The organism is Nocardioides koreensis (genome assembly GCF_039531775.1).
GTDB lineage: Bacteria > Actinomycetota > Actinomycetes > Propionibacteriales > Nocardioidaceae > Nocardioides > Nocardioides koreensis.
Genome location: NZ_BAAAQR010000001.1, coordinates 1 through 115,343 on the forward strand (window position 1 = coordinate 1; position 115,343 = coordinate 115,343).

The 115,343-nt window shown below is 71.1% G+C and carries 98 protein-coding genes (1 of these 98 running past the window's edge); 30 read left to right on the forward strand and 68 right to left on the reverse strand.

Features of this window, described 5'->3' with window-relative positions; all coding sequences use genetic code 11:
- Positions 1-165: 165 nt before the first annotated feature.
- The 10 genes from ABD268_RS00005 to ABD268_RS00050 all read right to left on the reverse strand — a co-directional run bounded on the left by ABD268_RS00005 (position 166) and on the right by ABD268_RS00050 (position 11,088).
- On the reverse strand, positions 166-1,920 hold the full coding sequence (locus ABD268_RS00005; protein ID WP_344145657.1) for an LpqB family beta-propeller domain-containing protein: 1,755 nt from the start codon (positions 1,918-1,920) through the stop codon (positions 166-168).
- Complete coding sequence (gene mtrB, locus ABD268_RS00010; RefSeq protein ID WP_344145660.1) at positions 1,917-3,548, reverse strand: MtrAB system histidine kinase MtrB; 1,632 nt, start codon at positions 3,546-3,548, stop codon at positions 1,917-1,919. The genes ABD268_RS00005 and mtrB overlap by 4 nt, the downstream gene beginning before the upstream one ends.
- Before the next feature lie 4 nt (positions 3,549-3,552).
- Positions 3,553-4,266: an MtrAB system response regulator MtrA gene (gene mtrA, locus ABD268_RS00015; RefSeq protein ID WP_344145663.1), complete on the reverse strand. Its 714-nt coding sequence runs from the start codon at positions 4,264-4,266 to the stop codon at positions 3,553-3,555.
- Positions 4,267-4,378: 112 nt separating this feature from the next.
- A complete protein-coding gene (gene ahcY / locus ABD268_RS00020; protein ID WP_344145666.1) occupies positions 4,379-5,809 on the reverse strand; it encodes an adenosylhomocysteinase in 1,431 nt (476 codons plus the stop codon).
- Positions 5,810-5,935: 126 nt separating this feature from the next.
- On the reverse strand, positions 5,936-6,928 hold the full coding sequence (locus ABD268_RS00025) for a cation diffusion facilitator family transporter (protein WP_344145669.1): 993 nt from the start codon (positions 6,926-6,928) through the stop codon (positions 5,936-5,938).
- A gap of 10 nt (positions 6,929-6,938) precedes the next feature.
- Positions 6,939-8,069 (reverse strand): acyltransferase family protein, encoded by a 1,131-nt coding sequence (locus ABD268_RS00030; protein WP_344145672.1) that lies wholly within the window; start codon positions 8,067-8,069, stop codon positions 6,939-6,941.
- Between the two features lie 29 nt (positions 8,070-8,098).
- Positions 8,099-9,130: an SIS domain-containing protein gene (locus ABD268_RS00035; protein WP_344145675.1), complete on the reverse strand. Its 1,032-nt coding sequence runs from the start codon at positions 9,128-9,130 to the stop codon at positions 8,099-8,101.
- Positions 9,131-9,149: 19 nt separating this feature from the next.
- The gene (locus ABD268_RS00040; RefSeq protein WP_344145678.1) at positions 9,150-9,314 is read right to left on the reverse strand and encodes a Trm112 family protein; all 165 of its coding nucleotides are present in this window, start codon (positions 9,312-9,314) and stop codon (positions 9,150-9,152) included.
- Positions 9,311-10,690, reverse strand: a complete 1,380-nt coding sequence (locus tag ABD268_RS00045) for a phosphomannomutase/phosphoglucomutase (RefSeq protein WP_344145681.1) — start codon at positions 10,688-10,690, stop codon at positions 9,311-9,313. The genes ABD268_RS00040 and ABD268_RS00045 overlap by 4 nt, the downstream gene beginning before the upstream one ends.
- 35 nt (positions 10,691-10,725) lie before the next feature.
- Positions 10,726-11,088, reverse strand: a complete 363-nt coding sequence (locus ABD268_RS00050; RefSeq protein WP_344145684.1) for a DUF3499 domain-containing protein — start codon at positions 11,086-11,088, stop codon at positions 10,726-10,728.
- A 112-nt stretch (positions 11,089-11,200) separates the two neighbouring features.
- On the opposite strand from ABD268_RS00050, the gene ABD268_RS00055 reads away from it, so the two are divergent.
- Positions 11,201-11,590 carry a metallopeptidase family protein gene (locus tag ABD268_RS00055; protein ID WP_344145687.1) on the forward strand — a complete coding sequence of 130 codons (390 nt, stop codon included), beginning with the start codon at positions 11,201-11,203 and terminating at the stop codon, positions 11,588-11,590.
- 3 nt (positions 11,591-11,593) lie between these two features.
- On the opposite strand, the gene ABD268_RS00060 is transcribed toward ABD268_RS00055, so the two are convergent.
- From ABD268_RS00060 to ABD268_RS00070, 3 genes are all read right to left on the reverse strand, one after another.
- Positions 11,594-12,985 (reverse strand): DUF5719 family protein, encoded by a 1,392-nt coding sequence (locus ABD268_RS00060; RefSeq protein ID WP_344145690.1) that lies wholly within the window; start codon positions 12,983-12,985, stop codon positions 11,594-11,596.
- Positions 12,985-15,852 carry a glycosyltransferase gene (locus tag ABD268_RS00065; protein ID WP_344145693.1) on the reverse strand — a complete coding sequence of 956 codons (2,868 nt, stop codon included), beginning with the start codon at positions 15,850-15,852 and terminating at the stop codon, positions 12,985-12,987. Before ABD268_RS00065 ends, ABD268_RS00060 begins: the two co-directional genes overlap by 1 nt.
- A 103-nt stretch (positions 15,853-15,955) precedes the next feature.
- Positions 15,956-16,216: a WhiB family transcriptional regulator gene (locus ABD268_RS00070; RefSeq protein WP_425573670.1), complete on the reverse strand. Its 261-nt coding sequence runs from the start codon at positions 16,214-16,216 to the stop codon at positions 15,956-15,958.
- Between the two features lie 208 nt (positions 16,217-16,424).
- Here ABD268_RS00070 and cofD point away from each other — a divergent pair, with 208 nt between their 5' ends.
- The 3 genes from cofD to ABD268_RS00085 are packed head-to-tail and all read left to right on the forward strand — an operon-like array spanning position 16,425 to position 19,257.
- Entirely contained in the window at positions 16,425-17,438 is a 1,014-nt protein-coding gene (gene cofD / locus ABD268_RS00075) for a 2-phospho-L-lactate transferase (RefSeq protein WP_344145696.1), read from the forward strand.
- Positions 17,435-18,439, forward strand: coding sequence for a coenzyme F420-0:L-glutamate ligase (gene cofE / locus ABD268_RS00080; protein WP_344145699.1), 1,005 nt, complete (start codon positions 17,435-17,437; stop codon positions 18,437-18,439). The genes cofD and cofE overlap by 4 nt, the downstream gene beginning before the upstream one ends.
- 59 nt (positions 18,440-18,498) lie before the next feature.
- Entirely contained in the window at positions 18,499-19,257 is a 759-nt protein-coding gene (locus tag ABD268_RS00085; protein WP_344145702.1) for a DUF3105 domain-containing protein, read from the forward strand.
- On the opposite strand, the gene ABD268_RS00090 is transcribed toward ABD268_RS00085, so the two are convergent.
- Entirely contained in the window at positions 19,250-20,338 is a 1,089-nt protein-coding gene (locus ABD268_RS00090) for a mannose-1-phosphate guanylyltransferase (RefSeq protein WP_344145705.1), read from the reverse strand. The genes ABD268_RS00085 and ABD268_RS00090 overlap by 8 nt on opposite strands.
- Positions 20,339-20,392: 54 nt before the next feature.
- Between ABD268_RS00090 and ABD268_RS00095 the strand changes: the two genes are divergently transcribed.
- The gene (locus tag ABD268_RS00095; protein ID WP_344145708.1) at positions 20,393-21,100 is read left to right on the forward strand and encodes a TIGR03089 family protein; all 708 of its coding nucleotides are present in this window, start codon (positions 20,393-20,395) and stop codon (positions 21,098-21,100) included.
- 39 nt (positions 21,101-21,139) lie between these two features.
- Here ABD268_RS00095 and ABD268_RS00100 read toward each other — a convergent pair whose 3' ends face one another.
- The 11 genes from ABD268_RS00100 to ABD268_RS00150 all read right to left on the reverse strand — a co-directional run bounded on the left by ABD268_RS00100 (position 21,140) and on the right by ABD268_RS00150 (position 34,715).
- Positions 21,140-24,004, reverse strand: coding sequence for an FG-GAP-like repeat-containing protein (locus ABD268_RS00100; RefSeq protein WP_344145711.1), 2,865 nt, complete (start codon positions 24,002-24,004; stop codon positions 21,140-21,142).
- A gap of 258 nt (positions 24,005-24,262) precedes the next feature.
- Positions 24,263-25,057: an ABC transporter ATP-binding protein gene (locus ABD268_RS00105; RefSeq protein WP_344145714.1), complete on the reverse strand. Its 795-nt coding sequence runs from the start codon at positions 25,055-25,057 to the stop codon at positions 24,263-24,265.
- Positions 25,054-25,947, reverse strand: coding sequence for an ABC transporter permease (locus ABD268_RS00110; RefSeq protein ID WP_344145717.1), 894 nt, complete (start codon positions 25,945-25,947; stop codon positions 25,054-25,056). Before ABD268_RS00110 ends, ABD268_RS00105 begins: the two co-directional genes overlap by 4 nt.
- On the reverse strand, positions 25,944-27,956 hold the full coding sequence (locus ABD268_RS00115) for a glycosyltransferase (RefSeq protein ID WP_344145720.1): 2,013 nt from the start codon (positions 27,954-27,956) through the stop codon (positions 25,944-25,946). The genes ABD268_RS00110 and ABD268_RS00115 overlap by 4 nt, the downstream gene beginning before the upstream one ends.
- The gene (glf, locus tag ABD268_RS00120) at positions 27,953-29,149 is read right to left on the reverse strand and encodes a UDP-galactopyranose mutase (RefSeq protein ID WP_425573671.1); all 1,197 of its coding nucleotides are present in this window, start codon (positions 29,147-29,149) and stop codon (positions 27,953-27,955) included. The genes ABD268_RS00115 and glf overlap by 4 nt, the downstream gene beginning before the upstream one ends.
- Positions 29,150-29,189: 40 nt before the next feature.
- Entirely contained in the window at positions 29,190-30,092 is a 903-nt protein-coding gene (locus ABD268_RS00125) for a glycosyltransferase family 2 protein (protein WP_344145727.1), read from the reverse strand.
- Positions 30,089-31,054, reverse strand: a complete 966-nt coding sequence (locus ABD268_RS00130) for a glycosyltransferase family 2 protein (RefSeq protein WP_344145730.1) — start codon at positions 31,052-31,054, stop codon at positions 30,089-30,091. Before ABD268_RS00130 ends, ABD268_RS00125 begins: the two co-directional genes overlap by 4 nt.
- A 25-nt stretch (positions 31,055-31,079) precedes the next feature.
- Positions 31,080-32,537, reverse strand: coding sequence for an LCP family protein (locus tag ABD268_RS00135; RefSeq protein ID WP_344145733.1), 1,458 nt, complete (start codon positions 32,535-32,537; stop codon positions 31,080-31,082).
- A gap of 153 nt (positions 32,538-32,690) precedes the next feature.
- Complete coding sequence (locus tag ABD268_RS00140) at positions 32,691-33,113, reverse strand: hypothetical protein (protein WP_344145736.1); 423 nt, start codon at positions 33,111-33,113, stop codon at positions 32,691-32,693.
- A 5-nt stretch (positions 33,114-33,118) separates the two neighbouring features.
- Positions 33,119-34,489, reverse strand: a complete 1,371-nt coding sequence (locus ABD268_RS00145) for a wax ester/triacylglycerol synthase family O-acyltransferase (RefSeq protein WP_344145739.1) — start codon at positions 34,487-34,489, stop codon at positions 33,119-33,121.
- A 13-nt stretch (positions 34,490-34,502) separates the two neighbouring features.
- Positions 34,503-34,715, reverse strand: coding sequence for a hypothetical protein (locus ABD268_RS00150; RefSeq protein WP_344145741.1), 213 nt, complete (start codon positions 34,713-34,715; stop codon positions 34,503-34,505).
- Positions 34,716-34,851: 136 nt separating this feature from the next.
- On the opposite strand from ABD268_RS00150, the gene ABD268_RS00155 reads away from it, so the two are divergent.
- Genes ABD268_RS00155 through ABD268_RS00165 form a run of 3 tightly spaced genes read left to right on the forward strand, consistent with a single transcriptional unit; the run spans position 34,852 to position 38,354 of the window.
- On the forward strand, positions 34,852-36,243 hold the full coding sequence (locus tag ABD268_RS00155; protein WP_344145744.1) for a WS/DGAT/MGAT family O-acyltransferase: 1,392 nt from the start codon (positions 34,852-34,854) through the stop codon (positions 36,241-36,243).
- Between the two features lie 33 nt (positions 36,244-36,276).
- The gene (locus ABD268_RS00160; protein WP_344145747.1) at positions 36,277-37,488 is read left to right on the forward strand and encodes an LCP family protein; all 1,212 of its coding nucleotides are present in this window, start codon (positions 36,277-36,279) and stop codon (positions 37,486-37,488) included.
- The gene (locus ABD268_RS00165; RefSeq protein ID WP_344145750.1) at positions 37,485-38,354 is read left to right on the forward strand and encodes a crotonase/enoyl-CoA hydratase family protein; all 870 of its coding nucleotides are present in this window, start codon (positions 37,485-37,487) and stop codon (positions 38,352-38,354) included. The genes ABD268_RS00160 and ABD268_RS00165 overlap by 4 nt, the downstream gene beginning before the upstream one ends.
- Positions 38,355-38,419: 65 nt before the next feature.
- Here the strand turns inward: ABD268_RS00165 and ABD268_RS00170 are convergent, their stop codons facing one another.
- The 3 genes from ABD268_RS00170 to ABD268_RS00180 all read right to left on the reverse strand — a co-directional run bounded on the left by ABD268_RS00170 (position 38,420) and on the right by ABD268_RS00180 (position 41,168).
- Positions 38,420-39,259 carry a sigma-70 family RNA polymerase sigma factor gene (locus ABD268_RS00170; protein ID WP_344145753.1) on the reverse strand — a complete coding sequence of 280 codons (840 nt, stop codon included), beginning with the start codon at positions 39,257-39,259 and terminating at the stop codon, positions 38,420-38,422.
- A gap of 187 nt (positions 39,260-39,446) precedes the next feature.
- A complete protein-coding gene (locus tag ABD268_RS00175; RefSeq protein ID WP_344145756.1) occupies positions 39,447-40,181 on the reverse strand; it encodes an ANTAR domain-containing protein in 735 nt (244 codons plus the stop codon).
- A gap of 249 nt (positions 40,182-40,430) precedes the next feature.
- Complete coding sequence (locus ABD268_RS00180) at positions 40,431-41,168, reverse strand: dienelactone hydrolase family protein (protein ID WP_344145759.1); 738 nt, start codon at positions 41,166-41,168, stop codon at positions 40,431-40,433.
- Between the two features lie 110 nt (positions 41,169-41,278).
- Between ABD268_RS00180 and ABD268_RS00185 the strand changes: the two genes are divergently transcribed.
- Positions 41,279-43,036 (forward strand): SpoIIE family protein phosphatase, encoded by a 1,758-nt coding sequence (locus ABD268_RS00185; RefSeq protein ID WP_344145762.1) that lies wholly within the window; start codon positions 41,279-41,281, stop codon positions 43,034-43,036.
- A gap of 4 nt (positions 43,037-43,040) precedes the next feature.
- Here the strand turns inward: ABD268_RS00185 and ABD268_RS00190 are convergent, their stop codons facing one another.
- The 4 genes from ABD268_RS00190 to ABD268_RS00205 form a co-directional block, all read right to left on the reverse strand.
- Positions 43,041-44,618 (reverse strand): right-handed parallel beta-helix repeat-containing protein, encoded by a 1,578-nt coding sequence (locus ABD268_RS00190; RefSeq protein WP_344145765.1) that lies wholly within the window; start codon positions 44,616-44,618, stop codon positions 43,041-43,043.
- Complete coding sequence (locus tag ABD268_RS00195) at positions 44,615-46,000, reverse strand: O-antigen ligase family protein (RefSeq protein WP_344145768.1); 1,386 nt, start codon at positions 45,998-46,000, stop codon at positions 44,615-44,617. Before ABD268_RS00195 ends, ABD268_RS00190 begins: the two co-directional genes overlap by 4 nt.
- A 3-nt stretch (positions 46,001-46,003) precedes the next feature.
- Positions 46,004-47,626, reverse strand: coding sequence for a Wzz/FepE/Etk N-terminal domain-containing protein (locus tag ABD268_RS00200; RefSeq protein ID WP_344145771.1), 1,623 nt, complete (start codon positions 47,624-47,626; stop codon positions 46,004-46,006).
- Between the two features lie 154 nt (positions 47,627-47,780).
- Positions 47,781-48,536 carry a CPBP family intramembrane glutamic endopeptidase gene (locus tag ABD268_RS00205; protein ID WP_344145774.1) on the reverse strand — a complete coding sequence of 252 codons (756 nt, stop codon included), beginning with the start codon at positions 48,534-48,536 and terminating at the stop codon, positions 47,781-47,783.
- A gap of 154 nt (positions 48,537-48,690) precedes the next feature.
- On the opposite strand from ABD268_RS00205, the gene ABD268_RS00210 reads away from it, so the two are divergent.
- From ABD268_RS00210 to ABD268_RS00230, 5 genes are all read left to right on the forward strand, one after another.
- Positions 48,691-50,160 carry a hypothetical protein gene (locus ABD268_RS00210; RefSeq protein ID WP_344145777.1) on the forward strand — a complete coding sequence of 490 codons (1,470 nt, stop codon included), beginning with the start codon at positions 48,691-48,693 and terminating at the stop codon, positions 50,158-50,160.
- 246 nt (positions 50,161-50,406) lie between these two features.
- A complete protein-coding gene (locus ABD268_RS00215) occupies positions 50,407-50,730 on the forward strand; it encodes a helix-turn-helix transcriptional regulator (RefSeq protein WP_344145780.1) in 324 nt (107 codons plus the stop codon).
- Positions 50,723-52,039 (forward strand): tyrosine-type recombinase/integrase, encoded by a 1,317-nt coding sequence (locus tag ABD268_RS00220; RefSeq protein WP_344145783.1) that lies wholly within the window; start codon positions 50,723-50,725, stop codon positions 52,037-52,039. Before ABD268_RS00215 ends, ABD268_RS00220 begins: the two co-directional genes overlap by 8 nt.
- A 192-nt stretch (positions 52,040-52,231) precedes the next feature.
- Positions 52,232-53,125 (forward strand): DUF6602 domain-containing protein, encoded by an 894-nt coding sequence (locus tag ABD268_RS00225; RefSeq protein ID WP_344145786.1) that lies wholly within the window; start codon positions 52,232-52,234, stop codon positions 53,123-53,125.
- A 182-nt stretch (positions 53,126-53,307) separates the two neighbouring features.
- Positions 53,308-54,321: a hypothetical protein gene (locus ABD268_RS00230; protein ID WP_344145789.1), complete on the forward strand. Its 1,014-nt coding sequence runs from the start codon at positions 53,308-53,310 to the stop codon at positions 54,319-54,321.
- Positions 54,322-54,838: 517 nt separating this feature from the next.
- Here the strand turns inward: ABD268_RS00230 and ABD268_RS00235 are convergent.
- The 3 genes from ABD268_RS00235 to ABD268_RS00245 all read right to left on the reverse strand — a co-directional run bounded on the left by ABD268_RS00235 (position 54,839) and on the right by ABD268_RS00245 (position 62,873).
- Complete coding sequence (locus ABD268_RS00235; RefSeq protein WP_344145792.1) at positions 54,839-56,962, reverse strand: GmrSD restriction endonuclease domain-containing protein; 2,124 nt, start codon at positions 56,960-56,962, stop codon at positions 54,839-54,841.
- 134 nt (positions 56,963-57,096) lie between these two features.
- Complete coding sequence (locus ABD268_RS00240; protein ID WP_344145795.1) at positions 57,097-57,984, reverse strand: DUF7669 domain-containing protein; 888 nt, start codon at positions 57,982-57,984, stop codon at positions 57,097-57,099.
- Between the two features lie 47 nt (positions 57,985-58,031).
- Positions 58,032-62,873 carry a DEAD/DEAH box helicase gene (locus ABD268_RS00245; protein WP_344145798.1) on the reverse strand — a complete coding sequence of 1,614 codons (4,842 nt, stop codon included), beginning with the start codon at positions 62,871-62,873 and terminating at the stop codon, positions 58,032-58,034.
- A gap of 183 nt (positions 62,874-63,056) precedes the next feature.
- Here ABD268_RS00245 and ABD268_RS00250 point away from each other — a divergent pair, with 183 nt between their 5' ends.
- Positions 63,057-63,545, forward strand: a complete 489-nt coding sequence (locus ABD268_RS00250; RefSeq protein WP_344145801.1) for a hypothetical protein — start codon at positions 63,057-63,059, stop codon at positions 63,543-63,545.
- Between the two features lie 91 nt (positions 63,546-63,636).
- On the opposite strand, the gene ABD268_RS00255 is transcribed toward ABD268_RS00250, so the two are convergent.
- The 3 genes from ABD268_RS00255 to ABD268_RS00265 form a co-directional block, all read right to left on the reverse strand.
- Positions 63,637-64,944 carry a hypothetical protein gene (locus ABD268_RS00255; protein ID WP_344145804.1) on the reverse strand — a complete coding sequence of 436 codons (1,308 nt, stop codon included), beginning with the start codon at positions 64,942-64,944 and terminating at the stop codon, positions 63,637-63,639.
- A complete protein-coding gene (locus tag ABD268_RS00260; RefSeq protein WP_344145807.1) occupies positions 64,941-65,300 on the reverse strand; it encodes a hypothetical protein in 360 nt (119 codons plus the stop codon). The genes ABD268_RS00255 and ABD268_RS00260 overlap by 4 nt, the downstream gene beginning before the upstream one ends.
- Positions 65,301-65,548: 248 nt before the next feature.
- Positions 65,549-65,848 carry a hypothetical protein gene (locus tag ABD268_RS00265; RefSeq protein WP_344145810.1) on the reverse strand — a complete coding sequence of 100 codons (300 nt, stop codon included), beginning with the start codon at positions 65,846-65,848 and terminating at the stop codon, positions 65,549-65,551.
- Positions 65,849-66,010: 162 nt separating this feature from the next.
- Between ABD268_RS00265 and ABD268_RS00270 the strand changes: the two genes are divergently transcribed.
- Positions 66,011-66,283 (forward strand): hypothetical protein, encoded by a 273-nt coding sequence (locus ABD268_RS00270; protein ID WP_344145813.1) that lies wholly within the window; start codon positions 66,011-66,013, stop codon positions 66,281-66,283.
- Between the two features lie 176 nt (positions 66,284-66,459).
- Here ABD268_RS00270 and ABD268_RS00275 read toward each other — a convergent pair whose 3' ends face one another.
- From ABD268_RS00275 to ABD268_RS00295, 5 genes are all read right to left on the reverse strand, one after another.
- A complete protein-coding gene (locus ABD268_RS00275) occupies positions 66,460-68,424 on the reverse strand; it encodes a DUF3732 domain-containing protein (RefSeq protein ID WP_344145816.1) in 1,965 nt (654 codons plus the stop codon).
- Between the two features lie 4 nt (positions 68,425-68,428).
- A complete protein-coding gene (locus ABD268_RS00280) occupies positions 68,429-68,938 on the reverse strand; it encodes a three component ABC system middle component (protein ID WP_344147915.1) in 510 nt (169 codons plus the stop codon).
- Positions 68,939-69,088: 150 nt separating this feature from the next.
- Positions 69,089-69,931 carry a phosphotransferase gene (locus ABD268_RS00285; protein WP_344145819.1) on the reverse strand — a complete coding sequence of 281 codons (843 nt, stop codon included), beginning with the start codon at positions 69,929-69,931 and terminating at the stop codon, positions 69,089-69,091.
- A 72-nt stretch (positions 69,932-70,003) separates the two neighbouring features.
- Complete coding sequence (locus ABD268_RS00290; protein ID WP_344147917.1) at positions 70,004-70,831, reverse strand: IS5 family transposase; 828 nt, start codon at positions 70,829-70,831, stop codon at positions 70,004-70,006.
- A gap of 91 nt (positions 70,832-70,922) precedes the next feature.
- The gene (locus ABD268_RS00295) at positions 70,923-72,185 is read right to left on the reverse strand and encodes an ABC-three component system protein (protein WP_344145822.1); all 1,263 of its coding nucleotides are present in this window, start codon (positions 72,183-72,185) and stop codon (positions 70,923-70,925) included.
- A 637-nt stretch (positions 72,186-72,822) separates the two neighbouring features.
- Here ABD268_RS00295 and ABD268_RS00300 point away from each other — a divergent pair.
- Complete coding sequence (locus ABD268_RS00300; RefSeq protein WP_344145825.1) at positions 72,823-74,517, forward strand: tyrosine-type recombinase/integrase; 1,695 nt, start codon at positions 72,823-72,825, stop codon at positions 74,515-74,517.
- Position 74,518: 1 nt separating this feature from the next.
- Here the strand turns inward: ABD268_RS00300 and ABD268_RS00305 are convergent, their stop codons facing one another.
- Together ABD268_RS00305 and ABD268_RS00310 are read right to left on the reverse strand one after the other, a co-directional pair.
- Positions 74,519-76,072 (reverse strand): site-specific integrase, encoded by a 1,554-nt coding sequence (locus ABD268_RS00305; RefSeq protein WP_344145828.1) that lies wholly within the window; start codon positions 76,070-76,072, stop codon positions 74,519-74,521.
- Complete coding sequence (locus tag ABD268_RS00310; protein ID WP_344145831.1) at positions 76,069-77,511, reverse strand: hypothetical protein; 1,443 nt, start codon at positions 77,509-77,511, stop codon at positions 76,069-76,071. Before ABD268_RS00310 ends, ABD268_RS00305 begins: the two co-directional genes overlap by 4 nt.
- A 199-nt stretch (positions 77,512-77,710) precedes the next feature.
- Between ABD268_RS00310 and ABD268_RS00315 the strand changes: the two genes are divergently transcribed.
- Positions 77,711-78,430 (forward strand): hypothetical protein, encoded by a 720-nt coding sequence (locus ABD268_RS00315; RefSeq protein ID WP_344145834.1) that lies wholly within the window; start codon positions 77,711-77,713, stop codon positions 78,428-78,430.
- Between the two features lie 187 nt (positions 78,431-78,617).
- Here ABD268_RS00315 and ABD268_RS00320 read toward each other — a convergent pair whose 3' ends face one another.
- Both ABD268_RS00320 and ABD268_RS00325 read right to left on the reverse strand, forming a co-directional pair.
- Complete coding sequence (locus ABD268_RS00320) at positions 78,618-79,784, reverse strand: competence protein CoiA family protein (protein WP_344145837.1); 1,167 nt, start codon at positions 79,782-79,784, stop codon at positions 78,618-78,620.
- 162 nt (positions 79,785-79,946) lie between these two features.
- On the reverse strand, positions 79,947-80,330 hold the full coding sequence (locus ABD268_RS00325; protein WP_344145840.1) for a hypothetical protein: 384 nt from the start codon (positions 80,328-80,330) through the stop codon (positions 79,947-79,949).
- Positions 80,331-80,337: 7 nt separating this feature from the next.
- Between ABD268_RS00325 and ABD268_RS00330 the strand changes: the two genes are divergently transcribed.
- Entirely contained in the window at positions 80,338-80,523 is a 186-nt protein-coding gene (locus ABD268_RS00330) for a hypothetical protein (RefSeq protein ID WP_344145843.1), read from the forward strand.
- A gap of 128 nt (positions 80,524-80,651) precedes the next feature.
- On the opposite strand, the gene ABD268_RS00335 is transcribed toward ABD268_RS00330, so the two are convergent.
- From ABD268_RS00335 to ABD268_RS00345, 3 genes are all read right to left on the reverse strand, one after another.
- Positions 80,652-83,135: a hypothetical protein gene (locus ABD268_RS00335; protein WP_344145846.1), complete on the reverse strand. Its 2,484-nt coding sequence runs from the start codon at positions 83,133-83,135 to the stop codon at positions 80,652-80,654.
- Positions 83,136-83,409: 274 nt separating this feature from the next.
- A complete protein-coding gene (locus ABD268_RS00340) occupies positions 83,410-84,582 on the reverse strand; it encodes an acyl-CoA dehydrogenase family protein (RefSeq protein ID WP_344145848.1) in 1,173 nt (390 codons plus the stop codon).
- A gap of 118 nt (positions 84,583-84,700) precedes the next feature.
- Entirely contained in the window at positions 84,701-85,549 is an 849-nt protein-coding gene (locus tag ABD268_RS00345; protein WP_344145851.1) for an Ig-like domain repeat protein, read from the reverse strand.
- 136 nt (positions 85,550-85,685) lie between these two features.
- Between ABD268_RS00345 and ABD268_RS00350 the strand changes: the two genes are divergently transcribed.
- Both ABD268_RS00350 and arfB read left to right on the forward strand, forming a co-directional pair.
- Complete coding sequence (locus ABD268_RS00350) at positions 85,686-86,084, forward strand: CoA-binding protein (protein WP_344145854.1); 399 nt, start codon at positions 85,686-85,688, stop codon at positions 86,082-86,084.
- Entirely contained in the window at positions 86,081-86,536 is a 456-nt protein-coding gene (gene arfB / locus ABD268_RS00355) for an alternative ribosome rescue aminoacyl-tRNA hydrolase ArfB (RefSeq protein ID WP_344145857.1), read from the forward strand. The genes ABD268_RS00350 and arfB overlap by 4 nt, the downstream gene beginning before the upstream one ends.
- A gap of 34 nt (positions 86,537-86,570) precedes the next feature.
- Here arfB and purE read toward each other — a convergent pair whose 3' ends face one another.
- The 6 genes from purE to ABD268_RS00385 form a co-directional block, all read right to left on the reverse strand.
- Positions 86,571-87,104: a 5-(carboxyamino)imidazole ribonucleotide mutase gene (gene purE / locus ABD268_RS00360; RefSeq protein ID WP_344145860.1), complete on the reverse strand. Its 534-nt coding sequence runs from the start codon at positions 87,102-87,104 to the stop codon at positions 86,571-86,573.
- Between the two features lie 2 nt (positions 87,105-87,106).
- The gene (locus tag ABD268_RS00365) at positions 87,107-88,267 is read right to left on the reverse strand and encodes a 5-(carboxyamino)imidazole ribonucleotide synthase (RefSeq protein WP_344145863.1); all 1,161 of its coding nucleotides are present in this window, start codon (positions 88,265-88,267) and stop codon (positions 87,107-87,109) included.
- Between the two features lie 21 nt (positions 88,268-88,288).
- Positions 88,289-88,600 carry a winged helix-turn-helix domain-containing protein gene (locus tag ABD268_RS00370; protein WP_425573650.1) on the reverse strand — a complete coding sequence of 104 codons (312 nt, stop codon included), beginning with the start codon at positions 88,598-88,600 and terminating at the stop codon, positions 88,289-88,291.
- Between the two features lie 89 nt (positions 88,601-88,689).
- The gene (locus ABD268_RS00375) at positions 88,690-89,676 is read right to left on the reverse strand and encodes an adenylate/guanylate cyclase domain-containing protein (RefSeq protein ID WP_344145866.1); all 987 of its coding nucleotides are present in this window, start codon (positions 89,674-89,676) and stop codon (positions 88,690-88,692) included.
- On the reverse strand, positions 89,663-90,160 hold the full coding sequence (locus ABD268_RS00380; RefSeq protein ID WP_344145869.1) for a PH domain-containing protein: 498 nt from the start codon (positions 90,158-90,160) through the stop codon (positions 89,663-89,665). The genes ABD268_RS00375 and ABD268_RS00380 overlap by 14 nt, the downstream gene beginning before the upstream one ends.
- Before the next feature lie 24 nt (positions 90,161-90,184).
- Positions 90,185-91,006: a biotin--[acetyl-CoA-carboxylase] ligase gene (locus tag ABD268_RS00385; RefSeq protein ID WP_344145872.1), complete on the reverse strand. Its 822-nt coding sequence runs from the start codon at positions 91,004-91,006 to the stop codon at positions 90,185-90,187.
- Between the two features lie 53 nt (positions 91,007-91,059).
- On the opposite strand from ABD268_RS00385, the gene ABD268_RS00390 reads away from it, so the two are divergent.
- Positions 91,060-92,682 carry an acyl-CoA carboxylase subunit beta gene (locus tag ABD268_RS00390; protein WP_344145874.1) on the forward strand — a complete coding sequence of 541 codons (1,623 nt, stop codon included), beginning with the start codon at positions 91,060-91,062 and terminating at the stop codon, positions 92,680-92,682.
- On the forward strand, positions 92,679-92,903 hold the full coding sequence (locus ABD268_RS00395; RefSeq protein WP_344145877.1) for an acyl-CoA carboxylase subunit epsilon: 225 nt from the start codon (positions 92,679-92,681) through the stop codon (positions 92,901-92,903). The genes ABD268_RS00390 and ABD268_RS00395 overlap by 4 nt, the downstream gene beginning before the upstream one ends.
- 25 nt (positions 92,904-92,928) lie before the next feature.
- Here ABD268_RS00395 and ABD268_RS00400 read toward each other — a convergent pair whose 3' ends face one another.
- Both ABD268_RS00400 and ABD268_RS00405 read right to left on the reverse strand, forming a co-directional pair.
- Positions 92,929-93,870, reverse strand: coding sequence for a response regulator transcription factor (locus ABD268_RS00400; RefSeq protein ID WP_344145880.1), 942 nt, complete (start codon positions 93,868-93,870; stop codon positions 92,929-92,931).
- Positions 93,871-93,918: 48 nt separating this feature from the next.
- Positions 93,919-95,358: an MFS transporter gene (locus ABD268_RS00405; protein ID WP_344145883.1), complete on the reverse strand. Its 1,440-nt coding sequence runs from the start codon at positions 95,356-95,358 to the stop codon at positions 93,919-93,921.
- A gap of 78 nt (positions 95,359-95,436) precedes the next feature.
- On the opposite strand from ABD268_RS00405, the gene ABD268_RS00410 reads away from it, so the two are divergent.
- Both ABD268_RS00410 and ABD268_RS00415 read left to right on the forward strand, forming a co-directional pair.
- Positions 95,437-96,048 carry a TetR/AcrR family transcriptional regulator gene (locus tag ABD268_RS00410; RefSeq protein ID WP_344145886.1) on the forward strand — a complete coding sequence of 204 codons (612 nt, stop codon included), beginning with the start codon at positions 95,437-95,439 and terminating at the stop codon, positions 96,046-96,048.
- Between the two features lie 21 nt (positions 96,049-96,069).
- Positions 96,070-96,672 (forward strand): Maf family protein, encoded by a 603-nt coding sequence (locus tag ABD268_RS00415; protein ID WP_344145889.1) that lies wholly within the window; start codon positions 96,070-96,072, stop codon positions 96,670-96,672.
- On the opposite strand, the gene ABD268_RS00420 is transcribed toward ABD268_RS00415, so the two are convergent.
- The 5 genes from ABD268_RS00420 to ABD268_RS00435 form a co-directional block, all read right to left on the reverse strand.
- On the reverse strand, positions 96,614-97,168 hold the full coding sequence (locus ABD268_RS00420; RefSeq protein WP_344145892.1) for a GtrA family protein: 555 nt from the start codon (positions 97,166-97,168) through the stop codon (positions 96,614-96,616). The two genes, ABD268_RS00415 and ABD268_RS00420, sit on opposite strands and share 59 nt — an antisense overlap.
- 87 nt (positions 97,169-97,255) lie before the next feature.
- Entirely contained in the window at positions 97,256-97,357 is a 102-nt protein-coding gene (locus tag ABD268_RS22780) for an MFS transporter small subunit (RefSeq protein WP_425573651.1), read from the reverse strand.
- On the reverse strand, positions 97,354-98,748 hold the full coding sequence (locus ABD268_RS00425) for an OFA family MFS transporter (RefSeq protein ID WP_344145895.1): 1,395 nt from the start codon (positions 98,746-98,748) through the stop codon (positions 97,354-97,356). The genes ABD268_RS22780 and ABD268_RS00425 overlap by 4 nt, the downstream gene beginning before the upstream one ends.
- Positions 98,749-98,807: 59 nt before the next feature.
- Entirely contained in the window at positions 98,808-100,013 is a 1,206-nt protein-coding gene (locus ABD268_RS00430) for an acyl-CoA dehydrogenase family protein (protein ID WP_344145898.1), read from the reverse strand.
- A 41-nt stretch (positions 100,014-100,054) separates the two neighbouring features.
- Positions 100,055-101,086 carry a metallophosphoesterase family protein gene (locus ABD268_RS00435; protein WP_344145901.1) on the reverse strand — a complete coding sequence of 344 codons (1,032 nt, stop codon included), beginning with the start codon at positions 101,084-101,086 and terminating at the stop codon, positions 100,055-100,057.
- A 288-nt stretch (positions 101,087-101,374) separates the two neighbouring features.
- On the opposite strand from ABD268_RS00435, the gene ABD268_RS00440 reads away from it, so the two are divergent.
- Positions 101,375-103,177, forward strand: coding sequence for an acetyl/propionyl/methylcrotonyl-CoA carboxylase subunit alpha (locus ABD268_RS00440; RefSeq protein ID WP_344145904.1), 1,803 nt, complete (start codon positions 101,375-101,377; stop codon positions 103,175-103,177).
- Here ABD268_RS00440 and ABD268_RS00445 read toward each other — a convergent pair.
- Positions 103,167-104,084, reverse strand: coding sequence for an SGNH/GDSL hydrolase family protein (locus ABD268_RS00445; protein WP_344145907.1), 918 nt, complete (start codon positions 104,082-104,084; stop codon positions 103,167-103,169). The two genes, ABD268_RS00440 and ABD268_RS00445, sit on opposite strands and share 11 nt — an antisense overlap.
- Positions 104,085-104,132: 48 nt before the next feature.
- On the opposite strand from ABD268_RS00445, the gene ABD268_RS00450 reads away from it, so the two are divergent.
- Genes ABD268_RS00450 through ABD268_RS00460 form a run of 3 tightly spaced genes read left to right on the forward strand, consistent with a single transcriptional unit; the run spans position 104,133 to position 109,536 of the window.
- The gene (locus ABD268_RS00450) at positions 104,133-104,615 is read left to right on the forward strand and encodes a PH domain-containing protein (RefSeq protein WP_344145910.1); all 483 of its coding nucleotides are present in this window, start codon (positions 104,133-104,135) and stop codon (positions 104,613-104,615) included.
- Entirely contained in the window at positions 104,612-106,111 is a 1,500-nt protein-coding gene (locus ABD268_RS00455; RefSeq protein WP_344145913.1) for a PH domain-containing protein, read from the forward strand. Before ABD268_RS00450 ends, ABD268_RS00455 begins: the two co-directional genes overlap by 4 nt.
- 47 nt (positions 106,112-106,158) lie before the next feature.
- A complete protein-coding gene (locus ABD268_RS00460) occupies positions 106,159-109,536 on the forward strand; it encodes a pyruvate carboxylase (protein WP_344145916.1) in 3,378 nt (1,125 codons plus the stop codon).
- 4 nt (positions 109,537-109,540) lie between these two features.
- On the opposite strand, the gene ABD268_RS00465 is transcribed toward ABD268_RS00460, so the two are convergent.
- From ABD268_RS00465 to ABD268_RS00475, 3 genes are all read right to left on the reverse strand, one after another.
- Positions 109,541-110,791, reverse strand: a complete 1,251-nt coding sequence (locus ABD268_RS00465; protein ID WP_344145919.1) for an LssY C-terminal domain-containing protein — start codon at positions 110,789-110,791, stop codon at positions 109,541-109,543.
- Positions 110,792-110,820: 29 nt separating this feature from the next.
- On the reverse strand, positions 110,821-112,095 hold the full coding sequence (locus ABD268_RS00470; RefSeq protein ID WP_344145922.1) for a SpoIID/LytB domain-containing protein: 1,275 nt from the start codon (positions 112,093-112,095) through the stop codon (positions 110,821-110,823).
- Positions 112,096-112,238: 143 nt separating this feature from the next.
- On the reverse strand, positions 112,239-113,423 hold the full coding sequence (locus tag ABD268_RS00475) for a SpoIID/LytB domain-containing protein (protein WP_344145925.1): 1,185 nt from the start codon (positions 113,421-113,423) through the stop codon (positions 112,239-112,241).
- Between the two features lie 91 nt (positions 113,424-113,514).
- Here ABD268_RS00475 and ABD268_RS00480 point away from each other — a divergent pair, with 91 nt between their 5' ends.
- Entirely contained in the window at positions 113,515-114,198 is a 684-nt protein-coding gene (locus ABD268_RS00480) for a hypothetical protein (RefSeq protein WP_344145928.1), read from the forward strand.
- Positions 114,199-114,201: 3 nt separating this feature from the next.
- Here the strand turns inward: ABD268_RS00480 and ABD268_RS00485 are convergent, their stop codons facing one another.
- Positions 114,202-115,343, reverse strand: partial view of an NAD(P)H-quinone dehydrogenase gene (locus ABD268_RS00485; protein ID WP_344145931.1) — the 3' portion only. 253 nt of this gene lie beyond the right edge of the window; the window shows 1,142 of its 1,395 coding nt (coding positions 254-1,395); the start codon falls outside the window, past its right edge; it ends in the stop codon at positions 114,202-114,204.

The following is a 115,343-nucleotide window of genomic DNA, read 5'->3' on the forward strand; positions in this document are numbered from 1 at the left end:
CCTGCCGAACGCCGTCATGCGGTAACCAACCCGCGCATATCAGCATCGACCGCGCGTCGCAGACACGCTGAACCCGCACCGACCCCACGCCAGAACAGAGGCGCCGCCACGACAACCAGTCGCGACGGCGCCTCACCCTGCCCCTTGACAGGAGATCCCTACATATCAGCCGACGTACCCGAGCGAGGTCACGCCCGGGTCGAGCGTGGCGTTGCCTCCGTCGGAGTTGGAGAGGTCGATCAGGTTGGACCGCGTGACGGCGTACAGGCTCTCGGCGTCGACCGGCGAGCCGGCCAGCGAGAGCACCCTGCCGCGCAGCGTGGTGGCCAGGCTGTCGAGGCCGGGCGGCGACCCGTCCACGGAGATCGTGCGCACCTGGGAGAGCTCGCCGGTCAGCACGTGCAGCACGGCGATGGTGGTCGGGTTCAGCCAGCCGAGGTCGCGGATCCGGAGCCGGCCCGCGCCCTCCCACGAGATCCGCTGGGCCTCGGTCGCGCCCAGCACCCTGCCCTGGTCGTCGTGCCGGATCCGGCTGACCATCAGGGTGTCGCCGCTGTTGCGGTGGACCACGGCGACCAGCCGGGACCCGTCGCGGGAGACCAGGAAGCTGTGGACCGACCGGCCGCTCACCCCCGGCACGTCGACGATCGTCGGGCGGTCGCGCTCGACGTAGGAGACCCGGGCGCCCTGCGACGTCCGGTCCACCAGCCACAGCCGGTCGCCGAAGTCCCACGCCGGCCGGAGCAGGTCGGCGGCGCCGCTGACCACCTGCCGCACGTCCGCGGCCGGTCCCCGGACCGGCCCCAGCAGGACCGTGCGGCCGTCGCGTGAGACCGCGGCCGCCTCTGTCGCATCGAGGTTGACCCCGATCGACCGGACGCCGTAGGGCCGCTCCCCGAACGGCCCGTCGACCGCGTCCAGCGCTCCGGCGTTCCCGGAGACCAGCCGGCCGGTGCGCAGGCCGTAGAGCAGCGAGCTGGCCTGGAAGCCGGTCGGGTCGTACGCCGCTCCCTGGTCGACGCTGACCTCGCTCACGCCGCCCGGGAGCTGGATCTGCTGCCCGCCGATCGACACGCGCAGCGCCCGGATCGCCGGCTCCTGGCGCAACGTCCACGCGAACTGGGCGAGCATCAGCTCGATCGCCTGGGTCGTCTGCGGACCCGCCTCCCCCTTCAGGGAGATGTCCGCGACGCCGTCGGCCGAGACCGGCACCGAGAGGCCGAAGGTGAGGCCGGACGGGATGAAGCTGCGGGAGACCCGCTCGAGGCCCGGGTTGGGGCCACGCAGCAGGCCCCTGATCAGCGTGGTGGCCAGCTGCTCGCCCCGCGGCACGAACACCGGCTCGGGCACCAGGATCTGCGCGGTCGGGTCGAAGAAGTAGAGCGACACCTCGCGGAACCGCTGCTCGAACCAGGACTCCGGGACGATCAGGGCGTTGGGCGCCTGCGCGATGCGGTACTCGCCGTTCTCCATCGTCATCGGGAACTCGACGACCTGGTCGGAGTGCGGCAGCCGGCCGCGCCAGGCGCCGCGGGCGTCGAGCTGGTCGGCGCCGGTCAGGGTCACCGACACCCGGGAGGCGCCGCCGCGCGGGCGCGGCGGGGAGGCGTCGGCGTAGGTGATGGTGCGGCTCTCCGGATTCCACGAGGCCTGGGCGTCCTTGGTCAGGAACTGCTTGGCCACGTTGGTCTGGATCGGGGTCGCGGTCATCGCGTCGAGGAACCCCTTCACGATCTCCGGGGCGGACGCGCCCTGCTGCGGCGGCCGGGGGTCGATGAAGATCCCGGGCTCGTCGTCGAGCGCTCCTCCGGACTTCGTCTCGACCACGGGGCCGCTCTGGGGCAGCCGGACGCAGCCGGACACGGCGAGCGCCAGCGCGAGCAGGAGCACGGCGGCGAAGCCGGCGCGACGGCGGTTCACGAGACGGTCTCCTCGGCGTCGACGGGCACCAGCGGCAGCGGGCTCTGGCGCAGCGGGACCCCCGCGCGCCGGGGCAGCGTGAGGCGGAACTGCGCGCCCTGGCCGGGGCGGCCCCAGGCCTGCAGCCAGCCGCCGTGCAGGTGGGTGTCCTCCAGCGAGATCGACAGACCCAGGCCGGTCCCGCCACTCGTGCGGGCCCGGGCCGGGTCGGCGCGCCAGAAGCGGTTGAAGACCATGGCGGCCTCCCCCGGAGCCAGCCCGACGCCGTAGTCGCGGACCGCGATCGCCGCGGAGTGCTCGTCGCCGGCAACCTGGACCACGATCTCCGCGCCCCGGCCGCTGGTCTCGGCATGGTCGATCGCGTTGGTGACGAGGTTGCGGACGATCCGCTCCACGCGTCGTACGTCGGCCTCGGCCAGGCAGGGGTAGTCGGGGGTGCGCACCACGACGCCCACGCCGCGCTGGTCGGCGAGCGCCCTGGTCGTCTCGACGACCCGGTGGGCGACGTCGACGAGGTTGACGTCCTCTGCCTCGAGCACCGCGGCCCCCGCGTCGAAGCGGCTGATCTCGAGCAGGTCCACCAGCAGCATCTCGAAGCGGTCCAGCTCGGTCTGCAGCAGCTCCGCGGCACGGCCGGCGGCCGGGTCGAAGCCGTGGCGGGCGTCGTGCAGCACGTCGCTGGCCATCCGCACGGTCGTCAGCGGGGTGCGCAGCTCGTGGGAGACGTCGGAGACGAAGCGGCGCTGCACCCGGCTGAGCTCCTCGAGCTGGCGGATCTGGCGCTGGAGGTTGCTCGCCATCTGGTTGAAGGAGGTGGCGAGGCGGGCCAGGTCGTCCTCACCGGAGACCTGCAGCCGCTCCTGGAGCTGGCCGGCCGCCAGTCGCTCGGCGACCCGGCGCGCCATCCGGATCGGGGTCACCACCTGGCGCGTGACGAGCCAGGTCATGCCGGCCACGAGCACCAGCAGCAGGATGGCCGCGGTCAGCAGCGCCCGGGTCACCAGCGCCAGCGTCTCCTGCTCCTCGTCGAGCGGGAAGAGGTAGTAGAGCGTGTACGTCGCGCCGTCCGACGGCAGCTTGACCTGGGACCCCACCACGATCCCGGGCTGCACCCGGGTAACCCCTTCGGCGTCGGCGCTGCGGATCCGGGTGTAGGTCCAGGCGGTGGGCGCGAGCTCGTCGAAGTGCGCTTCCAGCGAGGCCGGCACGCTGGAGGTGTCCAGGCCCGGCGTGGACTCCGCGCCGCCGTCCTCGATCCGGCCGCCGGTGTCCCCCACCGGGCCGGCGAGCACGACACTGAAGCCGCGGGTCGCGCCGCGCTGGATGATCGGCTCCACCAGGTCGCGCTGCTGCGAGGCGGAGTCGATGTCGGTGCCGGGTGCGGCCACGAGTCGCGTCCGCGCCTCGGTGGTCTCGTTGTTGGCCTCGGCGACCACCGCGGTCACCCGGTGGTCCAGCAGGCCCTCGCGCGTCTGCTGCAGCAGGAACCAGCCCACGATGCTGACCACCACGGCCGACAGCACGACGGTGCTGGCCACCACGCGCGCCTGGATCGACCGGCGCCAGAAGGTGAGGCCTCGCCGGAGGCCCGCCGGGAGGCTGCGCGAGGGGAGGGCGCCGGATGACACGGACTCAGGCGTTTCCGGCCTTGTACCCCACGCCCCGCACGGTCACGACGATCTCGGGATTCTCGGGGTCGTGCTCGACCTTGGAGCGCAGCCGCTGCACGTGCACGTTCACGAGCCGGGTGTCGGCGGCGTGCCGGTAGCCCCACACCTGCTCCAGGAGGACCTCGCGGGTGAACACCTGCCAGGGCTTGCGGGCCAGGCAGACGAGCAGGTCGAACTCCAGGGGCGTGAGGCTGATCTGGACACCGCGCCGGGTGACCGAGTGACCGGCGACGTCGATCGTCAGGTCACCGATCGACAGCGACTCCTGCGCCGGTGTGTCGTAGCGGCGGACCCGGGCCCGGATGCGCGCGACCAGCTCCTTGGGCTTGAACGGCTTCACCACGTAGTCGTCGGCGCCGGACTCCAGGCCGACCACCACGTCGACCGTGTCGCCCTTGGCGGTCAGCATCACGATCGGCACCCCGGACTCGGCCCGGATCTCCTTGCACACGTCGATGCCGTCCTTGCCGGGCAGCATCAGGTCGAGCAGCACGAGGTCGGGCTTGTAGTCGCGGAACTCGTCCATGGCGAGGTCACCGCGGGTGCACATCCGGCTGTCGAATCCCTCCTGACGCAGCACGATGGTGAGCATCTCCGCGAGGGAGGCGTCGTCGTCGACGACCAGGATGCGCCCCTTCCAGGCGTTCTCGGCCGGCGGGCCAGCGGGCTGCGTCATGGCTCAATCTTGCCAGTCGGGTGTCCGGAATGTGGGGAGAGAGGCGACGAGGCCGCCCGGACGGTCCCGGGCGGCCTCGTCGAGGTCCCGGACAGCGGCCCGGGAGCGTCGGTCAGTATCGGTACTCGTCGGACTTGTAGGGCCCGGCGACGTCCACGCCGAGGTACGACGCCTGGTCGTCGGTGAGCGTCGTCAGCTTCACGCCGAGCGAGCCGAGGTGCAGGCGGGCGACCTCCTCGTCGAGGTGCTTGGGCAGCACGTAGACGCCCACGGGGTACTCCTCCGGCTTGGTGAAGAGCTCCACCTGGGCGAGCACCTGGTTGGTGAAGGAGTTCGACATCACGAACGACGGGTGGCCGGTCGCGTTGCCGAGGTTCATGAGGCGTCCCTCGGACAGCACGATGATGGAGTTCCCCTTCGGGAAGGTCCACACGTCGACCTGGGGCTTGACCGTCTTGCGCACGACACCGTCGTACGACTCGAGGCCGGCCATGTCGATCTCGTTGTCGAAGTGGCCGATGTTGCCCAGGATCGCCTGGTGCTTCATGTTGGCCATCTGGTCGACGGTGACGACGTCCTTGTTGCCGGTGGCGGTGATGATGATGTCGGCGACGTCGAGGACGTCGTCGAGGGTGGAGACCTGGTAGCCGTCCATCGCCGCCTGCAGCGCGCAGATCGGGTCGATCTCGGTCACGATGACCCGGGCGCCCTGGCCGCGCAGCGACTCGGCGCAGCCCTTGCCGACGTCGCCGTAGCCGCAGACGACCGCGACCTTGCCGCCGATCAGGACGTCGGTGGCGCGGTTGATGCCGTCGATGAGCGAGTGGCGGCAGCCGTACTTGTTGTCGAACTTCGACTTCGTCACCGAGTCGTTGACGTTGATGGCGGGGAAGAGCAGCGAGCCTTCCTTCATCATGTCGTAGAGCCGGTGGACACCGGTGGTGGTCTCCTCGGTCACGCCGCGGATCTCGTTGGCGATCTTGGTCCAGCGGTCACTGCTCTCGGCGAGCGAGGCCTGCAGCACCTCGAAGATGACCTTCTGCTCGTGGCTCTTGGCCGTCGCCGGGTCGGGGGCCTGGCCGGTCTTCTCGGCCTCGACACCGAGGTGCACGAGCAGGGTGGCGTCGCCGCCGTCGTCGAGGATCATGTTGGCGAACTTGCCCTCGGGCCACTGCAGGATCTGCTGGGTGCACCACCAGTACTCCTCGAGCGTCTCGCCCTTCCAGGCGAAGACGGGGATGCCCTGGGGGTCCTCGGCGGTGCCGTTCGGGCCGACCGCGACCGCGGCCGCCGCGTGGTCCTGGGTGGAGAAGATGTTGCAGGAGGCCCAGCGCACCTCGGCGCCGAGGGCGACCAGCGTCTCGATCAGCACGGCGGTCTGGATCGTCATGTGCAGCGACCCGGCGATCCGCGCACCGGAGAGCGGCTTGGAGTCGCCGTAGCGGGCGCGCATGGCCATCAGGCCCGGCATCTCGTGCTCGGCGAGCTGGATCTCGGTGCGGCCGTAGTCGGCCTGGCTGAGGTCGGCGACCTTGTAGTCCATCAACTGCCCCCTGTGTCCGGGTGTGGCTCGTGGCTGTGCCTTCGAGATTAGAACGACACCGGGTCAGACCAACAATCCTCGACGCCTTCCGCAACGAACACGGATCGGGCTACCTCACTTCGGGGATCAGTGCCCCGCAGCGGCGGGGGGCTCCGGGCGCTCGGCGGGCACGTAGTCGCTGCGGTAGATGTCCGGTTCGAGGTAGATGACCTGCGCGGTGGGCTCGACGGCGCGCACCGCCTCCTCCGCCTGGTCGATGGCGTCGGCGACCTGGTCGGAGGAAGCCCCCGTCGGTACGGCGATCTTGGCGGCGACCAGGAGCTCCTCGGGCCCGAGGTGCATCGTCTTCATGTGGATGATCCGTTCCACCCCGGGGGTGGCCTCGAGGGCCTCCGCGATGCGGCGCTGCGCCGGGACGCTGGCCGACTCCCCGAGCAGCAGGCTCTTGGTCTCCAGCCCGAGCACGACCGCCACCGCCACCAGCAGCAGGCCGATCAGCGCGGTGCCGACGACGTCGTAGTAGAGGTTCTCGGTGACCAGCGAGAGCACGACGGCCACGAACGCGAACGCCAGGCCGACCAGGGCCGCGAAGTCCTCCAGCAGGATCACCGGCAGCTCGGGCTGCTTGGCCCGGCGGATGAACTGCGGGAACGACGCGCTGCCCTTGATCTTGTTGGTCTCCCGGATCGCGGTGCGGAAGGAGAAGCCCTCGAGCACGATCGCGATGCCGAGCACCAGCGGCGGCACCCACCACCAGCGGCTGTCGAGGATCGAGTCGGCCGGGTGACCGTGGGCGGCGTGGATCTCGTGGTACTTGTGGTACGCCTCGTAGAGCGCGAACAGGCCACCGACGCTGAACAGCACGATCGCGACGATGAACGAGTAGATGTACCGCTCGCGGCCGTAGCCGAAGGGGTGCTGCGGGGTGGCGTCCCTCTGGGCCTTCTTCCCGCCGAGCAGCAGCAGCACCTGGTTGCCCGAGTCGGCCACCGAGTGGATCGCCTCCGCGAGCATCGAGCTCACCCCGGTCAGGAAGAACGCGACGAACTTCGTCACCGCGATCCCCAGGTTGGCCATCAGCGCTGCGACGACCGCCTTGGTTCCACCCTCTGCAGACATGCGCGGAAGGCTATCTGGTCAGCTGTCCCTCCGACGTGGCGACGGCCTCGGCGCTCTCGACCGCGGCGACGACCTCGGGGGCCTCCCCCGCGGCCACCTCGGCGCTGACGGCGGTGAGTGCGACGGCGTGGCTGACCCGGTGCTCGGCCGACCCGAACGGGTCGACCGCCAGGTCCAGCCGGCGGGCCAGGGGGGTCCAGGCGAGCAGCAGCGCCAGTCCGACCGCCCCGAGCGTGGTCACGACCAGCGACACCACGGGATGGCCCTCCGCCCAGTCGGGGTAGCCGGCGTAGTACAAGGACTTCACCACGAAGCCGTGGAAGAGGTAGACGACCAGGGTCCAGGCGCCCATCCGGGTGAACCAGCCACCCCGGCGCGGCACCACCGCGAGGAACGCCCACGCCCCGAGGGTCCCGATGAGCAGCAGCACCGCGCGGGTCAGGAACGCCCGGCTGTCGCTGACGTCGAGCTCGCCGTAGGTCGAGCGGTAGTAGAGCCACTCGGTCTGCGCCCAGGTGTCGGTCCACGTGGCGAGCACGAGGATCGCCACCAGCACCACGGCACCGGCGACCCGGGCCGGCGCCCGGCGGAGCAGCTCCAGCCGCTCGGGGGTCGCCTTGAGGCCCATCACGAAGAAGGGCAGCAGCCCGAGGATCCGCGCCATGTCGAGCGTGTCGCCCGCCCGCAGGCCGGCGACGATGCTGATGACGACGGCCACCGCCAGCCCGCCCCGCATCGGCTTGAAGACCGGGGTCAGCAGCCGCCAGAAGAAGAGGGCCGAGAGGTACCACATCGGCCAGTGCGGGTCCTGGAAGAGATTCGAGAGCTCCTCACCGCCCACGTAGATGCGGAAGAGCGCCAGGGCCAGCTCGAAGACCAGGTACGGCACCACCACGCCCTTGAAGAGCCCCCACATCCGCGTCGAGGTCCACGCGAAGGAGCGTGAGAGGTAGCCGGTGACGAAGACGAACGCCGGCACGTGCCAGGCGTAGAGGAAGTCGTAGAGGTGGTCGTCGACGACGTCGTGCGACAGCAGCGTCCACGAGTGACCGACGACCACCAGCGTGACCAGCGCCATCTTGGCGTTGTCGAACCACGGGTCTCTCACGCGCGGGGCTGCGGTGCTGGTCGGGGAAGCCACCTCGAGAACCTACCCACGACCCGAGGGAGTTAGTCCTCCACGAGCCCCAGCCGGAGGTACTCCGCGGCGTAGGTGCCGCTGAGCAGCAGGGAGGCGTAGCGGGCGACCTCGGTGGCAGCGTCGGTGGTCACCGTCTCCACGCGCACGCCGCACGCGGCCGCGGCCGCGTCCAGGCGGCTCCGCTGGTCGCGCAGGACCGGGTCCTCGGTGCCGTCGTCGAGCACGAGCAGCATCGGTCGCAGGTCGCTCACGCCCTCGGCGAACGGGTCGTCGAAGACGTCCCGGGCCCTGGTGGCCTCGAGGACGGGCAGCAGGTGCTCGGCGTCCCCGGCCAGCGCCGTACGCCCGCTGGCCCGACGGATCGACTCGGCCACGCGCCGGGCGGCCCGGGCCGCGAGGACCGACCCGCCCCAGACCAGTGGCGTGCTGTCGGCGAGCGCGATGGCCAGCATCTTGGCCGGGTTCACCGCGAGGTCGCGGTGCGGCGAGCACGCGATCGCGACCGCGTCCAGTGCCTCGGCGACCACCTCGGCGTCGGCACGCGGTCCGAGCCCGACCCGGTCGAGGTACTCCAGCATCACCACGGCGGTGGCGAGCTGGTCGCGGGTCACCGTCGGCAGCAACGTGACCCACCGGCCGGCGGCGTGGTCGGCGACGAGCGAGCCCGGCGGGCACGCGACGACGACCTGGCAGCCACGACGCACGGCCTCGGCCACCGCGGACGCCGTCCCGGTGTCGGCGCCGTCGGGCGCCAGCACCACCACGAGGTCCAGGCTCCCGGCCCAGCCGGGCAGCATCGGACCCGGCCAGGCCACGAACGGCACCGGGCACCAGGGCTCGAGCACGGCCCGCAGCAGCCGGGAGTCCGGGCCGGCGGCGATCACCGCGCGCGGCCGGGAGAGGTCCTGGCTCCGGGCCACGGCCTCGGCTGCCGCGGCCGAGGCGTCGATCGACTCGTGGCGCACCCGGGCGCCCGCCTCGGCCAACGGCCGCAGCGCGGCGTCGTGCGTGGACAACACTGCCTCGTCGTCGAGGCGGGACTCGTCGAACCAGGTCGCCATGACTGCCTCCGCGGTCCGGTCAGGCCGGCTTGCGGGCCTCGTCGACCAGCAGCACGGGGATGTCGTCGCGGACCGGGTAGGCCAGGCCGCAGCCGGTGCACACCAGCTCCTCGCCGGTCGGCTCGAGAGCGGCGCGGCACTTCGGGCAGACGATGATCGCCAGCAGCGCGGGATCGATGTTCATGGGCGTTCTCTCCTGATGATCGCGAGGACGGCGTCGCGGACCTCGACCATCGTGGCCTGGTCACGACCTTCGGCGTTGAGCCTGAGCAGGGGTTCGGTGTTGGAGGGCCGCACGTTGAACCACCAGTCGGGGTGGGTCACGGTGAGCCCGTCGAGCCGGTCGGTGGTCACGCCGTCGAGGCGGCCGTAGGCCTCCTCGATCTCCGCCACCACGGCTCCCTGGTCGGCGACGGTCGAGTTGATCTCGCCACTGACGACGTAGCGCTCGTAGTCGCCCAGCAGGTCCGAGAGGGTGCGGTCGGTCTCGGCCAGGGCGGCGAGCGCGTGGAGCGCGGCGAGCATGCCCGAGTCCGCCCGCCAGAAGTCCCGGAAGTAGAAGTGGCCGCTGTGCTCGCCGCCGAAGATCGCGTCGGTCTCGGCCATCCTGGCCTTGATGAACGAATGGCCGACGCGGGTGCGGACCGGCTTCCCGCCGAGCTCGGTGACGATCTCGGGCACGGCCCGGCTGGTGATCAGGTTGTGGATCACCGTCGCCCCGGGCTCCTTGGCGAGCTCACGGGCGGCGATGAGGGCGGTGAGCGTGGACGGCGAGACGGCCGCGCCGCGCTCGTCGACGAGGAAGCAGCGGTCCGCGTCGCCGTCGAAGGCCAGGCCGACGTCCGCGCCCTCGGAGAGCACGCGCTTCTGGAGGTCGACGAGGTTGTCCGGGTCGATCGGGTTGGCCTCGTGGTTCGGGAACGTGCCGTCGAGCTCGAAGTACATCGGCACCACCTCGACCCGGTCCTCGCCGAGCCGCCCGAACACCGCAGGAGCCGTGTGCCCGGCCATCCCGTTGCCCGCGTCGACGACGACCTTGAGCCGGCGCCCCTCGATCGGCACGAGCGTGAGCAGGTGCGCGGCGTACGCCTCGAGCACGTCGTGGCTGGTGATCGTGCCCTGGCGGGTGCTGGTGGCGGTGCTGCCGGCGGCGACGGCGTCCCGGATCTCGGCGAGGCCGGTGTCCAGGCCGACCGGCTGCGCCCCGGCGCGGCACATCTTGATGCCGTTGTACTGGGCCGGGTTGTGGCTGGCGGTGAACATCGCCCCCGGGTGCCCGAGGTGGCCGGAGGCGAAGTAGAGCTGGTCGGTGGAGGCGAGCCCGACCAGCACGACGTCGGCGCCCGCCTCGGCGGCGCCGTCGGCGAAGGCTCCGGCCATGCCCGGCGAGCTGGGCCTCATGTCGTGACCGACGACGACGGTGTCGGCGCCGAGCACCTCGACGTAGGCACGCCCGGTGGCCCGGGAGAGCTCCTCGTCGAGCTGGTCGGGCACGACACCACGCACGTCGTACGCCTTGAAGACGGCGTCGAGGTTGGCGGGATCCAGAGCGCGGCGCATGGCCGGAGCCTAACGGTCGACCGGGCTGCGACGGTTCAGTCGGTGCTCAGCACCCGCAGGTGCCCGCGCCGACCGACCTCGCGGCCGGTCTCCTCCGCCGGCGTCGGGCGCGCCGGAGGGGGCGTCGGCCGGGCCGCCTCGCGCACCGCATCGGCGAGGGCGAGGAGGTCGTCGCTGGAGGGGCCCTGGGCTGCCGGGTCGGGAGCCAGGCGCAGCACCTCCCACCCCCGTGGGGCCGAGAGCCGCTCGCTGTGCAGCTCGCAGAGGTCGTAGGCGTGGGGCTCGGCGTACGTCGCGAGCGGGCCGAGCACCGCCGTCTGGTCGGCGTAGACGTACGTCAGCGTGTTGACCGCGGGACGGCCACAGGCGGTACGCGAACAGCGGCGGACGGGACTCACGCGGGAGACGGTACCCGCCGCCGAGCCCGGCCCCGATTAGGCTCGCGGTGTGGACGACGCCAGCTCTCGCCCGACCCCGTCACACCGGCGCCGGGACCGTCGTGGACGGGGCATGCGCGGGCCGGCCGTGGTCCCCCGCGACCCCCGCCGGCCCGAGCTCCGGACCGCGCGGGAGCGCTTCGACGACCTCGCGCTGGGCATCGTGACCGACATCGACGACCGCTGGCAGGACCGCCTCGGCCTGGTGGAGTACGCCGTCGAGGACGCGCCGCAGATCCCCGACGACTGGGACTCGGGGACGGTGCCGCTCTCCTCGCTCATCCGGGGCTCCGGCGCGGACCCCACCCGCCTGGTCCTCTTCCGCCGCCCCATCGAGCACCGGTGCGAGACCCGCACCGACCTCGAGGCCATGGTGCTCACCGTCGTGGTCGAGCAGGTCGCCGAGCTGCTGGGCATCGACGCCGAGCTGGTGGACCCGAGGTACGAGTCCGACGACGACTGAGGGCTACGACAGCCCGGGCCGGACGTCCGGGACCAGCCCGCTCAGGACCGGGTCGACGAGCGGCACCACCGCGGCTCCCCGGCCGGAGACGATCACGGACCCGGTGACGCTGGTGTTCTGGGGGACCACCGACACCAGGGTGGCCCGCGGGGGCACGGTCACGACGGCGCCTCGGCCGGGCCGCAGGTCGGCGCGGGTCCGGTCCAGCTCCTCGCCGCTGGCGGAACGGGACACCACGGTGACGGCGCCGACGCTCCGGGCACCCGCGAGCACCACCCGCTTGGCGCCCGTCGGCACGATCGCCGAGGCGCCGTGCCGGATCGGCGGCGCACCGACCGCGTGTGAGAGGTCACCGTCGACGAACGAGCGCAGCGTCGCGGTGACCGGCTGGGTGGAGGTGACCTCGAGCCCGACCACGCCGTCCGCGACGGCGGACTGGAGCGCGTCGGTGAGCGAGAGCCGGGCCACGCCCTGCGGTGGCACCCGGACCTCGTCGAGGCCCTCGGGGGCGAACACGGAGTCCTCGCTGACGAACTTGACCTGCGCGCGCACCTCGTCATCGCCACCGTTGGCGAGCGTGAGGAGACGGCTGCCCGCGCCACCGGCGAGCCCGAGGACGAGGTTGTCGGTGGCCGGGTCGGCCTGACCCGGCAGCCAGTCCTGGCTGGCCTGGCCGCGGCCGAGCTCGTCGGAGCTGTCCAGCACCGAGTAGGCCAGCCGGCCACGGGAGGTGACCACCTGCAGCGCGAGCTCGCCGCGCCGCGGGGCCACCGCGCCGAGGTCGAGCCGGACGCTGCTGTGGCCGGGCACGGACACGCCGCGCAGCCGCGGTACGTCGACCGCGCCGGTGCCGGCGTACACGGTGACGTCGGCGACCGCCCGACCCGCGTCGGGGTTGACCACCTCCAGGACCGAGTCGTGCCGCACCGCAGCGCCGACCCCGGTGAACCACTGGTGCGGGCTGGTCGCCGGGCACGCGGTGGACGCGAGCTGGGCGCCGCCGAAGCGCGCGCCGAGGAGCCCGGCCGCGAGGTCGTCCTCACCGTCGACCGCCACCGGTCCGGTGCCGGGGCGGACCGTGGTCACCCGACCCTCCTGGAGACGGGCGGTGTCCTTCTCGGAGCCGGCGCGGACCTCGACCTCGCCACGGGCGCCGTCACCGACGGTCGAGAGGTACGCCGCGGGCGAACCCGGGAGCGCGGACGGGCACACGATCGTGGCGCTCTTGAGACTGGTCCTCGTCGGCGGGTGCGGCTCGGCGACCGAGTCGCCGCCGCCGCGGACGAGCAGCAGCGCCCCCACCGTGACGAGCGGCAGCAGCACCGCGAGCACCGTGGTGGTGTCGAGGCGGACGCGACGGCCGGACAGGCGGCGTCCCGGGGTCGTCTGGCTCATCAGCGCCGCCTCCGCTCACTGGTCGGCACGCACAGCACGGCGATCACCACGATCGCGACTCCCTGCAGGACCAGCAGGGCGATCCGGAGCCACGACCGGGGACCGTCCACGGCCGCGGCGTCGAGCGGCCGGTCGACCTGCCAGGCCCGCGTCGAGCGGTTCTCGGCACTGGCCTGGACCAGCCCACCGGTGGCGTCGAGGGCGGAGGCCACGTCACCGTCGGCGGGCGCCGGCAGCACGACGTACTCGATGCCGGCATCGGCCAGCGCATCCACCACCTGCGGGGTGGGCCGGGAGGCCAGGACCCGCACCGACCGGGTGAACCCGGTGTCCTCGGCGGAAAGGTCGATGATCTCGTCCTCACCCAGGGTCACGCCGTCACCGCGGCGCACCGAGTAGGTCAGCCCGTGGTCGACGTCGCCCCGGATCACCAGGATCCCGTGGGCGTCGCCGGTCATCGAGCTCTGCACCATGTAGGCGGGGATGCCCTCCCCGGCGGTCTCGTCGAGCCGGTCGTGCCCGCCCACGACGAACCAGCCGAGGCCCAGGACCGGCACCAGGGCGGCCACCGCGATCAGGGCGGCCGCGACGCCGCGGCGCCACATCGGGACACCGGTGGCGCCGGGGTCGACGAGCGACTGCGCGCCGAGGGACGCGGCCACGACGAAAGCACCCTGGAGGACCACGACCAGGAAGCCGAGGCCGGCGTGGGTGGAGGTGGCGGACAGGTCGAGGGTGACGGCACCGATGGCGGCCGCCGTCACCGCGGCCACCGCCGCCACGATCCAGCAGACCAGCACCGGGATCCGGGTGGCGCGCGGGATCATGGCCAGCACGGCGAGGACCGCGAGCACGAGGCCGAGCCACGAGGGCGCGCCGAGGTCACCCATGCGGCCGGCGAGCAGGTCGAGCGTCTCGACCGTCGCCACCGGCAGCCGGCCCGCCTCGAGGAGGAGCGCCTCCCCGGCGCCGTGCAGCAGCGCGGGGATCCACCACGGCGACAGCAGCAGGGGCACGGCCCCCAGGGCGGCGGCGGGCGGGCCCCAGGCCGACCGGTCGCGGACCGCACCGCGCACCACGACGGTCGCGGCCGCGGTCACGATCAGGCCGAGCAGCAGCGCGAAGAACCAGAGGCCGGGCGCGAAGGCCGTGCCGAGGGCGAGCAGCAGCGCGGTCCGCCAGGCCGCACGCCAGCGGCGGTCGGCCTCGGGGTCGGCGAACCCGAGCGCCGCGTGGGCCAGCCAGGGCAGCAGGGCGGCCACGATCACCGTCGCGAAGCGGCCGTCGCCCCACGCCCCGCTGACGACCGGGACGAGGGCGTACGTCGTCGCGCCCCACAGCAGCAGCCAGCGCGGCGCGCCCGCGGGCGAGGCGAGGCGACCGGTGACCCGCAGGAAGCGCCACGCTCCCCACAGCCCCAGGGGCACCACCAGCACGAAGATCGCGGTGACCACCGCCGAGGGGCTGCCCAGCAGCGAGGCCAGCACCGCGAACGGGAGCACGTAGGGAGGAGTCGGGACGTCGGTGCCCTGGCCCAGCGGGTGCCAGGACTCGGCGTACAGCCGCCACCAGTCACCGGTGCCGCCCTGCGGGACGGGCGACAGGCCGCCCCCGGCGAGCGAGTCGAAGGCCGAGCGCGCGCCGACGAGGGCGAGCACCACGAACACCGAGATCACCAGCGCCACGGGGTTGGTGAGGAACCTGGCCACCAGACCGGTGTCCTCGGTGAGCATGTCCTCCTCGGACTGGCGCGCGGGCCTGCGCGCCGCCGCCTGCGGCTGGGCCTCGGCCTTCGCCGCGCGACGACGCTCGGCCACGTCCTGGGCCTGGTTGGTCGCGGCGGAGAGCAGGTCACCGAGGAAGTCGAGGCCGTGGCGGTAGGGCAGCCAGGGCGGCGCCAGGAGTGGGCGTACGTCGGCGGGCGTGACCACCTGCCTGCGCTGGCGGGCCCGGCGGGCCGCGAGGATCTCGCGCGGTCGCGAGTAGAGCGAGACCAGGGCCGCGAGCTCGTCGAGCGCCTCGCCGACGGACCGGACCAGCAGGAAGCCGACCATCCTCAGGATGGTCCCGACTCCCAGCCGGAGCAGCTGGAACGGCAGCTGACGGGCGCTAGAGTTCGCGAGCAGCGTGTAGAGCGCGGCGCGGCGCTCCTGGTAGTGGGTGTGCCGCCCGGTCAGCGGGGTGCGTCGGATCCCCCGGTGCGCCGCCTCGGCGTGGAAGACCACCGCCTGCGGCACGACCAGGGTGCGGTGGCCGGCGGCCGCGGCACGCCAGCCGAAGTCGACGTCGTTGCCGAAGATGGGGAGCTGGTCGTCGAAGCCACCGAGCTCCTCGAGGACCCGACGGCGCACCAGCATGCCGGCGGTGTTCACCGCGAGGACGGTGCGGACCTCGTCGTGCTGGCCCTGGTCGTACTCCCCGCGCTCGAGGCCGGTCTCGCGCCGGCCGGTGCCGGAGATGGTGATCCCCAGCTCGAGCAGGCGCTTGAGCGACGGCCACTCGCGCAGCTTGGGGCCCAGCACGTCGGCGTCCGGGTGCTCCTCGGCCGCAGCCAGGAGCGCCGCGAGCGCGTCCGGCTCGGGGTTCGCGTCGTCGTGGAGGATCCACACCCACTCGCAGTCCGCACCCGACGCGGCGAGCTGCTCGAGCCCGAGCCCGACGGCGGCGGGGAAGGAGGTGGACCCGGGGGTCCGCAGGACCTCTCCGAAGGCGGACTCGAGAAGGTCCGCGCTGCCGTCCTTGCTGCCCGTGTCGACCGCGACGACGCGGTCGACCGGTGCTGACTGGCTCTGGAGTCCCGAGATCACCGCGGGGAGCCAGCGCTCTCCGTCGTGGCTGACCAGCAGCGCGGCGACCGTCGTGTGCACGACCGAGAACACTAACGGTCCGGTCCTGGGCCGAGGCCCCGCCGGGGGTCCCCGGACAGCCGTGCGTGTGCGCCCCGTCACCGGGGCGCGCCACTCACCCGACTCAGACTGCGCGCTTCTTCAGCTTGCGGCGCTCTCTCTCGGAGAGCCCTCCCCAGATGCCGAAGCGCTCGTCGTTCATCAGTGCGGACTCGAGACACTCGTCCCGCACCTCACATGTCAGGCAGACCTTCTTGGCCTCCCTCGTCGAACCTCCCTTTTCGGGGAAGAACGCCTCGGGGTCCGTCTGCGCGCACAGTGCACGCTCCTGCCACCCCGCTTGTTCGGCGTCCCCGTCGAGGAGAAAAAGTTCTCTCACGCCCATCGCCTTTCGACCCGGTACTGCACCCATCCCGCATCCTCTTCGCGGGAGCCGCCCCTATCGGATCGACCCGGGACAACCTGCGAAGAACACTGTGGGAATTACATGCCTGTCGTACACCTGAAGTCAAGCGCGGGTCTGCTATAGAGCGCAACCACCCGATCGGACTATTGCTCACGGGACCAATGGCCCCGTGCGCAAAGATAGGCACATGCGCCACATCACGGTCCTCTCCGGCGGAATGGGCGGCGCCCGCTTCCTCCGGGGTCTCCTCCACGGCATCACGTCCGGCCGCCTCCCCGGGGTGGCGCCGGACGCCTCCGTCACCGTCGTCGCCAACACCGCGGACGACCTGTGGGTGCACGGGCTCAAGGTGTGCCCGGATCTCGACACCGTCATGTACACCCTCGGCGACGGGATCGACCTCGAGCGCGGCTGGGGCCGCCGCGAGGAGACCTGGAGCGTCAAGGCCGAGCTCGCGGAGTACGGCGTGGAGCCGACCTGGTTCGGCCTCGGTGACCGCGACATCGCCACGCACCTGGTCCGCACCCAGATGCTGGACGCCGGCTACCCGCTCTCCCAGGTGACCGAGGCGCTGTGCCGCCGCTGGCTCGGCACCGGGCCGGGCCCGGGCGTGCGGCTGCTGCCGATGACCGACGACCGGGTGGAGACGCACGTCGCGATCGCCGACCCCGACTCGCCCAGCGGCAGGCGCGTGGTGCACTTCCAGGAGTACTGGGTGCGGCTGCGGGCCCAGGTCCCCGCCGAGGCGGTGCTGTTCGTCGGGCTCGAGGAGTCCACCCCCGGGCCCGGGGTCATCGACGCGATCACCGACGCCGACCTCGTCGTGCTGCCGCCGTCCAACCCGGTGGTCTCGGTCGGCACCATTCTCGGCGTCCCCCGGGTGCGCGAGGCGCTCGCCGCGACCCGGGCGCCGGTCGTGGGCCTCTCCCCCATCGTCGGCGGCAGCCACGTCCGCGGCATGGCCGAGCAGATGCTGACCTCGATCGGCGTGGAGGTGAGCGCGGCCGGCGTCGGCCTGCACTACGGTCCCCGCAGGGACGGCGGCGTGCTCGACGGCTGGCTCGTCGACGAGCGGGACGCCGACCAGGTGTCACGGCTCACCGACGCCGGCGTCGCGTGCCGCGCCGTACCCCTGATGATGACCGACCTCGACGCCACCGCCGGCATGGCCGCCGCGGCCGTGGGCCTCGTGGCCGGATGAGCGCCGTTCCCGACGGCCTGCCGTCCGGGCGGCGGGTCAGCGTCCTCGCGCCCGACGGTGTACCGGAGGTCCGGCCCGGCGACGACCTGGCCGCCCTGCTGCTCCCGCTGGTCGAGCTGCGCGACGGTGACGTCGTGGTGGTCACCAGCAAGGTCGTCAGCAAGTCGGAGGGGCGGGTGCGGCGCGGCACCCGGGAGGAGGCCCTGCCCGGGGAGACCGCCCGCGTGGTCGCCCGCCGTGGCCCCACCACGATCGTGCGCACCCGGCACGGCCTGACGATGGCGGCAGCCGGGATCGACGGCTCGAACGTCGAGGCCGGCACGGTCGTGCTGCTGCCCGAGGACCCCGACGCGTCCGCGCGGCGGCTGCGCGGGGCCGTCCGCGCCGAGGCGGGGGTGAACGTCGGCGTGGTCGTCACCGACACCGCCGGACGGGCGTGGCGGGAGGGGCAGACCGACCTGGCGGTCGGCGCCGCCGGGCTGGTCGTGCTCGAGGACTTCGCCGGGCGCGAGGACGCCCACGGCAACCCGCTGGCAGTGACCGCGCCGGCAGTCGCGGACGAGATCGCCGGCATGGCCGAGCTGGCGCAGGGCAAGCTCGGCGGCCGGCCGTTCGCCGTCGTCCGCGGGCGCGCCGACCTGGTGCTCCCGGTCGGCGACGACGGTGCGGGCGCGCGGGCCCTGGTCCGGACCGAGGGGGCCGACCTGTTCGGGTACGGCGCCCGCGAGGCCGTGCTGCGCGCGCTGCGCGGCGACCCGGCGGACCGCGCCCCGTTCGGAGCCGCGGCCCCCGCGGACGAGCTCGCGGACGCGGTCCGCACGGTGCTGGGCCCGGCCGCCGCGGCGACCACGGACGGGACCGACGGGCTGGAGGTGGTGTGCGACGCGGCCGCCGTCCCCGTCGTCGCCGCGCTGGCCTTCGCGCACGGCTGGGAGCGCTCCGCGCAGCCCGGCGCCGGCGAATCCGCCGGTCCGGTCCGGTTGCGCCCGGCCAGTCCGTAGACTCTGCCGTCGAACAGCCGACCCCGCACAACGCCCGCACCAGACGAGGTAGCCCAACCGTGGCCAAGAAGCCCGCCAAGTCCGACCGCCAGGCGGTCATCGACCAGATCCGCAAGAAGCAGAAGGGCGACGAGCACCGGCGCGGCCTGGCCATCGTCCTGGTCTGCGTCGTCATCGCGGTCCTGATCGTGGGGGCCGCGGCCTTCAAGCCGATCAAGGACTGGTGGGACGTCCGCCAGTTCAAGAACAAGGACCTGGCCAGCATCGGCGCCCCCGCCTCGGCGTGCCAGAAGGTCACCACCCAGAAGGCGGACGGCAACCAGGACCACGTCCCGACCGGCCAGAGCGTGCAGTACACCACCGCGCCGCCGGCGTTCGGCCCGCACTGGAACGAGGCCGGCCTGGCGCCCGCGCCGATGGAGCGCAAGCTCTACACCGACGGCGACCGTCCCGAGCTGGAGTCCCTGGTGCACAACCTCGAGCACGGGTACACGATCCTCTGGTACGACCAGACGATCGCCGACGACAGCGGGGCGATGGACGAGCTCAACGGCATCTCCGACAAGTTCACCGGGACGTCCAACTTCCGCGACAAGTTCATCGCAGCCCCGTGGGAGTCGAAGGACGAGGGCGGCAAGGCCTTCCCCGACGGCGCCCACGTCGCCCTCACGCACTGGTCGGCCGGCGGCTCGGGTGGCAGCGACCCGAAGCAGCAGGTCGGCGTCTTCCAGTACTGCTCGGACGTCTCCGGGGCGGCGCTGAAGTCCTTCATGCTCGACTACCCCTACACCGACTCCCCCGAGCCCGGCGCTATGTGAGGTCGTGGCGGTCCGCGTCCCGCAGGCCCGCCACGATCTCCTTGACCTGCTGCGCCCGCTCCCTGGTGGTGACCAGCAGGGCGTCGGGGGTGTCGACCACGACGACGTCGTCGAGGCCCACGACCGCCACGACCCGGCCCGAGCGCGGCACGACGAGGCCGCTGGACTCGAAGACCCGCACCAGCGAGCTGTCCCCCAGCACCGTCGTGCCCGCACCGCTGCGGTCGAGCAGCCCGGCCAGCGAGTCGAAGTCGCCCACGTCGTCCCACGCGAACGACGCCGGCACGACCGCGACCCGGCCCGCCTCGGCGGCCGGCTCCGCGATCGCGTGGTCCAGCGCGATCTTCGGCAGCGTCGGCCACAGCTCCTCGAGCAGGGACACGTCCGCGGCGATGGCGCGCAGCGCGGCCGCGAACTCCGGGTGCCAGCGGGCCAGCAGGTCCAGCAGCACCCCGGGGCGTACGACGAACATGCCGGCGTTCCACCGGTAGGCGCCGGTGGCGAGGTAGCCCTCGGCCACGTCGGTCGACGGCTTCTCCACGAAGGCCCGGACCGCGCGGGCGCCGGTCACGCCGGGGAGGTCCTCGCCGAGGTGGATGTAGCCGAACGCCGAGGAGGGGAACGTCGGCTCGATGCCCAGCGTGACCAGCCAGTCCGCGCGGGCGGCGTCGACGGCGACGCGCACCGACTCCGAGAAGGCCTCGTGGTCCGCGATCACGTGGTCGGCGGCGAAGGACCCCATGACGGCGTCCGGGTCGTCCCGCTCGAGCAGGGCGGCGGCGAGACCGATCGCCGCCATCGAGTCGCGTGGCGACGGCTCGGCGAGCACGGCACCGGGGCCGAGCGAGGGCAGCTGCTCGGTGACCGCCGCCCGGTGCGCCCGACCGGTCACGACCACGAAGCGCTCCTCGGCCAACGGGGCGAGCCGCGCCCAGGTCTCCTGCAGCAGCGACATCCCGCTGCCGGTCAGGTCGTGCAGGAACTTCGGCGCGCCGGCGCGGGACAGCGGCCAGAGACGGGTGCCGGCGCCCCCCGCGGGGATCACGGCCCAGAAGTTGTCGATCGACCTGTTGGCTGCCATGGGCGCAGCATAGGTGGCGCCCGCGGCCGACCGGCGCCCTCCTAGGGTGGCCCGGTGACGACCTTCACCACGCTGCTCGGCTCGCTGCTCGGCAAGGACCCCGGCCGCCCCCTGGTCACCTACTACGACCACGCCACCGGCGAGCGGGTCGAGCTGTCGGTGACGACGTACGCCAACTGGGTGGCGAAGGCCGCGTCGCTGCTCGCCGAGGAGCACGACCTGGAGCGCGGGCAGGGACTGCACCTCGACCTGCCCACGCACTGGCTCGGCCCGGTCTTCCTCGGCGCCGCGTGGACCGTGGGCCTGGTCGTCACCACGGCCGACCACGCCGACGCGGTGGTCTGCGGACCCGAGGGGCTCGCGACCTGGGGCCCGCACGCCGCCGAGCTCCCGGTGCTGGCCTGCTCGTTGCTGCCGATGGGAGTGCGGTTCAGCGAGCCGCTGCCGGCCGGCGTGCACGACGTCGGGATCGAGGTCTGGTCGCAGCCGGATGCCTTCACCGCCTGGGACCCGCCGGGCCCCGACGACCTGGCGCTGCCGGGGGTGACCCAGGCCGAGCTGTGGCGAACGGCCGCCGCCGGGAGTCTCCTCACCGACGGCGGCCGTCTCCTCACGGAGGCGAACCCGGCTTCCCCACCGGGAGTCGCCTCCTTCGCGGAGCCGCTCGCGCGCGGCGGCTCCGTGGTCCTGGTGTCCCACGCCGACCCGGGGCGCCTCGAGGCGACCTACGCCGCCGAGCGCGCCACGGCTCGCTTCCCTTGAGCGTGGACCAGGCCAACGCCTCGCCCGGTCTCGACCGGCTCAGCCCGCCAGGTCGTAGGCCCCCATTCCCTCACCGAGGAACCGGCGCTTGCCGAACCCCTGCGTGGTGCCGGGGATGAGCCAGAGGTAGCCGGACTTCCGGGCCCGGACGATGAGGTCGGGGTGCCCGGTCAGCTTGACGTCGCTGACACCGATCACCCAGTCGTACGGCGCGAGGTCGAGGCTGAGCGACCGCGGGTCGGTGAGCCCTCCCGGCCCGTTGCCGGGGAACAGCGTCAGCTTCGAGCCCTGGCGGAACAGGCTGTCCGGCGACCCGTCGCTGTCCCAACGGCCCACGGGCACCTGGGTGCCGGCATCGATCCGGCCGTGGGCGACGTAGCTGGACTCGAGTCCCTGCACGCCCTTGCCGGGGTAGATCCGGATGGCACCGCCGGAAGGCTGCCCCATCAGGTCGGGGTAGCCGTCGCCGGTCATGTCGCCGACCGCCGCGAGCAGGCCGACCCCGCCGAAGCCCTTGCCGATGGTCACGGCCGCGCCGAAGTGGCCCTGGCCGTCGCCCTGGCGCAGCTTCAGCACGCCGCGCTTGTTGCGGAAGATCAGGTCGCCGTGGCCGTCGCGGTCCCAGTCGCCCGCGTTGAACACCCGGTTCGCCCCGGACAGGCTGGTGCCGGTCGGGATCGGCTGGCCGAGCTCGAAGGTGCCGGCGTTCGGGAAGACCGCGACCTTGTCCCCGGTCCGCACGACCAGGTCGGCCGCCGGGTTCCCGGTCACGTCGACCGCCGAGACGCTCGCGGCGTGGGTGACCCGGGAGATCTGGCCCAGCGGGTGTCCGAAGGACCCGTCGGCGCGGAGCGGGCGGATGACTCCCGGCTTCCCCTTCTGGACGGCAAGCAGGTCGGGCCTGCCGTCGCCGGTGAAGTCGCCGAAGCCGGTGATCGAGGAGTACCTGCCCCACGAGCCGGGCAGCTGCACGGGGGTCCCGAGCCGCAGCCCGCCGGCCCCGGGCACGCGCCACAGGTGACCGGACCCGTCGCGGGCGAGCAGGTCGGGGCGACCGTCGCCGTCGAGGTCGCCGGTCGCCGCCAGCGCGTCGTACCCGGACCAGCCGTCCTGCAGCGCCCTGCGCGAGAAGCCACCGACGCCGTTGCCCCGGTAGAGCTCGAGCCGGCCGTCGGAGACCCGGCGTGCGACCAGGTCGTTGTGGCCGTCGCCGTTGAGGTCGCCCACCGCGGTGAGCAGGTCGCGGCCGACGAAGGCGCTGATCTGCTTGACCGCGCTGCCGAAGCTGCCGGCACCGTCACCGGGATGGACCGTGGCGACGCCGTCGGCGGTCCGGGCGACCAGGTCGGCCTTGCCGTCGCCGGTGAGGTCGGGCGAGGCCACGACCGAGTCCGCGCCGTCGACCGGGACCGACACCGGGGACCGGAACCCGGTGAGACCACCGGTCGGGATGACGAAGCCCTTCCCGTCGCTGGCCCGCCGCACGACGAGGTCGGGGTGCGGGGTGGAGGCGAGGTCGGACTCGAGCTCACGACCCGACCAGCCCCGCTGGGCGGCGGCCGCGAGCGTCCGGATCTGCGGGATCTTGGCGTACAGGTACCGGCCGGGGCAGGCCGTGGAGGCGGCGTCGCGGTGGCCGTTGATCGCCTGGAAGTACCGGGACCCGACCCACTGCTTGGACGAGGACGCGTCGACGCCGTGCAGCGACAGCTTCCACGCGAACAGCGCCCCGTAGGCCTGCACCATCGCCGAGGACGGCTGGTGGATGTCGTAGTTGCCGATCGCCGACATCGCGAAGGCGTAGTCGTTGTAGTTCAGGGTGTGGGCGCCCACGACCGGGCGGTCGATCCCGCCGTACCGCCCCTCCCAGATCCGGCCGAACCGGTCGACGAGGTAGTTGTAGCCGATGTCGCTCCAGCCGCGGGACTGCGTGTGGTAGGCGTAGATGCTGCGGATGATGCCGGGCACCTCGGCACGCGTGTAGTCGTTGGCGTTCACGGTGTGGTGGACGAAGCCCGCGTGCACCTCGAAGTAGTGCAGGGAGCCCGGGTCCCGCAGCCGCTCGTCGGCGCCCCACTGGGCGCGCGAGTAGATCACCGGCTTCGGCGTGTAGACGGCCGCCTGGAGGTCCAGCGCGTCGGTGTCCCCGGCGTCGGTCCCGGTCGCGGGCGCGGTGCCCACGGCGGCGTCCGTGGTCGGCGCGGGCTCGGACGAGCCGTCCATGGTCCCGGTGTCGTACGCCGGCGCCTCGACGGCGGTCCTCGACTGCTTGCCGGGGTCGATGACGGCCATCTTCATGTCGGCGGGGATCCGGCCGCGGACCGACAGCGCCCGCACCTGGACCTGGTCGACGTCACCGACGAGGAGCGCGTCGGTACCCGGCCGGGAGTGCTTCCCCTCGGCGCTCCCCGGGTCGGGCCCGTGGTCGGCGTCGTAGGCCAGCGTCATCCAGTCCGACCAGTCCTCGCCGGTGCGGGTGCGCACCTCGAAGCTGAGCTGGTCCTCGGGGGCCTCGACGCCGTGCTCCCAGGTGACGCCGACGGCGCCGTACCCGACGACGGCCTCCGGCCGGCTGGTGAGCTGCGTGCTGCCGGGCAGCTCCCCGACACCGGTCCGGGCCTCGAGCTGACCCGGGCGGACCCGGGCATGGGGCGGCGCGGTCAGGGAGTACTCGGTGACCTTCGGGTCGACCTCCTGGGTCGGCACGACGGACTTGCGGGCCGAGGCCCGTGTGTACGCCGAGAACTCAGCGGTCGAGGCGGCCGCACGCGGCGCACCGGAGGGCGACTCGCGCACCACGTCGAGGCTGATGACGCTGGCGGCGGGGGTGAGGGCGGCGAGCACCACGCCAAGGGCCAGGACCTGCTGGCAGGCGGTGATGAAACGCGTCTTGCTGGGGGGCATGGGCGGCAACTCCAGTGCGGGGGAAGATTCACACGTTGCGCAACTTTCACATGAGTCACATTGACCACGGAAGAGAAACTGAGTAACTACAACGTTGTAATTTCCACCCGACACGCCGCCGGATCCGAGATTTGTCAAGTCGAGGATGCCCGAAGACGGCCGGGCACGCGTGGAAGACACGCGAAAAGGTGCGAGAACGCGCGGGCGCGCAGCCGCGCTGGCAGGACCAGACCACCGGCCCCGGGAGGCGCGCGTCGATCAGATGTCGGCCCCGAGGTCCTCGTCGGTGTCCTCGGCGTCGTTCTCGTCCGGCTCGTTCTCGGGGTTGTTGTCGTCGTACTTGAGGTAGCGGATCCCCTCGTCGACGTCGCCGTCGAAGCCGACGCGGCCCTTCTCGAGCACGATCACCCGGTCGCACATCTTGCGCACCGAGCCCGCCGCATGGCTGACGTAGAAGAGGGTCCGACCGCTGTCGCGGATCTCGTTCATCTTCTCCATGCACTTCTTCTTGAAGGGCCGGTCCCCCACCGCGAGCACCTCGTCGGCGAGGAAGATGTCGGAGTCGACGTGGATGGCGACGGAGAAGCCCAGGCGGGCGAACATGCCGGAGGAGTAGTTGCCGACGGGCGCGTCGAGGTGGCGGCCGATGTCGGCGAACTCGACGATGTCATCGAACTTGCGCCGGGTCTCCTGCTCGCTCATCCCGAGGATCGCCGCGTTGAGGAAGACGTTCTCGCGTCCGGTCAGCTGCGGGTGGAAGCCCGCCCCGGTGGCGATCAGGCCGGCGATCCGGCCGCGGGTCAGCACGGAGCCGGAGTCGGGCCGCATGATGCCGTTGATGAGCTTGAGCAGCGTGCTCTTGCCGGACCCGTTGAGCCCCATCAGCCCGATCGACTCGCCCTGCTGGACGGTGAACGAGACGTCGTCGAGGGCCTTGAAGTCGTCGCTGATGTCGCGACCCTTCACCAGCGCCACGGTCATCTGCTTGAAGGTGCGGTGGTAGCGCAGGGTGAACGTCTTGCTGACGTCCTCCACCACGATCGACTCGGTCACGAGAGGCGCTCCGGGATCCGGTTCTGGAGGCGGGTGAACACGACCTGGCCGACGAGCAGCAGCACGGCGCACGCGACGACCGCGATGGCGCCGAGCTCGAACAGGTTCGGCGGCAGGTCGGTCCTGGCGGTCTTGGCCGGGTCGGACGTCGTGCCCACCCAGAAGGCACGCTGCATCAGCAGCACCGCGTCCGCGATCGGGTTGGACAGGTACAGCGTCGTGTGACCGTGGAAGCGCTCGTCGACGAGGCTGTAGGGGTAGATCATCGGCACACCGAACCGCACGAAGTGGGTCATGATGCCGACCGCGCTGGAGAAGTCGCGGAAGAACACGTTCGCGGCGCTGAACAACAGGGCCAGGGCGGTGCCGAGGAGCATGATGATCATCAGCGCGAGCAGCACCGCGCCCATCCCGGCCGGATCCGGCGTCCACCCGTAGAACAGGCAGGCGACCAGCAGGATCACCAGCTGCGGACCCACGTGGTAGAGCGAGACCAGCATCGAGGCCACCGGGAACATCTCCCGCGGCATCGCCATCTTCTTCACCAGCGCCTTGTTGCGCACGATGGACCGCGTGCCGGCGTTGAACGTCTCGGTGAAGAAGTGCACCACGATCAGTCCGGCGAAGATGTGGACCGCGAAGTTCGGGACGTTCTTGTGCAGGTTGAGGATGTACCCCATCACGAACCAGTAGAGGAAGAACTGGCTCAACGGGTTGATGTAGGACCACATCAACCCCAGGAACGAACCCTGGTAGCGGGCACTGATCTCCCGGCGCACCAGCAGCTTGAGCAGGTAGCGGCGCCGGAAGACCTCCAGGAGCCCCTGGTTCGCCGAGGGCGGGGTGAGGGCGCCCTCGACCACGTGAGCCGCGCGAGCGGTCTCGCTCATCGACTGTCCTCCGCGGAGCCCGCCGAGCCGCCGTCGGTCCAGGGGCGGAACGTCTCGTCCCAGGCCTCGGGCGAGGTGATCTCCCCGAGCTTGGCCCGGTACTCCTCCGCCAGTCGCGGCCACTCCCGGCGCAGCCGCTCGTGGATCTCGATGGTCTTGCGGGTGAGCTCGCGGAACTTCTCGGGGTCGCGCTGGTAGAGCGCGGCCGAGGTGCCGTCGTTCATCGAGACGACGGCCGAGTCGTAGCGGGCCAGGCGGTACCACTTGGCGTCCATGGCCGTGATCTCCGCCTCGGGGTACTCGCGCGAGAGCTCACGGGCGGCCTTGAGCTGGCGGATCGGGGCCAGGCCCGCGGTCACCAGCTGGGAGAGCCGGCCCGGGATCTCGGTGCCGTCGCGGCCCTTGCGCGGCGGCTTCCTGCGGCGCACCGGCGGGAAGGCCTCCGGGTCGGACTCCAGGCGCGCGTCGCTGAACTGCTTGCGGAACGCGTTGACCTCCGCGAGCTTCGTCGGCAGGTCGCGGTGGAGGTGCTCCGGGCCGGCGAGCACGTCCTCGAGCGCCTGGTGGCGCAGCTCGGCGGTGGAGTACTGCATCGAGACGAGGTGCTTGATCTGGTGGTTGCGGCTCTCCCGGACCATCCGCCCACCCTTGGGGTACGGCGAGTGCAGCAGCGCGGCGATGAAGCGGTTGCGCTGGTGGAAGTAGGCCTGCCAGTCCAGGGCGTCGTTCTTGTCCGTCCACGGGATGTGCCAGACCGCGGCGCCCGGGAACGACACCGTGGGGTAGCCGGCCTCCTTGGCGCGCAGGCCGAACTCGGAGTCGTCCCACTTGATGAACAGCGGCAGCGACAGCCCGATCTCGGCCAGCACCTGGCGAGGGATGAGGCACATGAACCAGCCGTTGAAGTCCACGTCGACCCGCTTGTGCAGCCACCGGGTGGAGCGCAGGTTGCGCGCGGCGAAGTCCCAGTCCGGGTGCACGTCGGGGGCGGACTGCCACCAGAAGCGCCAGGGCTGGACGACCTCGCCGAAGCTGTGCAGCCGCGAGCGCGAGAACAGGCTGAACATGTGGCCGCCCACGAGCGTGGGACGGCGAGCCAGGTCACCGAAGGTGACCGCTCGCACGATGCCCTCGGGCTCGCAGACGACGTCGTCGTCCATCATCATCGCGTAGGTCGCGGTGCCCTTGCGCACGGACTCCATCTGGCCACGGGCGTAGCCGCCGGAGCCTCCGAGGTTGCCCTGCTCGATGACCCTCAGCGTCGAGCCGAGGAGCCCCTCGGCCTTCGCGAAGTCGGGTGAGTCGACGACCTTCTTGGTCCCCTGCTCCATGACGAGCACGGTGTCGAGGTAGGGGCGCAGCACCTCGTCGGCGCCGAGCTGGCCGAGCAGCTTGGCGCAGAAGTCGGGTCGGTTCATCGTCGTGATCGCGATGTCGACGGTGCCGTGCTGGGCCCGGTCCTCCGGGACGTCCGCGGTCCACTCGGCCGACTCGACGAGGACGTCCTCGTCGCTGGCCACCACGTCGTACCAGTACCAGCCGCCGTCCACGAAGGGCTTGAGCGAGAGGTCGAAGGCGTACGTGCCCTCCACCTGGGAGCCGGTCCCGGCGGTCTCCACCCGCTGCGAGCGGCCGTTCGCCATCGACTTGTAGACGGTGATGCTGGCTCCGCGGCCGACCAGCTTGACCGTCAGGGTGACGTCCGTCACGACGGTCCAGCGGCGCCAGTAGCTCGCGGGGAACGCGTTGAAGTAGGTGCCGAACGAGAGCCGCTCGCCCGCCGGGACGCGCAGGCAGGTGCGCGACTCGAGCTGGTCGGGGTGGATCCGGGCACCGGTGGAGATGCTCTGGCGCAGGTTCGCCGCGTTCATCTCCACCGCGTTGCGGTTCGTCCCGATCTCGTACTTGTCCGCGTCGAGGACCGCCGGCTCGGGGTCGACGTAGAGCGCGAAGACGTCGGTGTCACGGTCGATGGGCAGGATCTGGCGCTGCAGGAGTCGGGTGCTCATTCGTCAACGCCTCCGCTGTGCAGTGCCGCACCTTCGGCGAAGTGCGGCTTGAGCTTGTTCTCGAACATCGACAGGGCCGAGCCGATCGCCATGTGCATGTCGAGGTACTTGTAGGTGCCGAGGCGGCCGCCGAAGAGCACCATCGGCTCCTTCTTCGCGAGCTCGCGGTACTTCAGCAGCTTCTCGCGGTCCTCGGCGGTGTTGACCGGGTAGTACGGCTCGTCGTCGTCCTCCGCGAAGCGGGAGTACTCGTGGACGATCACGGTCTTGCCCGAGATGTAGGTGCGTTCGGGGTGGAAGTGCTTGAACTCGTGGATGCGCGTCCAGGGCACGTCCTGGTCGTTGTAGTTCATGACCGCGCAGCCCTGGAAGTCGTCGACGTGCTTGACCTCCGCCTCGAGGTCGACGGTACGCCACGACAGCCGGCCCTCGGAGTTCCCGAAGTACTCGTCGACCGGGCCGGTGTAGACGATCGGGACCGTGCCCTTGATCGTGTCGGCGCTGTACTCGTGGCCCGGGGCGAAGAAGTCGGTCTCGAGCCGGACCTCGATGTTCGGGTGGTCGGCCATCCGCGTCAGCCACGCGGTGTAGCCGTCGACCGGGAGGCCTTCGTACTTGTCGTTGAACCACCGGTTGTCGAAGTTGTAGCGCACCGGGAGCCGGGTGATGATGTCGGCGCTCAGCTTGGTGGGGTCGGTCTGCCACTGCTTGGCGGTGTACCCCTTGATGAACGCCTCGTAGAGCGGGCGCCCGATCAGGCTGATCGCCTTCTCCTCGAGGTTGGTGGCCTCGGAGGTCTCGATCTCGCTGGCCTGCTCGGCGATCAGCGCACGCGCCTCGTCGGGCGTGTGGGACCGACCGAAGAACTGGTTGATCAGCCCCAGGTTCATCGGCAGCGAGTAGACCTGGCCGTCGTACTGGCCGAAGACCCGGTGCTGGTAGTTCGTGAACGACGTGAAGCGGTTGACGTAGTCCCAGACCTTCTCGTTCGAGGTGTGGAAGAGGTGCGCGCCGTAGACGTGCATCTCGATCCCGGTCTCGGGGTCGGCCTCGCTGTAGGCGTTGCCGCCCAGGTGGTGGCGCCGCTCGAGCACGAGGACCCGCAGGCCCAGCTCGGTGGCACACCGCTCCGCGATGGTCAGTCCGAAGAAGCCGGAGCCGACGACGACGAGGTCGGGGGTGGACTCGGACACAGGCAAGGGGGAACTCCTGACGGTTGACGCGGCGGCAAGTCTAGCGACGGGGCGACGGCACCCCGGGCACGCGAGTCATGGACCTGGCGGACCCGATGGCCCGGATCACATTGCCAGCCTCGGCACGTCCCCCGCGAATCGGGCTGAGCAGCACGACGACCGCGGCGATGAGGTAGGGCTTGAGCCGCACCAGCGTGTTCTCGCCGTACCTGAAGTGCACGACGAAGAGGTTCCGGAACATGTAGAACCCCTTCCACCCCGCCATGTCGTGCTGCTGGTCGAAGTCGAGCTGGCGCACCAGCACGGCGTCCCGGATGCCCCAGATCCGGTAGCCCGCCCGACGGGCGCGGACGGCGAAGTCGACGTCGTCGTAGAAGATGAAGAAGGAGGCGTCCGGGAGCCCGATGGCGTCGACCACCTCGCGGCGGAACATGAACCCCTCGAAGGCGACGTTCTCCAGCTCCACCCGCTCGGGCATCGCGGCCCGGTCGGCGTACGTCGCGTCGACGGTGGCGCGCTTGGGCCGGATCGCGAGCGGGTTGCGCAGGTCGAAGTCGACTGCGGCCTTCTCGGCCAGCCGGCCGGCCACGTCCTCGCGCACCGCCGCCACGCAGGCCTCATCCTGGGCGAGCAGCACCTCGAGGCACTGCGGGGTCGGCACCACGTCGTCGTCCATCACCCAGATCCGGTCGTGGCCGGCCTCGTAGGCCTTCTTCACGCCGAGGTGGAAGCCGCCGGCGCCGCCGAGGTTGTCCTCGCTGTGGGTGACCCGGAGCGGCAGGTCGTGCCGGTGGAGCACCTCACGGGTGTGGTCGGTGCTGGCGTTGTCGACGACGTACACCGCGTCCGCCGGGCGGGTCTGGGCGGCGAGGCCGTCCAGCATCCGCGCGAGCAGGTCGGCGCGGTTGAACGTGACGATGACCACGGCCACGGACTCGGTCATGGCAGGAACCTCTCGTGGCCGGTGAAGTCGCCCCGGAGCCCGGAGCCCATGGCGGCGGCGCTGAGCCGCAGCCGGGCGACCGAGGGGCGGGTCAACGTGTAGAACCACAGGGTCTTGGCGACGAACGCGAGCGCGTGCGGCCAGCCGTGGTAGTCGCGCAGGTTCAGCAGGTTGTTGCGGGCCATGCAGTAGTGCTTGAGGTCGCTCGGGCTGTGGTTGTACGTCGTGCGGCCGAACATCATGGGCGTACCCAGGTCGTCGGTGGCCGGGTGGAGGAAGTGGGCCCCCACCACGGTGGCGACCCGGGCACCTGCGCGTCGGGCCCGCCACAGGTACTCCACGTCGTCGCCCCAGATGAAGAACTCCTCGCGCGGCAGCCCGATCCGCTCCACGAGGTCGCGGGTGACCAGCACCCCGTTGAAGGGGATGACGACGTCCTCGACCAGTCCGTCGCGGGCCGCGAGCTCGACCTCGGCCATCCGGTGCACGACGCTCGTGCCGCCGGGCAGCCGGATCGGGAAGCACAACCGGGACGGGTCCTGCTCGGCCAGCACCGCGGGCCCCCAGAAGTCGAACCCGTCGCGCTCCAGCAGGGCGGCCAGGCAGTCGCGGGCGGGGATCCCGTCGTCGTCCATCAGCCAGGCGAGGTCGGCGCCGCGCTCCAACGCCCAGGCCAGCCCGTCGTGGAACCCGCCGGCGCCGCCGCGGTTGTGGGTGAGCGTGCGGGCGAGCACGCGCGTGCCACCACCGGGGGTCGCCACCCCTTCGGGGGTCGAGCCCGACGAGGCCAGCCAGTCCCCCGTGCCGTCGGTGGAGGCGTTGTCCAGGACCAGGATCTCGTCGACCTCGGGCACCTCGCGCAGCCGTGCGACCAGCCGCTGGAGCAGCGCGAGCCGGTTGAACGTGACCACCACGGCGACGATGCGGCGAGCGTCGGGAACGCCGGTGGGGGGCTCGGTCACGGCCCACACCCTACGGGTGACACGGTCAGCAGGCGCTCTCCAGGTCGTCCGCCTGGTTCGCGGCGTACCCGTCGCTCAGCGAGCCGACCGAGCCACCGGTGACCACGCCGCCGCCGCTGCCGGACGACTTGTGGTGGGCCGCCGGCTTCGGCGCGGTGCCCTCCGCCTTGTCGATCGCCTGCGCGACCTTCTTGCGGATCAGCGGGATGTCCGGGTCGGCGGTGTTGACGAGCGGCGGCACCAGCGAGAGGGTCGAGACCTTCTGGCCCTTGGCCTCGAGGGCCAGTGCCATGAACCGGTCGACCTCGCTGGCCGGCACGTTCGTGGAGATCATCGCCGAGCTGGCCTTCGCGATCTTCTCGAAGTTCCGGACGGCTACCTGGGGGCTGATCTGGTTGAGCATCGCGTTCATGACGCACTTCTGGCGCGCCATCCGCGAGTAGTCGTCGGAGCCGTCGCGGGCGCGGGCGAACCAGAGCGTGTCGTGGCCGTTCAGCTTGCGCACCCCCGGCTGGATGTAGCCGGTGACGTCGCTCCCGAGGCCGCCGACCGGGATCGGCGAGCGGACGTTCAGCGTGACGCCACCGACGGCGTCCACGAGGTCCTTGAACCCCTCGAGGTTGACCATCGCCCAGTAGTTGATCTTCAGGCCGGTGATCCCCTCGATGCCCATGATCGTGGCGTCCACGCCCGGGTTCTTCGAGTGCGGGAACAGGTCGGTGTGGTCGCCCGCCCAGGTGCTGACGCCGTTCAGGTAGTCGACGTCGAAGCCGTGCGGGAACTGCTTGTGCATCACCGACCCCTTCGCGAAGGGGAAGTTCGACATGTTGCGGGGCAGCGAGATCAGCACGGTGCGGCCGGTGTCGGCGTCGATGCTGGCGATGGTCATCGAGTCCGGCCGCAGGCCCCAGCGGCCGGCCCCGGAGTCGCCACCGAGGAGCAGCACGTTGAAGCGACCGTCGTGGGCGCCGGTGACCGCGCCGCTGCCGAACATGCTCAGCATGAAGTCGCGCTGCACTCCCACGATGTGCGCGCCGAACAGGAGGCTGCCGGCGACCGAGAGGCAGAGGACGCCGTTGACGCCGACGGCGGCACGGCGGTGGTTCATGGCCAGCGTGAGCGGCTGCCCGATCCGCCAGGCATCGACGAACAGCGCGGCCCAGGCGATGGCGCCCAGCATCAGCGCGAAGCGCAACAGCCCCAGCAGCAACGTGTTCGAGACCAGGTAGAAGACCAGCTCGTGCCAGAGGGCACCGGCGAACAGCGTCACCACGAAGCCGACGACGAGGACCAGCCACACGCGCAGCGCGATGCGGCCGATCCGACGGTTGCCGGCGACCAGCTGGGCGGAGCCGGGGAGGACGAGTGTCATGACCATGAGTGCCATGGCGCGCCGGAAGCGGACCCGGGCCGCCCGCTCGTCGGTGGAGAAGCGGGTGGGGCTCTGGCGGTCGTGCAACCCGGGGGAAGAGACGGGTGGCATCGAGTGCCTCTCTGCTGGTGGTGCTGTGGGGAAGATGCTGCCCGGCAAGTATCACCAGTCACAGGGGTCACAGCGCTCACGACGCGCCGGGGCGCCTCACGAAGTGGTGCGGCGTCCGGTCTGGATCTCCATCGAGGACCGGCCCGCCGCACGCTAACGCTCGGACGGCAGCGCCTCCGCGAGGGAGCGGCGCAGCCGGTTCCACTGCCGGCTCCAGGCCTGGACCGGTGCGAGCGACCGCTCCAGCACCTCGAGCTGGTCGTCGAGCGCCGAGAGCTCGGCCTGGAGCGCCTGGATGCTCAAGCGCTTCGCGTGCACCTCCTGGACCAGGATCTCGATCTCCGCCGTCACCGGCGGCATCTGGTCGGCCAGCCGCCGCATGGAGGTCAGCATCCGGGTCACGGTGTCCGGCACCGGGGCCGGCAGCGCGCCCAACGCGCCGGAGCCGGCCGCCGACATCGCCTCGACCACCGCGCGGGTGCTGTCGACGAAGGCGTCGACGGTGGCGCGGACCAGGCCGTGCGCAGGCTCGGGGGTGGGCTCGGGAGTCGGTCCGGGTGCGTTCTTGCCGGCCACCTCGATCACCCTGCCTGCGCGAGGTGGAGGAGCGCGTCGATCTCGTCCCGGAACGCCGTCAGCAGCTGCTCGGGGTGGGCGATCGTGTCGAGGTCGACCTTGAAGCCCACGTGGACGTGACCGTCGTAGGTGAAGATGCAGGTGCCCAGCGTCTGGTTCCCCGAGCCGGGGGCCCAGCCCAGCATGGACGTGATGCGGGCACCCGCGAGGTGGCGCGGTCCGAGGGGCCCCGGGACGTTCGTGGTGACACCGCTGGCCTTGTTGGCGAAGAAGTCCACGAGGTAGCGCTCGAGGTCCTTGCCGGTGCGACCGATGCCGCGGATCAGGCCGAAGGTGAGCAACGCTTCCGGCGAGTGCTTGATCGCGTCCATCCGCCGCTTGGTCTCCGCCAGCCGGGCGAACGGCGTCTCGAGGCCCGAGGGCAGCGTGAACAGCACCAGGGCGAACCGGTTGCCCAGCTCACGAGGCAGCGGCTGGTCCAGGGGACGCACGTTGACGGGCACCATGGTGGGCACGTCGAGGACGGTCCCGTCGGTGCGGCGCAGGTACGACGACACGGCGCCGGCCAGCGCGGCGACGAGCACGTCGTTGACGGTGGTCCCGGTGCGGTGGGCGGCGGCGATGACGTCGGCGAGGGGGATCGGTGCGGCCCAGACCGCGCGCTTGCGGACGCCGGCGGTCCCCGTGACCGCCGAGGCGGGGTTGCGGGTGAAGGTCAGCTTCGTCGCGATGCCGGTCGTCTGCCTCGCCAGCGTGAAGGCGTCCTCGACGCCCGACGGCGAGAGCAGGTGCGGCAGCTCCAGCAGCGCCGATCCCGCGGATCCCGCCGCGGACTCCACGAGGTGAACGGCGGTCCCGAACGCGCCCTCGTGCCGGGCCTCCCTCGGCCGGTCCTCCCCCGGCTCCGCGTCCGGCTCGGCGTCCGTCATGGACAGCAGCACCCGGGTCAGCGCGATCCCGTCCGCCAGCGCATGGTGCAGGCGGGAGTAGACGGCCGACCCCTCGCCGTACCCGTCGATCAGGTGCATCTCCCACAGCGGGCGGTCTCGCGGCAGAGGCGTGCTGATGAAGTCGTTGACGTGGTCCTGCAGTGCTGCGTCGTCACCCGGAGCGGGCAGCGTGAACTCGCGGACGTGCCCGCTCGGGTCGAAGTCCGGGACGTCCTCCCAGTGCGGCATGGACAGCGGGACCCGGGAGAAGACCGGGCGCTGCCCGAAGACGGGGTAACGGTCGAGCAGGCGCGTGCGCAGCACCTCGAGGAAGCGATCCCCGTCGATGGGCCCCTCGCAGGTCATCAGGCTCTCGATGACCATCAGGTTGTTGGGCCGGTCCATGTTCAACCAGATGGTGTCCACCGGGTCGATGGCTCTGCGCACGGCCGGGGTCCGCTCAGTCGGACTTGTCCGTGGGCTCGCCGTCGGTGCGACGGTCGGCCTCGGCCACGGCGCGCCGCTCGACCTCCGCGACCTTGTGCTCGTGCCGGGCCTCGCTGCTCAGGTACCTGTTCAGGCCGGCCCACAGCCGAGCCCGGTCGGCGCTGCTCCTGGTGGCGGCGGTGTCGCGGGCCTCCCGTTCGGCCCGCATGCGCTCCAGGTCGCTCATCATCACTCCGTTCGTCGTCGTTCCCCTCCTGTCCCACCGTCCCGCCGGCACGACCACCACCACAGGGCCTTTGGGCCCGGTCGGCGATTACGTCTGCCCCGGGCGGGGCCGAGCGTGCGGACGGGACGCTGGTGCGGTGGAGCGACTGACCCCGCTGGCCGACGCCTTCCTCGAGGCCGAGGACGTGGACGTGAGCGCGTCGCTCGCCATCGGGTCGCTGGCGGTCTTCGCCGGGCCGGCGCCCCCCTTCGAGGAGCTCGTGGAGGCCATCTCCGGGCGCCTCCCGCTCATCCCCCGGTACCGGCAGCGACTGCGCCCGGTCCCGTTCGGACTGGCACCGCCGGCCTGGGTCGACGACCCCGACTTCGACATCCACGACCACCTGCACGAGGTCGCGGTCCCGGCACCCGGTGGCCGTGCGGAGGTCGCCGACCTGATGAGCCGGCTGATGTCGACCCGGATGGACCGGAGCCGGCCGCTGTGGGACTACTCCTTCTGGGAGGGCCTGCCCGGGGGGCGGTGGGCGCTGCTGTCCAAGGTCCACCACAGCGTGGTCGACGGTGTCTCCGGCACCGACCTCTACCAGCTGCTGCTCGACCCGACCCCCACCCAGCGCCCGGGGGTGCCGGACACCTGGCGCCCCGAGCCCGAGGAGCCGGTGGTCCGGTACACCGCCGACGCGCTGCGTGAGCTGGTCAGCTCGCCGCTGCACCTGACCGGCGCGCTGGCGCACGCCGCCCGCACGCCGCGCCGGATGGTGCGGACCTCGGCGCGGACCGCCACCGGGCTGCTCACGCTCTCCGGAGCACTGCGCCCCGTCCACGGCAGCTCCCTCTCCGGACCGCTCGGCGGCGGCCGCCGCTACACCTGGACCAACGTCCGGCTCGACGACGTCCGCACCGTCCGGAAGGCGTACGACGCGACGGTCAACGACGTCGCGCTCGCCGCGGTCACCGGTGGGTTCCGCCGGTTGCTGCTGGCGCGCGGCGAGCCCACCGACGCCCATGCCCTGCGCTCGCTGGTGCCGGTCTCGACACGGCGGCCCGGCGAGGAGTCGATCCCCGACAACCGGGTTACGCTGATGCTGCCCTTCCTGCCGGTCGAGGTCGCCGACCCGGTCGAGCGGCTCGCGGCCATCAAGCGCCGGATCCGGAGCCTGCGCGGCCGCCACGAGCCGGAGGCCGGCGAGGGCCTCACGAACGCGGCGGAGTTCGGCCCGTTCCCGTCCGTCGCCTGGGGCATGCGACTGGGCTGGAGGCTCCCCCAGCACCAGGTCACCACCGTCACGACCAACGTCCCCGGTCCGCGCACTCCGCTCTACGCGCTGGGCCGGGAGCTGCTCGAGCTGCTGCCCTACGTGCCGATCGCCGACCGGGTGCGGATCGGGGTGGCCATGTTCTCCTACCGCGACACCCTCACCTACGGCCTCACCGGCGACTTCGAGACCACCTCGGACCTCGATGTCCTGGCCGCCGGCATCGGCGCCTCCCTCGACGAGCTCCTCGAGCGGGTGCCCCGAGCCGGGTGAGCCCGTGCGTGGGGGCACGGTAGCGTCACCCGCATGGCTGACCGACCCCGCGGAAAGGGCGGGCCCGACGAGGGCACGCCCGGCTACAACTGGCTCTACGGCGGCAAGGGGGCGCCGCAGGAGGGAGCCGACGAGGACGCGACCCGGGCGGTGCCCCGCCAGCCACGCCCCGAGGAGACCCAGGTCATGGCGAGCGTGCCCCGACCCGGCCCCACCTCGCCGCCGCCCGCGTCCCCACCGCCGCCGCGCCGCCCGGCGCCCGCCCAGCGCCCCTCCCGCGGCCCCCGCCGACGCCCGAAGTTCCGGCTGCGCTGGCTGCTGGTCCTCCTGCTGCTGTGGGTCGTCTGGCTCGTGGCGGTGCCGCTGTTCGCGTGGTCGCAGGTCGACAAGGTCGAGTTCGAGCCCGACGCCGGCACCCGACCCGACGACCAGCCCGGCACGACGTACCTGATGGTCGGCAGCGACTCGCGCGCCGGCCTGAGCCCCGAGGAGCGCAAGGCCCTCGGCACCGGCAACGCGTCGGGACAGCGGACCGACACGATCATGCTGCTGCACACCGGCAGCGGGCCGAACCTGCTGATGTCGATCCCCCGCGACTCGCTGGTGGACATCCCCGGCCACGGCAACACCAAGATCAACGCGGCCTTCGCGTACGGCGGTCCGAAGCTGCTGGTGCACACGATCGAGAACGCGACCGGCATCCGCGTCGACGACTACGTCGAGATCGGCTTCGGCGGGGTCGTCGACGTCGTGGACGCGGTCGGCGGCGTCGAGATCTGCCCCAAGACCGACATGCAGGACAAGCTCGCCAATCTCGACATCAAGAAGGGGTGCCAGGAGGCGGACGGCGCGACCGCGCTCGGCTACGCCCGGTCCCGGCACACCGACCAGCAGTACGGCGACATCGGCCGCGCCGCCCACCAGCGTGAGGTGGTCTCGGCGGTCGGCAACAAGGTCGTCTCGCCGTGGACGGTCGTCAACCCCTTCCGCTACTGGAAGATCAACATGGCCGCGCCGGACTCGTTCGCCTTCGGTGAGGGCACCAGCCCGATCCGGGCGGCGATGTGGGCCACCGCCATGACCCGGGTCAACGGCGACAACGGCCTGACCTGCGGCGTGCCGATCTCGGACCTCGCCGTGCACTGGGACCCGGAGCGGTCGAAGCAGATGTTCGACTACATCATCAAGGACGAGACCGACAACCTCCCCAAGAGCCTGTGCACGCCGACGGGCACCCCGCAGTGAGCGGTTACGAGACCCTGACCTGGGAGGTCGACGGCGACGGCATCGCCACCCTCACCCTGAACCGGCCTGACGCGCTGAACGCCTTCGACCTGACGATGGCCCGGGAGCTGGAACGCTGCTTCCTGACCGACGCGCGCGACGACGACGTCCGCGCGGTCGTGGTGACCGGGTCCGGGCGCGCCTTCTGCGCGGGGATGGACCTCTCCGCGGAGGGGAACGTGTTCGGGCTCGACGAGTCGGTGCGCCCCACCCCCGAGGACCTGCGCGCGCACCTCGCCGAGGCGCCGTACCACGACGGCGTCCGCGACACGGGCGGCCGCGTCACGCTGGCGATCCACGCGCTGCCCAAGCCGGTGATCGCGGCCGTCAACGGACCGGCCGTCGGCATCGGGGCGACCATGACGCTCGCCATGGACCTGCGGCTGGCCTCGACCAGGGCCCGCATCGGGTTCGTCTTCGGGCGCCTCGGCATCGTGCCCGAGGCGGCCTCGAGCTGGTTCCTGCCCCGGATCGTGGGGATCCAGCAGGCCCTGGAGTGGGTCTACTCCGCCGAGGTCCTCGACGCGGAGACGGCCCTGGCCGGGCGCCTGGTGCGCTCCGTGCACGAGCCGGACGACCTGCTGCCGGCGGCGTACGACCTGGCCCGCTCGTTCGTCGTCGACCGGTCCCCCGTGGCCCTCGGCCTCGCCAAGCGGTTGCTCTACCGCAACGGGGCGGCGGCCGATCCCCTGGAGGCCCACCTGTCCGACTCGCTCGCGATGTTCTACACCTCGATCGGCGACGGCTTGGAGGGCGTGGCCGCCTTCAGGGAGAAGCGGGCACCGAGGTTCACCGGCAGGGCCTCCGAGCTGCCGACCATCTTCTGAGCACGAGCTCCTGAGCACGAAGGCCCCGGCGTCACCGCCGGGGCCTTCCGTGTCAGTCGGGGTCGTCAGGCGGCGCCGACGTGCTCCTCCTCCATCCGCTTGCGCAGGCGGGTGAGCAGCCGCGAGAGCAGCCGGGAGACCTGCATCTGGGTGACGCCGACCTCGGCACCGATCTCGGCCTGCGTGCAGCCGCCGAAGAAGCGCATCTCCAGGATGCGGCGCTCGCGCGGGGTGAGCCCGCTCATCACGCTCTTGAGCGCGACCCGGGCCTCCGCACTGGCGAAGCCGGGGTCGACGCCGCCGAGGCGGTCCCCGGGTCCGCTCTCGCCCTCGGCGAGGGGGGTGTCCAGCGAGACCGGGGCGAAGCAGCCGTTGGCGGCCAGCGAGTCCAGGACCAGCTCCAGGTCGACCCCGAGGTGCGCGGCGACCTCGCTGGGTCGCGGGGAGCGGCCCAGGCTCTGGTAGAGCTCGCCCTCCGCCGCGGTGATCTTCGTCTGCAGCTCCTGCACCGAGCGCGGCGGCCGGATGGTCCAGCCGAAGTCACGGAAGTAGCGCCGGATCTCGCCGCGGATGGTCGGCACGGCGAAGCTGAGGAAGTCCGCACCGTGCGAGGGGTCGAACCCGTGGACGGCCTTCACCAGGCCGAGGTTCGCGACCTGGTCCAGGTCGTCACCCGGGATCCCCCGGTTGTGGTAGCGACGGGCGATCTCACCCGCGACCTGCATGTTGATCCGGATGACCTCGTCGTGCAGGGCAGTGCGCTCCTGCGGCGAGTCGGTCCTCGACGCCTCGTCGAGCAGACGAGCGGTCTCCGCCCGTCGGCTGGCGCGTGCGTTGTTCGCGGCTGAGGTCGCAGGCGACTCAGCCGTGGTGGTGCTGTCGTGGGATGTCGCGACATGCCCCATCAGGAAACACCTCCGCAATGAAGGTCTGACGTGGCACGTTGGCTCGACCACTGGTCCCGATCGTGGCATGCCGCGAACATCCCCCACAACACCCGCCGGGGTGAGGGACCTGGTGACCACCCACGACGATGGGATCCACTCCTCAGTACCCGGTGGGAGTGCCCGCAAACCAGCCCGGTCGGGCCGATCAGGACCGGTTACCGGACGCGCCGCCCTGCGCCCGGTAGACGAGCGCGGCCGCCACGTCCGCGACGCGGACGTTGGTGTCGTTGGAGAGCTTCACGAGGTGCCTGAAGGCCTCGTCCGGGGTGCACCGACGCTCGGCCATGACCAGACCCTTGGCCTGGTCGATCGTCGAGCGCGAGCTCAGCGCCTCGCGCAGCTGCGCGATCTCCTCGGCCATCGCGTTGAAGTCGTTGACGGCGATCAGCATCGAGCGTGCCTCCGCCTCCTCGTCACGCGCGGCCGCCCGCAGGCGCAGCTCCCGGTCCCGCCGCTTCTCCAGCGACCTGAGCGCCTCCGGGGTCAGGTCGCTGACGTCGTCGACGTGCATCAGGATCCCCACGACCCGGTCGCCGTCGTGGACCGGCGCGCAGGCCGGGGCCCAGTGCCTGGTGCGGTAGCGGGGCTCGCCTGCCCGCTCGATCAGGTCGTAGCGCTGCACGATCAGGTGCTCGGGACGCCGGTCGCGGAGCACCCGCTCGAACGACGCCGCGAAGGCGGGGGCGCCGCCCACCTCGGGGTTGTCGGGGAAGGCCTCGAAGAGGTTGATCGACAGCAGCTCGTCAGGCGTGCGATCGGTGGCGCGCAGGTACGCCGGGTTCGCGGCCCGGATGACGAAGTCGGTGTCCAGCATGACCGTGGGCGAGATCAGGGCGTCGAACGCGGCATCCCTGCTGAGTGCAGGTGAGGGGCGGGTCATTCGGGGAGCCTCGGGGTCGCTGCGGCGTCCCGGCTCGTCACGGGCGCCTCTCGGGGCACGACGGTTGGAGGTCCAGCACGGTCGCGACTATACGCACGGGCGGCAGGGGCGACCACCGCAGCGACCTCGGAACCGACGTTGGCCGGGCCCGGGAGTCGATGCCGTCCCCCTCGGGAACGACTCCGGCACCAGGCCCGTGGCAGCGTCGTACCCCCGGCCGCACGGCCCATGCCCCGGAGCCGGAAGTTTTTAGAGGGTGCGCTCGAACAGACCCCGCAGGGCCGCGAAGTGGCGCTCGGTCGCGGCCTCGTCGTACGGCGCGGTGTCGGCCATCGTGTAGCCGTGCCGGGCCCCCGGGTAGACCTCGTTGGTGTACCGCAGCCCCGCCTCCTCCAGGGCCTGCCCGAGCGCCTCGACGGCCTGCGGCGGCATCGATCGGTCGCCGTCGGCGTGGCCGTAGACGAACTCCGCCCGGGCGTGCGCGATCTGGTGGTGCGGGCTGTCGGGACCGTCGACGACCAGGCCGCCGCCGTGGAACCCACCGACCGCGGCGACCACGTCGGGCCGCAGGCCGGCGGTCCGGGTGGCCAGGCGGGCGCCCATGCAGTAGCCGGTGACCCCGATCGGGGCCCGTGCGTGCTCGAGCAGCGTGTCGACCCACAGCCGGCTGTCGGGGTCGGACCGGTCGGGGGTGAGCGCCCCGACCCGGGCCATCGCACCCGCGGCGAAGAACTTCTCGCGGTTCTCGGCGACGGTCAGGTCCCCCGTCGGTGCGAGGTCCGCGACCCGACCGTCGCGGTGGAAGACGTGGGGCGCCAGCACGACGTACCCCCAGGAGGCGATGCGCTCGACCATCTCCTCGATCCGGGGGCGGAGCCCGAAGGCATCCATGTAGAAGAGCACCCCCGGACGGGGGCTGTCGTCGGGGCGGGCCAGGTAGGCCTCGGCCGGGCCGTCGGACGTCTGGATCTCGATGGTCTCTCCCATGCTCGCGACGTTACGAGCAGGTGCCGAAAGGATCTGCCCCTGGGGACCTCGTGGCAGGCACAATGGGCCGACCCAGCGGGACCAGCCGCGGCGGAGCCGGAGGTGACGATGTGCAGCGCTACATCGACGAGCTGCAGCTGCTGCACGCCATCCGGCTCGCAGTGGTGGCGACCGACCGTGAGGGAGTCATCACGTTCGTCAACGAGGCGGCCACCGAGACCTACGCCAGCGAGGACGTGGGCCTGCTCGGACGCAACGTCCTGGAGCTCCTGGCCCCGGACCCGGACGCGAGGACGTCCTTCGACCTCGGCGTGGTCCTCGCGGGCGCGACGTGGCGCGGTGACCTGACCGTCAGGCGGCCGCGCGGCGACACGTTCCTCGCCGCGGTCTCCGCGACCCCGGTGCGGGACGGTGAGGACGACGTGGTCGGCGCCGTGGTCGTCGCCGAGGACATGACCGACATCCGCGAGGCCGAGGCCCAGGCGACCGCGAGCGAGCAACGCCTGCGGCTGGCGCACGAGGCCGCCCAGCTCGGCAGCTGGCAGTGGGACATGGCCACCGGCGTCACGGTGTGGGACGAACAGCTGGAGGCCATCTACGGCATGCCACCCGGCGGTTTCGACGGCACCTTCGAGGCCTGGGAGGCGACCGTGCACCCGGAGGACCACGACGAGGTGATGGCGATCGTCCAGGACGCCATGGAGAAGCGGTCGTCGTACGTCCTGCGCAACCGGATGTTCTGGCCCGACGGCACGCTGCGGTGGATCGAGGCGCACGGCCGGGTCACCACCGACGAGCAGGGCAACCCCTCCGGGACGATCGGCTGCGTGCGCGACGTCACCGACCGGGTGCTGGTCCAGGAGCGCGAGGCGGCCGCGGCTGCGCGGGCCCTGCTGCTGCAGGAGGTGACGGCGGACTTCTTCAGGGCCTGGACGGTCGAGGAGGTCGAGGCGGTGCTCGCCGCGAGCCTCGGACGGGTGGCCCGGATCCTGCCGCCGGGGGTCGAGCTCCGGGTCCCCGACGGGCTGGCCTCGGTCACCGGCGGCGACGCGCTCGTGGCCGGTTCCCCGGCTCCGCTGTCCCGTGAGGACGTCCAGCTGCTCGACACCCTGGCCGCGCAGTGCGCCATCGCCGCGCAGCGCGCCGCCCTGCAGGCCCGGACCTCCGACATCGCCGAGCAGCTGCAGTCCAGCCTGGCGGCGAGTCCGCTGCCGGAGCTGGACCGGTTCGAGCTCGCGGTGCACTACGCCCCGGGTGGTGATGCCCTCGAGCACGTGGGCGGGGACTGGTACGACGCCGTGCGCACCGCCTCCGGGACGCTGGCCCTCATCGTCGGCGACGTGATGGGCCGGGGCGTGGGGGCGGCGACCACGATGATCCGGGTCCGGGCCGGAATCCGCGGCCTGCTCACCGTCGACCCGTCTCCCCGAGCGGTGCTCGCCGCGGCCGACGAGATGATGAACCGCGACGCGCCCGACCAGTTCGTGACGGCCGCCGCGGTCCTCGTGGACCCGAGGACGGGAGCGCTCACCGTGTGCAACGCCGGCCACATGCCGGTCGTCGTGGTGCATCCGGACGGGGAGACCGAGGCGCTCGGAGCGGGCTCGGGCGTCCCGCTGGGCGTCGTGCGGCGCCTGGACCGCGGGGTGGTGACCGGACGGCTCGAGCCGGGTGCGCTGATCGTGATGGTGACCGACGGCGTCGTCGAGTCCCGCACCTACGACCTCGACTGGGGCATCGCGCGCCTGCGCGTGCGGGCCGCGGAGATGCGGGACCGGCCGCTCGACGAGCTGGTCGCCGGGCTCGCGGCGCTGGCCGACGAGTCGTTGCAGGACGACGTCACCGTCGTCGCCGCCCGGCTCAGGTGACCGGTCACGAACGCGCTCCGGGGCCCAGCACCTCGGCCCTGCCCGTGCCGTCGTGGTCGTTCCCGAGACCGCGCCACGACCACCAGCCCAGGTCCTCGTCACCCCAGGAGAAGTGAGGCTCCGTCAGGGAGTCGAGGTGGTAGGTGTTGCCCTCGAAGCGGTTGTGCCCGGTCGTGAAGATGCCCGGTGCACCCGTGTCCTGGACCGCGCCGGTGGTCTGACCGCCGCGCATGGTGACGGTGTTGCCGCGGACCCACACGTTCCGCACGACGTGGGGGCCGTGGGGCGTCGGCGCCTCCCGGGCCCGGTGACCACTGTCGAGCAGCACGATCCCGTTGGCATTGCCCGCGAGGGTGTTGTGCGCGACCTCGATGAGGCCGGTCCCGCCGGAGGACTGGATCTGGATGCCGGCGTCCCAGGCCCACCCCTTGTGCCTCCGGCCGTTCCCGGTGATCTCGTTGTGGGCGATCGTGGCGTCGTAGCTGATCTCGTGCTGGATGCCCGCGCCCCGGTTGTCGGCGATCTCGTTCCAGGCGTAGGTCGTGTCCATGTTGCCGCCGTCGGCCCAGAGCCCGGGGCCGCTGTTGTCGTGCACGTGGTTGTGGGCGAGCCTCAGGCGCTCGGTCATCCAGAGCTTGCTGCCCCCCGCCTCCCAGTCGGCGGAGTAGCCGGCGGTGCCGTTGAAGGAGATCTCGTTGTTGCTGACGACCGAGCCGGCGCCCCAGGCCCCGAAGCCCAGCTGCCCCTGGTGGTCGATGCGGTTGCCCCGCAGGACGGTGTCGTTCCCGAAGCCGACGCCGACCCCGTGGTTGAGGCGCACCTCGTTGTGGACGATCCGCCAGCCGGAGCCGGCGTCCGTCCCCCGGCCGACCCGGCGGTTCTCGATCGCGGCCACCTGCGCCTCGTTGGCGGCTTCCTCCAGGACGAGGTTCGCCACCGTGACGTCGTCGACGACCGCGCGGACCAGGGCGGGGGCGACGGCCTGCTCCACCAGGTGACCCCGGGGGTCGTCGCCGATCGAGATCGTGCCGGTTCGGTAGTCGGCGTACACGTCGCCGCCGGCGACCGCGGCCCGGGAGGCCACGCGCTCGAGCCGCCGCTTGTCGCGGAAGACGTCCTCGGTGGCTGCGCAGGTCGGCACGGACGCCCGGCACTCCCCGTGGTCACCGGGGCTCGGGGGCAGGAACCCCTGCGTCGTCCAGACGCGGCCCTCCCGGCGCCAGCCGGTGAGGACCCTCGAGCCGCTCAGCACCGCGCCCCGGTCCCCGACCAGGGCGTCCCCGCGCTCGGGCACGAGGGGGGTGTCCACCCGGTGGGTACCGGCGGACAGGCAGAACGTCGTGCCGGGCGGGTGCGCGTCGATGACCGCCTGGGCGTCGACGCTCGCGTCGATCACGACGCCGTCACAGGTCCGCGGGACCGGGCCGAGCTGGCCGGTGAGTCCCGGCTCGGTCGCCGCAGGTGTGGGCGCCCCGGGCTCCGCGGGCCGGCCGTGCGGGTCGCCCTGGGTCAGCACGAGCAGGAGCACCCCCAGCATCGAGACGGCCACGGCCCACGCGGAGCCGCGCGACCTCGCCGTCACGGCGCGTCGCGCGATCGTGCCGACGACACCGGCGACACCGGGGCCGCAGTGGCCTCAGTGGCCTCAGGGGTGGCCGGAACCTCGGCCCAGGCCCGGACGCTGGTCACCGCCACGCCGATCCCGAACGTGGTCCAGAGCAGGACCGCCACCTGCGGTCCCTCCAGCTGGGGGTCGAAGATCGAGGACACCAGGATGCTGGTCGTCAGCGTCAGGCACAGCACGGCGATCCGGCTGCGCGCGTGCAGCCCCTGCCGCTCCAGGCGTCGACAGCCCGTGACGAGGCGTCGGTACCAGCCCAGCCACAGCGCGATCCAGAGCGAGAAGCCCACCAGCCCCATCCGGGCCAGGACGTGGAGGTGCGAGTTGTGGGGGCTGCGCAGGGAGTCCTCGCCGGCGTCGTACACGCCCACGTCCGCGGCGAGGTTCGGACCGAACCCGGAGCCGTCGACGAGGAGACCGTCGCTCACCTGCTTGTCGAGGATCTTCGACCAGAGCTCCTCACGACCCTGCACCGTGCCGCCCAGGTTGCCGGGCGACTCCTTGCCTCCCAGGCTGGCCACGTTGGCGACCAGCTGGGACGCCGAGAACTCTCGCCCCTGGACTCCTGAGAACGGGACCTGCACGGACAACAGGGTGGCCAGGCCGAGGCCGAGGACGAGAGCCACGACCGCAGGAACGATCAGCCGCAGCCGCTCCCGGACGAACACCAGCCCGACCATCGCACCCGCCGAGACACCGAGCAGGCCGCCACGGTTCTGGGTCGCGGCGAGCGCGATGACCAGGAACGCCAGGAAGCTCCACGCCGCCCGACGCCGGACGCTGCGTCCCTCGGGGAACAGCCACAGGCAGCCGAGCGCGAGGACGGCGGCGATCGCCGCGTTCCCCGGCTTGTGCTCCAGGACCGACACGGTGGAGAACGGAACGACGGGTGCCTGCCCGGCCAGCGGCGCCAGGAGCAGACCGATCGGCAGCCAGACCAGCAGCCAGGGGATCAACCGACCGAGCTGGACGACCAGGCGCTCGGGAAGGCCGGGCGACCTCGCCGTCGCGGCGACGGCGAGGAACGCGAAGCCGCAGTAGTACCAGAGGGCCGAGTCCCGCACGGCGTCCATCCCGTAGGCGCCGAGTCCCGGGAGGGCCCGGATCAGCCCCCAGAGGACGAACGCGCCGAGCAGCGCGAGCAGCGGCTCGTCACGCAGCGGCACGCGCAGGTAGCCGGTCACGGTGAGCACTGCAAGTGCCCCCACGGCCAGCACCATCTCGCCGACGAAGAGTGGGGCCCCGGGGAGGTGGAGGTAGGCGAAGGCCTTGTCGAACATCAGGTAGCCGCCGAGGAGCGGACCGATCAACCCGGCGTAGAGGACGAGCAGGCGTCCGGACACGGGCTAGCGACGCACCTCAGGCGCCGGTGACGGACGGCCCAGCCAGCCCTTCGCACGGACCAGCCAGTCCCGCGGGCGATCGAACCGGCCCGTGCTGCGGGACACCAGGTCCTGCAGGCGTCCGAGACCGGACCGGGCCGGCTCCCGACGGTAGATGTAGCCGACGGGACTTGCCTCGATCAGGTCGAGACGCCCCAGGAGGTCGAGATGTTCCCGCAGCGGCTCATGGGGGCCCATGACGACCACCACCGCTTCGCAGGCATCGACGAGCTCGGTGGCGACGGCGACCTCCAGCAGGGCGGGGCTGTCGACCAGCACGACCTCGTACCCCGCCTTGCCTTTGCCGAGCACCTGCCTCACCGCGCTGAGGTAGGCGGCGCCGGTCACCGTCTGCGCCGTCGGCGCGCCCGAGGGCAGGACGGCCACCTTCGGGTGGAGCGGGCTGTGCTCGATGCACTCGGTCAGGCTTCGGGTCCCGGCGAGCACCTGCTCGAAGCCGTCCGTGCTCGCGCGGTCGGGCAGCAGCAGGTCGGTGAGCTCGCCGCGGGAGGCATCCGCGTCCACCGCGAGCACCCGGGCCCCGCTCTCCGCGACGGCGAGGGCCAGGTTGGCCACGACGGCGCTCCTTGCCGGGTCCGCCACCGTCGACACGAAGGCCAACGACAGCCTCTTGCCGTGCTCGGCGCGAATGCGCTGGACGGATCCGGCAGTGAACCGGAACGCCTCGGCGTCGGCGGAACGCGGGGCGTCGGTCATCGCCAACCGGCCGGGCACCCCGGCGAGACCCGGCGAGGCCGAGCTCCTCGAGGACGCCGGGACCCCGCCGAGCAGCGGAGCGTCGTAGAGCGCCGCGGGCTGGAGCTCGTCGTCGAAGCACCTGCGGCGACTCGCCCGGGCGAACGCCAGGCCGGCGCCGAGGACGGTGCCGATCAGCAGACCTGTGACACCGGACTTCTTGACGTTGCCGTTCACCGGAACCTGGGGCTCGGCGGCCCAGGCGACCACCGGGTGCCGCGCCAGGTCCATCTGCTGGGTGACCAGCGCCTCGGTCCGTTGGTCGAGGAGGTCGGTGAGCTGCCCCCGGGTCCGCGCGTCCTTGATGGCCTTCTCGATGCCGGCGACGGTGGCCTCGCCCTGGGTCATGATGCTGTCGGCTCGCGCCTCGTCGAAAGCCCGGAGCACGGCGTTGGCGCCCTCCTGCGCGACCTCGGCGTCCGGCCAGATGAAGGCCACGGTGACGATGTTGGCGCCGTACGCGCCGGCGATGGTCGCCGCGGGCGGGATGATCTCCAGCGATGCGCCCTCACCCTTGAAGTCACCCTTGGTCAACACCTGCCGACCGAGGGAGCGGTTGGCGATGTCGGCGGCGCGTTCGGCGACATCCGGGGACTGCAGCAGCAGGACCTGGCTGTCGAGGTACTGGTCGCTGGCCTGGTCCGCCGCGGACAACGGCTGCGGCACCGTGACTGTTGCCTGGGCACGGAAAGCTTCCGGCTGCGCCAGCGTGAGACCGACCGCCACCGCGACGGTGGCGAGCACCACCGCCACCACCATGGCGCTGTGACGGCGAACGGCACCGAACACGGTCGGCTCGAACCGAAAGTGCTCGAGGTTGCTGTCGGCCATCGCTCGACCCTAGGTCAGCCGAGCCGACCAGGACGCTATCGATTTGAGGCATATCCGCTCAGGCGAAGGTCCCTCGCCCGAGGGCACTTCCGGGGAGGCAGACCGCCCTTCTCCGAGCCTGCTGCCAGCAAATGCGCAGGTCAGAGCCCGCCGGCTAGAGCACGAGGGTGAGCACGACGATGACGACGAAGACGCTCTGGACCGAGTGCACGATGATCCCCATCCACGCGCTCTGGAACCGCCGCGAGGGATGGGCCTCGAGGAAGATGCCCTCCACGAGCGTGGTCGGCATGCTCCACGGCTGGTGCAGGTGGTACAGCGTGAACAGGAGGCCGTTGGCGACCCAGTCGCGCTTCCCGAAGACGGCTTGCATGCGCGGGAGCAGCAATCCGCGGAAGAGCAGCTCCTCACCGAGCACGGTGTTGAAGATGACGAACACCACGACCACGGCGAACCAGCCCCATGCTCCGCTGAAGAAGGCCTCGCCGCGGTCAGAGCCGAGGAAGTCGCCCAGGTTCCTGACCGAGGGACCCGGGACGAGCCCCCCGGTGCCCAGCTGCCAGACGGCGACGAGCACGACGAAGAGGAGCGCCCACCACCAGACCTTGCCGCCCACGCGTCCGGTCTTCGGATCCTGGGGTGGTCGCAGCCACAGCGCGTCGCGCACGCGCGACCATTCCAGTCCCCCGAGCTCCCGCCGGAGGAGGATCAGAACCAGGACGAACTGCCAGATGAGCCCGGCGGTGAGGCAGATCAGCAGCGCTTCGGCCAATGGTTCGTCGCCCCCGAGCTGGTCCTCGAGCCACGGAGTGACGATCCAGGCCAGGACACCCATCGGGACGGCCGCTGCTGCCCAGACCCCGAGGATCTGGACGAGGGAGTACTGCCTGACGGCTTGATGCCGGTCCACCGACACCTGACTGCTCTGAATGGTCGGCCTCCTTCCGGTGGCCCCTCAATCGATGCTTGCGCCACGGGTCGGCATCCAGCAAGGGCCGAAGGCCTTGGCTGGCGGCCGGAAGTCCGGGATGCGCAGCACGGGCGGGCCCGGACATGATGGGCCCATGAGCCCCGACCAGCACGGAGTCGTCTTCCCGCTGTCCGGCGACGGCCGGCGCAGCACCACGGCCGTGGGCCGCGCAGTGGTCGCCGACGCGCTCCGCGCCTCCGACCCCACGGGTGCGCTCCAGGCCGAGCAGGAGACCAACTGGCGCTCGGGCTATCTCCTGCACTTCCGCCGCCTCGTGGAAGCGGGGCTGGCGTCGAAGGATGCCAGCCTCGGCATCGCCACCGCGGGGCTCGCCGCGCTCCGTTCCCGGATGGCGGTCGTCGACGGCTCCGGAGACGAGCGCCGGCTCGAGGAATGGGCGGCATCGGATCCGCAGCAGTGCCTCGAGACGGTGGCGGTGACCGGGACCGGTACGCCGGAGCGGGAGCTGTCGCTGCCCTTCCACGGGCAGCGGCTGCGGGGCGACGCGCTGCGCACCCGTCTCGACGCGTGGGTCACGGAGGGGGTGCTCGAGCCGTCCGCCGCCGACGCCGTGCGAGCAGTCATGGCGAACCCCGAGTGGCTGCGTCTGGACGGCCGCACGGTGGCCGTGCTCGGGGCCGCCGCCGAGATGGGGCCGCTGCAGGCCCTGCTCCGCTGGGGCGCGCGGGTGGCCGCCGTGGACCTGCCGCGGCCCGAGCTCTGGGATCGCCTCACGCACACAGCGGCGGCAGGAGCCGGGACGCTGCTGGTTCCCGCCCGACCGGGCGGGTCGGAGGAGCTCGAGCGACGGGCCGGTGCCGACCTGGTCGCCGACGTACCCGCCGTGGCCGGCTGGCTCGGCGACATGCCCGGCCCGCTGGTCCTCGGCAACTACGTGTACGCCGACGGCGCCACGAACGTCCGCCTGTCAGTGGCGGTCGACGCGCTCACCACGCGCCTGCAGGACGTCCGCGACGACCTCGCGTTGGCGTTCCTCGCCACCCCGACCGACGTGTTCGCCGTCCCTCGCGAGGCCGTGGAGCAGGCCACCCGCAACTACGAGCAGCGGTCCGGCACCGCCAGGCTGCTCGGCCGGCCGCTGCGTGCTGCCAGCGCGGGTCGGCTGCTGCGACGCGCGTACGTCCGTGACGCCGACCCCGGCATCAACGACAGCCTGGTCCCCCAGCAGGGCCCCAACTACGCGCTGGCCAAGCGGCTGCAGCGCTGGCGTGGGGCGGTCGCCCGCGACGCGGGCGCGACGGTCTCGCTGAACGTCGCACCTCCCACCCGCACGCGCTCGGTCGTCAAGAACCGCGCCCTCGCCGCGGCGTACGCCGGGGCCCACCGGTTCGGTGTCGAGGTCTTCGAGCCCGCCACCGCCAACGTGCTGATGGCCGCCCTGCTCGTGCACGACCTGCACACCGGAGGCGGCCCCGCCCACGCACACCCCTGGCAGGACGAGGCGTACGGCGCGGTGCACGGCGGGCTGTGGCGCTCGGCGTACGCGCCGCGCAGCGCCCTCGGCCTGGCCGCGCTCCTCGGCTACGGCGCCTCCCGGAGCTGATCGTTCAGAGCTCGGACTGGATCCCCGCGAGCAGCTGGCGGGCCATCACGATCCGCTGGACCTGGTTGGTGCCCTCGTAGATCTGGGTGGTCTTGGCAGCACCCCCCGCGCACCCCCGCTGACCTGCGCTTTCGGCGCTTAGGTGTCACACAGCGTCACATAGCAATTCCCCGCTGGTGCCGACTGGTTCGACCTGGTTCGTGCGGGGATTGCCGAGATCGGGACTGCACCGCACCGGTCCAGCGCATGACCGACCAGAACATGGCCCAGAGCCACTGCTGTAACCACTACCCGAATCGCGTCCTCCAGAAGCGCGACCTCGCCATCGAGCTCGGCGTCTGCGAGAAGACCGTGGACAACCTCCTGAGGGCCGGCAAGCTACCGAAGCCCTGCTGGCTGAACTCGATCCCGGTGTGGATGCTCTACGACATCCACGCCTTCCTCAGCGCCCAGGCGGGGAAGCCGCGCACCGGCGACGCGCACGCGGAGACCCCCGCCAAGTCCACTGCCTCCAAGTCCAAGCAGGCCGCCAAGCGCACCACGCACAGGGCGGGTAAGTACAGTGCCTGAGCGCAAGCGACCCGCCGCCAAGAAGAAGCTCGCTCGCCGCCGCGACGACGACCCCGTCAAGGTCTTCAAGGACGGCCGCGTCGCCTGGTGGCCCAGCGGCGTCCCCGGCGTGGGCGAACGGAAGATGAAGCGCAAGAAGATCGGCGAGGAGGCGTGCGCGTTCGCCGAGGAGAAGTACGCCGAGATCGACCGCCACCGGGCTCGCGGCCCGCTCAGCCACGTGGCGCTGGGCGAGGTCTGGCTCCGCTACGTGAAGTACCTCCGGGACACGCAGACCCCGCAGGGCACCACGGACCAGTACCGCTCGAACTGGAACTGCCACATGCCCGAGGAGGTGGCCGACGTCAGCTGCGGCGACCTCGACGTCAGCCACTGGACCCGGATCTTCGAGGAGATGCTGTCCGACGGCGCCACGAAGCAGACGATGCGCGCGGTGTCGCGCACCCTGGGCGCGCTGCTCACCTACGCCGAGGACCGGAACTACTTCGGCGACCGCGACCCGTTCGGGGTCTCGGGCGACCGGCGCGGCAAAATCGTGGCCAGGCTGGCCAAGAAGGCACCCGAGGCCGCGGACCAGGAGCAGATCGGCACGGAGCACTGTCCCGCCCCGGCCACGGTCCACCGCTACGCGCAGGTCGCCGAGCGGGTCTTCCCCGGCTACGGGTTCCTGCTGGTGCTCCTGGCGTTCGCGAGCGGGCTGCGCTTCACCGAGTGCCTCGGCCTCCGGATCGAGCACATCGACCTGGCGACCGGTCAGATCCGGGTCGTGCAGCAGCTCAATCGGTACCAAGCCTGGCCTGCAGTGGCGCCTCCCAAGGGCGGCAAGTCCCGGACAGTGCGAATCTGGGCCGCGTATGAGTGGGTCTTGCGCCGCCTGGTCGAGCAGGCGGCCACCCACACCGGAGATCACGCCGGCTGGCTGTTCCCTCCGGACAGGCCGGTCAAGCGCTGGGCCGACCGGGTGAACCGGCTCATCAACCAGGACGCCGTCGCGCTCTTCAACGAGGACGCGCACGAGAAGGCCCACGGCGACGGCGACCCCGAGTCGTGGGACTGGACCTTCCACTGGCTCCGTCACGCCTTCGCCTCGTACGGCCTGGCCTCCAAGGACCAGGGCGGCCTGGGCTTCAGCGTCACGTACGTGCAGCAGCAGCTCGGCCACGAAAAGCCCTCCACGACGACCGACCAGTACCAGGCGCCCCTCGCTGGCGAGGGCGACCTGGCCCGGGAGATGTCCGAGAAGCTGCCGTGGGAGGTCTCGCGGGTTCCGGGGGCGACGGCGTCGCGCTCGACCGACGAGGTTGCGTGACGGCACCAGAGCAGCCGCCCTGTCATCCGGTACTCGTTTGCAGCGCGGACGAAGGCTGATGCCCGTGGGCGGCAACCGGCCGTCGACATGCGGTTGGGTCGGTTGGGGCGGCGACGAGCGGGGCTGGCAGGGTTTGGTCCGGCATCCGCGGCGGATCGGCCGCACGACTGGGCATGAGTTGGGGAGCGGGCAGTGGCAGATCGGTTCTACGCGTTGCTGGACGGCCTAGCCGCAAACGCGGCTGACGCGTACGAGCGGGCTCGCCGGATCGCCCGGGAAAGGGACCCGAACCACGCCGGTCACATCGGCGAGGCGACGTGGTCTTCAATGCTGACCACGTGGGGACCCGGGTGGCCGGTCGTCACCCGGAAGTACATCGTTGGCCCGGGCGGTGAGACGAACGAGGTCGACATCATCGTGCTGAAGCCGGACTACCCCACAGCACTGCGGGAGGAGTCCTCTGTCCTAGTGAGCGGCGTCGCAGCCGCGTTCTCGTCAAAGCTGACCTTGAAACCGGAACACATCGACGAAGCCATCGGACAGAAGAAGGCCATCCTGCAGGCGGTGTGGCGCCCCACCAGCTGCGTCAAGGAGTCGGTATCGGGGCCGTTCCCGTTCGGTCTACTGGCCCATGGCGCCACGGAGGCGCTGCGCAAGGCACCCGACTTCCCTGGCGCGCTGCAAGATCTGTACGAGCGGCGCGCGCACGGCCAAGCAGAGCCTCTCGTGACGAGTCCGCGGGAAGAACTGGACGGGATCCTCGTGGCGACCCGGGGATTCGTGTCGATGATGCGCACGTCTGTTGTCTTCGAGGGCGTCGGACACCCGTTGGGAGGACCGACCTCGGCCATGGTGAGGTACTCAGCAGACGCGATCCGCCCGGGCCTCCCGATCGCCCAGTTCCTGACGTGGATGCACCATGCCGTCAACCCCGGCGGTCGGTCCTCCCTGCAGTCACTGGTCCACATGCTCGGGGCGGACAGCAACAGCGGGTCGATGACGAAATGGCAGATAGACGCGTACCCAGACCATCTGCGGGACCCGAGGCGCCTGCTGAACGAGTTCGGCAACCCGATGTTGTTCTAGGGATGCGCGGAGCGCGAGGCTCCGCGCAAGGCTAGGACTCGGCCAACGCGATGTCTCTCGTTCCAGGGATCGTGGTCGGCGCTGGTCATCGGTTGCCGCGCACCGAAGGTCTCTACGCTCAGCGTCTCGATGCGGTTGGCATCGGTCGAAGTGCCGCGAGGCCCTGACTTGAGGGAGCAAACATGGACGTGAGTGCGGTCTTTGAGCTGCCGGTGCACATCTGGGTGATGTCCAATGCGCTCGGTATGACCTACCCGACCGGCTTCGGCGACCTGCGGTTCAGCGTCGTGATGCCGGAAGACCGTCAGCCCCTTGGCGGCCCTCCCCTTGGGCTCGGTATCGAGTCGCGTCCCGAGCTCGCCGGCGAGCACGTCGTGTGGACGCAGGAGTACGGCGCGCACATCCCCGAGTCCCGGCAGCCGGCCACCGCACTTCACCGCATAGGCATCACTCACGTCGACGGCCCAACCTACGACCACAGAGCCTGGTTCACCCCCGACCATCAGCTCGCCGAGTTCATCAACGGCTGGTTCAACGAGGTGCGCACCTGGGCGGAGATCATGACCGGGCAGGACCTCGACCCCAACCATCCGGTCTACGACGCCAACCCGGTCGGCGCAGGACTCACATTCGTCGAGCCCCCACACGACGACGCGCTGGGCGTCACCATCGCAATGTCGTCTGTCCTTCCGCTGACTGCGCATGAATGGTCAACCATCCTCAGACTCGTACGCGATGGAGGGGAGCCTCCGCTCGAGGAGGTGCTCAGTCGCGATGCGCGAGCGGCGCACAGGCGCAACGCCACCCGGCGCGCCATTCTCGACGCCGCGACCGCACTCGAGATCGCGCTCGGACGGCTCGTCCGCGACCAGGCTGGACGGCTGCCTGACAGGCAACGCGAGCGCATCAGTGAGCGGACAGCGTTGGGCGGGTACATCTCGATCGCTGAGCAGTCCGACCTCGAGCTCGCAGTGCCGGTCGATCGGCTCCGCTGGCTCAATGACCTCCGCAACGACGCTGCCCATCGGGGCGAAGCGCCGACTCACTGGGATGCCGGCAACGCCGTGCAGGTGATGATCGACTTCCTCGGCGCTCACGGACGGGCACGCCGGAGGGGCGAACGCGAGCCCGATGGCAGCGAGTGGGTGATGGTCGAGCCCGAGAGCGATGACGCCCACGACGTCCAGAAGTCGTGAAGAGCGCGCGGACGCGACACGCCCACGCCGGCGCCCGCGGACCGGAGCGGATGGGTCTCATTGCCCACCGGCGGCGATCGCGCACCGTGCCCGACATGACGACAACTTTGGATGACGGTCAACTTCCCCTGACAGAACTGGCTGCGACCGTGGAGGCAGACACAGATCCTCTCAGCCGCCTCGAGTCCATCTGCCGACTGCGGACAGCGCTCGGAGCAATCGAGACGGCGACTGTGTGCGCAGCGCGCGCGGAGGGCAGGTCTTGGGCCGCCATTGGTGCCGGGCTGGGAATCTCCAAGCAGGCCGCGAGCAAACGTTTCGGCACACAGCAGATGGACAACCAGACGCCGCCTCCTAGGTCTGATCACGGGCAAGCGCGATCGACCCGCGCCGGCTGGGAGATTGCGATTCCGGGTCGGCGGGCGCTGCTCCACATCCGGCCCCGCCGGGACGACGCCAGATGACCGTGCGGACCCGTCCGACGCTTCCAGATGCCGGTCAGCGTCACGGTTTCCTCTCACACGGGAGTGGAGCCGCCACCCGCCGTGCCGGAAGCGAGCTCCGCCCGGAGGTCCTTGAGCCGGCGGCCGTCGGGGAGCTCCCAGAAGACCCACCCGTTGGTGGCGCCCTTGCGTATCTGGCGCCCGGCGCCGGACGGGCTGGAGTAGGTCTTGCCGTCGAGCTGGAGGTCGCCGTTCGCCATGACGGTGCACTCGGCGTGGCCCCAGGCGCCTGCGCGTGCCCGGAGCAAGGTCCCCGGAATCAGGATGCCGGCGACGACCAGGTCCTTGAGGGTGGTGTCGCCGCCCTCGCCGGCGACCCTGCCGGTGACGGCGCCGACGTGGCCCTCTGGTACCGGCCACGTCGCCAGTAGGGCCTCGACCATGGTGGCGGTGCGGTCGTCGATCAGCTTCTCGGTCCAACCGTCGGCCGAGACGTCGCGGATGCGGCGGTTCATCAGCAGCACGTCGTGCTTCTCGAGCTGGGCCCGCTTGCCCTTCTCTCCGTCCCAAGGCCCGTTGGACACCGTGGAGTTCAGAGAGCTGGTGATCAGGGTCAGGTTGCCAAGCCGGTGCACGTGAGCGTCCCGGTCGACCTCCCCGGCCAGGTCAGGCACGGGCCAGTGGCTCTGCCACTTCTGCGGGAGCAGGTGCTCAATCGGGAACCCCAACCTCGGGACCCTCATCCCCGTGCGAGACGGGGTCGGGCCGGCGTAGCCGCGCAGCGCGTCCTCGACCGCCTCAAGCAGCATCCGCAGCCGTCCGCGCTTGAAGCGTCGGTAGACGCTCTCGCCTGCCAAGCCTGCCCTGATCTCCTCGTCGCCGGGCCAATAGGTGCTCTCCGCGTGCTGACGGCGCAGGTACTCCTCCACACGCAAGGCAAGGTCGGTATCCGGCACGTTCAGGTGGGCTCGAATCAGGTCAGCCACCACGCGCCCGTGGTCGCCAGAGGGCAAGCGCAGGAGCAGGCGTCGCACGAGCCAGCTCTCCACCATGCCCACGACGCGGTCGACGGTGTCGGCGGAGTACGGCGAGCCCGGCCCGGTCAGCCAGAGCAGGATTGGCTTGAGGACCTCGGTGTCAGCGGCGCGGGAGCGGTAGACGTTCATCTCGACGACATTCAGGTCCCGCTGGGGCTCCTCGGAAGCCGTCGTCCATCCCTCGTAGGTGTCGGCCTGCGCCTTGATCTCGCCGAGGAGGTCGCGCATGGTCCGCCCGGCCTCGTGCTCCACATGGTGCTTGAACCGCGCGAACGTGGACTTCGGGCCGATCTCCTCCCCCACCCTCGAGATCAGCCACTGGTTCAGGAACAGCGAACTGCGTGAGACCAAGGTGCGGCCCACACTCAGCTCCTTCTCCCAGAACTTGGTCTCGAAGGGCCACAGCTCGCGGTAGGCCTGATGGGTGTCGACCTTCTCGGCGGCCAGGCGTTGGAAGACGAAGTTCTTGATCAGGTCCGCGGCGGTCAGCGGAGTGCCGCGGGCGTTGAGGGTCTCGAAGATCTCTTGGGAGTTCTCGTCGGCGCGCAGGTCGATGACGACCACCTGCAGCGACTGGGTCAGCACGTTCGTCAGGGCCCGGGCCCGGAGCTCGGGCACCTGCGGGCTGTCCTCGTCCTCGGTCAGCCAAGTCCGGACCTGGTCGGCGAAGAAGCGGTGTCCCTTCACCAGGAGCGAGGCATGGTGCTGCAGCCCGTCGTAGGTGATGGGCGGGTCGGCCAGCATCACCTCATCGAACGCGGCCCGGTCGCGGTTGGTGTGGCGCAGCTTCAGCGCCACGTCGCCGTCGGCGAGGAACACTCCGGGGTTATGCGTGAGCGCCTCGAGCTGCCCGGTCAGCTGGTCGAAGCCGAGCACGTCGAAGGCGGCGGCCGCCGCGTCGAACACCACCTGGAGCGTGGTGAGCCGTTGCTGCCCGTCGATGATCGACCAGGCCTGCATGGCGCCGTACGGGATCTCGGACGCCTGGATCACCACCGCACCCAAGAAGTGGGTGGCCGGCGTGCCGGGATGCGCGAGCTGGAACTCCGCGAGCCTGCGGATGTCCTGCCACAACGGCGCCCACTGGTTCTCCTCGTCCCAGACGTAGGGGCGCTGGAACAGCGGGACCACCAACTGCTGGGGCTGCGTGAAGATGGCCATGGGGGTGCGTACGTGGGTGTCCATCAGATGGTCACCGCCCAGGACGTCATGGACTGCGTGTCGGGTGCCGAGACAGACATGGCCGCCATCCTGCCTGAAGCCACACCCGCGCGCACGAGACTGCGTCGACGGGTTCAGGAAGTCTGGCGCAAGCGGTATCGGCCGTGCCCAACCCGATCAAGATCGTCGTAGGAACCGATGTTCGGGCCATGGACCTGTGCGCACATGTGACTCGACATCATCGTGCGAACGGTCGACTCTGCGTACGCCGATCCTCGGCGACGCATCTCGTCAACCACCTCGGCGAGGGTGACCTCGGATCGTCCGGAGCGGGCCACGAGGTCGTGGACAGCGGCCAGGACCTCCGCCCGCGCCCCGCCCCGCACGGGCGCGCCGGTCCCCGTCCCGGCGGCCGCCCGCCGCTGCACCGGGGCCGCGGCGGCCAGCGGCGCAGGGACGCTACCCACGTCAGGGGCATCGACCCGGAACGCGAAGAGGGAAAGGTCCACGTCCACCGGGTGGGCCACCAGGCACGTGGCGGTCACCGGCAGGTGCCACGGCAGGACGCCGATCGCGTCAAGCGCGGTCTTCCGCAGCGTGCCGAGCCGCTCTCGGGTGAGGACGAGCTGCTGCCCAACCGCCGTCGGCCACGACAGTTCCTCGCGACGGCTGAGGTAGCGCCGCAGCTCCGGCTGGAGCACCTGGACGACCCACCGGTCCGCGGCATCGACGACCGCGACCCGGAGGAAGTCGCGGATCAGTTCGCCCAACGTCATGGTGTCCGGCGAGATGCCGGTCCGGGAGGCGCGCGGGTACTTCAGTTCGATCACTGTGCCGTCGGAGCCGTCGACGGTGAGGTCCAGCTTGCCCCCGGCGAGGGCGGGGGTCAGTACCTCGATGGCGAGCCGGTCGGGCGACACCCCGACGGATTCCAGAGCCAGCACCGTGCACCACCGCACCGAGTCCTCGGTGAGGAGCAGGCCTCGACCGGCCGCCCGGTGCTCGCCGAGCCGTCGCGCCACGTCCACCCAGACCTGCTCCCAGTCAGGCTCGAGGGAGGACGTAGCGGTCACTGCTGTTCCCGGATCTCCAACGCCGGCAGACGGTCCACGATCCGCATCGTCTCCACGCTGACCGTGACTACCCGGGCGAGCAGGTCGAGGATGTAGCGCGGGTCGCCGACCTCGCGTGACCAGTCGTTCGGGTCGTTGACGATCCCGGATGCCTTGTCGGTCTTCACGTGGTACCGATCGATGACCCACTCCACAGCCGAGCGCGACCCGAGCTGGTAGCGGTACGCCTCTGCCGGGATCCCGCTCACCGCGATCCGGTCGTTGTAGTGGATGACACTCCGGTCGACCCTCTCCCCCGCCGCCTTCTGCTCGGACGTCGGCTTCCCGAAGCGCATCTTCTTGTCGTCCACGGCGTAGAACGCGTACGCCGCCTCCCCCTGCGGCGCACCGGTGGGGTGCAGGCCCTCCAGCGGAAACGGGTCCACGGACTCGTAGCCGACGTGCAGGTCGCTCAGCGCCCGGCCGGCGGCCGCAAACGCCCGGGCGTCGGCTGTGTCGGCGAGCAGCGGGATGCGCGGCAGCGTCTTCTTCAGGTCGGCCGCGTAGGTCTCCCGGTAGTCCGGCGAGTGCAGAAGCCCGTAGCAGAGGAAGAAGACGTCGTCCTTCGACCAGTCGTCCCCGTACGCCGCAATGAACCGCCGTAGCGCCTCGTCGGAGATGTTGTCGACCCGGCGGAACCCGTCCACGGCCTCCCCGTCTTCACCGAAGTCGAATCCTTCCACGTCAACGCGCTCCCAAGTCCAGCGCGCGAAGAACTGTCCCGCGTTGGAACCGTAGAGAGCCAAGTCGGGTGCCCTTCGCGTCATGAAGACCGAGAAGGGCTTGTCGGCGCCCGGGTTGAGCGCGTAGAACCCGATGTTTTCGTGTTCCGCGGTTGGGAAGAGTCGCGCGAGTTGGTATTGCATCGCGTTCATACTCTTGGCGAAGTAGCTGCGTTGAGCGCAGAAAGGTCGGTACATGCTGACCCGCCATCCTGACGCCTCAACTTCATGCTTCCGGCGCTTCGCGTAATCGGAGTCGAGGTTCCGATTCCAACTGATGCGCGTGCGGTCGCGGTCAACCGGGCGATTCGGGTCGGTCAGCGCCTCCTCGACCTCGCGATTGTAGTTGGCGATCATGCGCGCCACGTTTTCCTGTAAGCCCTGCTGCGAGAAGTTGTAGACCCAACTGTCGCGACCCGTGGCTAGTCCAAGTGAGTAGAGCTGAAAGATCCCACCCGCGTCAGACTTCTCGCCAATAGCCAGGAATGTGTCGAAGTCGCCGCGACGCTGGTTGAGCCAGTCGCCGTGCTCGTTCGGGACCAGGACCGTGGACGCGAATCCCGAGAAGCTGCGGGCTTCGGCGACCTTGCGGAGCTTGTCCTCGCGCGTGAGGTAGTCCCCGATGTCGGTGTAGCGCACCGTGGCCGGACCATTGTGGTTACGGTTCTTGACCAACAATGTGATCGCGACGGTCGCGCGCGAGCCTGCTCCAAAGATCTTGCCTCCCTCCTTGCGAGAGAGTTCACCTGCCGTGCGTTGGTTGCCACGGAGGTTCAGCACGTGGATCGTCGAGAACTCGTCGGGAAGGCTCTTGCGCATGCCGTCGGCCGTGTTGGCGTCGAGGAAGCCGCCATTGGTGACGAAGGCGATGAGACCCCGATCGTGGATTCGTAGAGATGCCCATTTGATGGCGCGGATGTAGGAGTCGTACATCGTGCGCGTTGACCGAGCAGTCGAGCGCGCGGCGTAAGTGTCGCGGATGGCGGCATCGATCGTGGGGTACGTCGCGTTCTTGTTGTCGTCGTTGCCGGAGTCCTGGCCCACTGAGTAGGGCGGGTTGCCGACGATGACTGTGATGGGCAGCCTCCGTTGCCGTTCGATCCGCTCGTTGTTGGCCGGGAAGATGTCCAGGTCGTCACGGTCGTCGTCCTCGTACGCCTGGAAGGTGTCGGTCAGCACCAGGCCGGGAAAAGGCTCGTAGACGCCCGGTGCGGAGCCGTCGCCGTTGGCTTGCGCGGCGTAGGTGGTCTCGATGTTCACCGCGGCGATGTAGTACGCCAGGAGCAGCATCTCGTTGGCGTGCAGCTCGGAGGCGTACTTGCGGGCCAGGTCGTGCGGCTTGATCAACCCGGACTGCAGCAGTCGGACGATGAAGGTGCCGGTGCCGGTGAACCCATCGAGGACGTGCACCCCCTCGTCGGTGAGCCCCTGATCGAACTCCTCGCGTAGGACCTGGTCGGCGGAGTTGAGGATGAAGTCGACGATCTCGATCGGGGTGTAGACGATGCCGAGCCGGTCAACGGTCTTCTTGAACGCTGTGGCGAAGAACTTGTCGTAGAGCTCGATGATGACCCGCTGCTTGCCCTCGGCGTTCGCGACGCCCTCGACCCGGCGGCGTACCGAGTCGTAGAAGCGGTCCAGCGACTGCTGCTCGGCCTCGAGGTTGTGGTCGTCCAGGCTGGCGAGCATCAGCTCCATGGTCTGGGCGACCGGGTTGTGGGCTGCGAAGTCGTAGCCGGCGAAGAGCGCCTCGAAGATCGGCCGGGTGATCAGATGCTGAGCCAGCATCTCGACCGCCTCGTCGGCGGTGATCTGCTCGTTGAGGTTGCCGCGCAGGCCGTCGAGGAACGCGGCGAACTCCTGTGCCGGCGCCGAGCCGGGGTCGGCCAGCAGGCCGTGGATGCGGACGATGTGGGCGCGAGCGATCTCGGCGACGTCGTTGGCCCACTTCTCCCAGTACTTCCGCTCCCCGACCTTCTGCACGATGCGGGCGTACATTGCGTCGCGGTAGGCGTCGATGTCGAAGGACAACGTGAGCTGCTCGCTACGCGGTCGGTTCGGGTCATCCAGGGGATGGTCGCCGCCGATGACCTCGGGGCGTGGGGTGACGTTGTCGATGACCAGCCGGTCGGTGGCGCCCTTGTTGAGCTCGATTTGGTTGATCATCGCGTGGAACCGGTCGTCGTGGGACCGAAGGGCCTGCAGCACCTGCCAAACCACCTTGTAGCGGTCGTTGTCGCGCAGGGCCTCCTCCGGCGACACCCCGGACGGGACGACGACCGGCAGGATGATGTAGCCCAGCTTCTTGCCCGGCGCCTTGCGCATCACCCGGCCAACCGACTGCACCACGTCCACCTGGGAGCCGCGCGGCGTGAGGAACAGCACCGCGTCGAGGGCGGGCACGTCCACGCCCTCGGACAGGCAACGGGCGTTGGTCAGCACTCGGCAGACACCGTCGGGGGCGTCGTCGGAGAGCCAGGCCAGGTGCCGGTTGCGCTCCTGGACGCCCATCGTGCCGTCCACGTGGGCTGCCTGGACCCGTGGTTCGGTGTGTCTGGTCGCGACGTCGCCGTCAATGGCCCGGTCTACCAGGACCGGGAACGACGCGGCGGCCTGCTTGGAGGCCCGGATGTCCTTGGCGAAGGCCACCGCACGCCGCATCGGTGCGATGTCGACCTGGTCGAGGGTGTCACTGTCGGCGTCCCGGCGGCCGAAGTTCTTGGCCAGGCCGTTCCAGCAGCCGATCAGCTTGGCCGCATCCCCTAGGGCGATCTCCCCGGCGGCGGCCATCTCGTTCTGGAAGTTCTCCGCGACGTACTTCTCGTCGACCGCCAGCACCAGGACCTTGTAGTCGGTGAGCAGGTCGGCGTCGACCGCGTCGCCGAAGCCGAGCCGGTGCAGCTCGGGGCCATACACGGTCTCGTCATTCATGTCGGCCAGCACCGCGTCCGCGTCCGCGGCCTTGCGCTTGACCTCGTCGCCGAAGACCCGCGGGGTGGCTGTCATGTACAGCCGCTTGCGAGCCCGCAGGAAGGCGTTGTCGTGGACCTTCACGAAATGCGACTCGTCACTGTCAGCCAGGGTGACCCCGGTGGTGCGGTGCGCCTCATCGCAGATCACCAGGTCGAAGTCGGGCAGCCCCTGCGCCTGGGCCTGGGCGATCACGTCGATGGACTGGTAGGTCGAGAAGACCACCGTCATCCGCGGCGTCGAACGCCGGCCCGTCGACATCCGCGCCACCAGGGTCCCGGCGTCGGTGGTGGCCGGCTCGGTCAGGTCGATCGTGGACAGGTCCCCTTCGTCGGAGACCTTCCGTCCTACCCGGACGTCGGAACACACCGCGAACGGCCGCAGGCCGACCTCGGACTCCTGCATCCACTCCCGCAGGCTCTGGCTCAGCAACTGGATCGAGGGCACCAGGAACAGCACCGTGCCGCCGGCACCCACCAGGTCCTCGGCGATCTTGAGGCTGGTGTACGTCTTGCCGGTCCCGCAGGCCATAATCAGCTTGCCCCGGTCGTAGGTCGACAGCCCGTCGCGGACATCCTTCAGGGCCCGCTCCTGATGCGGGCGCAGCTGCTTGGGCCCGATCGGGACCAGCACCTCCGGGGTGGCCCAGGAGTACTGCGACCAGTCGACCTTGGCCTCGTTGAGGTAGGCCAGGTCCACTCGTTGGACCGGCACCGCCTGGTGCACCGCGGTGTCCTTCGCGGTCGGGTTCCAATCGTCGGCGGTGTCGAAGAAGTAGCGCGACACGAACTCCCGGCCGCCCGAGGCGGACAGGAACGTGTCCAGGTCCCCCTTGGAGACCCGGTGCGTCGGGTCGTAGAACTTGCACTGGATCGCGGCGTACCCCTCGCCGTCCTTCAGCTTGGCGACCAGGTCCACCCCGGTGTCCCGACGCCCCTCCCGCTCGGGCCACTCCGACCACAGCCACACGTCGGAGAACCGGTTCACCCACTCCGGCTCCGTGCGCAGCAGATTCAGCACCAGCCGCTCGAACTTGTCCCCCTTGTCCCGCTCGTCCAGAGCAGTCCCACGGAGTCCCTCGAGAACGTCATGGATCGAGACAGACATGGGCGTCATCCTGCCCCAACCCGTCCGGCCCGCGCAGAGCTACCGCCCTTCCCTGCGCGGTCGACGGTGACGCGTGACCCAGCCCACACGTAGATGTACTGCGAACTCCACACCGAGCACCGCACCATGCTGGACGAAGACCCACACCGGTCCGCGAATGCGACCCTGCGTCCGGTCGGCACCGTGAGCGCCATGCCCGAGGACTACCGCGACCACGACCACACAGCCGAGGACGCCTTCATGGCGTACGTGGCGACGCCGACGCCCGTACAGGCGCACGCGACAGAGCTGGCGATCGCGCGCCTGCAGCGCCGGTACGACCACCTGCTGCGGCGTCTCGACGGCGACGGCGAGCCACCGCCGGTCGGCGTCCACCAGCACAACGCCTGGGACGACCCCGAGGGCTGCCTGGAAGCCGTCCTCCACGAACTGGCCGGCGCCCGCCTCGAGGACCGCGCCGAGACCCTTGCCCACGGCCTGGAGGCGGTCAGGGCGCTCGCGCATCGGGCCGACGAGGCGCGACGGTACGCCCGGCTGCTGTACCAGCAGGTCAGCTTCGGCATGCTCGAGTACGGCGCCCTGAACGTCCCGTCCGACGAAGCAGAGTGGCCCGACTGGCTCACGTACTACGACGGGTGGCACCCCGAGCGACAGAGCCCCGCCAGCGGCTGACAGTCGTCCGCCAGCGACGCCGCAACCCGACCGGGCAAACACTGGGGTGGGGAGGAGCGCGACGCGCTCCTCCCCACCAATCACGGGTGAATCAGGGGTGCAGCAGGGTGACGCCCTCGGTCAGGGTGACCCTCACCTTCTCCTGTGTCTGACGACCCAGGTCGATCAGCCGCTCCAAGGACCTCTTGGCCTGGACCGCCAGCCTTCCCACCTCATCGAGCTGCTGGAGCTCCTCCAAGGCGGAGGCGAATCGTGCCTCGATCTGGGCGAGATCGATCTCGGCGTCGTCGTCGGTTCGGATCGTCAGGATGGCCACCTGCTCTCGCAGGAGGAGATACAGGCTCGTGACCATGCTCGGGTCCTCGGCGGCACACACATAGCCGAACTGATCCACTCGGGCGAAGGTGGCGCCCCCGGGGACCTCGTCCCGGGTCGGGACGAGCACCAGCCCCCCGGCTGCGTCGCGGACTCGGCGACCGGCCGCGATCTCGGCCCGGTGCTGCGCGACTGTGAGTGGCCGGCTGCCGCGCTTCTTGGCTTCCAGGACGAGGCGCACCTGTGGCCCGTGGCCAGTGATCGCGGACGACAAGGTGCTGACGCCGTCGCCGGTCCTACGGCTGGTGCCACCGACACCGGGCTGTCCCCCGGTGCGCTCGAACACGTCTCCGGCAGCGGTCACGATGTCCTGGCACAACGCCATGGCTTCGTCCTCGAAGTCCGCGCCGATGGCTCTGCTGCTCTTGGCACCGGCCGCCTTGGCAACCTGAGCGGCCTCGACCAGGCTCCGTACCGAGGCGAGCTGTTCGCCGAGCTCTCGGCGGGTGCCATTGAGCTCATTCAGGAGGTCTTGGCGGAGCATCCTCACCGGCCCTTCGCGGTCGAGGGAGAGCGCGTCGCGGACTGACTCGGAGTGTCGTGCCAAGGCGGCCGTCAGCTCCTGCAGGCCGGCGGCCTGGACCGCACGGGCGGCCTCGAGGACGCTGGCCCGGACACTCCCGGCCTGTCCTGCGAGCGCGGCCTCTACCTGCGCCGGCAAGTTCTCCAGGACGGAGCTGGCCGTACGAGCGACAGCCTCCTCACCGGCGTGCAGCCGGCTCAGCGTCTTGTCGAGGCTGGCGAGGGCAGCTTCGGACTTGGCGTCCACTTGGGCGCCGAACGCGTCCAAGGTCCGGGTGAGCGAGCCGGTGTCGATCCCGGCGGTGCCCATGGACAACGCGACAAGACCGACAGGCACCGCGCGCCTGACAAGGTCGGCCGTGGCCTCGGGGCCGTGGTCGGCCAGCTGGCTGCGTACGAAGGACGCTGCCTCGCCGTGGGTGACGGTGAGGTCGTGGATGACCAGGGTCTCCCCGGTCACGGTCACCGGGCCCGGCCCGGTGGGGATCTGGGCCACGGTCACGACGCACCCCCTAGGGCCGCCGGGACTGGCAGGTCAGCGGGCAGGCCCAGCCGGGCCTTGCGACAGATCAAGCACGTCTCAGGTGGCGTCTCCGCCACGTGGATGAGCGTCGACTCCCAGACCCACAGCTCCGCCATCAAGGCCTCGTGGTCCGGCAGGCGATCGGTGATCGTCTCCTCGACCTGGAGCTGCAGGTAGAGCAGCGACTGCTCGTCGCCGCTTCGGTGGGCGGCCGCCGACGCGGCGCCCTGAGTGAGTTCGACCCACAGGCGCAGGAGGCGAGATGCCTCCGGGTCGCGCGGCGGGGCGGGATTGGCAGCCTGCGCAAGCGCGGGCTGCGGCTGGTTGAGCATCACGAGGATCTCCAGCGGGGTTCGGCCGCAGCGGTGGGGGCCGGATGCCCCCACCGTCAGCGGGGGCTCTTTTGTCTGGCCCGCACACACCCGTGCGCGCCCCCAGCAAGACCACAAGGCTGTGGTTCAGATCTCTCCGAAGACGTCGGAGATCACCGCGATTCGGCTAACCGGTCCGGGACCTTCGCGTACCTGAACCCTGCCCAGCACGGCACAACGGAGACCCCCGCACGGAGCGCGCGGGGGTCGGTTCAGTTGTCGTTGATCCGGAGGGCTTCGAGAACGAGTCTCCGAGTGTCGGCTGCTTGTGCCGGCGTGGATGGGCGTCCGTCCGGGTTCATCCCCCAGGTGGACGAGCATGCGCAGTCCTGGACCGGGCAGACCATCACGCCCGCAGGCAGCGGGGTCTGGATCACGAGGATCATCTGGTGCGGGTCGAGGTCGTGCCCACACCGGCACTTCTTGGGGTGGGTTGAGTTCATGCCGCGCACCGTCGCCGCGCCGGTCGGCACAGCAAGTGGATGCACCGGCCGCCAGTCACCAACCTGCACGGAGCCGGCCTCACGTCGTGGTGCCGAGCGCAGCCGCCCCGTCGGTCCCAGGCATGCCCGGGTGCGCCCGCGAGGGGTGCTTGACGAAGCGATCGCACCGCGGACCTTCAGATCTCGCCGCGCTAGCGGTGCATCACAAGAGACTCACTGAGAGAGACCAGCGTGAACACCGAAACCACCGCCAACGACGTCGCCGTCGTCGTCCGCCTGCCCCGAGACCTCCGCGACGCGCTGAAGCTGTGCGCCGCGAGCGAGGACCGCTCGGTCGCCTCCCTCCTCCGCATGGCGGCCCGCGCCTATCTCCCAGCCGAGCTGGTCCTTCGCGATGCTGGCGAAGGTCTCGCGGCGCATGTCCTCGATCTCCAGCCCTATTCCCGCGCCAGAGCTGAAGTCCTTGGCCCGGAGCAGCGTCTTCCTTCCGAGGATCGCGACTAGCTCATCCTGTCGCCGGCCTGGTCGGAGTCGAGCAGCGCCGCGACCTTGAGCTGCTGGCTCGACGTAGTAGAAGACCTTTGCTGGCGCTGGATGTCGGGATGAAGGCCTCGGGGTGCTTGAACCCCGCTGCTGCCGGTGTCCGCCGGCACGCGTCACGCGAACGGATGGGTGAAAGTTCAGTGCTCGTAAAGCCAGTCAGCCGGGATGAGCTTGACCCCGCCGCGCCACCGGTGTCGAACAGCCGCCTGGAACCACGCCTCGGGGAGGTCGGCGTGGTCACAGACGATGACCTGGAACGCGGGCGCGAGCTCGGCGACGACGTCACGCATGAGCTCGAACATCGCCCGGACCGCGACTCGGTCAGCATCATCGTCAGGTAATCCGGATGCGTTGTCCGCCTCCGCCGGGTAGTGCGCCTGAGTCGGCTGGTCCAGCATCAGGAACCGCGGAACCGGCCGCCCCTGCAGGGTCAGGAACCGGTGCAGCGCCAGGTGCGTGGCCAGGTGGTAGCCGATCCAGTTCGCGGCGCTTCCGATGCGGAACAAGGGCGCTGGCCCCGTTGGCGTGTCCGTGACCACCGTCAGGCGTGCCAGGTCGAGCCGGACGCTGTCGCCGGAGTGCTCGAGGTTAAGTCGCTCAGCGAAGCGGCTCATGTCACGCCCGACCGCCACCAGCCGAGAGGTCAGCTGCTCCCGGTCGTTGTCCTCGTCGAGTTCCTCCTTCAGCGCCGCGACCGCCGCCTGGGCACGCGCGAGCTGTTCGCGCAGCACGGCGAGCTGGGTGTCGTCGGCGAGGTTGGCTCGGGCGAGGGTCGCGTCGATCCGGCCGCGGGTGAAGTCGCGTGCATCGGAGTTCGTCTGGTCACCGACCCGGTTCGCCCGCTCGAGGTCGGCCAGTGCGTCCTCGGCGACCCGGAGCTCGGCACGCAGCCCCTCGGCCCGCGTGTCGAGGTCAGCCAACGCCTGTCGGTGCGCGGGTCGCGCGCCGGTGAGCGCGCCGACCTGGGTGCGGAGCTCGGTCAGGCTGGCCTGGAGCGCTGCCGCGGTGGGGTCCGGATCGTCGAGCTCATGGCCGCATGCGGGGCACGTGTCAGCATCCAGCGGCGCCTCCCCGTCGGGTTCGGTCGCGGACGCGGGTCCTGGGAGACGGGCGAGGACGGCCAGTCGGTCCCGCTGCTGCCGCAGTGCGCGCTCAGCACCCGTCTCTGCCTGCGTCTCATGGAGCAGCAGCCCTCGTTCGGCGAGCACGCCGCGAAGCTCGCCGCGGAGCCGGTCACGCTCCGCCTGGAGCGCGAGGCGGCGATCCTGTGCCTCGGTGTCAGCCAGCGGCGGGACCTGCGGCTGCGCGACCCGGGCGCCCTGGAGTACCCGGACGAGCTCGGTCCGGCCGGAGAACTCGACCTCTCCGACGAGCCCGACCGCGCGCGCTTCGGTCAGTAGCGCGTTGAGCTCGACGTCGATGGTCGCCGCCGTGGTCTCGGCCCTCGCAAGCTCGGCCGTCAGCCGGGTCACGGTCCGCATCGCGTCGCGCAGCTGGGCGCGCTTCAGCGCCTCGTCGCGGGCGACGGCGCCGAGGAAGTACGGGATGGTGTCGCGCAGCGCCTGGTCGATGCCCGGCTCCCCCTGTCGGTGGAACAGCGAGTTGGCGGACGCGACCTCGTTCTGGCTCTGCAGGCACAGCAGTGCCGCGTGGCCGATGTTGGCCTCCAGCGGCTGCCTTAGCGACCCGGCCTCCGGCTCTGTGACGTTCTCCTCGATCCCGATGCGTCGGCCGAGCTGCTCCCGCAGCGCACGGCTCTCGATGTTTGCGTTCAACGCCTCCAGCGGCGGCGCGTCGAGGTTCGTGCCGAACTCGAGCATCGCGACTGACGTGCTCGCCCGCCCGGCCGCCGGCGCGGGCCGTGCGACGAACGCGCGACCGTCGTCGAGCTGCCACAGCGCCGCGTACCAGACGACGGTGTCAGCGATGGGGCCGACCGGCACCAGCATCGTCGACCTGCCTAGGCAGTACTCGACGATGGTCAGCAGCGCGCTCTTCCCGGTCTGGGACTCGCCGGTGACGATGTTGAGCGCACCTGGCTCGAAGTCGAGGCGGCGGGTGCGTCCATCGGCGTGGTAGAGGACGATTGCGAGCAGTTGCACGGCGCTAGGGTGCCACGCCCAGGACCGCGAACGCGGTCGCCGGCTGGTCGATCTTCGCCAGCCACTTCCCGACCAGGCCGGCCTTCGCAACCATCTGGTCGACCTCCGTGTTCCTCTTGGGGCTGACCTTCGGGCCATCAGCGAGGGCGCCGGTGAGCCGGCCCTGCTCGTCGACGGTGAGCATAGAGTGCGCGAGCCCGAACCGCAGGCCTTCCCGTACGGGCTCGGCCAGCGACTGTGCGCGCGGGGCGATGCCGGCGTGGATCAACGGGTTCTGTCCGACCCAGTTCCCCAGGTGTGTCCTGGTGTCGCGTGGCAGCGCGTTCCGGGTGCCGCGGTGCACGACCAGCGGCGCGACGAGGAACGTCAGCGGCCACGGCATCGGCTCGCCGTCAGCGCGCTCGTACTCGATGGCGGCGGCCGCGATCACGGTTGCCAGCAGGGCAGGGTTCAGCATCGCCGCCTGCGCGGGGGAGCGAGACCGCCATGCCGTCATGCGGCCACATGCTGCCATGTGGGGCGCCGGCACCGCAGGCACTCGGTATGACTGTGTGTGTCCCTATTGGTGAGCACAGTTCGGCTATGGCGGGGAGCGTCAGCGAGGCATCGGTGTCACATCGTGATGCAGAACCGGGCACGTCCACCCGGAGTCAAGCCGGGTACATCAGGCGTACAGCGCTGCCAGTAGTTGGTGACCGAATCGCTCGAACCCTTCATCGCCGACTCCGTAGGCCCAGACCGCTGTGCCCACCGCTTCACCCACCAACGCTCGCCGCCACTCCTCCGGTTCACGTGGGTCGCTGCCGTATCCCTCGATGAAGGCCGCCTCGAGTTCGTCGTTGCGAGCGAAGTCCTGGCGCGCAAGGCGGACGAAGTCCTCCGTCGTCGGGCGCAAGTCGGCACGACCGAAGTCGATGACCCTGACGACACCGTCATCGATCAGCCAGTTGCGCGGCTGCCAGTCACCGTGCGTTGGCACGACGCGGGCACCACCACCCGGCCAGGTCGACACCTCGGCGTGCACGCACCTCACGATCTTGGGGTCGATGCGGTGTGGCTGCGCAAGGTGTCGCTCCACGCGCGCCCGGAATCTGTCGTTCCACTCGTCGTCGACGACCGAGAGTTGGCCGTGGAAGGCTGCAAGCAGCGAGCCCGCTTGCCGATAGGTCTCTGGGTGGTCCTGCGCACTGGTCCCCTCCACCAACTCGCCCGGGAGGTAGCGAGTGACCAGGATCTTTGCCTCTTCGTCGCCGAACAACAATGAGGGAGCGTGCCCTGTGAGAACCCAGGGACGCAGCCACTCGCGGTGCGCGCGGAGCTCCCGGGCGATGTGGCCATCCGCAACCCCGCCAGCTTTCACGATGAGGCGGCCCTGCTCGCCGACGACATCGAGCACCCTCGTCTCGACCAAGCCCCAGCTCAGATCAGCGAGAACCGTGGCCTCAGGGAGCCAGCCTGCGAGTAGACCGCGTTGCTCGGGGCTCAACCGGCTCAGTTCATCGACCACGAGGAGCGATCCTAGATCCCACGCGCTGACATTCGATGCCGCCCTCCGCGCGGCTGGATGGGTAGCTGACGCTCACGCCGCACCCGCGACTCTGTGCAGGCGAGCCTGCTCCCGTGACATGTGGCGCAGCGTGGTAGCGATGCAAGCGACCTGGAGCCAGCCGGTCGCCGAGGACGTGGTGTTCTCGAACGACTTCGCCAGACGGCGGGAGCGGCCGAGGCGGCCGTGGGCGACCTCGACGCGCCAGGCGTGCCGGATGGGCCGGAAGGCCGGCTGCTTGTCGTCCCAGCCGACCCGGCGGACCTCGATGTCGTGGTCGCGACCGAGGGTGCGGGCCGCAGCAGCCGTGACACCTCGGTCGACCAGAACCAGCTCGAGCCGGTCGCTGAGGCCCTGTTGGTCCAAGTGCTCCAACATCAGCTCGCTGGCCCGGTTCTCGTGAGTTGAGGCGGGCACAACCAGCGCGGCTACCGGCAGGCCGGTCACGTCCACGGCCACGACGCGCTTGGCGCCCTTGGTACGACCGAACGGGCCGCCGCGGTCGTGGAACGTCAAGCCGCCGTTCGAGGCACCGCGGGCAAGATGGGTGTCGATGACGACCATCGACGGGGTCCGTTCAGCGCGGCCTTCCGACCCCCGCGCGGCCGCGTGCAAGACCGTCAGCGCAGACGCCCAGGTGCCGTTGCGCGACCACCGGCGGAACTGCGACCAGACCCGCGTCCACGGTCCGAACGACGCCGGCAGGTAGCGCCACTGGCATCCGGTCTGCGCGATGTACAGCATCGCATCCACCACGGCCCGCAGGTCATCGGAATGTTTGCGGCCGCGCTTGCCGGGTGCGTTGAACACCGGCTCCAGCAACTTCCACTGGTCATCGGTCAGGTCACTTGGGTACGACATGCCCTGCACGGTGACGTTGCGCTCAATCCGCGCAATAGGGACACACCCAGTGAGACCGACACCCGGCCATGACCACCCGCGTGAGGATGTGTCAGCCCGCGACGGGCTCCTCAACGTCCTCGCCGACGACGTCGGCAACCAGCTTCTCGAGCCCGTCAGCGAAGTCTGGGTGCCACCCGATGCCCACGTCAGGCTGGCGGTGCGCGAGCTCGTGCCGCTTGCCGCGCGCGAAGAACCCGTCCGTGTAGTGCTGGCGAAGCGTGACCTCGGTCGAGTCCAGCAGGGCACGCAGGAGGTCCTTGCCGGCCTTCTGCTTGACCACCGCGTCGACAGCCTCCGGGTCGTAGACGCCCGATTCGTCGCTGAGGTCGTCGACCATGTCGTTGAAGGCGCGCTCCCACTCGTCGCGCAGGTTGTCCTCGAACGCCTGAAGCTCATGAAGGCCGACCAGGTCGTCGCTGAGCCACTCCGTCTCCTGCGTCACGGCACGGTAGTAGTCGATGACGGCCAGCCGCAGGTTCCGCGGCGCGTACCGGACCGCGGCCATCTGGTCGACGAACCGGCCGGTCGAGTGCCGTTCGATGTCCTCGTCGCTCACGCCAGCCTTCAGCACGGTCGTACGCAGGCTGTCCGGGCCGTACTGGTCACGAAGCTCCTGGACGAAAGTCCGCAGGTTGCTGACAGCGACTCCCGTGCGCTGCCCTCTAAGCATCCCGACGGTCATGCCGTCCCACCAGCGCCACAGCTCCGCGACGAATCGGTCCTGGGCCTTCTCGGCTGGCGGGAGCGCCCACTGGAGCTCCTGGCGGACCGCTTCGTCGAGGTTCTCGAGGGCGAGAGACTGGTCGAGCACCCGCACGCGGTTCAAGAACGTCGTCTTTTCGGCCTTGGTCAGCTCGCAAAAGAGGTCACGGCCCTTCTCGGTCGCCGTCGAGCTCGAGTTCCCCGCCGCTTTCGTGAGGAGGTCGACGGCCGCCGGGACATCGCGGGTGGCCGGGTCCGGACGCAGGGCGTAGGCAGCCGTACCGGGCTGAGCGGTCGAGGTCGTCACCAGGGCGAGGCCAGGGCCGTTCGGGTCGACTGCGTCATCGCGCTTGAGCCAGATGAGCAAGGTCTTCCAGATGTCGGTGTCCTTGTCGGCGAGGCCCGCGGTCGCCTTGGCGTGCAGCTTCGTCTGGAGAAGCTCCGTCGCCGAACCGGTTGCGTCCTCCCAGGCGACGTCGTCGTGCATCTCGAGGCTGATGACCTGGTCCGGTCGTGTGCGGCCCTCGCGCAGCAGGTTCACCAGTGCCCACCGGACCTGGTACAGGTAGCCGGCCGCAGAAGCGGCAGCGCTGTGGACCCCCGATGCCATGCGTGGAGTCTCCTTCCTACACCGCGACGTGTCTACCGTTCGCCGGCCGTTGTTCCTGGTCAGTCTCGGCCCGTACCGGACACGCTACGACGATGCCGAGCCGGTGCCGCAGCCAACGGTTGGCGCCTCCCGGCCGACGCACAGGCGGGCATGGAGCCGTTGGGGAGCCGCGAGTGTCCGGCTGGACGGAGCTGCCCCTGGAGTGTCGCGAATGGAATCGCGACCGTGGAGCGAGTGCCCGAACACCGGAACGTGGGTGTCCTCGCAGGACCGAAGGGTCCGAACTGCCCCCGGAGGTCACTTCCTCGGACTCCGCGCCTGCATGCGTGCGGGCGTCGTGGTGCGGCGATCAGATGCAGCTCCGCACGATTCCGCAGGCAAACCCCTGCGCATGACCGTGGCCTTCCGGACGGTTGCAACTGTCAAATCCGACCGCCGGAAAGAGAACGACGCACGGCTCAGATTTGACGCGCACATACCTACCTAAGCGTGAAACCCGGCTCGAAGAGCCGGACACCTGACTGTCAAGCAGGGTTCGCCAGAGAGGCATTGCGCCCACCACCAGTGGAGGCACGGTGCGCGTCGTCGACCCAGGTCGACCGAGCCTCTGCTACACCCATGGAAGGACTCCACGGAGATGCGACACGAGAATCCCTTCGCCCCCGGGCGCCGTAGCCAGGCGCTGGTCGAGCTGGTCTCCGACCGCGAGGTTGGTGACCTCGACCTCGCTGAGGTCGTCGACGCCGAACTCGTCGAGGACGACCCGCGGGCAACCGTCCCCGACGACGTCATCGACTCGATCTTGGAGTCCTACCTCCGAGACGGCCGGCTGGTGCCCGCCACCACGGCCGTCCCGGACGGGGTGACCGACCCCGCTCAGCGGCGACGGTTCGAGCGGGCCCGGCTCCTCGACGAGATCAGAGCCAACGCGCTCGCCGACGCGACGCTGCGCGGCTACGGCGGCCACGTCAAGGCCTGGCAGAAGTGGTGCAAGGCGGAGGGTGTCGCCGCGCTGCCGTTCGACCCCAAGCACGTAGCGGACTTCCTGCTCGACTACGCCCTCCAGTGGGACGCCGCCACGGCGGACTACACCCGCGACGAGGACGGCGAGCTGCTCGCGAGCGTCGCGATGGGCACGGTCGACTCCCGGCTCAAGGCGCTGAACAAGGCCGCGGAATTCATCGGTCTGCCGCGCCCTGGCGACAACCCGGGCGTCAAGGAGGTGATGGCCGGGCTTCGCCGGCGCTTCGGAACCGCCTCGAAGGGCAAGGCCGCCCTCGACCTCGCCTTGCTGAACCGCTGCCTGGTCGCCGCGCAGGGCATCAGCTACCTCAGCGCCCGGGACCGCGTGGGCCACCTGCTCCGCGCACGCACGCGGGCCACGGCGGGGCAGCTGGCCAAGCTGCGCTGGAGCGACGTTGACTTCGCCGAGGGCTCGGTCACCATCACTCTTCCCAAGACGCACCGCTACGGTGAACCGACGACCGTTGTCGTCCGCGCCCACCGCAACCCTGAGGTGTGCCTGGTCGCCGCGCTGCGCGACCTTCGAGGCATCGCGCCACAGATGCGCGAGGTGCTTACCCACCGCAACGGCAAGCCGTTGACCCGACAGGCGCTCCACGCTTCGATCTCGGAGGTCTGGGACGAGCTCCCCGCATTGACCGACGGCCGCCTGGCTCGTTCACTCGCCACCCGGTGCCCCGCAACTCCGCTGGCGGTCACCCGGGACCGGGCCCTGCTTCTCACCGGCTTCTACACCGCACTCCGCCGCTCCAACCTGTCCGCTCTGAACTGGGGAGACCTCACCGACCATGGTGAGGACGGATGGAGCATCCAGGTTCGCTGGTCCAAGACCGACCAGGAGGGGCAGGGCCGCACCTCCTGGGTGCCCCAGTCCGAGACGGACGGCTCGGTCGCCTGCCCCGCTACCGCACTGCGCGACTGGAAGCGGACGCTCGAGGAAGCGCTGGGCCGGTCGGTGCACGCCAGCGAACCGGTGTTCGTCGCGCTGACCAACAGCGGAACGGTCAAGCGTCGCGACAACAACCGGATGTTCCGGCTGACCGGCGATGGCATCAACGAAGCCGTCCAGCGGCTCACGGTCGGAGCCGGTATCGCTGCGAAGACGGGCAAGAGCAACCCCTACGGAGCACACTCGCTGCGCGCCGGGTTCGTCACCGAGGCGCTGCGCGACGACAAGCTCTCCTTCGCCGAGGTGATGGAGGTGACCGGCCACAAGACGACCACGATGGTCGTCCGCTACCGGCGCGAAGCCAACGCACCGAAGCGGAACGCGAGCCGCAAGCTCCTGGGCCTCCTCAACGAGGGATAGGTCAGCTGTCGCCCGCGTCGTTGAGACCCAGGACGAGGTCACGCGACGCCCACGGGTCGTACCTGCGAACGTAGAGCCGCGCGTACACGACGCTCGACCAGGTGCCGATCTCCTGCAGCTCCTGATAGCTCACCCCCGCCTGATGAAGCCAGGTCGCCCCAGAGACCCGCAGCGAGCGCGTGCCCAAGCGCCGGTCGGCCCCGTCCTCGAGCTGCGATCCGGACACGGCTGCCTGCTTGACGACCCGAGCCCCGTACTGCCGCGAGGCCAGCCGTTGCAGAGCCCCGTCGCCCTGCGAGTTGTAGGCGACGAACAAGGGGTCCTGGGGTGTCGCACCGTGCCAGGCCCGCACCCGAAGGTGACGGTCCATCGCACACGCCGCGCACACCGGCGGGCAACCCTCTGCCCCGACGCCGTGCTCCAGTGCGCCTTCCAACGGTTGCGCGACAGACCCGTGTCGAGCTGCGTGCATCGCGCTCTTGTGCTCAGCGAGGGCGTAGTCGAACCCGGTCCCGTCCGGCCGGCGCACCACGTCGCCGATGTTGAGGCGGACCAGCTCGGCGTTGCGGAACAAGCAGGTGAGCCCGATCAGCAGGTAGCAGGCGTCCTGCGTTCGGGCGGGAAGGCCGGTGTCCATCAGCTCCATCAGCCGGACTCGATGTTGCCTGTCATTGTTGACCCACCACTGCGCGGCCCAGGTTTGGCGGCGGTCCGAGTGTCGCGCCCGGTTGCCAGCAACCGCGTAGGCCACGGTGGTTGCCCTGCGCCGAAGACGCTGCAGGTAGAGCCTGATAGCGCGGTCGTCTTCCACGGAGGCCACGGGATGCAGGGGATGCGGTCCGCCGTGCAAGACCGCCGCCGCGAGCATCTCGTAGTGCTCAGGGGTGCGAGCCTTGAGGACGACAAGGGTTTCCCCGGCAAGGCGCACACGGATCTCGTCGGCGCGAACGGTGAAGTCCTCGCCGGTCAAGGAGGCCAAGGTCTTGAACGCCGGGTTCGGGCGGTTGCGCCGCTCGGGGTCAGCCGCCGACAGCGGGTTAAGCCTCAGGGGACCGCCCTCGTCGAGGAGGTCAGCGAGGGCAAGGAGCGCACGCTGGTGAAGCAGTTCGGCATCGTCCGCGTCCCGCCACTCCTTCTCCGCAAGCGACGTCACGGCGGCCCGAACCTCCGAGGGAGTCAGGGCGTCGACCGGGCGGGTCGTGCGCTTCCCGGTCTCCCGGAGGCGAGCCTTCAGCCACGCCTTCACCTGCGGTCCGCGAGGGTCGGAAAGGCGGTTCCGCATCAGGTGTTTGGCCACCACGCGAGCCGCGTTCGAGCAGGTGGCGTGTCCCCAGTTGCGAGCTGTCGCCGTCGAGTGGAGGAACCTCAGCAGCACTAGCTCGCCCGTGAGATCGCCGGCGCCGGGGGGGAACTCTGGCATCTGGTTCGCGACGCACCACGCCTGGTAGGCCTCCCGATGGCACCGGTCCTGCACTCGTTCCGGCGACGCAGCTACCTCGTCTCGGACCGCATCGCGCTGCTCCTTCGAGGGGCGGGGTGTTTGCTGCTCCGTCATCGTCCGCTCGCCTCTGCGGCGACCCGATCAGCGAACTTCCGGGCCACCTTCTTCGCTCCCGTCTTGGGCAAGTAGCGGGTGATGGTCGTGCTCAGGTGGAGGTGTCGCAGGCCCTCTTGGATCTGGTCCTCGGACCAACCGTCCGCAAGGGCTTGGGCCGCGAACCCCTTCCGGGTGCTGTAGGAGCTGAACACCGGATCCGCACCCGCCCGCCGAGCCAACAGGTCTAGGTCGCTTCGTGCGACCGCGTCCGAGGCCCCGAGCGGCTTGCCGTGCGTTTTGCCGCCGAGACCGACGAGCAAGCGGCCCTGCTCGCCGACGAGGGCGTCACGGACACACGCGTACTCCGCCAGCGCGGCAGAGACGGTTCCGTCACCGTCGTCCCAACCAAACGGCCGCACAACCTCTTTGGTGCCGGCCGGGTCATCTTTCGTCGCGGCGAGGCGCAGGCTCCAGCCGCGGCCGGCCATGTCCGACGTCAGGGCGCCGCGATCGAGGCGATCAGTGTCCGATCCCATCCGCAGGCCGCAGGACCAGGCGGCTCCGGTCCAGGCGCGTGCACGCGCCCAGCGATAGCCCTCACCCTTGGCCTCGGACGTGGAGAGTACGACCGCGCGGCGCAGGCCAGCCGCCTCCCACTCCGTGAGGCCGCGGCGGGGGCCCCACGGCTCTCCCTTGCGAGCAAAGTGCCGGAAGCGGGTGCGCAGCTCACCGGTCTTGTTGATGAGGCCCGTGTGGAAGGCCTCCCCCGGCCCAAGGTGGTCCCGGGCCTCCCGCACTGCGCAGGCGAGGCAGTCCCACGGCACGCCGCGCACACGCTCCTCGTGATCGCAGGCCAGGTGCTGATCGTGAACGACGACCCCGGCGTCGACGCGGTCAGCGGCGGTGATGTCTCCGGTCGAGAGTGCGTCGATGACGCTGGGAGCAAAACCTTCGAGCAGCAGGAGCAGCGCAGCCCGGCGGACCGGCCGAAGCGCCGGCGGCGGTGCTGCCAGCAGGGTCAGCGCGTCCGTCCGCATCATCGGTACTACCGAAGCCTCAGGGTCCCGGTTCTGAGCTGCCGTCTTGCGCCTGCTCTTGCGGAGGTCCAGCCAGCGGCCGCGGTTCTCGGGTCGTTTGTTCGCCGCCGTCAGACCCTTCTGGCCGTAGAAGTGCGAAACCGCCACCGAGATGCCCTCGACGTAGTCGGGGCTGACCAGAGCCCCGTCACTCTCCCTGCGCAGCAGCCACAGGGACTCGAACGCGCTCGCCGGGGCATCCCACGGGTCTAGGCCCTCCTCGGCGCAGTGCGCGACCCAAACCTCCCACCGCTTCGCGTATGCCGCCCCGCCGTCAGCGAGCGCACCCTGCCTGATGTAGGCGGCCCACTCGGCATCTAGGGCAGTGAAGTCCGCGACCACGACTGGCGGCTTCTTGATGTGCTGGTGCGTCCTCGTCATGCCCGAGCACCGTCCGGGCCAGCCTCAAGGTCGCCAATAGGTGCTGCGGAGTCCGGAGGAAGTGTCCGACGATGCGATCAGGACACTCCCGTCCGTTCGGGACGCTCGGCTCGTGGGCCGCTTCCAACCCGGACACTTCGTGCCCGGAGGCGATCGCAAACCGGCCGCGTCACTCTGCTCGGTACGGCACACTTCCCAGGTGACGGGGTATCGCGAGGTGTTCGTACGTTCCGGGTTCTGGATGGGCAACCCGCTGCCCAGACACGGCAGGTTCTACATCCGGCTCGCGCCGGTCGAGTGGCCCGGCACCCTGGTCACGTTCAAGAGCAACGACGGCAGCCCGGACTCGTACATCACGCAGAGCCACGTCGATAGCATTCGGGCGGTCTCGAACGGCGCGACGTTCTTCGGGTTCGGAGTGACCGGCATGGTCGCGGCCGGCATCGCCGCGAACCTGGACCGGATGCTCGCCCCGTGGGACCTGATCATCAGTGGCCCTCCAGGCACCATGCACTTCTACGCTACCCACGGCCCGCCGCCGCTGGCTGACGAGTGGGCCCGCGTCGAGGAGCGGCTCGCAGCCGCCAGCACCCCGGACTGGGACCTGGACCTGGACTTGGATCCGGAATCGGCGACCCCGCTGCTGTGCGCCGCCACGAACCACCTCCTCGACGAGGACCGGCTCGGCGAGTACCACCTCAACGAGGCCGAACAGCACGACGTCTTCGGTGTGCTCGCCAACATCAACGCGGACCTGGCCGACATCTACCAGGACGACGTGATGCCCCTGCAACGCGCCACCCTCGTCTTCGGGACGGCCTCGCTGTCCGGCTGGTACAAGGACGACCCCGACTCCCAGGAGTGGGTCGACCGGATCTGCGACAAGGTCAACGACGCGCTCGACGAGCTCGGCTACTGACGCCGGCCCACCCTCGCTGACCACGCGCTCGCGCAGCTGCGGACCAGCTGACGTGCTTGCCGGGGTACCGCAACAACCCCGTCCGGTAGTCGCCGGGCCTCGCCTTCATCCGCTCATCGGCCGGTCCGGTGAACGTGTGTGCCCACCGAGGACGTCAATAGGGACGCACCCAGTTAGCACCGCCCGCCTAAGTTCGTTCCCACCGCTCGACTCCTCGGCGTTCGTACAGTCGAAGGAAGCCGGCGCGTTCAAGGGCCGCAACCACTTCTGCCCCCACCGTCTCGTCTGGCAAGAGCAGCATGCTGATTGGGCCGCTGGTGTAGAGACGCGAGACGATGTAGGACACCACACGGGCAGCGGCCCTGCCCTGCTCGGTAAGGCCGTCGGTCCACGCCCACCCTTGTTCTGGCGCCCAGCTGGCTAGCTCGGGGTGGATCTCCCCCCACCACGGCAAGGTTCCGTACCTGTCATTCTCGTCGCTCGAAGCGAGCGGGACGGCGCCGCGGGCCGCCGTCTCGCGCTTCGCGTCGGCCGCGCGTCGGCGGGCCGCAGCCTGTCTCGACGCTTCCCGCCGCGCCTCATCCGCTGCCTCCTCGGCGGCCCGGGCGGCAGACTCCTCGCGTGCGGCGGCGAGGTCGGCCAGCGCTTGTTCCAGGTGGGGGGTCCAGAACTGCTCGGCCCGGAGCTCGCACTCTCCCAATGGGCTCCAGACCTCAGTGAGGTTGGTGACCACCCCGATCTCGATGGCCGTGCCCGCCCCGGCACCGGCGCGTATGTGCAGTGCGTGATCGCGGTCGGCTTGTTCGGCCGCAGCCGCCGTCTCGGCGCCAGCTCCGTGGAGCCATGTCACGTGATCGACCTGCCGGTGGTACCCCTCGTCGCGACGCCGCCACTCGTTGATGCCGAGCGGAGAGAGCTGCACTTCAATGGTGTGGCGACGGGAGTGGACAATGACGTGCAGGTCTGCTCGACCGTCCGGTCCTAGATGGTGCTCGGTCGTCGCGCTGAGGCCCTGCGCTTCCAGCCACGCGAGCAGCGCCCGCTGATAGTGCAGGTGCTCGTAGGAACGGGCGGCGCGAGCGCTATCGCCGGCGAGTGCGCAGTCGGCACCACTGTGGTGGCGAAAGTACGGGACCCGAATCGGCCCGGCGGCGAGAACTAGGGCACCGCCACAGCCGCCAGCCTGTCTACTGCACCAGAACGATTCCTCGTGCAGCAACTTGAGCCTCAGAGCCTCTGCGCGCACCGGGGACAACTCGACCGCGTGGGTGCCGTCAGGGCCGTCGACGACGGCGTGGGCAAGCTCCCCCTTGGCGCGCCTTGGACGCTCCGGATCCTCGATGTTCAGACTCACGGGACGCAGCGTGACAGAGGCCACCGACAATCACAGGTCCCGTCGCCGAGTCGGCCAACCGGCACGTGTGGCTCGTGCTTGCGGCCGGTGGCGGGGCTGGGATGGTTCAGAGCTCCGCACTCCATCGGGCTGGCGGCGACCCGCCGAGACCGCGTGCTGGCGTCAGCTGACGGTGGCGCTGTACAGGCCTTTCGGATACCCACATGTCACGCGATTCGCCGTGTCGAGGATCCTCAGCAGCCGGTCGTGGGTGTCGTCTCTGTTGAACTTGAGCTCCTTGCCGGTTTGCCGGATCTTGTTGTAGTCGGGCCCGAGGTGCTCGAAGACGGCGACGATGTGGTCGGCGGACGCGTCCGGGTTCGTAGCAACCAGCATGCGCAGCAGGAGCTTCTTGTCGACGTCGGAGTTCTCGTGCGCGACCCGTACCAGATGGAAGCCGAAGGGCATCACGACGAAGCGCTGACGCACGCGGCAAACGCGGTCGAAGAGTGTCCCGGTAACAGCAGGCTCATCGCATGGGAAGCACGCCTTCTCGCGGGCGATCACGAACCCAATGTTCGCCGTCCACCCGTTCCTTTTCGACCGGGATCCGACCGAGAAGGACTCGGACCAGGCCACCGGACATGCCGTCGAAGACGAAGTCAGCGAGGGCGGCGGTCCTGCCGAGGAGACTCGCGGGGCATGCGACGTCGATACCCCCCGGGAGCCGCCGGGGATCGAGGTGCCGCCGAACGAGTGACATCGTTGCGGACCTGTGTCGTCGCCCACGGGCCCAGCCGCGCAAGCTGCTTTTCGACCTGGCGGGAACCGCTCATGGCGTCTCTTCACGTCGTCACGGGGAGTCGCGGCGAGTTGGGACACACCCAGTCAGATGTCCGCCTGCGGATCGAGGACGTCAGCGTCGCGCCACGCCTCCTGGGCCTTGGGGGCGCTCACCTTCTGTCCGAGCTGGAACTGGGCCCGGGTCAGCCCAGACCGCTTCGCATCAGCGGCTGCCTGGGCGACGGCAGCACGACCCGGGTCACTCGCCGGGTCGGCATAGAACTTGCCGTCACGCAGCATCGCCTTGACCGTCTCGCCGCCCACGTCGAACCACTCGCCGATCTCCTTGCGCGTGAATCCCTCCCGCTGCAGCTCGACAGCCTCCCGGCAGCGGTCGAGCCGACCCGTCCGGAGGGCGGAGTTGAACTCGTTGTTGCCTCGCGTATCGCCGCGCGGTTCCCGGGTCTTCAGCTGGTCGCGAGCGGTGACCGGCGACCAGGTCCACGTCGTCTCGGCCGCGGTCCCCGGCGGCAGCCAGGCGGCGAACGCCGCGGGCAGCCTCGGGAGGTCAGAATCGGTGAGCTCGATGAGCCGGATCCCGTGCCGGACGGCGAGGCTGCGCTTGGCGACCATCTTCGCCGCGTACGCGGGGTCGTTCGGTAGGCCCCACATCTCCACGTACGTCCCGTTCGCCAGACGCCAGTCCGCGCGGCGGAGCCCGGTGGGGTTGTAGTCCGGGTCTGCCGGATAGCGGGGCTCGCGGTCGTGGGCGACGTCATGCTGGTGGAGGAAGTCGCACACGGCCTTCTCCCGCAGCGACTGGCATAGGTGCCCGTCCCGGGCGCGGATCAGAGTGCCGCGGCTCAGCCGCAGCCCGTCCTCGGCAAACCCTGCCTCCTCCAGTAGGAGGGTCCACGGGAACTGGCCCCGGCGGACGGCGAATCGCAGCAGCAACAGCTGGTCGACCAGGCTGGGGCTGGCCGGGTCGGCGGGGTCGATGTGAAGGGTGTCCAGCTGGGCCTCGAGCATCGGGGCGCCGTCGAACTCCAGTTCCCCGAGACGCCTCAGGGCGTCCGCGGCACGGGCACGGTCTCGGATCTTGCCGTTGGCGGCGCTGGCGAGGCACCCGTGGCAGTAGGTGACCGCCTCGCTACAGACGAGGGCAGTGAACTCGACGCCGGGCTGGCCGCAGAGCCGACACCGCCCGATCGTGGGGCTGAGCTCGAGCGGGCCGAACAAGCGCGTCCGCTCGGTCACGTAGCGTTCGAGGAGGAGGAACTCCTCGTCGGTCTCGGTGCGCTGGGGTGCGGCGTCTGGGTGCCGCCAACCTGGCACCCCGGGCGGGAACAGGCCGTCCGGTAGTAGCGCGACGACCTGATCGCACGGCCGCACATCCGGCTCGTAGTCGCGGTCTAACGGCCGCAGCGAGACGTCATAAAGGTCGGTGTACGGGATCTCGTCCTCAAGGTTCCACGGTGAGCGCGGCAGCCCGATGTGCTCGACCGGCAGCCCCACGCGGGCGGCGTAGACCCGGCTGGGTGCGATCAGCCGCGAGTCCTCCACCCAGAGAGTGCGAGTCGTGGGGTTGTAAGTCGCAATCGTGGTCCACGACCGACCGGTGGACGGGTCGCGGGGCCGCAGCTCAAGCCGGTCGGGGAACCACTGGGTCCACATGTTCGGGACCTGGTCACGTGGCCAGTCCGCGGGCCACTCGACCAACCCCGGCTGGTCGGACTCCCCCAATCGCAGCGGCCGGGCAGCGTCAACGCCTGCTCCGAGCAGCTGAGACAGCACGTCGGCCCGATGGCGTTCGTCAAAGAGAAACAGGTGACCCAGGACGACCTCGCCCAGCAGACCGGCCGAGCTGCCCTTCACCACAAGTCTCCTTGGCCCGCCCCTTGCCGGCCGCGCCAAGGACACGATCACGGTCCCCACCGCTGCCGGAGGTCCGGCGAAGGACCGCACCCAGCCAAGTGCCTGCTCAGTCTCGGTGACCTTTCGACGGTGACGATGGTCGGACTCCGGCACGGTCCCCGCGGGGACGATCAGACGCTTCGCAGCGGCCCTAGATCGGGCAGTCGGCGTGGGTGTTCCGGGCAGGAGGTCCCCCGCTACCCCGTCGAGGTACTCGACGATGGCCACACCGAGGGTGTGCCCGTCTGGCAGAGCCAAGGTCAGGTCCTCGGAACCCCAAACCTGGGCAGTGCACACGATCTCGATGAAACCGTCGGGATTCTCCGATTCGAGGCCGGCGAGCTCGGGAATCAGACCCATCCCAACCTCGCGCAGGTAGTGGTCGAACAGGTAGCCCAGGTGGCGGGCTTCGACGTCTGCGCCGACCGTGGCGGGCGCGGCGACTGAAACGGCGTTGCGGTTGTAGTCGTTGTCTGGCCGGTGGACCAGCGCGACTTCAACCTCCACCCACTCCTGTCCGCGCTTCCGGCCCTTGCGGGCAGCACGGCAAAAGCGCCGAAGCGCCGGTTCGGCGTCCGTCCAGGTGCTGAAGCTGATGCCACCCTCATCGGCACTCGCGACTGGCGGGAGGACGATGCGGTCGCCGTCGCGCACGATCCGGTAGGGGGCCGTCATCGCGGTGTGGTCTCCAGTCTCAGTCTTGGGCAGCGAGCGGATGCTAGCCGTGCCCGCGGACGAGCAGGCGCGGGCCCCGCGAGGTCCCGAAAGCCCCAGACCGCTCCGGGCGCACCTCCCCGGCGCCGCATGGATCGTCGCGATGCTCTGTCACACAACGTCACATAGGTGCGTTCCGCGTGGTTCCGACCCAGTCATACCCGGCCTTGCGCAACACCCGCCGACCGCCGGCTCGGCGGCACTACCATTACGGTCATGACCTGCGAAAACTCGCTTAGAGCTCGGACTGGATCCCGGCGAGGAGCTGGCGGGCCATCACGATCCGCTGCACCTGGTTGGTGCCCTCGTAGATCTGGGTGATCTTGGCGTCGCGCATCATCCGCTCGACCGGGTACTCGCGCGTGTAGCCGTAGCCACCGAGCACCTGCACGGCGTTCGTGGTGACCTCCATGGCCACGTCGGAGGCGAAGCACTTGGCGGCGGCGCCGAAGAACGTCAGGTCCTTGTCGCCGCGCTCGGAGCGACCGGCGGCGGCGTACGTCATCTGGCGCGCGGCCTCGACCTTCATGCCCATGTCGGCCAGCAGGAACTGCAGGCCCTGGAAGTCGGCGATCGGCTTGCCGAACTGCTGGCGCTCCTTGGCGTAGCCGAGCGCGTAGTCCAGCGCACCCTGGGCGACCCCGACCGCCTGCGCGGCGATCGTCACGCGGGTGTGGTCGAGGGTCTTCATCGCGGTCTCGAAGCCGGTGCCCTCCGCGCCGATCATCCGGTCGGCGGGGATCCGCACGTTGTCGAGGTAGACCTCCCGGGTCGGGCTGCCCTTGATGCCGAGCTTCTTCTCCGGTGCCCCGAAGGACACGCCCTCGTCGGACTTCTCCACGACGAACGCCGAGATGCCCTTCGACCGCTTCTCCGGGTCGGTCACGGCCATCACCGTGTAGTACTCCGAGACGCCCGCGTTGGTGATCCAGCGCTTGACGCCGTTGAGGACCCAGTCGTCCCCGTCGCGCACGGCCCGGGTCTTCATGCTCACCGCGTCCGAGCCGGCGTCCGGCTCGGAGAGGCAGTAGGAGAAGCCGCCGTCGCCCGCCGCCAGCTTGCCGAGGTACTTCTTCTTCAGCTCCTCCGAGCCCGAGATCTGCACCGGGAGCGAGCCGAGCTTGTTGACCGCCGGGATCAGGCTGCTGCTCACGCAGGCCCGGGCGACCTCCTCGATCACGATCACGGTCGCGAGCGCGTCGGCGCCGGCACCGCCGTACTCCTCCGGGACGTGCGGCGCGTGGAAGTCGGCCGCCTGCAGGGCGTCGGAGGCCTCCTGCGGGTAGCGCGCCTCCTCGTCCACCGCGGTGGCGTACGGCGCAACCTTGGCGTCGCACACGGCGCGCACGGCCTCGCGGATCGCCTGGTGTTCCTCCGAGAGGGCGTACATCGGGAAGTCGGAGCTCATGCCCCGGATCCTACTTCTGGGTAACCGCTCCCCGCCCCCGGGTGTCCGTGAAATGCCGCACGCCCGGCCGGTGCACGCGGCACCGACCGGGCGTGAGGAGCGACCTGTCAGGTCAGGGTCACTTGACGACCTTGATGACCGACTTCGTCTTGCTGGCGGCGGTGTACGCGTCGCCGGCGTACTTCAGCACGACCTTGTCCTTGCCCAGCGGCAGCTTGGCGAGCTTGAGCACGGCCTTGCCGGCCTTGAGCGTGCCCTTGCCGACGGTCTTGGAGCCGAGCTTGGCGACAACCTTGCCGGTGGGCACCGGGGTGGCGTCGTTGAGGCTCGCGACCTTCGTCGTGACCTTGGCCACGGAGCCCTTGGTGATCTTGGCGGGCGCCTTGGCCGTGGTGGCCGAGGCGTTCTTGTCGATCCGGATGCTGGCGAGCTTGCCGGGAGCGTCCGACGTGCAGGCGACCGGAACGCCGAGCGGGCCGGCGGCCGTGGTCGGCATGAACGTGAAGGCCTTGGGCAGCGTGATGTCGTAGGTGCCGGCCTTCGGCAGCGCGAAGACCTGGTTGACGCCGAGGGTGCTGGCCACGAGCGACCCGGGGTCCGTGCCGGCGGCGAAGCTGCTGAAGGTGAGCGGCGCGGGTGCCGTCGTGTCCCCGACGAGCATGCCGAAGTCGTCGATCGTGCCCCCGGTGACCTGGTACGCGCCGAGGATGGCCGCGACCTCGGCCGGGATGCCGACCGTGGTGGTGGCCTGGAGCAGCCCGGCCGGGATCATGGTGCCCGCGTTCGCGCTCCCCGGGAGCAGCGGCACGTCCACGTGGACCGGAAGCTGCGCCGGGTTGCCGGCGACGTCGCAAGTGTAGGTGGCGTCGGCGCCGATCGCCGCGTTCGCGGCGGTCGACGAGGCGCCGACCAGGGCGCCGGCGGCGATCGCGGTGGCGACGCCCGAGACGGCGATGCGCCGCGTCATGCGAGAAACGTTCATCAAAGGTGCTCCCTCAAGCATCTCAGTGGTGCTACCTCCCAGTAGCAAAGACGCGCAACGCTAACCCCCGGCGGGCCGCCGCGAGGGTGGAATCGCAGAACTCGTCACGTAGGTTCTGGGTGTGGCTGACTGGCAGGACAAGGCATGGATCCGGTTCATGCTCGACGAGTGCGAGACCTGGGCGGTCGTCGGGCTGTCCGGCGACCCGAGCCGGACGGCGTACGAGATCGCGCAGCTGCTGCAGCGGCGCGGCAAGCGGATCGTGCCGATCCACCCGACGGCGCCGACGGTGCTCGGCGAGCAGGGGTACGCCTCCCTCGCGGAGGTGCCGTTCCCGATCGACGTGGTGGACGTGTTCCGTCGCTCGGAGGCGGCCGGCGAGTTCGCCGACCAGGCGGTCGCGGTGGGGGCGCGAGCGGTGTGGTTCCAGCTCGGCGTCGTCGACGAGGACGCCTTCCGGCGCACGACGCTCGCGGGGGTCCCGATGGTCATGGACACCTGCCCCGCCATGTGGAGATGAGCCGGCCGGGCGGCGACCTCACCGTTGCCCCGGGTCCGGGGCTGCCCGACGGGCTGACGATCCCGGCGGTGGAGCTGCTCGAACGTTTCTCGCGCTCCCCCGGCCCGGGTGGCCAGTCGGTCAACACCACCGACAGCCGGGTGGAGCTGGTCTTCGACGTGGCCGGCTCGACGGTCCTGACCGAGGGTCAGCGTCGGCGTGCCGTCAACCGGCTGGCGGGTCAGCTGGTGGACGGCGCCGTCGTGGTGGTCGCCTCCGAGCACCGCTCGCAGCACCGCAACCGGGTGGCAGCACGGGAGCGGCTGGCCGACCTGCTGCGCACCGCCCTCGCACCTCCCCCGCCGCCCCGGCGCGCCACGAAGCCGACCAAGGGTTCCCAGCGCCGGCGCCTCGAGGCGAAGCGCCAGCGGGGGCAGACCAAGGCCCTGCGCGGTCGGGTGCGCGGCGACTGAGCCCCGGGTCAGAGGCCCCGGGTCAGGTTCTGCGTCAGAAGCCGAGCCTGGGCGCCGGCTCCCGGACCGCCTTGCCCTTGGCCTGGGCGGTGGCCCGCAGCCCGGCCTGGAAGTCGACCATCTTCTGCTGCAGCGCGGGGTCGCCGGCGGCGAGGATGCGCGCGGCGAGCAGCCCGGCGTTCCGCGCGTTGCCGATGGCGACGGTCGCCACCGGCACGCCGGCGGGCATCTGCACGATCGAGAGCAGCGAGTCCATGCCGTCGAGGTACTTCAGCGGCACCGGTACGCCGATCACCGGCAGCGGCGTGACCGCGGCCAGCATCCCCGGCAGGTGGGCCGCACCGCCCGCGCCCGCGATGATCACCTGGAGGCCACGCCCGGCGGCCTCGCGACCGTAGGCCAGCATCTCGTCGGGCATCCGGTGCGCGGACACGACGTCGGCCTCGTGCGCGATGCCGAACTCCTCCAGCGCCTCGGCCGCGGCCTTCATCACCGGCCAGTCGGAGTCGGAGCCCATCACGATCCCGACGCGGGGGGTCCCGACGGGCTCGACCGAAGATCCGTCCATGCTCACTCGCTCTCGTTGCCGAGGTCGCCGCGGAACCACGCGGCGGCGTGCCGCGCGCGCTCCAGGCAGTCCTCGAGGTCGTCGCCGTAGGCGTTGACGTGGCCGACCTTGCGGCCGGGGCGCAGCTCCTTGCCGTACAGGTGCACGCGCAGGTGCGGGTCCCGCGCGAGCGCGTGGGGGTACCCGTCGTACAGGCGGCCGACCTCCGGGCGGTCGCCGCCCAGGATGTTCACCATTACCGTCCAGCGCGCGCGGGGCGCCGGCGAGCCGAGCGGGAGGTCCATGACCGCGCGCAGGTGGTTCTCGAACTGCGAGGTGACCGCCCCGTCCTGGGTCCAGTGGCCGGTGTTGTGCGGCCGCATCGCCAGCTCGTTGACCAGCACCCGCCCGTCGGTGGTCTCGAACAGCTCGACGGCGAGGATGCCGGTGACGCCGAGGGCGCCGGCGATCCGCAGCGCGATCTCCTGCGCCCGGCCGGCGAGGTCGGGGTCGAGGTCGGGCGCCGGCGCGACGACCTCGCGACAGATGCCGTCGACCTGGGTGGACTCGACCACGGGGTACGCCGCCGCCTGGCCGCTCGGCGAGCGGGCGACCAGCGCCGAGAGCTCGCGGCGGAAGTCGACGAGCTCCTCGGCCAGCAGCCCGACCCCGGACTGCGCGGCCGCACGGAAGGCGTCGTCGCAGTCCTCGGCCGAGCGGACGAACCAGACGCCCTTGCCGTCGTAGCCGCCGCGCGTCGTCTTCAGCACGCACGGCCAGCCGAACTCCGCGACCTCCGCGACGGAGGCGACCGGCGCGTTGCGCGGGCAGGGCACGCCGAGCTCGGCCAGCCGGGCCCGCATCACGCCCTTGTCCTGGGCGTGGACGAGCGCCTCCGGCCCGGGGCGTACGGCGATCCCGGCGCGCTCGAGGGCGTGCAGGTGCTCGGTCGGCACGTGCTCGTGGTCGAAGGTGACGACCGGGCAGCCGTCGGTGACCTTCAGCAGCGTGTCGAGGTCGGTGTAGTCGCCGACGAGGTGGTCGGGGATCACCTGGGCGGCGGAGACGCCGTCGGCCTCGGCGAGCAGGCGGAGCGGCAGCCCGAGGGCGATGGCCGGCTGCGCCATCATCCGGGCGAGCTGTCCGCCGCCGATGACGGCCAGGGTGGGAGCGGGCTCGGACACAGGGTCAGGGTAGTGACCCGGTCAGCGCGTCGTGTCCTCGGTCTCGAAGCGCAGGCCCTGACCACGGATCGTGGTGATCAGGCGCGGCCGTCGGCTGTCGTCGCCGAGCTTGCGGCGCACCCAGCCGAGGTGGACGTCGATGGTCTTCGAGGAGGTCCAGAACGTCGTGTGCCAGACCTCGCGCATCAGCTGGTCGCGGGTGACGATCTGGCCGGCGTGGGTGATGAGCGCATGCACGAGGTCGAACTCCTTGCGGGACAGCACGATCTCCTCGACCCCGCGCCACAAGCGGCGACTCTCGGGGTCGAGTCGCACGTCCTGCACCTCGAGCACGGGGACACGGTAGGAACCGCTGGGCCTCCGCGGGGCGATTTCCCCCAATTGAGGTGACGTGGCTGGACCGGTTCCCCAACGCTGGGGGGTCAGTGCCGCCGCACCGCGACCGGCTCGACGATGCCGAAGCCGCGCACCGGGCGGGCCGGCAGCCGCCGGGTCTCGAACTGGTCGCCGGGCAGCTGCGCCGCGGTGGCGGCGTCGATGATGATCCGGTTGCGCCGGGCCACGGCGGTCAGCCGGGAGGCCATGTTGACCGGCGGGCCGAACACGTCACCGAGCCGCATCACGACCGACCCGCTGGCCAGGCCGACCCGTACGTCGGGCATCCGGGAGTCGCGGCCGATCACGTTGATGATGCCCTCGGCCGTGTCGTAGGCCCGGATCGGGTCGTCGTTGACGAAGAGGACCGCGTCGCCGATGCTCTTGATGACCCGGCCGCGCTGGGCGGCCACCACGTCGGCGCAGCGGGACTCGAACAGCTCCACGAGGTCGCCGATGCGGGCCTCGGACATCTGGTTGGACAGCGCGGTGTAGTTGACGATGTCGGCGAAACCGACGGTGATCTGGGTGGTGTGCAGGTCCTCCTCGTTGGCGCCGAGGGCCTCCACCCGGGCCACCGCAGCGGCCAGGTGGCGCCGCCACGCGTACAGCATGAGCTGCTCGAAGGGCTCGTTGAACCCCTCGACGATCCGCATGGCCGACCCGACCCGGCTGCCGGTGGCGTGCTCACCGGCCTCGAGCTCCTCGACGCGCTGCACCAGGGAGGCGACCTCCCAGTCGGCCAGCCGGGCCATCGTCTGACCGACCGCACGGGTCAGGTTGACCGCGAGGTCGAAGTCGATGAGCCCGGAGGAGACCACCGCGACCAGCGTCGAGACGGCGTCGGCGTCGGCTCGGGTGAACGCCGTCTCGGCACCGTGCTCGGGGAAGCCGAGGGCCCGCCAGAGCCGACGGGCCTCCTCGATGGTGACCCCGGACTCGTCCGACACCTCCTGGGCGTTGAAGACGAGCTCCTCGCCCAGGATGGCGCGCTCGAGCCGGTCCCTGCCCTCCTCGTGGTCAGCGTCCGTCATGTCCGGCGTGGTCGCGCTCGCTCAGGAGCAGGTTGAGCCGTCGCTGGGTGTCCTCGACGTGCGGGATGTCCGGCAGGCGCACCGAGCCGTGGGTGCTGGCGTCGCTGATGACCAACGTGCCGCAGCCGAGCACCCGGTCGACCAGACCGAGCTCGCTGGCCACGTCGCTGATCCGCGACAGCGGGATGTCGTGACCGCGCCGGGTGAGGACGCCGGTGCGCGTGATCAGGCGCCGGTCGGTGAACGTGTACGAGGCGGACGCCCAGACCAGCCACGGCCTCAGCACCCACCGCACGGTGCCGCCGCCGACCAGCGCCCACACGACCAGCGTCACCGTGTGCTGGTCGACCACGGTCTGGACTGCGACCCCGATCGCGAGCAGGACCACGAGGGCCAGCACCGGGACCAGCAGCGCCTTGGGATGGGTCCGGGTGCTGATGACGACGGTCTCGCCGTCGTTGAGCAGCTTCTGCGAGATGGCCACCTCCGGATCATGTCACTGATCGGGTCACGGGTTGACCGAACGCACGTGCACGACGTCCCCGGCCCCCACCGACACCTCACCCTCGGGTCCGCTCACGGTGAGCCGGCCGCCCGGGTCGATGCCGGTGGCCCGTCCGGTCAGCGCACCGCCCCCGGGCAGCGCCACCTGCACGTCGCGGCCGACGGTCACGCAGGAGCCCAGGTACGCCGCGTGCAGGGTGGCCGCCCCGCCGGCCTGCCAGGCGTCGTACTCCTCGCGGAGCGCACCGAGCACCCACAACAAGATGTCGGTGCGGTCCGGGGCGGCGCCCGCCTCGATCGCGAGCGAGGTCGCGGCCTCGATCGGCAGCTCCTCGCGGGTGGTGCTGACGTTGATCCCCACACCCACGACGGCCGCCGGTCCGGCGCCGGTCTCCACCCGCTCGACCAGGATGCCGGCCACCTTCCCGCCACGTCCTGAGCCCGTCGAAGGGTCGCCGATGAGCACGTCGTTGGGCCACTTCACCCCGGCCTCGAAGCCGGCCTCGCGCAGCGCCCGGCACACGGCGTACCCCGTCATCAGCGGCAGCCACGGCCACTCGACGGGCGCGACCCGGGGGCGCAGCAGCACCGAGAACGTCAGCGCGGCGCGGTCCGGAGTCTCCCAGGAGCGGTCGAGGCGACCACGCCCCGAGGTCTGGTGCTCGGCGACGACCACCAGCCCTTCCGCGGCCCCGGACCGGGCCCGCTCGGCGACCAGGGCGTTGGTCGACGGCGCCGCGGCGACCACCTCCACACGCAGTCCGGGCGGACCGGCGGCGAGCCGGTCACCGTCGAGGAATGGGCGCGCGGGCAGGTCAGCGGTCATGGGCACTACATTGGCCCACGGACTTGCAGAGGTCGACCAGGAGGCCATGAGTAGTGAGCGCACAGCCGGGCGAGGGCACCGACGTCCCCGACGACATCGACATCCACACCACCGCGGGCAAGCTGGCCGACCTCGACCGTCGGCTCGACGAAGCGGTGCACGCGGGCTCGGCGAAGGCGGTCGAGAAGCAGCACGCCAAGGGACGCAAGACCGCCCGGGAGCGGATCGAGCTGCTCTTCGACGAGGGGTCCTTCGTCGAGCTCGACGAGCTGGCGCGGCACCGCTCCACCGCGTTCGGCCTCGAGAAGAAGCGCCCGTACGGCGACGGCGTGATCACCGGCTACGGCACCATCGACGGCCGCCAGGTCTGCGTGTTCTCCCAGGACTTCACGGTCTTCGGCGGCTCGCTGGGCGAGGTCTACGGCGAGAAGATCACCAAGGTGATGGACCTCGCGATCAAGACCGGCTGCCCGATCATCGGCATCAACGAGGGCGCCGGCGCGCGCATCCAGGAGGGTGTCGTCTCGCTCGGCCTGTACGGCGAGATCTTCCGCCGCAACGTCCACGCCAGCGGCGTGATCCCGCAGATCAGCCTGATCATGGGCTCCTGCGCCGGCGGCCACGTCTACTCCCCCGCGGTGACCGACTTCACGGTCATGGTCGACGGCACCTCCAACATGTTCATCACCGGCCCCGACGTCATCAAGACCGTCACCGGCGAGGACGTCTCCATGGAGGAGCTCGGCGGCGCGCGCACCCACAACACCAAGTCGGGCAACGCCCACTACATGGGCCACGACGAGGACGACGCGCTCGAGTACGTCAAGGCGCTGCTGTCCTTCCTGCCCCAGAACAACCTCGACGAGCCGCCGTCGTACGACGACGAGGCAGACCTCGACTTCTCCGACCTCGACCGGACCCTCGACCAGCTGATCCCGGACTCCCCGAACCAGCCCTACGACATGCACGAGGTGATCGCGGCGGTCGTGGACCCTGATGCCGACGGGGTTGGGGAGTTCCTCGAGGTCCAGTCGATGTTCGCCCCGAACATCATCGTCGGCTTCGGCCGGGTCGAGGGCCGCTCGGTGGGCGTGGTGGCCAACCAGCCGATGCAGTTCGCCGGCACCCTCGACATCGACGCGTCCGAGAAGGCCGCGCGGTTCGTGCGCACCTGCGACGCGTTCAACATCCCGGTGCTGACCTTCGTCGACGTGCCCGGCTTCCTGCCCGGCACCGACCAGGAGTGGAACGGCATCATCCGCCGCGGCGCGAAGCTGATCTACGCCTACGCCGAGGCCACCGTCCCGCTGGTGACGATCATCACCCGCAAGGCCTACGGCGGCGCCTACGACGTGATGGGCTCCAAGCACCTCGGCGCCGACATCAACCTCGCCTGGCCCACCGCCCAGATCGCGGTGATGGGCGCCCAGGGCGCGGTCAACATCCTCTACCGCAACGAGCTCAAGGGCGCCGACGACGCCGAGGCCACGCGCGCCGAGCTCATCACCGAGTACGAGGACACCCTGGCGAACCCGTACATCGCCGCCGAGCGCGGCTACGTCGACGCCGTGATCGCCCCGCACGAGACCCGGATCGAGGTCGTCCGCGCGCTGCGCCTGCTGCGCTCCAAGCGGGAGATCCTGCCCGCCAAGAAGCACGGGAACATCCCGCTGTGACCGAGCACGGCTCGACGACCGAGCAGCCCCTGCTCCGCGTGGTCAGCCCGAGCGCCACGCCGGAGGAGATCGCCGCGCTGGTCGCGGTGCTCTCCTCGCTCAGCGCGGAGGCTCCGGCCCCGGAGCGTCGCAGGCCGGAGTGGCAGGCCCACCACCGCAAGCTGCGCGTGGCGCTGCCGCACGGACCCGGCGGCTGGCGGTCCAGCGGCCTGCCGCGCTGAGCCTGGATCGGGGTGAGCGGACCGGTCAGCCGGCCGCGGCCATCCGGTAGCCGACGTCCCGGACGGTCTCGATGTAGCGAGGCGTCGGCCCGTCGTCGTGCAGCTTGCGGCGCAGCCCGGCGATGTGCTCCTCGACCGCCTGCTTGTCCGCCTCGTTGACGAAGTACGACGAGACGTACTGCTGGCCGCGCATGGTCAGCACCAGGTCGGCCTTGCTGCGCACCCGCCGTCCGGTGCCGAGCAGCGAGGCGAGCAGGTCGAACTCGGCGCTCGTCAGCTCGACGGACTCCCCGTTGACCTGGACGATCCGCGAGTCCCCGTTGAGGACCAGCGAGAGCCCGTTGGACTGCAGGGACGAGAAGTCGAGCGGGGGCGCGTCGGCCGTCGCGGCGGCGCGCTGGGGCGCCGCGTGCCGCGGCCGGGGCGCCGTCGGCGCCTCGGCGAGCGGCGTGGGGGCCGGCGGCGTCTCGACCGTGGCGAGACGGGGCGTGACGAACGGCTGCGGCGTGGACGGCGCGGGCTCGGTCGCCGTCGTCGGCGGGGTGGTGGGCTCCGGGGCCGTGTCGGACCAGCCGGAGGGCTTCTCGCTGCGAGCCCGCGGCCGCCGCAGCATGGAGTCCGCCCGCGCCCGCAGCTCCCGGGGCCGGAACGGCTTGACCAGGTAGTCGTCCGCACCGGCCTCGAAGCCCTGGACCACGTCGATCTCGTCGGCGAGCGCCGTGATCATGATCAGGTAGGTGCTGCTGAACTCGCGCAGCCGCTTGGCGACCGCGAACCCGTCCATGCCCGGCATGTTGACGTCGAGCGTGGTGATCAACGGGTTGTGCGCCCGGACCGCTTCGACCCCGGCCGGCCCGTTCTCGGTGACCACCGTGCGGAACCCCGACTGGGTCAGCACGATGTCGATCAGGTCTCGCACATCGGGGTCGTCCTCGATGATGACGGCCACCCACTCATCCCCGCTCATGGGCAGGATGCTAACGCCTCCGGGTCGCCCAGCCGTGGGAATCGCGCGTCATTGCCCGTCACGTCCCGGGGCGAACAGGGCCGCGACCACGGCCACGGCCACCGCGGCGGCACCCGTGAGCAGTGCCGGGCCGATCGCACCGTCGTACCCCACGGGCGACAGCTCGCCACCGTTGCCGAGGAACACGGCGGTGAGGAGCGCGATGCCGAGCGCGACCCCGAACTCACGGACCGTCGAGTTGGCCGAGCTCGCCACCGCGAAGTCGGCGTCGGGGAGGCCGTCCAGGACGGCGGTCGCGGAGGGCGCGAAGGTCAGGCCCATGCCCACGCCCGCCATCAGCAGCGCCGGCACGAACGACGGGTAGCCGGAGCCGCTCTCGGTGAGCGCGGCGAACCACACCAGCGAGATGGTCTGGAGCACCAGCCCGGTCACCAGCAGGGCACGCAGGCCGGTGCGTCCGGCGATCGCCCCGGCGAGCGGCGCGACCACCATCGGGGCCGCTGTCCACGGGAGTGTCCGCAGGCCGGCCTCCAGCGGGGTGTAGCCCTGCACGATCTGCAGGTACTGCGCCAGCAGGAAGACGGTGCCGAACATGCCGATCGTGAAGGTCAGGCCGATCACGTTCGCCACGGTGAAGCCGCGCGAGGCGAACAGGCGCAGCGGCAGGACGGCGTGCGCGCGCCTCCGGGCGTGGAGAAGGTACACCGGCACGAGCACGCCCGCCGCCACGAGGCTGCCGAGCACGCCCGCGGAGGCCCAACCGTCGTCGTTGCCGTGGACGATCCCCCAGATGCCGAGGAAGACCGCACCACCGAGCAGCCCGGCGCCCACGAGGTCCAGGCGCTGCCAGGGGCCGCGGGACTCCCGCACGGCGAGCAGCAGGAGCGGGACGGCCACGAGGGCCACCGGCACGTTGAGCCAGAAGATCGCCTGCCAGCTGACGCCCTCGACGACCGCGCCGCCGATGACCGGGCCCAGCGCGACCCCGAGCCCGGAGACGCCGCCCCAGATGCCGATCGCGGCGGCCCGCATGCGCGGCGGCACCGCGGAGGCGAGCAGGGTCAGCGACAGCGGCATGATCGCCGCCGCCCCCAGCCCCTGGACGGCGCGCGCCGCGATCAACCCCTCGGAGCTGGCGCTCAGTGCCGAGGCGATCGAGGCCAGCGTGAAGACGGCGATGCCGGCCAGCATCATCCGCCGCCGGCCGAGCCGGTCCCCCAACGTGGCCGCGGTGAGCATGAACGTGGCGAAGCTGAGCGTGTAGGCGTTCATGAACCACGAGAGCTGACCGACCGAGGACCCGAGGTCGGCCTGGATCACGGGCAGCGCGCTGGTCATCACCAGGTTGTCCAGCGTGGCCATGAACATCGGCAGCGAGGTCGCGACGATCGCGACCCACAGCGGCACGCGTCGGGTCGCGACGGTCGCCTCGGGTCGGGTGCCGGCGGGCGCGCCGGCCACCGGGGCCGGGGTCTCGAGAGCGGACATGGCAGCTCCTGCAGGAAGAATGCATTGAATGATTACTTACCGCTCGACGATAAGTAATCGAGTGATAACCTGTCAACCATGAGCTCGAAGCCGACCGCCCCGACCTCGCGGATGAGCGCCGGCGACCGCCGCCAGCTGGTGCTCGACGCGGCGACCAGGGCGTTCGCCCACGCCGGGTACGCCGGCACCAGCACCGACGCGGTGGCCAGGGAGGCGGGGGTCTCCCAGCCCTACGTCGTCCGCATCTTCGGCACCAAGCTGGACCTCTTCCTCGAGGTCTTCGCGCACGCCACCGGACGGATCGCGGCCGCCTTCCAGCGGGTGCTCGCGGAGCAGCCGTTCGACCCGGACGACGAGGCCGACTGGGAGCGGCTGGGCACGGCGTACACCGAGCTGCTGGCCGACCGCGACTTCCTGCTGGTGATGATGCACGGCTTCTCGGCCGGCGGCACCGACGAGATCGGCGCCGCCGCCCGCGCGGGGATGGCCGGGATCTTCGACGTGATCCGGAGCACCGGGTGCAGCGACGAACGGGCGCGGGACTTCATCGCCCAGGGGATGCTGCTCAACGTCATGATCGCGATGCGCGCCCCCGAGCACGCCGGCGACTCCGGCTCGCTCGCCGCACTGACGACGTGCGCGTTCGGGGAGTCACTCGCCCGGATCGCCCCCGCGGTGGCTCCCGACTAGGCACCGCCTAGGGTTCCCGACATGACGGTTCTGGTCCTCGCGTCCGCCTCCCCCGCCCGTCTGGCCACGCTGCGCAACGCCGGCCTCGACCCGCTCGTCATCGTGTCCGGCGTCGACGAGTCCCAGCTCGACGGGCTGCCCCCGACCGAGCTCGCGCTGCAGCTCGCCGAGCTCAAGTGCGCGGCCGTCGCCGCCCGCGACGACCTGCCCGAGTCGGCGCTGGTGCTGGGCTGCGACTCGGTGCTGGAGCTCGACGGCGAGGCGCTGGGCAAGCCCGGTGACCCGGACGAGGCGGAGCGTCGCTGGCGCGCGATGCGGGGCCGGTCCGGTGTGCTCCGCACCGGCCACTGCCTGCGCGAGACCACCGGCGGGCGGGTCGCCGCCGCGACCGCGTCGACCACGGTCCACTTCGCCCACGTCAGCGACGAGGAGATCAAGGCCTACGTTGCCACCGGCGAGCCGTTGTACGTCGCGGGCGCCTTCACCGTGGACGGGCTCGGCGGTGCCTTCGTGACCGGGATCGAGGGCGACCACCACAACGTGGTCGGGGTCAGCCTGCCGCTGGTCAGGGACCTGGTCGGGGAGCTCGGCCACTCGTGGACGAGTCTGTGGTCTCGACCGTGATCGGCTGGTGCGGGTTCCCGGCCGGCGGGTGCGGCAGCGACAGGTGCGGCAGGTGCACCGGCCGCCGGAACACGAAGGTCCGGAACAGGTAGAACCGGGCCACCAGGCCCATGGCCAGCCCGATCACGTTGGCCGAGAGGTTGTCGGAGTAGGGGTCGTCGAGCCCGAGCACGTTGCGGCTGATCCACAGGCACCCGATCGGCAGCGACATCGTGGCCAGATTGATGACCAGGAACGCCGCCCGACCCCCGTCGGCGTGCCGGGGCGGCCGGTCGCGGAAGGCCCAGCTGCGGCTGCCGCGGTAGCTGACCACCATGCCGACGGTGTTGGCGATGACGTAGGCGACGATCACGTGCTCGTCGAGCAGCGCCTTGTGCTCGGTGTTGAACCCGTGGACCAGGAAGTTGAAGATGATCAGCGCCACGATCGTGGCGACCCCGCCGACGGCCAGGAAGCGACTGGCCTCAGCGAGGAGTCGCTGCCACCGCCTACCCATGGCGCCAAGGCTAGCCAATACACCATCCCGTGCGCGGCAGCCCCGCCCCCATGTCGCCGGGCGGGGCTCCCCCGCCCGGCGACGCGGTCAGCCGCTGAACAGCGTGACGGCCTTGCGCACGGTCTCGACCACGCCGTAGGCCAGGGGGACCCCGACCAGGGCCCAGGCGACGGTGATCCTGGCAGTCATGCGGACACCCCCTCGAGGTCGGAGCGGTCACTGTCCTCGTGGAAGCGGGAGTCGACCTGACGGATCAGGAGGTTCGCGACCAGGCCCACGACCAGCAGCGCGACCATGGTGAGCAGCCCCGGGCGGTAGTCCGCGGCCACCAGCTCGCCGGGGGTTCCCCGGGCGTCGAGGAACTTGTTGACGATGAGCGGCCCGGCGATGCCCGCCGCCGACCACGCGGTGAGCAACCGGCCGTGGATCGCGCCGACCTGGAAGGTGCCGAACAGGTCGCGCAGGTACGCCGGGACCGTGGCGAAGCCGCCGCCGTAGAACGAGATGATCACCGCGGCCAGCAGCACGAACAGCAGCGTCGACTCGTCGCCCACCACGGCGAGCATCACGTAGAGCGCGATGCCCACACCGAGGTAGAGCAGGTAGATGGGCTTGCGCCCGATCACGTCGGAGGTGGAGGACCACACGAACCGTCCGGCCATGTTCGCGATCGACAGCAGTCCCACGAACCCGGCCGCCGCCGCGGCGCTGACGCTCGAGTCCGCCCCGTCGCGGAAGAAGTCCTGGATCATCGGCGCGGCCTGCTCGAGGATCCCGATGCCCGCGGTGACGTTGCAGAACAGCACCACCCACAGCAGCCAGAACTGCGGGGTGCGGATGGCGTTGGCGGCCGAGACGCTCGCCGTGGTGACGAGCGGCTTCTCGGCGACCTCGCCGGGGTCCCAGCCCTCCGGCTTCCAGTCGTCGGCCGGCACCCGGACGGTGTACGCCCCGAAGAGCATGAAGCAGAGGTAGACGAGGCCGAGGGTGACGAACAGCAGCATCACCGCGTGACCGTCGGGGACCGAGGCCGGGTCGGTGGCGTCGTACGACGAGTCGTAGAGCGCCATCAGCCGGGCGCTCAGCGGGCTGGCGATCAGCGCTCCGCCGCCGAAGCCCATGATCGCCATGCCGGTGGCCAGGCCGGGCCGGTCGGGGAACCACTTGATCAGCGTGGAGACCGGCGAGATGTAGCCGATGCCGAGCCCGATGCCGCCGATCACGCCGTACCCGAGGTAGACCAGCCAGAGCTGGCCGGTGCCGATGCCCACGGCCGCGACCAGGAAGCCCGTGCTCCAGAAGACCGCGGCCACCGCCATCGCCGCGCGCGGACCGTGGGTGTCCACCCACGTGCCGGCCACCGCGGCGGACAGCCCGAGCATCACGATCGCGATCGAGAAGATCACGCCCACGGCCGTCAGGCTGCTGTCGAAGTGCTGCACCAGGGCCGTCTTGTAGACGCTGGTGGCGTAGACCTGCCCGATGCACAGGTGCACGGCCAGGGCGGCGGGCGGGATCAGCCAGCGGCTGTAGCCGGGACCGGCCACGACTCGCTCACGGGCGAGGAAGGATGGGACCACGAGACACCTCCGGGTATGTGACCGTGGTCATACCCGAAGGAGGAAACTTCAATCATTCCTCACTCGACGGGCAGGCCCAGCCCCCGCGCGATCAGCATCCGCTGCACCTCGCTGGTGCCCTCACCGATCTCGAGCACCTTGGCGTCGCGGTAGAACCGCGCCACGGGGTACTCCTCCATGAAGCCGTAGCCGCCGAAGACCTGGGTGGCGATGCGGGTGGCGGTGACGGCCGACTCGGTCGTGTAGAGCTTCGCGACCGCCGCGGCCTGCTTGAACTCCTTCATGGAGCCGCCGGTGCCGCGGTCCATGGCGTCCTTCATGGCGGCCGCGCGGTAGGTCAGCAGTCGGCTGGCGTGCAGCATGACCTCGAGGTCGGAGATCTGGAAGGCGAGGCCCTGCTTGCGCCCGATCGGGCCGCCGAAGGTCTGCCGCTCGCCGGCGTACTGCAGGCTCATGTCGAGGCACGCCTGGATGCAGCCGACGGCGAGGGCCGCGATCGCGACCCGGCCGTCGTCGAGCGTGGCCAGGAACTGCGCGTAGCCGCGGCCGCGCTCGCCGAGGAGGTTCTCCTCGGGGACCCGGACGTCCTCGAAGCTGAGCGGGTGGGTGTCAGAGGCGTGCCAGCCGAGCTTGTCGTAGGCCTTCTCGGCAGTGAAGCCGGGCGTGCCGCTGGGCACGATGATCGTGGAGATCTCCGGCTTCTCCCCGGTGGTCGCGCCCGTCGAGGCCCGGGTCCCGGTCCGCGCGGTCACGGTGACGACGCTGGTGATCTCCGAGCCGGAGTTGGTGATGAACTGCTTGGCGCCGTTGACCACCCACTCGCCGCCGACCAGCTCGGCCTTCGTCTTCGTGGCACCGGCGTCGGAGCCCGCGCCGGGCTCGGTCAGGCCGAAGCCGGCCAGCCGCTCGCCCGCCACGAGCTGGGGCAGCCAGGTGTCCTTCTGGTCCTTCGTCCCGTAGGTCAGGATCGGGTTGATGCCGAGGCCGACCGCGGCCTCGAGGGTGATGCCCATCGACTGGTCGACCCGGCCGATCTCCTCGATCGCGACGCACAGGCTGGTGAAGTCGCCGTCCTCACCCATGCCGCCGTACTCCTCCGGCGCGGTGAGGCCGAACAGCCCGAGCTTGCCCATCTTCTGCACCACGTCGACCGGGAAGTGGTGGTCGCGGTCCCACTGCGCCGCGTGCGGCGCGATCTCGGCCTCCGCGAACTCGCGGACGCTGCGGCGGAACTCTTCGTGCTCACGGCTCAGCTCGAACGTCATGGACGCCATGCTAGCCGCACCGGTTAGCGTTTGTTAACCAGTCACGAGGTGTAGGGCACACGCTCCCAGCTCAGCACCGGCTTGCCGGGGGCGCCCACGGTGACCCGCAGGTAGTCGGTGTTGTTGGACGAGCCGTCCACGGTCACCCGGGTCAGGTGGTCCGCCGCCCCGCTCAGCCGGTACGTCGACAGCCACGAGGAGCCGGTCGCCAGCGGCCGGTCGGTGTGGTAGCTGTGGCTGTCCCCGTCGATCAGGTAGACCGGCCCGGCGAACGACGACGCCTCGTCGACCAGCGCCTGCACCCAGGGCCGGAAGGCACTGATGTCGTCCCAGGACGGCGCGTACGACGGGTCGAACATGTCGGCCTGCTGCATCACCACCACCGCCCGGTCGTGCCGGCTGCGCGCCGTGACGAACGCGGCGCGGAGCTCGTCGATGTCGGCGTCGGTCCGGGCCTGCACCGCCTGCCGCTGCTCGGGCGTCGGCTCGGTGTTGCCCAGCCCGGTCCAGGGCTGCAGGCCGTTGTTGCTGCCGGTCACGTCGGCGGCCACGAAGGTGACGCCGGCCCGGCGGTAGGTGACGTTCTCGGGGAAGCCCCGGTCGGCCTGGGACGTGACCGGGAAGGCGTCCTGACCCAGTGTCCGGCCGGGGCGGTCGAAGAACACCTCGCGGAGCGTGCCCAGCCGCTCCAGCGGGTCGTAGGCCCCGTTGTTGGCGCGGTGGCAGTCGGTCCACTCGTTGTCGCCGGGGGTGTAGACCAGCGGGTCCTCGAAGGTGTCGAAGTCGCTGCGGATCAGGCGGAAGTAGTCGTCGCTGCAGACCGACGACCCGTTCTTGATGTCGCCGACGTGGACCACCGAACGGACGTCGGGGTCGGCGTTGATCTGCTGGATCCAGCCTGGGAACGCCGCGATCTGGTCGGCGCCGTACGGCACGTCGCCGATGACCGCGAACGAGTACCCGCCGCCGGACCCGGCACCGTCCGGGGCGCTCGTCGCAGCATCGGCGCCGGCGGCACCGCCTCCGGCGAGGGCAAGGGTGGCGAGGACGGTGATCGTGCGTGCGCAGCGCATGGTTCTCCTCGAGACAGGTGTCTGGTCAGGCGAACCTGCCGGGCCGACGTGAATGGCGCATGATCGAGGAGTGAACTCCGAGGCGCGACCAGGGAGCTCCGCGGACGTGGCCCTGCAGCACCGCCTGCTCGCGGCCGGCTGCACTTCGCCCGGGCCATCCCACGCGCGTGGTGATGAGACGAACGCTACGGCCGCGGGGGTGAGACCTCCTCCCTCCGCCGGGGGCCGTGGCGATACTCTCCGCTGCGGAGACCGAGAAGTGACAAACCGTCAGAGCAGGAGTGCCAGGTGCCGAAGGTCCAACCGCTGCAGAAGGTCCTGATCGCCAATCGCGGGGAGATCGCGGTCCGCGTGATCCGCGCCTGCAAGGACGCGGGCATCGGCAGCGTCGCGGTGTACGCCGAGCCCGACCGCGACGCGCTCTTCGTGCGGCTGGCCGACGAGGCCTACTCCCTGGACGGCGCCACCCCGGCGGACTCCTACCTCGACATCGCCAAGATCGTCGCGGTCGCCGAGAAGTCCGGAGCCGACTCGGTCCACCCGGGCTACGGCTTCCTCGCCGAGAACGCCGACTTCGCCCGCGCGGTCATCGACGCCGGCCTGGTCTGGATCGGCCCGCCGCCGGAGGCGATCGAGAACCTCGGCGACAAGGTCAAGGCCCGGCACATCGCCGAGAAGGTCGGCGCCCCGCTGGCCCCCGGCACCAAGGACCCGCTCGACACCGCCGACGAGGCGGTCGACTTCGCCGAGGAGTTCGGGCTGCCGATCGCGATCAAGGCCGCCTTCGGCGGTGGCGGCCGCGGCCTGAAGGTCGCCCGCGAGATGTCCGAGGTCGCCGACGCCTACGAGTCCGCGGTCCGCGAGGCGGTCACGGCGTTCGGCCGCGGCGAGTGCTTCGTCGAGAAGTTCCTCGACAAGCCGCGCCACGTCGAGACCCAGTGCCTCGCCGACCAGCACGGCAACGTCGTCGTGGTCTCCACGCGTGACTGCTCGCTGCAGCGCCGCCACCAGAAGCTGGTCGAGGAGGCGCCCGCCCCCTTCCTCACCGACGATCAGGTCACCCGCCTCTACGAGTCGTCGAAGGCGATCCTGCGCGAGGCCGGCTACGTCGGGGCCGGCACCTGCGAGTTCCTGGTCGCCAAGGACGGCACCATCTCCTTCCTGGAGGTCAACACCCGGCTCCAGGTCGAGCACTGCGTCTCCGAGGAGGTCACCGGCCTCGACCTGGTCCGCGAGATGTTCCGCATCGCCGCCGGCGAGGAGCTGGGGTACGACGACCCGGAGGTCCGCGGCCACTCGATCGAGTTCCGGATCAACGCCGAGGACGGCGGCCGCAACTTCATGCCCGCCCCGGGCACCCTCAGCCGCTGGCACGCCCCCGCCGGCCCCGGCGTCCGCGTGGACGGCGGGTACGACGCCGGCGAGACGGTGCCCGGCTCGTTCGACTCCCTCATCGCGAAGCTGGTCATCACCGGCCGCGACCGCACCCACGCACTGGAGCGCTCGCGTCGGGCCCTGGACGAGTTCGTCGTCGAGGGGATGCCGACCGTGATCCCGTTCCACCGGGCGGTCGTGTCCGACCCGGCCTACGTCGGCGCCTCCAACCCCGGCGGCGAGGGCTCGTTCGACGTCTACACGACCTGGATCGAGACCGAGTTCGACAACCAGATCGAGCCCTGGTCCGGTGACGCCGCCGAGGCCGAGGAGGAGGGCGAGCGCCAGAAGGTGGTCGTCGAGGTCGGCGGCAAGCGGCTCGAGGTCGTGCTCCCCGCCGGGCTCGGCGGCATCGCGGCCGGCGCCGGCAACGGCGGTGCCGGTGGTGGCAGGGGCAAGCCGAAGCGCAGCGCCGGCAAGAAGGCCGGCGCGGCCGCCAGCGGCGACTCCGTCACCAGCCCGATGCAGGGCACCATCGTCAAGATCGCCGTCGAGGAGGGCCAGGAGCTCGCCGAGGGCGACGTCGTCGTGGTCATGGAGGCGATGAAGATGGAGCAGCCGCTCAAGGCCCACAAGTCGGGCACCGTCACCGGCCTCCAGGTCGAGGTCGGCGCCACCGTCACCAACGGCGCGGTCATCTGCGAGCTCAAGGACTGAGCAGCGGGAACGGCAGCGCGCTCTCGGCCACCAGCTGACGCCGGATCGTCCGGGCCGCGGCCTCCATCCCCTCGCGGAAGGGGTGGAACGCCGCGGCCCTGCCGATCTCCTGCCGGGCACCGTTGACCCACGCGTCGCTGCCCGCACACACGTCGTGGCCCCGGGACCCGGCGTACAGGTCGACGAACCCGGCCCCCACACTCTCGGCCGCCGAGCGCAACGACTCGTTCACCAGGCGTTCGATGCGGTCCGCCCAGCGATAGTCGCCCTCGGCGAACGGCAGCCCGGGGCAGGTACCGCGTTCGGGGAACAGCCGGGGGTAGCCGATCACCCAGACCTCGGCCCCCGGGGCCCGTCGCCGGATCTCGGACAGCACCGCGGCGACGCGCCCCTCGACCCCGGCCGCGTCGCGGGACTTCGTGTCGACCCCGTCGACGGTGTAACGGTTCCGGCAGGGAGCCCCGGTGGGGTCCGACCGGGCCAGCGGACTGCAGCGCCGGAGCACCGCGCCGAACAGGCCGAAGTCGTTGCCGCCGATCCCGAGCGTGACCAGGTCCGTGCCGGGTCCCAGGGCGTCCAGCTGTGGCTGCGGCGGCGGACCGGGCAGCTTGTTCGGCACCGAGCGGGTCAGGTCGGTGGTGTCGGCGCCGGTGCAGGTCATGTCCGCGAAGGAGCGGACCTGCAGCATCCGGGCCAGCAGGGACGGGTAGTTGTGGGTCGAGCGCAGGCAGGTCCCGGCCATCAGTACCTGCGCCGGGATGAACGGGCCGGCGCTGTAGGAGTCCCCCAGCGCGACGTAGTCGACACGGGGTGACGGCGCGCTCGCCCTCGGGACCGGCCCGAGCAGGGCCGGTCCCAGCAGCAACGCCACGAGCACCGTCACGACGGCGCCCCCGTGCAACGACACACTGCGAGTGTGACAGGCGCCGTTTCCCGGCCCGATAGGTTCGGAGCCATGCCGTCCCTGCGCGAACCGGCCCAGCGGGTCAGCCCCCGGGCCCGCTCGATGTGGCTGGTGGGCGGCCTCGCGCAGGGCGCCGCCCTGCTGGTGGCCGCGGTGCTGGCCGGCTTGGTCTGGCACTGGTACGACCACGCCGGGTGGGTCCTCGGCGCGCTCGCGCTCGGGGTAACGGCGTACGTCGCCGTGGTGCCGGCCTGGCGCTACCGGGTGCACCGCTGGGAGGTCACCGACACGGCCGTCTACACCCAGACCGGCTGGTGGACGTGCGAGCGCCGCGTCGCGCCGATGTCGCGGATCCAGACCGTCGACTACGCCGAGGGCCCGCTCGCCCGGCTCTTCGGGCTGGCCACCGTGACGGTCACGACCGCCTCGGCCGCCGGGGCCCTGGAGATCGCCGGCCTGGACCGGGCCCGGGCCCGGGCCCTGGTCGACGAGCTGACGCTCAAGGCGGACACCGACCCGGGCGACGCCACGTGAGCCGGACGGACACCCCGGAGCTCGACCAGGGCCAGCAGTGGCAGCGGCTCGACCCGCGCATGCTGCTGGTGCACCCCGTCCGGGAGCTGATCCGGTTCCTGCCGGCGGTCATCGGCGTCTTCCTGGCCGGCACCGCCTCGGGCAACGAGGTCTGGCACCTCGTCGGCGTCGGCGTGCCGATCGCGCTCGGCCTGCTGCGCTACGTGACCACCAGCTTCCGGATCACCGCCGGACGGATCGAGCTGCGGCGCGGCCTGCTCGAGCGGCACGTGCTGTCCACGCCCGTGGACCGGGTGCGCACCGTGGACCTGACCGCCTCCCCCATCCACCGGGCGCTCGGGCTCGCCACGGTGCGGATCGGCACCGGGGCGAGCAACGAGGAGGAGCAGCTCGACCTCGACAGCCTGCCGCTGGCCCGCGCCCGGGAGCTGCGCCTGGAGCTGCTCCGGGTCGCCCCGCCGACCTCGGCTGAGCCCTCCGAGCCCGCCGAGCGCGTGGTCGTCGTCCTCGACCCCGCCTGGGTGCGGTTCGCCCCCTTCACCAGCTCCGGCCTGGTGCTCGCCGCCGGAACCCTCGGCGTGGCCAGCCAGGCGATGAACACCTTCGGTGGCTGGGAGCGGCTCGACACCGGTGGGCTGGTGGACGGGGTCGCGGGGCTGCCCTGGTGGACGCTGGCGCCGACGGCGTTCCTCGGCCTCGTCGTGCTCGTGACCGTGCTGGCGGTCGGGGGCTACGTGGTGGCGAACTGGGGCTTCGCGCTCAGCCACTCCGACGGCGCGTGGCACCTGCGGCGGGGCCTGCTCACCACCCGGGAGACCAGCCTCGACGACGAACGGCTGGCCGGGGTCAGTGTGTGCGAGCCGCTGGCCCTCCGTGTCGCCGGCGGGGCGCGCGTCTCCGCGATCGTGACCGGCCTGGACCGCAAGCAGCAGGGCAGCGGGCTGCTGGTCCCGCCGGCGCCGCGCCCGGTCGTGCTGCGCGTCGCGCGGGACGTGCTCGGCACCTCCGGGCCGGTGGACGCTCCCCTCGTCGGTCATGGCCCCCGGGCGCACCGGCGCCGGTTCACCCGGGCCCTGGCCCCGGTGGGCGCGGTGCTCGCGGCGACGGTCCTGCTCGTCCTGGTCGCGGGTGCTCCGGCCTGGCTGCTGCTCGTCGCCGCCGCGGGTATCCCGGTCGCCCTCGGCCTCGCGGCCGACCGGGCCCGGGGGCTGGGGCACGCGCTGGTCGACGACCACCTCGTCGCGCGGTCCGGGAGCCTCAACCGGCACCGGCACGCGCTGGCCACCGACGACGTCATCGGCTGGACGTTCCGGTCCACCTGGTTCCAGCGCCGTGCCGGGCTCACCTCGCTGTCCGCCACCACGGCGGGCGGCCGGCAGGCGGTGACCGCGCTCGACGTACCCGAGCCGGCCGCGGTGGGGCTCGCCGCGGCCGCCGTGCCGGGCCTGGTCGACCAGTTCACCACCCAGGCGTCGGTCCCTGCGCGTCTCGCCTGACCGGACGCCCCGCCCGACCCACCCCCGACGCCGCTAGCCTCGTCGCCATGTTCTCCAAGGTGCTGGTGGCCAACCGTGGCGAGATCGCGATCCGGGCCTTCCGCGCGGCGTTCGAGGTCGGCGCGCGAACCGTCGCGGTCTTCCCCCACGAGGACCGGTGGTCCGAGCACCGGCTGAAGGCCGACGAGGCCTACGAGATCGGCGAGCACGGGCACCCGGTCCGGGCCTACCTCGACCCCGAGGCGATCGTCGCGGTCGCGGTGCGCGCGGGTGCCGACGCGGTCTACCCCGGCTACGGCTTCCTCTCCGAGAACCCTGCGCTGGCCGAGGCCTGCGCGAACGCCGGCATCACGTTCGTGGGCCCCACCGCGGAGGTGCTCACGCTCACCGGCAACAAGGCCCGGGCGATCGCGGCCGCCAAGGCCGCCGGCGTCCCGACCCTGGCCTCGGTCGAGCCCTCGACCGACGTCGACGCCCTGGTCGAGGCGGCCGCCGAGCTGCCGTACCCGCTCTTCGTCAAGGCGGTCGCCGGTGGTGGCGGCCGCGGGATGCGGAAGGTCGACGACGCGGCCGACCTGCGCGAGGCCGTCGAGACCTGCATGCGCGAGGCCGAGGGCGCCTTCGGCGACCCCACCGTCTTCATCGAGCAGGCCGTGGTCGACCCTCGCCACATCGAGGTGCAGATCCTCGCCGACGGCGAGGGCAACGTGATCCACCTCTTCGAGCGCGACTGCTCGGTGCAGCGGCGGCACCAGAAGGTCGTCGAGATCGCGCCGGCGCCGAACCTCGACCCGGAGCTGCGCGACCGCATGTGCGCCGACGCCGTGCGCTTCGCCCGCGAGATCGGCTACCGCAACGCGGGCACCGTGGAGTTCCTGCTCGACCCCGAGGGCAACTACGTCTTCATCGAGATGAACCCCCGCATCCAGGTCGAGCACACGGTCACCGAGGAGGTCACCGACGTCGACCTCGTGCAGTCCCAGCTGCGGATCGCCTCGGGTGAGACGCTCGCCGACCTCGGGCTGTCCCAGGAGGACGTGGTGCTGCGCGGCGCCGCGCTCCAGTGCCGGATCACCACCGAGGACCCCGCGAACAACTTCCGGCCCGACACCGGGAAGATCACGACCTACCGCTCCCCCGGCGGGTCCGGGGTCCGCGTCGACGGCGGTACGACGTACACCGGCGCGGAGGTCTCCGCCCACTTCGACTCGATGCTGGCCAAGCTGACCTGCCGCGGCCGCACCTTCGAGAAGGCCGTGGAGAAGGCGCGCCGCGCGGTCGCGGAGTTCCGCATCCGCGGCGTCTCCACCAACATCGCCTTCCTCCAGGCGGTGCTCGAGGATCCCGACTTCGCCGGCGGCAACATCACCACCTCCTTCATCGAGACCCACCCCCAGCTGCTCGCGGCGCGCGGCAAGGGCGACCGCGGCAGCAAGCTGCTGCGCTACCTCGCCGACGTCACCGTCAACCAGCCGCACGGCCCGGCGCCGGTCAGCGTCGACCCGGCGACCAAGCTCCCCGAGATCAGCCTCGAGGTGCCCCCGCCGGACGGGTCCCGCCAGCTGCTGCTCGAGGTCGGTCCCGAGGAGTTCGCGCGCCGGCTGCGGCAGCAGACCCGGGTCGCCGTCACCGACACGACCTTCCGCGACGCCCACCAGTCGCTGCTCGCGACCCGGGTCCGCACCCGGGACCTGCTCGCCGTCGCCGGCCACGTCGCCCGGACCACGCCCGAGCTGTGGTCGCTCGAGGCGTGGGGCGGCGCGACGTACGACGTGGCGCTGCGCTTCCTCTCCGAGGACCCCTGGGAGCGGCTGGAGTCGCTGCGCCAGGCGGTCCCGAACATCTGCCTGCAGATGCTGCTGCGCGGTCGCAACACGGTCGGCTACACGCCCTACCCCACCGAGGTGACCGACGCGTTCGTCGACGAGGCCGCGCGCAGCGGGATCGACGTGTTCCGGATCTTCGACGCCCTCAACGACGTGCAGCAGATGCGGCCGGCGATCGAGGCCGTCCGCAGCACCGGGACGGCCGTGGCCGAGGTGGCGCTGTGCTACACCGGCGACCTCTCCGACCCGGGCGAGAAGCTCTACACGCTCGACTACTACCTCGCGCTCGCCGAGCGGATCGTCGACGCCGGCGCGCACGTGCTCGCGATCAAGGACATGGCCGGGCTGCTGCGTGCGCCGGCGGCCCGGACCCTGGTCTCCGCGCTGCGGGACCGCTTCGACCTGCCGGTGCACCTGCACACCCACGACACCCCCGGCGGCCAGCTCGGCACCCTGCTCGCGGCGATCGGGGCCGGCGTCGACGCGGTCGACGCCGCGACCGCCTCGATGGCCGGCACCACCTCGCAGCCTCCGTTGTCCGCGCTGGTCTCGGCGACCGACCACGGCGACCGCGAGACGGGCCTGTCGCTCGACGCGGTCTGCGCGCTGGAGCCCTACTGGGAGGCGACCCGACGGGTGTACGCGCCCTTCGAGTCGGGGCTGCCCTCGCCGACCGGGCGCGTCTACACCCACGAGATCCCGGGCGGGCAGCTGTCCAACCTGCGGCAGCAGGCGATCGCGCTCGGCCTCGGCGAGAAGTTCGAGCAGATCGAGGACATGTACGCCGCGGCGAACGACATCCTCGGCAACATCGTCAAGGTCACGCCCTCCTCCAAGGTGGTCGGCGACCTCGCGCTGCACCTGGTCGCGGTCGGTGCCGACCCGGCGGAGTTCGCCGACGACCCGGCGAAGTTCGACATCCCGGACTCGGTGATCGGCTTCCTCAACGGCGAGCTGGGCGACCCGCCCGGTGGCTGGCCGGAGCCGTTCCGCACCAAGGCGCTCGCCGGCCGCACCTGGAGGGCCCCGGCGGAGAAGCTGACCGACGAGCAGGCCGAGGGCCTGCGCACCGCCCGGCGGCGGACGCTCAACGAGCTGCTCTTCCCCGGCCCGACCCGGGAGTTCACCGAGGCCCGCGAGACCTACGGCGACGTGTCGGTGCTCCCGACCATGGACTACCTCTACGGGCTGCGCCACGGCGAGGAGCACGCGGTCGAGATCGCCGAGGGCAAGACCCTGATCCTGGGCGTCCAGGCCATCGGCGAGCCCGACGAGCGCGGCTTCCGCACCGTGATGGCCACCATCAACGGCCAGCTGCGGCCGATCAGCGTGCGCGACCGCAACGTGGCCGCCGAGGTCGCCGCGGCCGAGAAGGCCGACCCCGGCAAGCCGGGCGAGGTGGCCGCTCCGTTCCAGGGCGTGGTCACGATCGTGGTGGCCGAGGGTGACCAGGTCTCCGCGGGCGACACGGTGGCCACCATCGAGGCGATGAAGATGGAGGCCTCGATCACCGCACCCGTCGCCGGCACCGTGCAGCGGCTCGCGCTCGGCGACACCCAGGCCGTGGAGGGCGGCGACCTGGTGCTGGTCCTGGGCTGACAGATCAGGAGGGCCGCCGCCGGCACCACGCGGTGGCGACCGGCGAGGAGAGCGCCAGCACGACCAGGATCATCACCCCGGCGTGGTACATCGCGGTCAGCTGCCGGTCGGAGGCGCCGGTCAGCTCGTACTCCCAGAACTGCGCGACCACGATGAGGCTCGACACGAGCAGCAGCCACCGTCGGGCCCACGCCGACCGGCGCAGCATCATGACCGCGCAGAAGATCGACGTCGCGGCCAGCGCGACGACGCCACCCAGCAGCAGGCGCTCGGCGGTCGAGCTCGGGCCGCCCACGTCGAGCAGGGCCTCCAGCAGGACCAGCGGGCCCACGAGGATGGTGAGGACCGCGGGCAGCAGCACCTCGAAGGGCAGCCTCGCCGGGTCCTCGGACGGGTTCACCAGGGGGTCGGCGTCCGCGGCGGTCTCCACCGCGGAGAGGTCCACGACCGGAAGCGTTCCGTCGGTGTGCACGGTGTCACCGCCGCCGTTGCGGGAGTGGTAGCCGGTGGTGAAGTCGACGAGCGGGCGGATCGTCGCCCCGGGTACTGCCCGGAGGACCGAGTCCGCGATGAAGTCGCGCTCGACGTCGACGTCCGCGTCGATCTTGTGGGTCACCTGGAGCGTGAACAACGACAGCCCGACGCGCCGGTCGTAGGTGCCCGCGGCCAACCAGTCGACCCGGTGCCCGCCGGGCAGCACCCACCCGGGCGGGGTGCGCCACACCCGCACGTGGTGGCGCTGCCCGGGGTTCCCGGCCACCTCCTGCTGGAAGGCCGCGTCCTGCTGCCGGCCGAAGAGCATCAAGGGGCTCACGGGCGCCTCGGCGTAGCTGCGGTCCATCAGCGTCGAGCCGACGATCCGCACCGAGCTGCCGAGCGTCACGGGATCGGCCTTGATCCATCCCGCACGACGCAGCGCGGTGGACAGCTGCTCGCCGGTGCCGTTGAAGGCCAGGTTGAGCGGGTCCCCCAGCAGTCCGTCAGAGGTCCGGGTGCGCCCGATGAAGTAGTCCGGGACGTAGACCGAGGAGAGGATCCGGTTCAGTCGCGGCAGCACCAGGTAGGCCAGCACGAGCCAGAACACGACCAGGAAGCCCAGGCTCCACCACGACGGTCCGAAGCTGGCCCGCACGGCGTCCCACGCCAGCCAGGCGGCCGCCAGCGTGCCGAAGCCGAAGAAGACGCGGTCCACCAGGTGTGCCCGGTCCGTCGGACGGCCGGGCAGGTCGAGGATCTTGTCGGGGACCGCTGCCACCCGACGATGTTCTCACCGGTCCCGCGGGCTCAGCGACGTTCGAGGTCGGCGGCCATCAGCGAGGGGTTCGCCGTCGGCTGCGTCGCGGTCGCCGTGCGCGCCGAGCGCTGGGCGACCTTGAAGGTCAGCCAGGTCGACCGCAGCCCCAGGGCGGCCCGGAAGCTGTCCCCGGACACGACGACACGGTGCTTGCTGCCCACCAGGGTGATCGAGCGGAGCCGGCCGCCCCAGTCGCCGTTGCCGTCGCGGTCGGTGACGACCAGCTTCGTCAGGTCGCCGAGGGCGGGCCAGGTGTTCTCGAGGGTGGTGTCGGTGACTTTCTGGTCCCAGGTGTGGACCGGGTTGCCGGACCACCCGTCGTACGGGTCCTGGCGGGCGGGCAGGTAGGACACCGAGCCCGCCGAGGTCCAGCCTCCCGAGCTCGCGCCGAACTGGGTGAACGCCGGCTCCCCGCTCGCCAGCAGCACCTGCTGCCGGGTCGCGCCCACCGCGGCGTTCGAGGCAGGGTGCTCGGCGTCGTACCCGCCGTAGACCTGGCAGGAGGACGTGTCGCAGATCTGGTAGTCCGACCCGAGCGGGTGGTCGCGCTCGTACGCCGCGTAGGTGCGGGCCGCGACGGCCTGGGCGCGCACCGCCTCGGGGCTCCACAGCGCCGGCATCTCGAGCGGGACCACGCCCTTGAGGTAGCTCTCCAGCGACACGTCGTTGACGGTGCTGCGCGCCATCGACCCGTCGGAGGGCGCGGCGGCACGCAGCCGGCCGCGGTAGGCACGGGTGCCACCGGGCGTCACCAGCGTGACGGGCTTGGCGTGGGCGGAGAACTCACCCTCGCCCGTCAGCCTCCCCCACCCGTGCCAGGTGCCGTCCAGGTAGCCCACCCGGCTCTGCCCGTTCTTGGCCGGGACGACCCGCCAGCGGGTCGCGCCGTTGTCCGGGAGCTCGGTCTTCTCGCCGGTGGCCCGGTCCCGGAGCACCAGACCCTTGCGGGCGAGGACGACGAGGTCGTCACTGGTGTCGCCGGTGATCAGGACGTCGACCCGTCCCTTGGCGGTCCCCCAGCTCGTGCCCTGGTAGTAGAAGTTCGCGATCTGCCGGTAGGTCAGCCCCTCGCGGGCCGCGCCCTCCGCGCCGTACTGCGACATGCCGTGGCCGTGGCCGAACCCGTGGCCCCGGATCGTGACCGTGGCCTGGTGCGGCACCGACCAGCGGTCATCGGCGGCGTGGGCGGAGGTCGCGGACGCACCGATCAGGGCCGCCACGAGGAGGGCGCCGGCCGGAGCCGTGCGCCGTCGGAGGTTGCTCATGGTGGGTTCTCCCGGAACGGCAGTGACAACAGGGACGGGTGTGAACGCTCATCGCACCATGAGTCACAGCAGCCCCGCAATTCACATGGAAGAACTACAGATATGTAGTTCGCGGACCGGCCTCCGGCGGTCAGGTGGGGTGGCTACCGCGGCTGGACGTCACTGATCTCGAACATCGTGGAGCGCAGGCCGAAGTGGCTGCGGAAGCTCTCGCCGGTCACCGTGCCGCGCCACCCCGTCGTGCTGGCCAGCTCGACCGTCTCGACCCGCCCTCCCCGGCCGCCCTGTCCGTCGCGGGCGGTGATGCTGATCGACTCGAGGTCCTCGATGTTGTACGCGTCCTCGATGTCGGTGTCGCTCACCGTGGCGGTCCAGCCGTAGTAGTCCGTCGAGCTCCCCTCGTAGGGATCCTCCTGGGCCGGCAGGTACGGGAACTGGCCGGCCACGGTCCAGCCACCGTTGCTGGCCGAGAACTGCGCGAAGGCCGTCCCGCCTTGATGGGTCAGCACCCGGCGCGCGGTGGCCCGGACGGCGTCGTTCGAGCTGGCGCTCTCCGCCGAGAAGCCGCCATAGGCCTGGCAGGCGGCGGTGTCGCAGAGGTCGAAGGCGCGATTGTTCGTGTGCTCCCGCTCGTAGGCCGCATAGGTGCGCGAGGCCACGGCCTGGGCCCGGAGCGCCTGCTGGGGCCACGAGGCATACATCTCGGCGGGGACCACGCCACGCACGTAGCTCTCCATCGGCAGCACGTTGACGGTGAGGCGGGTGCCGTTGCGGACGGTCGAGCGCAGCGCCCCGCGGTAGGCCACGACACCGTCCGGCGTGCGCAGCTCGAGCGGTCTGCCGCCGGCAGCGAGCTCGGCGTCGCCCTTCACGGTGCGCCAGGTGTGCCAGGCCGACGTGCGGTAGGAGATCACGTTGCGCCCGCCCGAGGGCCGGATCCGCCACCTCGTGGCCTTGGGCAGGTCCGGGCGCCACACCCGCCCGGAGGCGAGGTTGCGCACGGTGAGGCCCCGGCGGTCGTCCACGACCAGGTCCCGGTCGTCGTCCGCGCTGATCCGGACTTTCACCCTGCCGGCCAGGTCGTCGAACCTCGTGCCCGGGTAGTAGAAGCGCAGGACCTGCTTGAAGTTCAGGCCCTTGCGAGCGGCGCCGTACGCGCCGTACTGCGACATGCCCTTGCCGTGCCCGTACCCGTCGCCATCGATCGAGATGGTGGCGGGACCGGGCACCGGCCAGGGGTCGTCGGCGAAGGCTGCGGCGGTCGGCAGCAGCCCGGCGACGACCGCCGAGCCGGCAAGAGCGGCGATGGTGCGGCGCAGTGTGGACACGGGACCCCCGAGAGCTGAGACGGACGAGCCGGACGATCCGAACACGGCGGACGTCGACGCGCAAGCGGAAAAGTGGACGTACTCTCCTCGCATGGTGTGGTTTCTCAGGGCCCGCAAGGAACGTCGACTGGCCGCGTTGGAGGAGTTCCGGCAGGCACGCAAGCTGATCGACGAGGACGTCACCGTCTTCGGCGAGCAGCTCTCCGACCTCCACGTCGAGACGCTGACGACCGAGCTGGACCGCGACGTGCGTGCCGACTACCAGCGGGCGCTGGACCTCTACGAGGAGTCCAAGACGGCGCTGCGCGAGGCCGACGACCTGGGTCCGCTGCTGGCGATCGAGAAGGTCCTGGACGACGGACGCTTCCGCCTGGCCTGCGTCCTCGCCGCCCGCGACGGTGTGGAGCTCCCGCAGCGGCGCGAGCCGTGCTTCTTCAACCCCCAACACGGACCCGCCGTGAAGGACGTCGCCTGGACGCCACCGGGCGGGGTCGAGCGCGAGGTGGCCGTGTGCCGCTCCGACGCCCGCCGGATCGAGGGCGGCGACGAGCCCGAGGTGCGACTGGTGCGGATGGGCGACCGCTACGTCCCGTGGTACGCCGTCGCGGCGCCGGCTCCCGGCAGCTCGGTGGGCGGCACGATCGCCGCGATCACCGGCCGACGAGCGCACGTGATCCGCGGCAACACCCCCGACACCAACCGCCACGTCGCCGAGGCGCACGCCCGTGCGGGCCTGAACAACATGGGCGGCAGCGGAGGGATGGGCGGTATCTAGCCCTCAGACCCGGTGCAGCCGGCGGGCGGCCTCGGCGATCGAGCCGCTCATGGACGGGTAGACCGTGAAGACCTGGGCGAGCTGGTCGGCGGTCAACGACTCCGCCACCGCGATGGTGATCGGGTGGATGAGCTCGCTGGCCCGCGGCGCCACCACGACGCCGCCGACCACGATGCCGGTGCCCGGGCGGCAGAACAGCTTCACGAAGCCGTCGTGGACGCCCTGCATCTTCGCGCGCGGGTTGCCGGACAGCGGCAGCGTCACGACCTCGGCCTGCATCTCGCCGCTGTCGACGGACTGCTGCGACCAGCCGACGGTGGCGATCTCGGGGGCCGTGAAGACGTTCGACGAGACCTTCTTCAGGTCCAGCGGGTGCACGGTGTCGCCGAGGAAGTGCCACATCGCGATCCGGCCCTGCATCGCGGCCACCGAGGCGAGCATGAGCACGCCGGTGCAGTCGCCGGCGGCGTACACGCCCCGGGCCGAGGTCCGCGAGACCCGGTCCACGTTGATGAAGCCGCCGTCCTTGAGGAGGACCCCGGCCTCCTCGAGCCCCATGTCGGCGGTGTTGGGCACCGATCCGAGCGCGAGGATGCAGTGGGAGCCCTCGACGGTGCGACCGTCGGTGAGCGTCACGGTCACGGTGTCACCCGACCGGGTCACCGACTCCATCCGCGACTTCGAGAGCACGTCCATCCCGCGACGGGTCAGCACCTGCTCGAGCACCGCTGCCGCGTCGGCGTCCTCGCCGGGCAGCACCCGGTCGCGTGAGGAGACCAGGGTGACGTCGATGCCGAGCGCGAGGTAGGCGCTGGCGAACTCGGCACCCGTGACGCCGGAGCCGACCACGATCAGCCGGGAGGGCGTCTCGGTCAGGTCGTAGACCTGCTCCCAGGTGAGGATCCGCTCGCCGTCGGGCTGGGCGGTCGGCAACGTGCGCGGGGCGGCGCCGGTGGCGACCAGCACGGCGTCGGCCTCGAGCGCCTCCTCGGACCCGTCGGCGCGCGTCACCAGCACCCGGCCGGGGCCGTCGAGGCGGCCGCGGCCCTCGATGATCGTGACGTCCTCGCGGGCCAGGCGCCGGCCGATGTCGGCGGACTGGTCGGCGGCGAGCTGCTTGACGCGGGCGTTGACCCGGGCCAGGT

What these genes read in the sequence shown, in the direction of transcription:
- ABD268_RS00040 (WP_344145678.1), bottom strand. Translation starts at nt 9,314, where the DNA reads ATGAACATCGATCCCGCGCTGCTGGCGATCATCGTCTGCCCGAAGTGC.
- ABD268_RS00150 (WP_344145741.1), bottom strand. Translation starts at nt 34,715, where the DNA reads ATGAGCGACCTGGAGCGCATGCGGGCCGAACGGGAGGCCCGCGACACC.
- ABD268_RS00430 (WP_344145898.1), bottom strand. Translation starts at nt 100,013, where the DNA reads ATGACGTTCGAGCTGAGCCGTGAGCACGAAGAGTTCCGCCGCAGCGTC.
- ABD268_RS00290 (WP_344147917.1), bottom strand. Translation starts at nt 70,831, where the DNA reads ATGTCGTACCCAAGTGACCTGACCGATGACCAGTGGAAGTTGCTGGAG.
- ABD268_RS00170 (WP_344145753.1), bottom strand. Translation starts at nt 39,259, where the DNA reads ATGGGGCATGTCGCGACATCCCACGACAGCACCACCACGGCTGAGTCG.
- cofE (WP_344145699.1), top strand. Translation starts at nt 17,435, where the DNA reads ATGAGCGCCGTTCCCGACGGCCTGCCGTCCGGGCGGCGGGTCAGCGTC.
- ABD268_RS00245 (WP_344145798.1), bottom strand. Translation starts at nt 62,873, where the DNA reads ATGTCTGTCTCGATCCATGACGTTCTCGAGGGACTCCGTGGGACTGCT.
- ABD268_RS00035 (WP_344145675.1), bottom strand. Translation starts at nt 9,130, where the DNA reads ATGGCGACCTGGTTCGACGAGTCCCGCCTCGACGACGAGGCAGTGTTG.
- ABD268_RS00450 (WP_344145910.1), top strand. Translation starts at nt 104,133, where the DNA reads ATGCCGTCCCTGCGCGAACCGGCCCAGCGGGTCAGCCCCCGGGCCCGC.
- ABD268_RS00460 (WP_344145916.1), top strand. Translation starts at nt 106,159, where the DNA reads ATGTTCTCCAAGGTGCTGGTGGCCAACCGTGGCGAGATCGCGATCCGG.
- ABD268_RS00310 (WP_344145831.1), bottom strand. Translation starts at nt 77,511, where the DNA reads ATGACGAGGACGCACCAGCACATCAAGAAGCCGCCAGTCGTGGTCGCG.
- ABD268_RS00385 (WP_344145872.1), bottom strand. Translation starts at nt 91,006, where the DNA reads ATGACCGCTGACCTGCCCGCGCGCCCATTCCTCGACGGTGACCGGCTC.
- ABD268_RS00110 (WP_344145717.1), bottom strand. Translation starts at nt 25,947, where the DNA reads ATGAGCGAGACCGCTCGCGCGGCTCACGTGGTCGAGGGCGCCCTCACC.
- ABD268_RS00300 (WP_344145825.1), top strand. Translation starts at nt 72,823, where the DNA reads ATGCGACACGAGAATCCCTTCGCCCCCGGGCGCCGTAGCCAGGCGCTG.
- ABD268_RS00415 (WP_344145889.1), top strand. Translation starts at nt 96,070, where the DNA reads ATGACGGTTCTGGTCCTCGCGTCCGCCTCCCCCGCCCGTCTGGCCACG.
- ABD268_RS00305 (WP_344145828.1), bottom strand. Translation starts at nt 76,072, where the DNA reads ATGACGGAGCAGCAAACACCCCGCCCCTCGAAGGAGCAGCGCGATGCG.
- ABD268_RS00125 (WP_344145727.1), bottom strand. Translation starts at nt 30,092, where the DNA reads ATGACCGAGTCCGTGGCCGTGGTCATCGTCACGTTCAACCGCGCCGAC.
- ABD268_RS00470 (WP_344145922.1), bottom strand. Translation starts at nt 112,095, where the DNA reads ATGAGCAACCTCCGACGGCGCACGGCTCCGGCCGGCGCCCTCCTCGTG.
- ABD268_RS00060 (WP_344145690.1), bottom strand. Translation starts at nt 12,985, where the DNA reads ATGAGCCAGACGACCCCGGGACGCCGCCTGTCCGGCCGTCGCGTCCGC.
- ABD268_RS00340 (WP_344145848.1), bottom strand. Translation starts at nt 84,582, where the DNA reads ATGAGCTCCGACTTCCCGATGTACGCCCTCTCGGAGGAACACCAGGCG.
- ABD268_RS00135 (WP_344145733.1), bottom strand. Translation starts at nt 32,537, where the DNA reads ATGCCACCCGTCTCTTCCCCCGGGTTGCACGACCGCCAGAGCCCCACC.
- ABD268_RS00295 (WP_344145822.1), bottom strand. Translation starts at nt 72,185, where the DNA reads ATGGCATCGGGGGTCCACAGCGCTGCCGCTTCTGCGGCCGGCTACCTG.
- ABD268_RS00375 (WP_344145866.1), bottom strand. Translation starts at nt 89,676, where the DNA reads ATGACGGACGCTGACCACGAGGAGGGCAGGGACCGGCTCGAGCGCGCC.
- ABD268_RS00420 (WP_344145892.1), bottom strand. Translation starts at nt 97,168, where the DNA reads ATGGGTAGGCGGTGGCAGCGACTCCTCGCTGAGGCCAGTCGCTTCCTG.
- ABD268_RS00180 (WP_344145759.1), bottom strand. Translation starts at nt 41,168, where the DNA reads ATGGGAGAGACCATCGAGATCCAGACGTCCGACGGCCCGGCCGAGGCC.
- purE (WP_344145860.1), bottom strand. Translation starts at nt 87,104, where the DNA reads ATGGACGGATCTTCGGTCGAGCCCGTCGGGACCCCCCGCGTCGGGATC.
- ABD268_RS00090 (WP_344145705.1), bottom strand. Translation starts at nt 20,338, where the DNA reads ATGGCAGCCAACAGGTCGATCGACAACTTCTGGGCCGTGATCCCCGCG.
- ABD268_RS00070 (WP_425573670.1), bottom strand. Translation starts at nt 16,216, where the DNA reads ATGGGCGTGAGAGAACTTTTTCTCCTCGACGGGGACGCCGAACAAGCG.
- ABD268_RS22780 (WP_425573651.1), bottom strand. Translation starts at nt 97,357, where the DNA reads ATGACTGCCAGGATCACCGTCGCCTGGGCCCTGGTCGGGGTCCCCCTG.
- ABD268_RS00345 (WP_344145851.1), bottom strand. Translation starts at nt 85,549, where the DNA reads ATGACGCGGCGCATCGCCGTCTCGGGCGTCGCCACCGCGATCGCCGCC.
- ABD268_RS00330 (WP_344145843.1), top strand. Translation starts at nt 80,338, where the DNA reads ATGTTCGCCGTCCACCCGTTCCTTTTCGACCGGGATCCGACCGAGAAG.
- ABD268_RS00200 (WP_344145771.1), bottom strand. Translation starts at nt 47,626, where the DNA reads ATGGCCGACAGCAACCTCGAGCACTTTCGGTTCGAGCCGACCGTGTTC.
- ABD268_RS00335 (WP_344145846.1), bottom strand. Translation starts at nt 83,135, where the DNA reads ATGACGGCCCCCTACCGGATCGTGCGCGACGGCGACCGCATCGTCCTC.
- ABD268_RS00400 (WP_344145880.1), bottom strand. Translation starts at nt 93,870, where the DNA reads ATGAGCGGGGATGAGTGGGTGGCCGTCATCATCGAGGACGACCCCGAT.
- ABD268_RS00175 (WP_344145756.1), bottom strand. Translation starts at nt 40,181, where the DNA reads ATGACCCGCCCCTCACCTGCACTCAGCAGGGATGCCGCGTTCGACGCC.
- ABD268_RS00280 (WP_344147915.1), bottom strand. Translation starts at nt 68,938, where the DNA reads ATGGCAGCATGTGGCCGCATGACGGCATGGCGGTCTCGCTCCCCCGCG.
- ABD268_RS00045 (WP_344145681.1), bottom strand. Translation starts at nt 10,690, where the DNA reads ATGCGCCGCGCTCTGGATCCCGCCAACCTCGACGCCGTCTTCAAGGCG.
- ABD268_RS00100 (WP_344145711.1), bottom strand. Translation starts at nt 24,004, where the DNA reads ATGCCCCCCAGCAAGACGCGTTTCATCACCGCCTGCCAGCAGGTCCTG.
- ABD268_RS00210 (WP_344145777.1), top strand. Translation starts at nt 48,691, where the DNA reads ATGAGCCCCGACCAGCACGGAGTCGTCTTCCCGCTGTCCGGCGACGGC.
- ABD268_RS00115 (WP_344145720.1), bottom strand. Translation starts at nt 27,956, where the DNA reads ATGAGCACCCGACTCCTGCAGCGCCAGATCCTGCCCATCGACCGTGAC.
- ABD268_RS00480 (WP_344145928.1), top strand. Translation starts at nt 113,515, where the DNA reads ATGGTGTGGTTTCTCAGGGCCCGCAAGGAACGTCGACTGGCCGCGTTG.
- ABD268_RS00230 (WP_344145789.1), top strand. Translation starts at nt 53,308, where the DNA reads ATGGACGTGAGTGCGGTCTTTGAGCTGCCGGTGCACATCTGGGTGATG.
- ABD268_RS00160 (WP_344145747.1), top strand. Translation starts at nt 36,277, where the DNA reads ATGGCTGACCGACCCCGCGGAAAGGGCGGGCCCGACGAGGGCACGCCC.
- ahcY (WP_344145666.1), bottom strand. Translation starts at nt 5,809, where the DNA reads ATGGACTACAAGGTCGCCGACCTCAGCCAGGCCGACTACGGCCGCACC.
- ABD268_RS00410 (WP_344145886.1), top strand. Translation starts at nt 95,437, where the DNA reads ATGAGCTCGAAGCCGACCGCCCCGACCTCGCGGATGAGCGCCGGCGAC.
- ABD268_RS00405 (WP_344145883.1), bottom strand. Translation starts at nt 95,358, where the DNA reads ATGTCCGCTCTCGAGACCCCGGCCCCGGTGGCCGGCGCGCCCGCCGGC.
- ABD268_RS00055 (WP_344145687.1), top strand. Translation starts at nt 11,201, where the DNA reads ATGCGCGGGCCGGCCGTGGTCCCCCGCGACCCCCGCCGGCCCGAGCTC.
- mtrA (WP_344145663.1), bottom strand. Translation starts at nt 4,266, where the DNA reads ATGACGCAGCCCGCTGGCCCGCCGGCCGAGAACGCCTGGAAGGGGCGC.
- ABD268_RS00215 (WP_344145780.1), top strand. Translation starts at nt 50,407, where the DNA reads ATGACCGACCAGAACATGGCCCAGAGCCACTGCTGTAACCACTACCCG.
- cofD (WP_344145696.1), top strand. Translation starts at nt 16,425, where the DNA reads ATGCGCCACATCACGGTCCTCTCCGGCGGAATGGGCGGCGCCCGCTTC.
- ABD268_RS00235 (WP_344145792.1), bottom strand. Translation starts at nt 56,962, where the DNA reads ATGGCCATCTTCACGCAGCCCCAGCAGTTGGTGGTCCCGCTGTTCCAG.
- ABD268_RS00025 (WP_344145669.1), bottom strand. Translation starts at nt 6,928, where the DNA reads ATGTCTGCAGAGGGTGGAACCAAGGCGGTCGTCGCAGCGCTGATGGCC.
- arfB (WP_344145857.1), top strand. Translation starts at nt 86,081, where the DNA reads ATGAGCCGGCCGGGCGGCGACCTCACCGTTGCCCCGGGTCCGGGGCTG.
- ABD268_RS00435 (WP_344145901.1), bottom strand. Translation starts at nt 101,086, where the DNA reads ATGCGCTGCGCACGCACGATCACCGTCCTCGCCACCCTTGCCCTCGCC.